Source organism: Pseudomonas sp. R32 (assembly GCF_009866705.1).
In the GTDB taxonomy this organism is placed as follows: domain Bacteria; phylum Pseudomonadota; class Gammaproteobacteria; order Pseudomonadales; family Pseudomonadaceae; genus Aquipseudomonas; species Aquipseudomonas donghuensis.
The window spans coordinates 1-113,094 of the sequence record NZ_CP019396.1 but is presented as its reverse complement, the minus strand read 5'-3'; the positions used below and the strand labels follow the sequence as shown (position 1 = coordinate 113,094).

At 62.0% G+C, this 113,094-nt stretch carries 109 protein-coding genes and 1 pseudogene (1 of these 110 only partly in view); 57 read left to right on the top strand and 53 right to left on the bottom strand.

What is annotated here, in order from left to right; genetic code table 11:
• On the bottom strand, positions 1–97 hold the beginning of the coding sequence (locus PspR32_RS00545; protein ID WP_010222582.1) for an acyl-CoA dehydrogenase. The gene continues 1,085 nt to the left of window position 1, outside the view; only the first 97 of its 1,182 coding nucleotides appear in the window; the start codon lies at positions 95–97; its stop codon lies off the left edge, out of view.
• A 160-nt stretch (positions 98–257) separates the two neighbouring features.
• Between PspR32_RS00545 and PspR32_RS00540 the strand changes: the two genes are divergently transcribed.
• The 10 genes from PspR32_RS00540 (at position 258) to PspR32_RS00495 (ending at position 10,029) form a co-directional block, all read left to right on the top strand.
• Complete coding sequence (locus tag PspR32_RS00540) at positions 258–1,184, top strand: LysR family transcriptional regulator (protein WP_010222583.1); 927 nt, start codon at positions 258–260, stop codon at positions 1,182–1,184.
• Positions 1,185–1,590: 406 nt separating this feature from the next.
• Positions 1,591–2,712 (top strand): Re/Si-specific NAD(P)(+) transhydrogenase subunit alpha, encoded by a 1,122-nt coding sequence (locus tag PspR32_RS00535; RefSeq protein ID WP_010222584.1) that lies wholly within the window; start codon positions 1,591–1,593, stop codon positions 2,710–2,712.
• 11 nt (positions 2,713–2,723) lie between these two features.
• Entirely contained in the window at positions 2,724–3,056 is a 333-nt protein-coding gene (locus tag PspR32_RS00530; RefSeq protein WP_010222585.1) for an NAD(P) transhydrogenase subunit alpha, read from the top strand.
• A 2-nt stretch (positions 3,057–3,058) separates the two neighbouring features.
• Positions 3,059–4,495 (top strand): NAD(P)(+) transhydrogenase (Re/Si-specific) subunit beta, encoded by a 1,437-nt coding sequence (locus tag PspR32_RS00525; RefSeq protein WP_010222587.1) that lies wholly within the window; start codon positions 3,059–3,061, stop codon positions 4,493–4,495.
• A gap of 178 nt (positions 4,496–4,673) precedes the next feature.
• On the top strand, positions 4,674–6,167 hold the full coding sequence (locus PspR32_RS00520) for an acetyl-CoA hydrolase/transferase family protein (RefSeq protein ID WP_010222588.1): 1,494 nt from the start codon (positions 4,674–4,676) through the stop codon (positions 6,165–6,167).
• A gap of 318 nt (positions 6,168–6,485) precedes the next feature.
• Positions 6,486–6,701 (top strand): DUF1127 domain-containing protein, encoded by a 216-nt coding sequence (locus tag PspR32_RS00515; RefSeq protein ID WP_010222590.1) that lies wholly within the window; start codon positions 6,486–6,488, stop codon positions 6,699–6,701.
• Between the two features lie 296 nt (positions 6,702–6,997).
• The gene (locus PspR32_RS00510; protein ID WP_010222591.1) at positions 6,998–7,315 is read left to right on the top strand and encodes a DUF2388 domain-containing protein; all 318 of its coding nucleotides are present in this window, start codon (positions 6,998–7,000) and stop codon (positions 7,313–7,315) included.
• A gap of 117 nt (positions 7,316–7,432) precedes the next feature.
• Entirely contained in the window at positions 7,433–7,726 is a 294-nt protein-coding gene (locus PspR32_RS00505; RefSeq protein WP_010222592.1) for a DUF2388 domain-containing protein, read from the top strand.
• Positions 7,727–7,753: 27 nt separating this feature from the next.
• On the top strand, positions 7,754–8,074 hold the full coding sequence (locus tag PspR32_RS00500) for a DUF2388 domain-containing protein (RefSeq protein ID WP_010222593.1): 321 nt from the start codon (positions 7,754–7,756) through the stop codon (positions 8,072–8,074).
• Positions 8,071–10,029 carry a DUF7844 domain-containing protein gene (locus PspR32_RS00495; protein ID WP_159387952.1) on the top strand — a complete coding sequence of 653 codons (1,959 nt, stop codon included), beginning with the start codon at positions 8,071–8,073 and terminating at the stop codon, positions 10,027–10,029. Before PspR32_RS00500 ends, PspR32_RS00495 begins: the two co-directional genes overlap by 4 nt.
• Here the strand turns inward: PspR32_RS00495 and PspR32_RS00490 are convergent, their stop codons facing one another.
• The gene (locus tag PspR32_RS00490; RefSeq protein ID WP_010222595.1) at positions 10,030–10,431 is read right to left on the bottom strand and encodes a GFA family protein; all 402 of its coding nucleotides are present in this window, start codon (positions 10,429–10,431) and stop codon (positions 10,030–10,032) included.
• A 303-nt stretch (positions 10,432–10,734) separates the two neighbouring features.
• On the opposite strand from PspR32_RS00490, the gene PspR32_RS00485 reads away from it, so the two are divergent.
• The 9 genes from PspR32_RS00485 to PspR32_RS00445 all read left to right on the top strand — a co-directional run bounded on the left by PspR32_RS00485 (position 10,735) and on the right by PspR32_RS00445 (position 20,847).
• Positions 10,735–12,042 carry a CitMHS family transporter gene (locus tag PspR32_RS00485; RefSeq protein WP_010222596.1) on the top strand — a complete coding sequence of 436 codons (1,308 nt, stop codon included), beginning with the start codon at positions 10,735–10,737 and terminating at the stop codon, positions 12,040–12,042.
• Between the two features lie 75 nt (positions 12,043–12,117).
• Complete coding sequence (locus PspR32_RS00480) at positions 12,118–12,885, top strand: TerC family protein (RefSeq protein WP_010222597.1); 768 nt, start codon at positions 12,118–12,120, stop codon at positions 12,883–12,885.
• A 215-nt stretch (positions 12,886–13,100) separates the two neighbouring features.
• Positions 13,101–14,759 carry a Na/Pi cotransporter family protein gene (locus tag PspR32_RS00475; RefSeq protein ID WP_010222598.1) on the top strand — a complete coding sequence of 553 codons (1,659 nt, stop codon included), beginning with the start codon at positions 13,101–13,103 and terminating at the stop codon, positions 14,757–14,759.
• Positions 14,760–14,796: 37 nt separating this feature from the next.
• Positions 14,797–16,170 (top strand): M16 family metallopeptidase, encoded by a 1,374-nt coding sequence (locus tag PspR32_RS00470; RefSeq protein ID WP_159387951.1) that lies wholly within the window; start codon positions 14,797–14,799, stop codon positions 16,168–16,170.
• 113 nt (positions 16,171–16,283) lie between these two features.
• Positions 16,284–17,303: a DUF5924 family protein gene (locus tag PspR32_RS00465; RefSeq protein ID WP_010222601.1), complete on the top strand. Its 1,020-nt coding sequence runs from the start codon at positions 16,284–16,286 to the stop codon at positions 17,301–17,303.
• A 38-nt stretch (positions 17,304–17,341) separates the two neighbouring features.
• On the top strand, positions 17,342–18,487 hold the full coding sequence (locus PspR32_RS00460; protein WP_100781902.1) for an ABC transporter permease: 1,146 nt from the start codon (positions 17,342–17,344) through the stop codon (positions 18,485–18,487).
• A gap of 29 nt (positions 18,488–18,516) precedes the next feature.
• A complete protein-coding gene (locus tag PspR32_RS00455; RefSeq protein ID WP_374045291.1) occupies positions 18,517–19,287 on the top strand; it encodes an ABC transporter ATP-binding protein in 771 nt (256 codons plus the stop codon).
• A gap of 1 nt (position 19,288) precedes the next feature.
• On the top strand, positions 19,289–20,227 hold the full coding sequence (locus PspR32_RS00450; protein WP_036995318.1) for an MlaD family protein: 939 nt from the start codon (positions 19,289–19,291) through the stop codon (positions 20,225–20,227).
• Positions 20,224–20,847 (top strand): ABC-type transport auxiliary lipoprotein family protein, encoded by a 624-nt coding sequence (locus PspR32_RS00445; RefSeq protein WP_036995317.1) that lies wholly within the window; start codon positions 20,224–20,226, stop codon positions 20,845–20,847. The genes PspR32_RS00450 and PspR32_RS00445 overlap by 4 nt, the downstream gene beginning before the upstream one ends.
• Here PspR32_RS00445 and PspR32_RS00440 read toward each other — a convergent pair.
• From PspR32_RS00440 to PspR32_RS00425, 5 genes and pseudogenes are all read right to left on the bottom strand, one after another.
• A complete protein-coding gene (locus tag PspR32_RS00440; protein ID WP_036995316.1) occupies positions 20,829–22,058 on the bottom strand; it encodes a nucleoside recognition domain-containing protein in 1,230 nt (409 codons plus the stop codon). The two genes, PspR32_RS00445 and PspR32_RS00440, sit on opposite strands and share 19 nt — an antisense overlap.
• Positions 22,059–22,249: 191 nt before the next feature.
• Positions 22,250–23,581, bottom strand: coding sequence for a glutamate/aspartate:proton symporter GltP (gene gltP, locus PspR32_RS00435; RefSeq protein ID WP_036995315.1), 1,332 nt, complete (start codon positions 23,579–23,581; stop codon positions 22,250–22,252).
• 746 nt (positions 23,582–24,327) lie between these two features.
• Positions 24,328–24,450, bottom strand: a pseudogene (locus PspR32_RS26535) (inhibitor of vertebrate lysozyme family protein); the annotation flags it as partial.
• A 130-nt stretch (positions 24,451–24,580) separates the two neighbouring features.
• Positions 24,581–24,745, bottom strand: coding sequence for a DUF1328 domain-containing protein (locus PspR32_RS00430; protein ID WP_010222609.1), 165 nt, complete (start codon positions 24,743–24,745; stop codon positions 24,581–24,583).
• 45 nt (positions 24,746–24,790) lie between these two features.
• Positions 24,791–25,075 (bottom strand): hypothetical protein, encoded by a 285-nt coding sequence (locus PspR32_RS00425; RefSeq protein WP_159387950.1) that lies wholly within the window; start codon positions 25,073–25,075, stop codon positions 24,791–24,793.
• A gap of 441 nt (positions 25,076–25,516) precedes the next feature.
• On the opposite strand from PspR32_RS00425, the gene algB reads away from it, so the two are divergent.
• Both algB and PspR32_RS00415 read left to right on the top strand, forming a co-directional pair.
• Complete coding sequence (algB, locus tag PspR32_RS00420) at positions 25,517–26,863, top strand: sigma-54-dependent response regulator transcription factor AlgB (protein WP_036995312.1); 1,347 nt, start codon at positions 25,517–25,519, stop codon at positions 26,861–26,863.
• An 8-nt stretch (positions 26,864–26,871) separates the two neighbouring features.
• Positions 26,872–28,647: a KinB sensor domain-containing domain gene (locus PspR32_RS00415; RefSeq protein ID WP_085989517.1), complete on the top strand. Its 1,776-nt coding sequence runs from the start codon at positions 26,872–26,874 to the stop codon at positions 28,645–28,647.
• 12 nt (positions 28,648–28,659) lie between these two features.
• Here the strand turns inward: PspR32_RS00415 and PspR32_RS00410 are convergent, their stop codons facing one another.
• From PspR32_RS00410 to PspR32_RS00380, 7 genes are all read right to left on the bottom strand, one after another.
• Positions 28,660–30,279, bottom strand: a complete 1,620-nt coding sequence (locus tag PspR32_RS00410) for an EAL domain-containing protein (RefSeq protein ID WP_010222613.1) — start codon at positions 30,277–30,279, stop codon at positions 28,660–28,662.
• 75 nt (positions 30,280–30,354) lie between these two features.
• A complete protein-coding gene (locus PspR32_RS00405) occupies positions 30,355–31,131 on the bottom strand; it encodes an N-acetylmuramoyl-L-alanine amidase (protein WP_159387949.1) in 777 nt (258 codons plus the stop codon).
• Between the two features lie 62 nt (positions 31,132–31,193).
• The gene (locus tag PspR32_RS00400; protein ID WP_159387948.1) at positions 31,194–33,233 is read right to left on the bottom strand and encodes a GGDEF domain-containing protein; all 2,040 of its coding nucleotides are present in this window, start codon (positions 33,231–33,233) and stop codon (positions 31,194–31,196) included.
• Positions 33,234–33,260: 27 nt separating this feature from the next.
• On the bottom strand, positions 33,261–34,115 hold the full coding sequence (locus PspR32_RS00395; protein WP_010222616.1) for an endonuclease/exonuclease/phosphatase family protein: 855 nt from the start codon (positions 34,113–34,115) through the stop codon (positions 33,261–33,263).
• 12 nt (positions 34,116–34,127) lie between these two features.
• Positions 34,128–34,757 (bottom strand): thiol:disulfide interchange protein DsbA, encoded by a 630-nt coding sequence (gene dsbA / locus PspR32_RS00390; RefSeq protein ID WP_010222617.1) that lies wholly within the window; start codon positions 34,755–34,757, stop codon positions 34,128–34,130.
• A gap of 167 nt (positions 34,758–34,924) precedes the next feature.
• Entirely contained in the window at positions 34,925–35,542 is a 618-nt protein-coding gene (locus tag PspR32_RS00385; protein ID WP_010222618.1) for a c-type cytochrome, read from the bottom strand.
• A 33-nt stretch (positions 35,543–35,575) separates the two neighbouring features.
• On the bottom strand, positions 35,576–35,878 hold the full coding sequence (locus tag PspR32_RS00380) for a c-type cytochrome (protein ID WP_010222619.1): 303 nt from the start codon (positions 35,876–35,878) through the stop codon (positions 35,576–35,578).
• A 193-nt stretch (positions 35,879–36,071) separates the two neighbouring features.
• On the opposite strand from PspR32_RS00380, the gene yihA reads away from it, so the two are divergent.
• Complete coding sequence (yihA, locus tag PspR32_RS00375) at positions 36,072–36,704, top strand: ribosome biogenesis GTP-binding protein YihA/YsxC (RefSeq protein ID WP_010222620.1); 633 nt, start codon at positions 36,072–36,074, stop codon at positions 36,702–36,704.
• 301 nt (positions 36,705–37,005) lie between these two features.
• Here the strand turns inward: yihA and polA are convergent, their stop codons facing one another.
• Positions 37,006–39,768: a DNA polymerase I gene (polA, locus tag PspR32_RS00370; protein WP_159387947.1), complete on the bottom strand. Its 2,763-nt coding sequence runs from the start codon at positions 39,766–39,768 to the stop codon at positions 37,006–37,008.
• A 74-nt stretch (positions 39,769–39,842) separates the two neighbouring features.
• Here polA and PspR32_RS00365 point away from each other — a divergent pair, with 74 nt between their 5' ends.
• Both PspR32_RS00365 and PspR32_RS00360 read left to right on the top strand, forming a co-directional pair.
• Entirely contained in the window at positions 39,843–40,130 is a 288-nt protein-coding gene (locus PspR32_RS00365) for a DUF2782 domain-containing protein (protein ID WP_010222622.1), read from the top strand.
• A 64-nt stretch (positions 40,131–40,194) separates the two neighbouring features.
• On the top strand, positions 40,195–41,145 hold the full coding sequence (locus PspR32_RS00360) for a homoserine kinase (RefSeq protein ID WP_159387946.1): 951 nt from the start codon (positions 40,195–40,197) through the stop codon (positions 41,143–41,145).
• Positions 41,146–41,208: 63 nt separating this feature from the next.
• Here the strand turns inward: PspR32_RS00360 and PspR32_RS00355 are convergent, their stop codons facing one another.
• The gene (locus PspR32_RS00355; protein WP_159387945.1) at positions 41,209–42,126 is read right to left on the bottom strand and encodes a zinc ABC transporter substrate-binding protein; all 918 of its coding nucleotides are present in this window, start codon (positions 42,124–42,126) and stop codon (positions 41,209–41,211) included.
• 66 nt (positions 42,127–42,192) lie between these two features.
• Between PspR32_RS00355 and zur the strand changes: the two genes are divergently transcribed.
• The 4 genes from zur (at position 42,193) to PspR32_RS00335 (ending at position 45,076) form a co-directional block, all read left to right on the top strand.
• Complete coding sequence (gene zur / locus PspR32_RS00350; protein WP_159387944.1) at positions 42,193–42,675, top strand: zinc uptake transcriptional repressor Zur; 483 nt, start codon at positions 42,193–42,195, stop codon at positions 42,673–42,675.
• A complete protein-coding gene (znuC, locus tag PspR32_RS00345) occupies positions 42,675–43,454 on the top strand; it encodes a zinc ABC transporter ATP-binding protein ZnuC (protein WP_010222628.1) in 780 nt (259 codons plus the stop codon). Before zur ends, znuC begins: the two co-directional genes overlap by 1 nt.
• Positions 43,447–44,229, top strand: a complete 783-nt coding sequence (znuB, locus tag PspR32_RS00340) for a zinc ABC transporter permease subunit ZnuB (RefSeq protein ID WP_010222629.1) — start codon at positions 43,447–43,449, stop codon at positions 44,227–44,229. Before znuC ends, znuB begins: the two co-directional genes overlap by 8 nt.
• Positions 44,230–44,362: 133 nt before the next feature.
• A complete protein-coding gene (locus tag PspR32_RS00335) occupies positions 44,363–45,076 on the top strand; it encodes a PA5502 family lipoprotein (RefSeq protein ID WP_010222630.1) in 714 nt (237 codons plus the stop codon).
• Positions 45,077–45,112: 36 nt separating this feature from the next.
• Here PspR32_RS00335 and katE read toward each other — a convergent pair whose 3' ends face one another.
• On the bottom strand, positions 45,113–47,251 hold the full coding sequence (gene katE, locus PspR32_RS00330) for a catalase HPII (RefSeq protein WP_159387943.1): 2,139 nt from the start codon (positions 47,249–47,251) through the stop codon (positions 45,113–45,115).
• A 231-nt stretch (positions 47,252–47,482) separates the two neighbouring features.
• Between katE and PspR32_RS00325 the strand changes: the two genes are divergently transcribed.
• The 3 genes from PspR32_RS00325 to PspR32_RS00315 all read left to right on the top strand — a co-directional run bounded on the left by PspR32_RS00325 (position 47,483) and on the right by PspR32_RS00315 (position 49,994).
• A complete protein-coding gene (locus tag PspR32_RS00325; RefSeq protein ID WP_036995305.1) occupies positions 47,483–48,490 on the top strand; it encodes a methionine ABC transporter ATP-binding protein in 1,008 nt (335 codons plus the stop codon).
• Positions 48,490–49,161 (top strand): methionine ABC transporter permease, encoded by a 672-nt coding sequence (locus PspR32_RS00320; RefSeq protein ID WP_010222633.1) that lies wholly within the window; start codon positions 48,490–48,492, stop codon positions 49,159–49,161. The genes PspR32_RS00325 and PspR32_RS00320 overlap by 1 nt, the downstream gene beginning before the upstream one ends.
• A 62-nt stretch (positions 49,162–49,223) precedes the next feature.
• Positions 49,224–49,994, top strand: coding sequence for a MetQ/NlpA family ABC transporter substrate-binding protein (locus tag PspR32_RS00315; protein ID WP_159387942.1), 771 nt, complete (start codon positions 49,224–49,226; stop codon positions 49,992–49,994).
• A 93-nt stretch (positions 49,995–50,087) separates the two neighbouring features.
• On the opposite strand, the gene PspR32_RS00310 is transcribed toward PspR32_RS00315, so the two are convergent.
• The 5 genes from PspR32_RS00310 to PspR32_RS00290 are packed head-to-tail and all read right to left on the bottom strand — an operon-like array spanning position 50,088 to position 53,992.
• On the bottom strand, positions 50,088–50,720 hold the full coding sequence (locus PspR32_RS00310; protein WP_010222636.1) for an SCO family protein: 633 nt from the start codon (positions 50,718–50,720) through the stop codon (positions 50,088–50,090).
• Positions 50,717–51,616, bottom strand: coding sequence for a heme o synthase (cyoE, locus tag PspR32_RS00305; RefSeq protein WP_010222637.1), 900 nt, complete (start codon positions 51,614–51,616; stop codon positions 50,717–50,719). Before cyoE ends, PspR32_RS00310 begins: the two co-directional genes overlap by 4 nt.
• Positions 51,601–52,683, bottom strand: coding sequence for a COX15/CtaA family protein (locus PspR32_RS00300; protein ID WP_159387941.1), 1,083 nt, complete (start codon positions 52,681–52,683; stop codon positions 51,601–51,603). Before PspR32_RS00300 ends, cyoE begins: the two co-directional genes overlap by 16 nt.
• Before the next feature lie 9 nt (positions 52,684–52,692).
• Positions 52,693–53,286: a hypothetical protein gene (locus PspR32_RS00295; protein WP_026001287.1), complete on the bottom strand. Its 594-nt coding sequence runs from the start codon at positions 53,284–53,286 to the stop codon at positions 52,693–52,695.
• Positions 53,252–53,992, bottom strand: a complete 741-nt coding sequence (locus PspR32_RS00290) for an SURF1 family protein (protein ID WP_159387940.1) — start codon at positions 53,990–53,992, stop codon at positions 53,252–53,254. Before PspR32_RS00290 ends, PspR32_RS00295 begins: the two co-directional genes overlap by 35 nt.
• Positions 53,993–54,055: 63 nt before the next feature.
• Here PspR32_RS00290 and PspR32_RS00285 point away from each other — a divergent pair, with 63 nt between their 5' ends.
• Complete coding sequence (locus tag PspR32_RS00285; RefSeq protein WP_010222642.1) at positions 54,056–54,259, top strand: twin transmembrane helix small protein; 204 nt, start codon at positions 54,056–54,058, stop codon at positions 54,257–54,259.
• A gap of 6 nt (positions 54,260–54,265) precedes the next feature.
• Here the strand turns inward: PspR32_RS00285 and PspR32_RS00280 are convergent, their stop codons facing one another.
• The 4 genes from PspR32_RS00280 to coxB are packed head-to-tail and all read right to left on the bottom strand — an operon-like array spanning position 54,266 to position 58,531.
• A complete protein-coding gene (locus PspR32_RS00280) occupies positions 54,266–55,153 on the bottom strand; it encodes a cytochrome c oxidase subunit 3 (RefSeq protein WP_010222644.1) in 888 nt (295 codons plus the stop codon).
• Between the two features lie 13 nt (positions 55,154–55,166).
• Positions 55,167–55,736: a cytochrome c oxidase assembly protein gene (locus tag PspR32_RS00275; protein WP_010222645.1), complete on the bottom strand. Its 570-nt coding sequence runs from the start codon at positions 55,734–55,736 to the stop codon at positions 55,167–55,169.
• Between the two features lie 25 nt (positions 55,737–55,761).
• On the bottom strand, positions 55,762–57,351 hold the full coding sequence (ctaD, locus tag PspR32_RS00270) for a cytochrome c oxidase subunit I (protein WP_010222647.1): 1,590 nt from the start codon (positions 57,349–57,351) through the stop codon (positions 55,762–55,764).
• A gap of 52 nt (positions 57,352–57,403) precedes the next feature.
• On the bottom strand, positions 57,404–58,531 hold the full coding sequence (coxB, locus tag PspR32_RS00265) for a cytochrome c oxidase subunit II (protein ID WP_010222649.1): 1,128 nt from the start codon (positions 58,529–58,531) through the stop codon (positions 57,404–57,406).
• A 368-nt stretch (positions 58,532–58,899) separates the two neighbouring features.
• Here coxB and PspR32_RS00260 point away from each other — a divergent pair, with 368 nt between their 5' ends.
• Entirely contained in the window at positions 58,900–59,547 is a 648-nt protein-coding gene (locus PspR32_RS00260; protein ID WP_010222650.1) for a hypothetical protein, read from the top strand.
• 111 nt (positions 59,548–59,658) lie between these two features.
• Here the strand turns inward: PspR32_RS00260 and PspR32_RS00255 are convergent, their stop codons facing one another.
• The 6 genes from PspR32_RS00255 to prlC all read right to left on the bottom strand — a co-directional run bounded on the left by PspR32_RS00255 (position 59,659) and on the right by prlC (position 67,923).
• A complete protein-coding gene (locus tag PspR32_RS00255; protein WP_174242283.1) occupies positions 59,659–61,224 on the bottom strand; it encodes a SulP family inorganic anion transporter in 1,566 nt (521 codons plus the stop codon).
• Between the two features lie 155 nt (positions 61,225–61,379).
• Positions 61,380–62,099 (bottom strand): carbonic anhydrase, encoded by a 720-nt coding sequence (locus PspR32_RS00250; RefSeq protein WP_010222653.1) that lies wholly within the window; start codon positions 62,097–62,099, stop codon positions 61,380–61,382.
• 246 nt (positions 62,100–62,345) lie between these two features.
• Positions 62,346–63,404, bottom strand: coding sequence for a PA0069 family radical SAM protein (locus tag PspR32_RS00245; protein ID WP_010222654.1), 1,059 nt, complete (start codon positions 63,402–63,404; stop codon positions 62,346–62,348).
• 69 nt (positions 63,405–63,473) lie between these two features.
• Positions 63,474–65,501, bottom strand: coding sequence for a M3 family metallopeptidase (locus tag PspR32_RS00240; protein WP_159387938.1), 2,028 nt, complete (start codon positions 65,499–65,501; stop codon positions 63,474–63,476).
• A gap of 95 nt (positions 65,502–65,596) precedes the next feature.
• Positions 65,597–65,875: a YheV family putative zinc ribbon protein gene (locus tag PspR32_RS00235; RefSeq protein WP_010222656.1), complete on the bottom strand. Its 279-nt coding sequence runs from the start codon at positions 65,873–65,875 to the stop codon at positions 65,597–65,599.
• Positions 65,872–67,923, bottom strand: a complete 2,052-nt coding sequence (prlC, locus tag PspR32_RS00230; protein WP_036995301.1) for an oligopeptidase A — start codon at positions 67,921–67,923, stop codon at positions 65,872–65,874. The genes PspR32_RS00235 and prlC overlap by 4 nt, the downstream gene beginning before the upstream one ends.
• A gap of 91 nt (positions 67,924–68,014) precedes the next feature.
• On the opposite strand from prlC, the gene PspR32_RS00225 reads away from it, so the two are divergent.
• Together PspR32_RS00225 and PspR32_RS00220 are read left to right on the top strand one after the other, a co-directional pair.
• Positions 68,015–68,563 (top strand): gamma carbonic anhydrase family protein, encoded by a 549-nt coding sequence (locus PspR32_RS00225; RefSeq protein ID WP_010222659.1) that lies wholly within the window; start codon positions 68,015–68,017, stop codon positions 68,561–68,563.
• 29 nt (positions 68,564–68,592) lie between these two features.
• Positions 68,593–69,243 carry an HAD family hydrolase gene (locus PspR32_RS00220; protein ID WP_010222660.1) on the top strand — a complete coding sequence of 217 codons (651 nt, stop codon included), beginning with the start codon at positions 68,593–68,595 and terminating at the stop codon, positions 69,241–69,243.
• Here the strand turns inward: PspR32_RS00220 and PspR32_RS00215 are convergent.
• Positions 69,231–70,367, bottom strand: coding sequence for an aminopeptidase (locus PspR32_RS00215; protein ID WP_232531905.1), 1,137 nt, complete (start codon positions 70,365–70,367; stop codon positions 69,231–69,233). The two genes, PspR32_RS00220 and PspR32_RS00215, sit on opposite strands and share 13 nt — an antisense overlap.
• Positions 70,368–70,452: 85 nt before the next feature.
• Between PspR32_RS00215 and PspR32_RS00210 the strand changes: the two genes are divergently transcribed.
• Both PspR32_RS00210 and PspR32_RS00205 read left to right on the top strand, forming a co-directional pair.
• Positions 70,453–70,866 (top strand): PA0061/PA0062 family lipoprotein, encoded by a 414-nt coding sequence (locus PspR32_RS00210; RefSeq protein WP_010222662.1) that lies wholly within the window; start codon positions 70,453–70,455, stop codon positions 70,864–70,866.
• A 53-nt stretch (positions 70,867–70,919) separates the two neighbouring features.
• A complete protein-coding gene (locus tag PspR32_RS00205) occupies positions 70,920–71,333 on the top strand; it encodes a PA0061/PA0062 family lipoprotein (RefSeq protein ID WP_010222663.1) in 414 nt (137 codons plus the stop codon).
• Between the two features lie 3 nt (positions 71,334–71,336).
• Here PspR32_RS00205 and PspR32_RS00200 read toward each other — a convergent pair whose 3' ends face one another.
• Positions 71,337–71,570, bottom strand: a complete 234-nt coding sequence (locus tag PspR32_RS00200; RefSeq protein WP_010222664.1) for a DUF1161 domain-containing protein — start codon at positions 71,568–71,570, stop codon at positions 71,337–71,339.
• Positions 71,571–71,792: 222 nt separating this feature from the next.
• On the opposite strand from PspR32_RS00200, the gene PspR32_RS00195 reads away from it, so the two are divergent.
• Complete coding sequence (locus PspR32_RS00195) at positions 71,793–72,797, top strand: LLM class flavin-dependent oxidoreductase (protein WP_010222665.1); 1,005 nt, start codon at positions 71,793–71,795, stop codon at positions 72,795–72,797.
• Positions 72,798–72,865: 68 nt separating this feature from the next.
• Here the strand turns inward: PspR32_RS00195 and PspR32_RS00190 are convergent, their stop codons facing one another.
• Together PspR32_RS00190 and PspR32_RS00185 are read right to left on the bottom strand one after the other, a co-directional pair.
• A complete protein-coding gene (locus PspR32_RS00190) occupies positions 72,866–73,090 on the bottom strand; it encodes a DUF1161 domain-containing protein (RefSeq protein WP_010222666.1) in 225 nt (74 codons plus the stop codon).
• A gap of 104 nt (positions 73,091–73,194) precedes the next feature.
• A complete protein-coding gene (locus PspR32_RS00185; protein WP_010222667.1) occupies positions 73,195–73,410 on the bottom strand; it encodes a dodecin in 216 nt (71 codons plus the stop codon).
• A 153-nt stretch (positions 73,411–73,563) separates the two neighbouring features.
• On the opposite strand from PspR32_RS00185, the gene PspR32_RS00180 reads away from it, so the two are divergent.
• Positions 73,564–73,890 (top strand): DUF883 family protein, encoded by a 327-nt coding sequence (locus PspR32_RS00180; RefSeq protein ID WP_010222668.1) that lies wholly within the window; start codon positions 73,564–73,566, stop codon positions 73,888–73,890.
• Here the strand turns inward: PspR32_RS00180 and PspR32_RS00175 are convergent.
• Positions 73,887–74,783, bottom strand: a complete 897-nt coding sequence (locus PspR32_RS00175) for a LysR family transcriptional regulator (RefSeq protein WP_036995300.1) — start codon at positions 74,781–74,783, stop codon at positions 73,887–73,889. The genes PspR32_RS00180 and PspR32_RS00175 overlap by 4 nt on opposite strands.
• 109 nt (positions 74,784–74,892) lie before the next feature.
• Between PspR32_RS00175 and trpB the strand changes: the two genes are divergently transcribed.
• Positions 74,893–76,110 (top strand): tryptophan synthase subunit beta, encoded by a 1,218-nt coding sequence (gene trpB / locus PspR32_RS00170; RefSeq protein WP_010222670.1) that lies wholly within the window; start codon positions 74,893–74,895, stop codon positions 76,108–76,110.
• Positions 76,107–76,937 carry a tryptophan synthase subunit alpha gene (trpA, locus tag PspR32_RS00165; protein WP_159387936.1) on the top strand — a complete coding sequence of 277 codons (831 nt, stop codon included), beginning with the start codon at positions 76,107–76,109 and terminating at the stop codon, positions 76,935–76,937. Before trpB ends, trpA begins: the two co-directional genes overlap by 4 nt.
• Before the next feature lies 1 nt (position 76,938).
• Here trpA and PspR32_RS00160 read toward each other — a convergent pair whose 3' ends face one another.
• Positions 76,939–77,268 carry a DOPA 4,5-dioxygenase family protein gene (locus tag PspR32_RS00160; protein WP_159387935.1) on the bottom strand — a complete coding sequence of 110 codons (330 nt, stop codon included), beginning with the start codon at positions 77,266–77,268 and terminating at the stop codon, positions 76,939–76,941.
• 76 nt (positions 77,269–77,344) lie between these two features.
• Between PspR32_RS00160 and PspR32_RS00155 the strand changes: the two genes are divergently transcribed.
• Together PspR32_RS00155 and PspR32_RS00150 are read left to right on the top strand one after the other, a co-directional pair.
• The gene (locus tag PspR32_RS00155) at positions 77,345–77,962 is read left to right on the top strand and encodes an NAD(P)-dependent oxidoreductase (protein WP_010222673.1); all 618 of its coding nucleotides are present in this window, start codon (positions 77,345–77,347) and stop codon (positions 77,960–77,962) included.
• Positions 77,963–78,028: 66 nt separating this feature from the next.
• On the top strand, positions 78,029–79,600 hold the full coding sequence (locus PspR32_RS00150; RefSeq protein WP_159387934.1) for a SulP family inorganic anion transporter: 1,572 nt from the start codon (positions 78,029–78,031) through the stop codon (positions 79,598–79,600).
• On the opposite strand, the gene aroE is transcribed toward PspR32_RS00150, so the two are convergent.
• Both aroE and hemF read right to left on the bottom strand, forming a co-directional pair.
• The gene (gene aroE / locus PspR32_RS00145; RefSeq protein WP_100781893.1) at positions 79,597–80,421 is read right to left on the bottom strand and encodes a shikimate dehydrogenase; all 825 of its coding nucleotides are present in this window, start codon (positions 80,419–80,421) and stop codon (positions 79,597–79,599) included. The two genes, PspR32_RS00150 and aroE, sit on opposite strands and share 4 nt — an antisense overlap.
• 54 nt (positions 80,422–80,475) lie before the next feature.
• Entirely contained in the window at positions 80,476–81,402 is a 927-nt protein-coding gene (gene hemF, locus PspR32_RS00140; RefSeq protein ID WP_036995297.1) for an oxygen-dependent coproporphyrinogen oxidase, read from the bottom strand.
• Between the two features lie 131 nt (positions 81,403–81,533).
• On the opposite strand from hemF, the gene PspR32_RS00135 reads away from it, so the two are divergent.
• A complete protein-coding gene (locus PspR32_RS00135) occupies positions 81,534–82,511 on the top strand; it encodes an NADPH:quinone reductase (protein WP_036995296.1) in 978 nt (325 codons plus the stop codon).
• A gap of 88 nt (positions 82,512–82,599) precedes the next feature.
• Here PspR32_RS00135 and PspR32_RS00130 read toward each other — a convergent pair whose 3' ends face one another.
• A complete protein-coding gene (locus PspR32_RS00130; protein WP_010222680.1) occupies positions 82,600–83,157 on the bottom strand; it encodes an L-threonylcarbamoyladenylate synthase in 558 nt (185 codons plus the stop codon).
• Between the two features lie 36 nt (positions 83,158–83,193).
• Positions 83,194–84,294 (bottom strand): DNA-processing protein DprA, encoded by a 1,101-nt coding sequence (dprA, locus tag PspR32_RS00125; RefSeq protein WP_036995295.1) that lies wholly within the window; start codon positions 84,292–84,294, stop codon positions 83,194–83,196.
• A gap of 241 nt (positions 84,295–84,535) precedes the next feature.
• Between dprA and def the strand changes: the two genes are divergently transcribed.
• From def to PspR32_RS00100, 5 genes are read left to right on the top strand one after another with little or no spacing between them, the layout of a single operon-like run.
• A complete protein-coding gene (gene def, locus PspR32_RS00120; protein WP_010222682.1) occupies positions 84,536–85,042 on the top strand; it encodes a peptide deformylase in 507 nt (168 codons plus the stop codon).
• Between the two features lie 57 nt (positions 85,043–85,099).
• The gene (gene fmt / locus PspR32_RS00115) at positions 85,100–86,032 is read left to right on the top strand and encodes a methionyl-tRNA formyltransferase (protein ID WP_036995294.1); all 933 of its coding nucleotides are present in this window, start codon (positions 85,100–85,102) and stop codon (positions 86,030–86,032) included.
• Positions 86,029–87,339, top strand: coding sequence for a 16S rRNA (cytosine(967)-C(5))-methyltransferase RsmB (gene rsmB, locus PspR32_RS00110; protein WP_010222684.1), 1,311 nt, complete (start codon positions 86,029–86,031; stop codon positions 87,337–87,339). The genes fmt and rsmB overlap by 4 nt, the downstream gene beginning before the upstream one ends.
• A 19-nt stretch (positions 87,340–87,358) precedes the next feature.
• Positions 87,359–88,732 (top strand): Trk system potassium transporter TrkA, encoded by a 1,374-nt coding sequence (gene trkA, locus PspR32_RS00105; protein WP_010222685.1) that lies wholly within the window; start codon positions 87,359–87,361, stop codon positions 88,730–88,732.
• A 12-nt stretch (positions 88,733–88,744) separates the two neighbouring features.
• Positions 88,745–89,056 (top strand): tetratricopeptide repeat protein, encoded by a 312-nt coding sequence (locus tag PspR32_RS00100; protein ID WP_159387933.1) that lies wholly within the window; start codon positions 88,745–88,747, stop codon positions 89,054–89,056.
• A 92-nt stretch (positions 89,057–89,148) separates the two neighbouring features.
• On the opposite strand, the gene PspR32_RS00095 is transcribed toward PspR32_RS00100, so the two are convergent.
• Positions 89,149–90,036: a lysophospholipid acyltransferase gene (locus tag PspR32_RS00095; RefSeq protein ID WP_036995291.1), complete on the bottom strand. Its 888-nt coding sequence runs from the start codon at positions 90,034–90,036 to the stop codon at positions 89,149–89,151.
• Positions 90,037–90,075: 39 nt separating this feature from the next.
• Positions 90,076–90,627: a DNA-3-methyladenine glycosylase I gene (locus tag PspR32_RS00090; RefSeq protein ID WP_010222688.1), complete on the bottom strand. Its 552-nt coding sequence runs from the start codon at positions 90,625–90,627 to the stop codon at positions 90,076–90,078.
• Between the two features lie 82 nt (positions 90,628–90,709).
• On the opposite strand from PspR32_RS00090, the gene glyQ reads away from it, so the two are divergent.
• The 4 genes from glyQ to PspR32_RS00070 all read left to right on the top strand — a co-directional run bounded on the left by glyQ (position 90,710) and on the right by PspR32_RS00070 (position 95,077).
• Positions 90,710–91,657, top strand: a complete 948-nt coding sequence (gene glyQ, locus PspR32_RS00085) for a glycine--tRNA ligase subunit alpha (RefSeq protein ID WP_010222689.1) — start codon at positions 90,710–90,712, stop codon at positions 91,655–91,657.
• Positions 91,654–93,708, top strand: coding sequence for a glycine--tRNA ligase subunit beta (gene glyS, locus PspR32_RS00080; RefSeq protein ID WP_159387932.1), 2,055 nt, complete (start codon positions 91,654–91,656; stop codon positions 93,706–93,708). Before glyQ ends, glyS begins: the two co-directional genes overlap by 4 nt.
• A gap of 3 nt (positions 93,709–93,711) precedes the next feature.
• A complete protein-coding gene (gene gmhB, locus PspR32_RS00075) occupies positions 93,712–94,245 on the top strand; it encodes a D-glycero-beta-D-manno-heptose 1,7-bisphosphate 7-phosphatase (RefSeq protein WP_010222692.1) in 534 nt (177 codons plus the stop codon).
• Between the two features lie 61 nt (positions 94,246–94,306).
• The gene (locus PspR32_RS00070; protein ID WP_010222693.1) at positions 94,307–95,077 is read left to right on the top strand and encodes a lysophospholipid acyltransferase family protein; all 771 of its coding nucleotides are present in this window, start codon (positions 94,307–94,309) and stop codon (positions 95,075–95,077) included.
• Between the two features lie 173 nt (positions 95,078–95,250).
• Here the strand turns inward: PspR32_RS00070 and PspR32_RS00065 are convergent, their stop codons facing one another.
• On the bottom strand, positions 95,251–96,873 hold the full coding sequence (locus PspR32_RS00065; RefSeq protein ID WP_036995289.1) for an MFS transporter: 1,623 nt from the start codon (positions 96,871–96,873) through the stop codon (positions 95,251–95,253).
• Positions 96,874–96,973: 100 nt separating this feature from the next.
• Positions 96,974–98,620, bottom strand: coding sequence for a GMC family oxidoreductase (locus PspR32_RS00060; protein WP_159387931.1), 1,647 nt, complete (start codon positions 98,618–98,620; stop codon positions 96,974–96,976).
• A 137-nt stretch (positions 98,621–98,757) separates the two neighbouring features.
• Between PspR32_RS00060 and PspR32_RS00055 the strand changes: the two genes are divergently transcribed.
• Entirely contained in the window at positions 98,758–99,645 is an 888-nt protein-coding gene (locus PspR32_RS00055) for a LysR family transcriptional regulator (RefSeq protein WP_010222697.1), read from the top strand.
• A gap of 4 nt (positions 99,646–99,649) precedes the next feature.
• Here the strand turns inward: PspR32_RS00055 and PspR32_RS00050 are convergent, their stop codons facing one another.
• Genes PspR32_RS00050 through PspR32_RS00040 form a run of 3 tightly spaced genes read right to left on the bottom strand, consistent with a single transcriptional unit; the run spans position 99,650 to position 102,663 of the window.
• Positions 99,650–100,468, bottom strand: a complete 819-nt coding sequence (locus PspR32_RS00050) for a sulfite exporter TauE/SafE family protein (RefSeq protein WP_010222698.1) — start codon at positions 100,466–100,468, stop codon at positions 99,650–99,652.
• Positions 100,465–101,742, bottom strand: coding sequence for an NAD(P)/FAD-dependent oxidoreductase (locus tag PspR32_RS00045; RefSeq protein ID WP_100781889.1), 1,278 nt, complete (start codon positions 101,740–101,742; stop codon positions 100,465–100,467). The genes PspR32_RS00050 and PspR32_RS00045 overlap by 4 nt, the downstream gene beginning before the upstream one ends.
• A 36-nt stretch (positions 101,743–101,778) precedes the next feature.
• Positions 101,779–102,663: an MBL fold metallo-hydrolase gene (locus tag PspR32_RS00040; protein ID WP_036995286.1), complete on the bottom strand. Its 885-nt coding sequence runs from the start codon at positions 102,661–102,663 to the stop codon at positions 101,779–101,781.
• 254 nt (positions 102,664–102,917) lie between these two features.
• On the opposite strand from PspR32_RS00040, the gene PspR32_RS00035 reads away from it, so the two are divergent.
• The 3 genes from PspR32_RS00035 (at position 102,918) to PspR32_RS00025 (ending at position 106,797) form a co-directional block, all read left to right on the top strand.
• Complete coding sequence (locus tag PspR32_RS00035) at positions 102,918–104,231, top strand: sigma-54 interaction domain-containing protein (protein ID WP_159387930.1); 1,314 nt, start codon at positions 102,918–102,920, stop codon at positions 104,229–104,231.
• Positions 104,232–104,386: 155 nt separating this feature from the next.
• Positions 104,387–105,892, top strand: a complete 1,506-nt coding sequence (locus tag PspR32_RS00030) for a DUF3300 domain-containing protein (RefSeq protein WP_159387929.1) — start codon at positions 104,387–104,389, stop codon at positions 105,890–105,892.
• Positions 105,893–105,906: 14 nt separating this feature from the next.
• Positions 105,907–106,797, top strand: a complete 891-nt coding sequence (locus PspR32_RS00025; protein ID WP_159387928.1) for a DUF2950 domain-containing protein — start codon at positions 105,907–105,909, stop codon at positions 106,795–106,797.
• 90 nt (positions 106,798–106,887) lie between these two features.
• On the opposite strand, the gene gyrB is transcribed toward PspR32_RS00025, so the two are convergent.
• The 4 genes from gyrB to dnaA are packed head-to-tail and all read right to left on the bottom strand — an operon-like array spanning position 106,888 to position 113,094.
• Positions 106,888–109,305, bottom strand: coding sequence for a DNA topoisomerase (ATP-hydrolyzing) subunit B (gyrB, locus tag PspR32_RS00020; RefSeq protein ID WP_010222706.1), 2,418 nt, complete (start codon positions 109,303–109,305; stop codon positions 106,888–106,890).
• A 4-nt stretch (positions 109,306–109,309) separates the two neighbouring features.
• Complete coding sequence (recF, locus tag PspR32_RS00015) at positions 109,310–110,413, bottom strand: DNA replication/repair protein RecF (RefSeq protein ID WP_010222707.1); 1,104 nt, start codon at positions 110,411–110,413, stop codon at positions 109,310–109,312.
• A 19-nt stretch (positions 110,414–110,432) separates the two neighbouring features.
• Positions 110,433–111,536, bottom strand: coding sequence for a DNA polymerase III subunit beta (gene dnaN, locus PspR32_RS00010; RefSeq protein WP_010222708.1), 1,104 nt, complete (start codon positions 111,534–111,536; stop codon positions 110,433–110,435).
• Positions 111,537–111,576: 40 nt separating this feature from the next.
• On the bottom strand, positions 111,577–113,094 hold the full coding sequence (gene dnaA, locus PspR32_RS00005) for a chromosomal replication initiator protein DnaA (RefSeq protein WP_159387927.1): 1,518 nt from the start codon (positions 113,092–113,094) through the stop codon (positions 111,577–111,579).

Genomic DNA, 113,094 nt, shown 5'->3' with positions numbered 1-113,094 from the left:
ACTGATAAGCGCTGTCACGCACCATGCGCTCTTCTTCAGTGAGCTGTTGGTCGAGCAACAGCGGGTCGATCCAGTTGAAGCTTGCTTTACCGGCCATGAGCGAATCCTCGAGAAATGGGACCAGAATTGTTGTGCATTGATCCTAGGCCCGTTCAGGCGACGAGACAAACGAGGATTGCGCATGCTCTTGTGATAATTTCTCACTTCGTAATGGTCACAAAGGCCATCTTTACGCCTTATTAGTGAGGTTGATGTACATGCGGCGCAAGATCCCCAGTACCGCGGCCCTGGTCTGCTTCGAGGCAGCCGCCCGCCACGAGAGCTTTACCAAGGCTTCCCAGGAGCTATCCCTGACCCAGGGCGCCGTATGTCGGCAAATCGCCGGGCTGGAGGAGTTTCTTAATGTCGAACTGTTTCGCCGCTCCCGCCGCGGGGTGAAGCTCACCGAAGCCGGGCTTTCCTATAGCCGCCGGGTCGCCACCCAGCTCGATGCGGTGGAGCGCGACACCTTGTCGGTGATGGGCCAGCAGGGCGCCAACGTCATCGAGCTGGCAGTGGTACCAACCTTCGGCACCCAATGGCTGCTACCGCGGCTGAAGGACTTCCAGCAGCGCCACCCCGAGGTCACGGTCAACCTGACCAACCGCACCCGGCCGTTCCTGTTTGCCGATACCAGCTTTGACGCGGCGATCTACTTCGGTGACGCCGACTGGCCGGGCACCGAGTCCCATCGGCTGATGGGCGAAAATCCGGTGCCGGTGTGCAGCCCGGCGCTGCTGGCTGACAACCAGCAACTCACACCCGAGCAGATCGCCCAACTGCCACTGCTGCAGCAGACCACCCGGCCCTACGCCTGGCGCCAGTGGTTCAACAGCCTGGAAATGAGCGTCGCCCGCGACATGACCGGCCCGCGCTATGAGCTATTCTCGATGTTGGCACAGGCTGCCATGCACGAGATGGGCGTGGCGCTGATTCCACCCTTCCTGATCCAGCGCGAACTGGCAGAGGGGCGCCTGGTAGTGGCCAGTCCGCACGCGCTGTCGAGCATCAAGGCTTACTACCTGATGATCCCCGAGCGCAAGGTGGAATCCGCTTCGCTGCGGGCCTTCCGCGACTGGTTGGTAGGGGAGGCGAGCCGCTACGCTGCAGCCCATAAGGATGACAGTTATAACCTGACCCCGTAGTCAATTAAATTGAAACCCTACAGATATACGGAAATGTCGCATTTTCACCAACTGTTTCAGACAGCCCCGCGAAAGCCCTTAACCCTGCTGTTTATGCGGCTTTCACAGCATAAATCGCGCTTTGCGCCAGGCATTCAGCAAATTCGGCGGAAAATTTTCAATTTTTACCGTAATCTCCCTGAAGCCCGCGTTTGGCGGGCTCCAGGCCTGTTCTTGCGACATTCGGTCACAGGGTGACTTGTAGTTTGATTGCCGTCACCCTTCAAAACTGGTTGAAGCGATTCAGGAATCACCTGCAAAATGCCGCGCCCCGCCTGAATTCGGCGGGATCGTGCTGATCGGCCGCCCCAACGCACCATCCGCAGTGCGCTGGTTTACCAACAAAAGATCACGCAGGAGAAATGACGTGCACATTGGTGTTCCTCTCGAAACGCAGACGGGCGAAACACGGGTTGCTGCAACCCCGGAAACCATCAAGAAACTGATTGGCCAGGGGCATCAGGTCACCGTCCAGAGCGGCGCCGGCATCAACGCCAGCGTTCCGGACAGTGCCTATGAAGCAGCAGGCGCCACTATTGGCAGCGCTGCCGATGCGTTTGGAGCTCAGCTGGTTCTGAAAGTTGTAGCCCCTGACGATAGCGAACTGGCCCAGATCAAGAGCGGCACCGTCCTGGTGGGCATGCTCAATCCATTCAATAACGAAACCATCGCCAAGATGGCCGAGCGCGGCATTACCGCCTTTGCCCTTGAAGCCGCGCCGCGCACCTCGCGGGCACAAAGCCTCGATGTGTTGTCGTCGCAAGCCAACATTGCCGGTTACAAGGCCGTGTTGCTGGCCGCTCACCACTATCCGCGCTTCATGCCGATGCTGATGACGGCCGCCGGGACCGTCAAGGCTGCCCGCGTGCTGATCCTCGGTGCCGGTGTCGCGGGGCTGCAGGCCATCGCCACGGCCAAGCGCCTGGGTGCGGTGATCGAAGCGTCGGACGTGCGTCCGGCGGTGAAGGAGCAGATCGAATCGCTGGGCGCCAAGTTCATCGATGTCCCTTACGAGACCGATGAAGAGCGCGAGTGCGCCGAAGGTGTCGGCGGCTATGCGCGGCCCATGCCGGCCAGCTGGATGCAGCGCCAGGCCCTGGCGGTGCACGAGCGCGCCAAACAGGCCGATATCGTCATTACCACCGCACTGATCCCCGGCCGCAAGGCACCGACCTTGCTCAGCGCCGAAACCGTGGCGCAGATGAAACCTGGCTCGGTGGTCATTGACCTGGCCGCGGCCCAAGGTGGCAACTGCCCGCTGACCGTCGCTGACCAGGTGGTGGTGGAGCAGGGCGTGACCATCGTCGGTCCGACCAACCTGCCAGCCCAGGTCGGCGCTGATGCCTCGGCCCTGTATGCACGCAACCTGCTCGACTTCATGAAGCTGCTGTTCGACAAGGACGGCGCGCTGACGATCAACCTCGAAGACGACATCGTCGCCGCGTGCCTGATGTGCCGCGACGGCCAGGTCATCCGCAAGAACGGATAAGGAGCCAGACAATGGAAGACATGCTGATCTCTCACAACGTCTATAACCTGATCATCTTCGTGCTGGCGATCTATGTCGGTTACCACGTGGTCTGGAACGTCACCCCGGCGCTGCACACACCGCTGATGGCGGTCACCAACGCCATCTCCGCCATCGTCATCGTCGGCGCCATGCTGGCCGCCGCGCTGACCGTCACGCCGCTGGGCAAGACCATGGGCACCCTCGCGGTGGCCCTGGCAGCGGTCAACGTATTCGGTGGTTTCCTCGTCACCCGGCGCATGCTGGAGATGTTCAAGAAGAAAGCCCCAGGCAAGGGCGCAGCGAAGCAAGAGGGGCAGAAGTAAACATGAGCATGAACCTGGTAACACTTCTCTACCTTGTCGCCTCGGTGTGCTTCATCCAGGCGCTCAAGGGCCTGTCGCACCCGACCACGTCACGGCGCGGCAATCTGTTCGGCATGCTCGGCATGGCCCTGGCGATCATCACCACCATCGGCCTCATCTATAAGCTGGGCGCAGAGCTGGCTACCGATGGCATCGGCTACGTGATCGTCGGCCTGCTGGTCGGCGGTACCGCCGGCTCGATCATGGCCAAGCGCGTTGAAATGACCAAGATGCCCGAGCTGGTTGCCTTCATGCACAGCATGATCGGTCTGGCGGCAGTGTTCATCGCCGTTGCCGCGGTGGTCGAGCCGCAATCGCTGGGCATCGTTGCCAGCATCAGCGACCCGATCCCTAGTGGTAACCGCCTGGAGCTGTTCCTCGGCGCCGCCATTGGTGCGATCACCTTCTCGGGTTCGGTCATTGCCTTCGGCAAGCTGTCGGGCAAGTACAAGTTTCGCCTGTTCCAGGGCGCACCGGTACAGTTCAGCGGCCAGCACAAGCTGAACCTGATCCTCGGCCTTGCCACCATCGGCCTGGGCCTGATGTTTACCTTCACCGGCAGCTACAGCGCCTTTGCCCTGATGCTGATCCTGGCGTTCGTCATGGGCGTGCTGATCATCATCCCGATTGGCGGCGCCGACATGCCGGTGGTGGTGTCGATGCTCAACAGCTACTCGGGCTGGGCTGCGGCGGGTATCGGCTTCTCGCTGAACAACTCAATGCTGATCATCGCCGGCTCCCTGGTCGGTTCGTCCGGTGCGATCCTCTCGTACATCATGTGCAAGGCGATGAACCGCTCGTTCTTCAATGTGATCCTCGGCGGTTTCGGCGGCGCGGCAGAAGCGGCCGGCCCGGCTGGCGCCAAGGAAGCCCGTCCGGTGAAATCCGGTTCGGCCGATGACGCGACCTTCCTGCTCAGCAACGCCGACACTGTGATCATCGTTCCTGGCTACGGCCTGGCAGTAGCGCGCGCCCAGCACGCACTGAAAGAGCTGACCGAGAAACTGACCCACAACGGCGTGACCGTGAAGTACGCGATCCACCCGGTAGCGGGGCGCATGCCCGGGCACATGAACGTACTGCTGGCCGAAGCCGAAGTGCCGTACGACCAGGTGTTCGAGATGGACGACATCAACTCCGAGTTCGGCCAGGCCGACGTGGTCCTGGTGCTGGGCGCCAACGATGTGGTCAACCCGGCGGCGAAGAACGATCCGAAATCGCCGATTGCCGGCATGCCGATCCTCGAAGCCTTCAAGGCCAAGACCATCATCGTCAACAAGCGCTCGATGGCCAGCGGCTATGCCGGCCTGGATAACGAACTGTTCTACCTGGACAAGACCATGATGGTCTTCGGCGACGCCAAGAAGGTCATCGAAGACATGGTCAAAGCGGTCGAATAAGCCGTTCAATCCGCTGTGACAAATAGCCCCAGTGCGGTACCGGCTGGGGCTTTTTCATGCCCGGCCAGCCGACAGAAGGCTCTATTTCAGGGCTTCGCATTCGACCTTGGTCGCGGGACGAAGCCAGGCGAAAACACTAGACTGCGCATCTAGCTTTAGTAGCCCGAGATAACAATCCATGTACCGTGATCGTATCCGCTTGTCCTCCCTGCACAGCAAGGTAATGAGTGCGGCTGATGCCGCTGGCCTGATCGAGGACGGCATGACCGTCGGCATGAGCGGTTTTACCCGTGCCGGTGAAGCCAAGGCCGTGCCCCATGCACTGGCCGAACGCGCCAAGCAGTCGCCCCTGAAAATCAGCCTGATGACCGGCGCAAGCCTGGGCAACGACCTCGACAAACAGCTGACCGAGGCCGGTGTACTGGCCCGTCGCATGCCGTTCCAGGTCGACAGCACCCTGCGCAAGGCCATCAACGACGGCAAGGTCATGTTCATCGACCAACACCTGTCGGAAACCGTCGAGCAGCTGCGCAACCAGCAGCTCAAGCTGCCGGACATCGCGGTCATCGAAGCGGTCGCCATCACCGAGCAAGGCCACATCGTGCCGACCACCTCGGTGGGCAACTCGGCCAGCTTCGCGATTTTCGCCAAACAGGTGATCGTCGAGATCAACCTGGCGCACAACGCCAACCTGGAAGGTCTGCACGACATCTATATCCCGACCTACCGCCCGACCCGTACGCCGATCCCGCTGGTAAAGGTCGATGACCGCATCGGCAGCACCGCGATCCCGATCGACCCGGCCAAGATTGTCGGTATCGTCATCACCGAGCAGTCGGACTCGCCGTCCACCGTGCTGCCGCCAGACGACGAAACCCAGGGCATCGCCAACCACCTGATCAACTTCCTAAAGCAGGAAGTGGACGCCGGGCGCATGACCAACAAGCTCGGCCCGCTGCAGGCCGGCATCGGCAGCATTGCCAACGCGGTAATGTGCGGCCTGATCGATTCCCCATTCGAAGACCTGACCATGTACTCCGAAGTACTGCAGGACTCGACCTTCGACCTGATCGACGCCGGCAAGCTGAGCTTCGCCTCGGGCAGCTCGATCACCCTGTCGACCCGTCGTAACGCCGACGTGTTCGGCAACCTGGAGCGCTACAAGGACAAGCTGGTCCTGCGCCCGCAGGAAATCTCCAACCACCCTGAAGTGGTCCGCCGCCTGGGCATCATCGGTATCAACACCGCCCTTGAGTTCGACCTGTACGGCAACGTCAACTCCACTCACGTCTGCGGCACGCGGATGATGAACGGCATCGGTGGCTCGGGTGACTTCGCCCGCAACGCGCACCTGGCGATCTTCGTCACCAAGTCGATTGCCAAGGGCGGGGCGATTTCCAGCGTGGTGCCAATGGTCAGCCACGTCGACCACACCGAGCACGACGTCGACATCCTCGTCACCGAGCAGGGCTTGGCTGACCTGCGCGGCCTGGCGCCACGCGAACGTGCCCGGGTGATCATCGACAACTGCGTGCACCCGGATTACCGCGACGCGCTGAACGACTATTTCACCCGCGCCTGCGAACGCGGCGGCCACACGCCGCACATTCTGCGCGAAGCCCTGGCCTGGCACGAAAACCTGGAAGAAACCGGGCGCATGCTCGCCAGCTGACCTGCACAGTGACCCGCCGGTTGTGTGCAATGCCAACCGGCCGGGCAACTGATTTATTTATCCAGGCAAAAACTGTTCTACTGTACCGGTGATTTCACCGCCTTTTTCCGCTTCGTCATCCCTCTCTTGATCAAGAATGCACCATTTCAGTGCCTACCAGTACAGTTGCGCCTATTCTGAGTGCAACAGTCGCTTAAAACAGTTAACTGGCCCATCACAATGTAGGTGAACTGTATCTACTGTTATGGACGACAGAGGAGGATCATTGGCATCAGTTAAATCACTACCTAATGCCGCCACAAGCGGAAGGATGACATCATGGAACGTACCCTCAGTTCCGATCTGGTTTTCGAAAACACCGCCGAACAATCCAAGGCCTCGCTGCCACTGCGCCTGCTGGCCAACCTGATGCTGTGGCAACGCCGCATTGCCAGCCGCCACCAACTGGCTCGCCTGGATTCGCGTCTGCTGGCTGACGCCGGTATCAGCGAAGCACAACGCTACGAAGAGCTGAGCAAGCCGTTCTGGCGTTAATGCAGGGCTCGCCGGCCAAGGCCGGCACCTCGAATTCCCCAAAACCCGTCGCAGGTGACTGCTGACGGGTTTTGTCGTTTAAAGGCCCGGGCTAGAGCGGCTGACGCCACGACATGTACAGTTTTACATTTAAAAAATACGACCAGTACAGTTGATAAATCTTGCGATGACGTGGTCCAACCCTCAGGTTCCTATCGCGTGATACCCTTAGCGTACCCAGCTTGGTAAAAAGTAGCGCAACAAGCTGAGTGTGCGTCTGACATAAGAACCACCAAAGCCTATCCAGGAGATCGACCATGTTCCATTCACGCTTGTTTGGCGCCGCGCTGCTGCTGGCCCTGGCTTCCACTGCCAACGCCACCAGCTTTGTCGTCACCACCGATACCGTCGTTCGTGGTGTCGCCGCCTCCACTGATGCCACCTCCGACGTGTCGTCCTCCTTCCGTGACGACAAAATTGTCCAGGCCGCTCGTGACGACGCGGCCAGCTTCGTTGCCAGCCACGGTGATATCCGCGGTGCGAAACTGGAAAGCGCTTTCGCCCATATTCGCCAGCAGACCCCAACGCTGCAGGCCAGCGACGCGCAACTGGCACAGGCCATCCTGGCGCTCTGAAGTCGCTCGCTTCCGGCAGCATGTAACACCATGCAACCAAGCCGGGCCCTCTGCGCTGGTCCTCACCGGCGCATTGGGATAGCCTTTGGCGCTTGATTCAGCTGCCGTTCGAGACCCATGCGTTATCTGTCATTGCTGTTGCTCGTGTCCTGTTGGTGTGGTGCCGCCCTGGCGCTGGACCTGACCACCAACAACCTTGTCGTCAGTGGTTACGTCACCAGCAAAGTGACCTCAGTGCCCTTCGATCGCAAACTGCTGCTGGCCGCCCATGACGATGCTGCGGCCTTTGTGGCCAGCGATGGCCAGTGGCGGGGCGCTCGCCTTGAGGCGGTATTGAACCGGCTGCGTCAGGCCAACCCACAACTTCATGCCAGCGACCTTGAACTGGCGCAGGCAATTCTCGTCCAATGATTACTTCTGTTCTCCCGGAGATGCTCCATGCGTAACCCGCTGATTGCCGCCACCCTTGGCCTTCTGTTGCTGGCCGATGTAGCCCAGGCACAAACCCTGGTGGCCACCAGCAACATTATCGTTCGCGCCTTTGGCCGCTCGATCGACTTCACCTCCGACACCACCACTTCGATTCGCGATTCCAAAGTCGTGCGCGAAGCCCGTGACGATGCCGCCAGCTATGTCGCCAGCCGTGGCGAGATCCGTGGCGCGCAGCTAGAAGCGGCCTTCGACACCCTGCGCCAGCGTGTTCCAGAAGCACGCCAGGCCAGCGACCAGGTCCTGGCTGAAGCCATTCTCGCCCTGTGAAACCGCTACGTGCCTGGCTGCTGGGCTGCTTGCTGACACTGTTCGGCAGCCCGGCACTGGCCGACCTGCAGCTGGTGCTGCAGGCCGATGGCCTGAGCCCGCAACAACAGCGGGCCAGCCAGGCATTGCTGGATGAAGCCCTGCAGGCACTGCCGCCGAGCTTCAAGACCCGCCTTGACCGACGCATCCAGGTCAGCTGGAGCAGCCGCATGCCAGAGGACGCCTATGGCCAGGCGTCGCTGGTCTCCACCCTGGAGCTCAACAGCCGCCTGCTGCCAGACCTCTCCGATGGCAGCGCCGCCACGCAAAAAACCAGCCGCCCCCATGGCAGCGTACGCCAGGAACTGCTGGCCACCGTCCTGCATGAACTGACCCACATTTATGACCGCGCCCGCCTATGGCAGGGTGCGCAGCGCCGGCTGATCACCCAGTGCAGCCGGCAGCAGAACAGTCAGGGCAAAGTCGGTCTGCCCGAGCAGTGCCGTGGCCAGACCGAACGCCGCTTCACCCTCAGCGACGACCCGCGCCTGCTCGACCTGGCCGGCTGGCAGCAGTATGTAGGCCGTCGCGGCGAGCGTGAGCAGCACAACCGCCAGGTGGCGCGCAGCCCCGACAGCTATGAACTGAGCAGCCCCAAGGAATTCATTGCGGTCAACATGGAGTACTTCCTGCTTGACCCCAGTTTTGCCTGCCGGCGCCCGGCCCTGCAGGCTTACCTGAAGGGGCATTTCGACTGGGCGCCCGAGCATCCGCCATGCCCGAGCGCATTGCCATTTCTCAACGCTGGCAATGACTTTGCCAAATCGCCGCTGGGCGAGATCGACCCCGAGCGGGTCTACGCCGTGGATTACCTGCTGGCCGAAGCCAACCAGAACTGGGTCAGCCGCTGGGGCCACAGCATGTTGCGCCTGGTGATCTGCGCCCCGGGGCGCCCGCGCGGGCCGGACTGCCGCCTGGACCTGGACCAGCACCTGGTGCTGTCGTACCGGGCCTTCGTCAATGACGTGCAGCTGTCGAGCTGGGACGGTTTGACCGGCGCCTATCCGTCGCGGCTGTTCGTCTTGCCACTGGCACAGGTGATCGACGAGTACACCAAGACCGAACTGCGCAGCCTCGCCTCGATCCCGCTCAGGCTCAACCGCGACGAACTGGAAAGCCTGGTGCGCCAGGCCGCCGAGATGCACTGGAGCTACGACGGCAACTACTACTTCCTGTCCAACAACTGTGCGGTCGAAACCCTCAAGCTATTGCGCAGCGGTACCGCCAACCCACGCCTGAACGATCTGGACAGCATCGTCCCCAATGGCTTGCTCGAAGTGCTCGAAGGCCGTGGCCTGGCGGATGTCAGCGTACTCGACGACCCGCGCGAGGCCTTGCGCCTGGGTTACCGCTTCGACTCCTATCGGGACCGTTACCAGGCGATGTTCCTGGTGTTGAAGAAGCAACTGCCGATCCAGCAGAACAACGTGGAAGCCTGGCTGGAGCAGTCCGCCGAGCAACGCCAGCAGTGGTTTGCCCAGGCTGATCTGCGCACCAGCGCGGCGTTGCTGCTCCTGGAGCAAGCCAGCCTGCGCCGGCAACTGTTGCTGGCCCAGGACGAGGTGAAACAACGCTATCTCACCGGGCGTGAGCTCAACGACGCCAGCGTCGGCAAGGCTAACAACACCCTGCAGCAGATCCTCGCCAACAGCGGTTTTCTCAGCCGCCCGGCAGAACTGCTGGGCAGCAGCGGTTACGGCCTGCCCCAGGCCAGCGAGCGCGAAAAGCTGCTGAGTGCAACCAGCCAGCGGCAAAAACAGCTGCAAACCCTCAGCGCCGACCTCGACAAGGAGGTCCGAGCCTTGCTCGGCCCGGCCCGTGCGGCTGAAATCAAGGCGGTCGAGGCCAACATCAAGCAGGTGGGCGAACACTTGCGTGCGCTGCACAAGGCCGGCGGCGGCCTGCAACTGCCCTGATCACAGGGTTTCGCCGTGCTCCGCAGGCAACTGTTCATCCAGATGCAGCCAGGGCAGGCGGCTGTCGATCCAGATGTGCCGGTTCGGCGGCGCCAGTTCGGGCTGGTCGAGCGTGGTGACCGTGACATCGATGCTCTGTGGGCTCAGATCAGTGGTCAGCGCCACATGGGCACCACAACGGCTACAGAAATAGCGCACGCAACTGGCCGACGAGTCGTAGCGTTGCGGCGTGCCGCTCAACCATTGGAAATCATCGCAATCCACCGTCAACCAGGTGATCAGTAAACCACCAGTGACCCGACGGCAAACCGAACAATGGCAGTGGGCAACATCCGTCAATGGACCTTGAATCCGGTAGCGCAGGGCGCCGCAATGGCAGCCGCCTTCGTACGAATCACGCATCGCTCCCTCCTGATACCTACTGGCCGATAGCCAACAATGCACCTCTCGTCGGCTTTGGGCCAGCGAAAGCTGGCTGAAAGCTTCCCGCCTTAGGATTGCCCCACTACCGGCACAAGACCGGTCAGCCAGGGCCCGGTGTGTTGCATGCGGCGCCCGGCCCAATTAACAACAACAATGGTGATACTGATGCTTTCCTACGCCCGCCTCCCAGCAGCAATCCCTCCGCTACTCCACGCGCCGCGCCCCGTGCGCTGATCCGCCCGAATCGTTCTTCCTTCGACGCGCTACGCCTGGAGTACTCCCATGCTGACCTTCCTCGGCTTTGCCATGGTCATCACCTTCATGTACCTGATCATGACCAAGCGCCTGTCGGCCTTGATCGCGCTGATCCTGATACCGATCCTGTTCGCCCTGTTCGGTGGTTTTTCCGCCAAGATCGGCCCGATGATGCTCGAAGGCATCAGCAAACTGGCGCCGACCGGGGTCATGCTGATGTTTGCGATCCTGTATTTCGCCCTGATGATCGACTCCGGCCTGTTTGACCCTGCCGTGCGCAAGATCCTCAAGCTGGTCAAGGGTGATCCGCTGAAAGTCTCGGTCGGCACCGCAGTACTGGCCCTGGTGGTGTCAATGGATGGCGATGGCGCCACCACTTACATGATCTGCGTGGCAGCCATGCTGCCGCTGTACAGCCGCCTGGGCATGAGCCCACGGATCATGGCTGGCCTGATCATCCTCGCCGGCGGCATCATGAACATGACCCCCTGGGGCGGCCCGACCGCTCGCGCCGCCAGCGCCCTGCATGTCGACCCGTCAGCGATCTTCGTACCGATGATTCCAGCCATGCTCGCCGGTGTCGTCGCCCTCCTGGCAATTGCCTATGCGTACGGCAAGCGTGAACGTGCGCGCCTGGGTGAACTGCACCTGCCGGGTGATGAAATCGATCACAGCGAAATCAGCGTTTCGCAGTTCCCGGACGCTCGCCGCCCTAAACTGCTGTGGTTCAACGGCGCCCTGACCGCGCTGCTGATGGTCTCGCTGATCATGGGCCTGCTGCCGTTGCCGGTGCTGTTCATGATCGCCTTCAGTATCGCCATGATCGTCAACTACCCGTGCCTGCAGCAGCAGAAAGACCGCATCGCCGCCCATGCCGGTAGCGTACTGGCAGTGACAGGGCTGATTTTCGCGGCGGGCATCTTCACCGGCATCCTCTCCGGCACCGGCATGGTCGATGCCATGTCCAAAAGCCTGTTGGCGGTCATCCCGGATGCGCTGGGCCCTTACCTGGCGGTCATTACCGCGATCGTGAGCATGCCGTTCACCTTCTTCATGTCCAACGACGCCTTCTACTACGGGGTATTGCCGGTGCTCTCGGAAGCAGCCAGCCATTACGGCATCTCGCCGGTGGAGATGGCCCGCGCGTCGATCGTCGGCCAGCCCGTGCATCTGCTCAGCCCGCTGGTACCCTCTACGTACCTGTTGGTGGCCTTGGCCGGCATCGAGTTCGGCGATCATCAGCGCTTCACCTTGAAGTGGGCAGTGCTGATCTGCCTGTGCATAATGCTCGCCGCGCTGCTCATGGGAATTTTCCCCCTGTTCAGTAGCCTATAAAACAACAGAATCACCTAACCGTAGCCGCGCCCCATTGCCTGGGGCGCTCTGCTTACATCGTTCGAAGGAATACACATGGAATGGCTGACCAGCCCAGAGATCTGGGTTGCCTTTTTTACTCTGACGGCGCTTGAGATCGTTCTCGGTATCGACAACATCATCATGATCTCGATCCTGGTCAGCCGCATGCCCAAGCACATGCAACAGCGCACCCGGATCTTCGGCCTGGCACTGGCCATGGTCACCCGGATCCTGCTGCTGCTGTCGATCACCTGGGTAATGCGCCTGACCGCCGATCTGTTCGTAGTGTTCGACCAGGGCATTTCCGGGCGCGACCTGATCCTGTTCTTCGGCGGCCTGTTCCTCTTGTGGAAAAGCTCTCAAGAGATCTACCACGGCCTGGAAGGTGAAGACGAAACCAGCGACGAGCCAGGCGGCGCCGGCGGCAAGTTCTTCTACACCATCATCCAGATCGCGATCATCGACATCGTCTTCTCCCTCGACTCGGTGATCACTGCCGTGGGCATGGTTTCCCACGTACCGGTGATGATCGCCGCGATTATCGTCGCCGTGCTGGTGATGATGCTGTGCGCCGGCGCCATCAGTAACTTCATCGACAAGCACCCGTCGCTGAAGATGCTCGCCCTGTCGTTCCTGATCGTGGTCGGTACCGTGCTGATCGCCGAATCCTTCGACGTACACGTACCGAAAGGCTACGTCTACTTCGCCATGGCGTTCTCGCTGGCAGTCGAAGCGATCAACATCAAGATGCGCACGGCCATGGCCAAGAAGAAGCAACAGAGCGATCCGGTGAAACTTCGCAAGGACATTCCGGGTCAGTAATCCCGGTGCTGTTGAAAAGGGCCCTGCGGGGCCCTTTTTTCATTAAGCGCCATGACAGTTTTGTTTCAAAGGCTGCCGTGGCTATGCGATGCTGGCGCCACGGCCGTTGGCCGACTACAGCTTAAGTGAGCACTGGGAAAAACCGCCTGGTAGCAGGACAGGCTCACAGCATTATCCATTTGCCCCGCTGGGGCGCATTACAGGGGGCCTTTTCAATGCTGACCCTGCTCAATCTGCTTTCCGCCGTGGCGTTGCTGATCTGGGGCACGCACATCGTGCGTACCGGTATCTTGCGGGTGTATGGCTCAAACCTGCGTCGGGTACTGAGCCAGAACATGTCCAAGCGGCCGCTGGCGTTTGTCGCCGGTATCCTGGTGACGGCAATGGTGCAAAGCAGCAACGCCACGGCGATGCTGGTGACCTCGTTCGTTGGCCAGAGCCTGATGGGCCTGACCCCGGCGCTGGCGATCATGCTCGGCGCCGATGTCGGTACGGCACTGATGGCGCGGGTGCTGACGTTTGATCTGTCGTGGCTGTCGCCGCTGCTGATATTTCTCGGGGTGATTTTCTTCCTTTCCCGCAAGCAGACCCGCGCCGGCCAACTGGGCCGCGTCGGTATCGGCCTGGGCCTGATCATCCTCGCCCTGCAGTTGATCGTCGAAGCGGCAGCGCCGATCACCCATGCCCAGGGCGTGAAAGTGCTGTTCGCCTCACTGACCGGCGATATCCTCCTCGATGCCCTGGTCGGCGCCTTGTTTGCGCTGATTTCCTACTCAAGCCTTGCCGCCGTGCTGCTCACCGCAACCCTGGCCGGCGCCGAGCTGATCAGCCTGCCGGTGGCCATCGGCCTGGTGATCGGCGCCAACATCGGCAGCGGCCTGCTGGCCTTTCTCAGCACCAGCATGCAAAACGCTGCCGGCCGCCAAGTGGCGCTGGGCAGTTTGCTGTACAAGCTGATCGGCCTGGTGCTGATCATCCCAGTGCTGCATCCGCTGGTGGCGTGGATGGACAGCCTGAGCCTCAGCCCACAAGAGCTGGTGATCGGCTTTCACCTGCTCTACAACACCCTGCGCTGCCTGATCCTGTTGCCCACGGTTGCCCCGATGGGGCGCCTGTGCGGCTGGCTGCTGCCCGAGCGCGAAGAAGCCAACGGCCGAGCCCGCCCACGGCACCTGGATGCCACCGCACTGACCACGCCCAGCCTGGCCCTGGCCAACGCGGTGCGCGAAACCCTGCGCATGGGCGACCTGGTCGACAGCATGCTCGATGCCATGCTCAATGTGCTGCGCGGTACCCAGACCGCCATGACCCAGCAAATGCGCGGCCTCAACGAAGACGTCGAGGCCCTGTACAACGCCATCAAACTGTACCTGGCGCAGATGCCGCGCGAAGACCTCAGCGAGCAGGACAGCCGGCGCTGGGCCGAAATTATCGAGCTTGCAATCAACCTCAAGCTGGCCAGCGACCTGATCGAGCGCATGCTGCGCAAGGTTCAGCAGCAGAAGACCTCCCAGCGCCGGGAGTTTTCCGACGTTGGCCTGGAAGAACTCACCGGTCTGCACAGCCAGTTGCTGGCCAATCTGCGCCTGGGCCTTTCAGTGTTTCTCAGCGCCGACCCGGAAAGCGCCCGCCAGCTGCTGCGGGAAAAACGCCGCTTCCGCGCCCAGGAACGGCGCCTGGCCCACGCCCATGTCAGCCGACTGCAACGTAAAGTGGTGCAAAGTATCGAGACCAGCTCGTTGCACCTGGAACTGATCGCCGACATGAAACGATTGAACTCCTTGTTCTGCAGCAGTGCCTATGTCGTATTGGGCGGTTCCGATACCGGCGGCCTACTGCTCGACAGTGTGCCGGACGACGCCCATTCACCCTGATCGCTTGACCCCAAGAACTCCCGCAAGGAAGCTCGCCATGCGTTGCCTGATATTCATTTGCCTGCTGCTGGGCTGCGTGCCCGGCTTTGCCCTCGACCGCTCCCAGGTCGAAGGCTACCTGCTGCCCAACGGCCTGCAGGTAGTACTCAAGTCAGGTTATGAACGCAACCATGTGTCGATCCGCCTGGTGGTGGGTGTCGGCTTCGATGACTTCCCGTGCGAGCGCCAGGAGTTGCCCCACCTGCTCGAACACTTGCTGTTCAGTGGTATCGACGACCGCGGCGAGGGCGGCCTGGAAGAGCGCATGCAGGCACTGGGCGGGGAGTGGAACGCCTACACCAGCAGCGCCGATACCACCTTCGTCATCGAAGCGCCGGCGCGCAACCAGCGCAAGGTGCTCGACCTGCTGCTAGCCATGATCAACGACACCCGGATCGATGAAAAAGCCCTGGAACTGTCCAAGCGCATCGTCGAACGCGAAGACGGTGGCCATTACTCCCACCTGCAACGCTGGCTCGACCGCCAGGACCTCGGCCACCGCGCCAGCGACCAGTTGGCGGTGGAACTGGGGCTCAAGTGCGCCGAGCGCTCCTCCATCGAGGACATGACCCTGGAGGAGGTCAACGACCTGCGCCAGCACTGGTACGCCGCCAACAACATGACCCTGATCGTCGTTGGCGGCCTCGACCGCCTGCTACCGGCCTACCTGGAGCGCACCTATGGCGAGCTGCCCGCGGTCGAGCCAGGTGAGCGGCGGGTGCTTGACGGCGTTACCCACGAAGCCGAACCCCGCCGGGAACTGACCCGCGGCTGGCTGGGCGACAGCGCACGCTTGCACTGGCTGTTCCTGGAGCCGGTGCTGGACCATGACCATGGTCAGACCTACGACCTGCTGCAGCGCTATCTGGACTGGGCGCTATATGACGAGTTGCGGCTCAGGCACGGCTTTTCCTATGGCCCGTCCAGCCAGCGCGAAAGCTTTGGTGACACCGGGTTGATGGCGCTCAATGCCGACCTGGACCGTGCCGATGTCGATGCCGCCGAGCAGGCCCTGGCCGCCATGCTTGAGCGCTTGCGCAAGGATGGCCTGGACCCGGTCACCTTCCAGCGCATCAAGCAGGCTGCCATCGACCGCGAAACCTGGGCCACGCAGGGCAATAGCGCCTTGGCTGATTATTACTGGGGGGCCCTGAACAGCTACAGCGACGGGCGCTTTACTGATCCGGGGCGGGCGTTGCGCAGGATCAGCCTCGACGATGCCAACCGGGCCCTGAAGCAGTTGCTGGCCGAACCTGGCTATGTGCGGATCGAGAAGCCGCTGCTCAGTTATGACGAGCTGTATGGATGGGTGGCGCTGGCGGTGGCGGTGTTGTTGGCCGGGGTGCTGATCTGGGGGCGGCGCCGCCGCTAGAACCGATCAGCAAGGCTTTGCCCTAGATGGGGGGGCGCCCGCAGTAACAGCACAAGGCCAGCTCAAACCAGAGTATCCTGTGCCAGTTTTTACCTGACCTTGCGAACACCTTCATGCCTCTCTACCTCCAGCGCCTGATCGAGCTGATCAAGCGCTACCCCGGGGTCATCGCCCTCGGCGGTTTCATCTCCGGTGTCGGCAGCTTCATCCTGGTCGATCGCCAGGAAAGCCTGGCCAGCTGGATTGCCATCGTCATGCTCATCAGCTGGATCTGGCTGATGATGGAGAACACCTTCACCAAGGTCTTTGCCAAGGTCTTCAAGCGCGAAATTCCCCAACCGCTGCTGCGCTACGCGACGCAGATGATCCACCAGGAAAGCCTGTTCTTCGTCTTGCCGTTCTTCTTCGTGACCACCACCTGGAACAGCGGCCAACTGGTGTTTACCGGCATCCTGGCCGCCGCCGGGCTGATCTCGATTATCGACCCGCTGTACTACAAGTGGCTGGCCCCACGGCGCTGGCTGTACCTGGCGCTGCACACCCTGACCCTGTTCGCCGCGCTGCTCACCGCGCTGCCGATCATCCTGCACCTGACCACCTCGCAAAGCTTCAAGCTGGCCCTGGGCATCGCCATGTTGCTGTCGTTCCCGAGCCTGGCCAGCAGCTTCCCGATCAGCCACTGGCGCCGAGGCCTGATGCTGGTGGTAATGACCCTGGCGGTCGGCGCCGGCGGCTGGATGCTGCGTTCCTGGGTACCGCCGGCAACGCTGTGGATGGCCGAAGTGGCGGTCAGCACCCAAGTCGAGAACCGCACCCCGGGCAACAGCCTTAAGCAGATCAACGCCAGTGAAATACGCGCTGGCCTCTACGCGTTTACCGCCATCAATGCCCCTCGCGGGCTGAACGAGCGGATCTATCATGTCTGGCAGTTCGAGGGCAAAGAGGTCGACCGCATCGCCCTGGATATCCACGGCGGGCGCAAGGAAGGCTACCGCGCCTGGACCCACAAGCAGAACTTCCCCGGCAACCCGGTGGGGCGCTGGCAGGTGCGGGTGCTGACCGAAGACGGCCAGGTCATCGGTGTGCTGCGCTTTCGGGTGGTTGACGATGGTCAAGCGCCCGCAGCCGAGTAACGCTATGCTCTGAGGCTGCGAACCGTTGGTCGGACAGCATGGAGCCTATGACTACACACGCTAGCGCCACCCTGGATACTGCAAGCAGCCCGCCACGGCTGCACATCGCCGGTGACTGGACCCTGGCCAACTACGCCAGCCTCAAGCGCAGCAGCGACAGCCTGGTGGGCCAGTACGATTCGTCCACCGAAGTCGACCTCGACCAGCTCGGCAAACTGGACACCGCCGGAGCGGCGTTGCTGGTCGAGCTGCTCGGCGCCGAGCGCCTGGCGCGGCTGACCGAAACCGCCACGCACCTGCCCGCCGCCAGCCAGGCATTGCTCAAGACCGTGTATTGCTCGGTGCAGGACTTCTGCATCCCGGAAAAACAGACCGAACGCTCGGTGCTGATTCAACTGCTCAGCCGTATCGGCCGTGCGGTCGACACCCTGTGGCAAGACACCCAGCAGATCCTCGGCTTCGTCGGCCTGATCCTGCAAACCCTGTTCCTGCGCCTGTTCCAGCCTAAGCGCTGGCGGGTTACCTCGGTGGTCGCGCATATCGAACAGACCGGCCTGGACGCCGCGCCCATCGTCGCTTTGCTGACCTTCCTGGTCGGTGCGGTGGTGGCCTTTCTCGGCGCCACGGTACTGGCCAGCTTTGGTGCCAGCATCTTTACCGTCGACCTGGTGGCATTCTCGTTCCTGCGGGAGTTCGGCGTGCTGCTGACCGCGATTCTGATGGCCGGACGCACCGCCAGTGCCTTTACCGCGCAAATCGGCTCGATGAAAGCCAATGAAGAGATCGATGCCATCCGCACCCTGGGCCTCGATCCGGTGGAACTGCTGGTGGTGCCACGGGTGCTGGCGCTGCTGATCGCGCTACCGTTGCTGACCTTTGTCGCCATGCTCTGCGGCATTATCGGCGGGGCGGTGGTCTGCGCGCTGTCGCTGGGTATCTCGCCGGCGATGTTCCTGTCGCTGCTGCAAAGCGATATTGGTGTGCAGCACTTTCTGGTCGGGCTGGTCAAAGCACCGTTCTTTGCGTTCTTGATCGCCGCCATCGGTTGCCTGGAAGGCTTCAAGGTCAGCGGCAGCGCCGAATCGGTCGGCGCCCACACCACCTCCAGCGTGGTGCAGTCGATCTTCGTGGTGATCGTTCTGGATGCCGTGGCGGCGCTGTTCTTCATGGAGATGGGCTGGTGAACGAAGCCAACAGCAACGCCCGCAAGGCGGTGATCGAAGCCCGTGGCATCTGCAACCGCTTCGGCACCCAGAGCGTGCACGAGCAACTCGACCTGGACCTGTACCGCGGCGAGATCCTCGCCGTGGTAGGCGGCTCGGGCAGCGGCAAGTCGGTGTTGCTGCGCAGCATCGTCGGCCTGCGCCGGCCCAATGAAGGCCAGGTGCAGGTGTTCGGCCAGGACCTGAGCAGCGCCAGCGACGAGCAGCGTTCGCGGGTCGAGCGGCGGTTCGGCGTGCTGTTCCAGAAGGGCGCATTGTTCTCCTCGCTGACCGTCACCGAGAACGTCGCCTTGCCGCTGATCGAGCACGCGGGCCTTAGCCGCGCCGATGCCGAGCACCTGGCCGGGGTCAAGCTGGCCCTGGCCGGATTGCCGATTTCCGCAGCAGATAAATACCCCTCATCGCTGTCCGGCGGGATGATCAAGCGCGCGGCATTGGCCCGGGCGCTGGCCCTGGACCCGGACATCCTGTTTCTCGACGAACCCACTGCCGGCCTCGATCCGATTGGCGCGGCGGCCTTCGACCAGCTCATCCTGACCCTGCGCGACGCCCTGGGCCTGAGCGTGTTCCTGATTACCCACGACCTGGACACCCTCTACACCATCACCGACCGCGTCGCCGTGCTGTCGCAAAAGAAGGTGCTGGTGGCCGGGCCCATTGCCCAGGTCGAAGACACCGACGACGCCTGGATTCACGACTACTTTCATGGCCCGCGTGGCCGCGCGGCGTACCAGGCCGCTACAGCGCCCAAGGAGCTCTGAGATGGAAACCCGTGCACATCATGTCCTGATCGGCCTGGTCACCGTGCTGGTGGTGGCGGGCGCCATGCTGTTCGGCCTGTGGCTGACCAAATCCAGCGTCGACAGCACCTTCAAGGACTACGAAGTGGTATTCAACGAAGCCGTTTCCGGGTTGTCCCGGGGCAGTTCGGTGCAGTACAGCGGCATCAAGGTCGGCGACGTCACCAGCCTGCGCCTTGACCCCAATGATCCGCGCCGGGTACTGGCCCAGGTGCGCCTGAGCGCCGATACCCCCATCAAGGAGGACACTCAGGCCAAACTGACCCTCACCGGCATCACCGGCACCTCGTTCATCCAGCTCAGCGGTGGTACGCCGCAAAGCCCGGAGCTCAAGGGCAAGGATGGCAAGCTGCCCGTGATCATCGCCTCGCCGTCGCCGATTGCCCGCTTGCTGGATGACGGCAGCGACCTGATGACCAACATCAACGCCCTGGTGCACAACGCCAACGCATTGTTCTCCCAGGACAACGTCGCCCGCCTGAGCAACACCCTGAACAACCTCGAACAGACCACCGGGGCTTTCAACGACCAGCGGGGCGACATTCGCGAGGCCATCCAGCAGCTGGCCCAGGTCGGCAAGCAGGCCGGGGCCATGCTCGAGCAGACCAGCGAACTGATGCGCAACGCCAACGGCCTGCTCAGCAACCAGGGCAAGCAGATGTTCGGCAGCGCAGAGCAAGCCATGCAGTCGCTGGCGCAAAGCACCGCGACCATCAACAGCCTGCTCAATGACAACCGCGAAGCCATCGACGGCGGTGCCCAGGGTTTCAATCAACTGGCGCCGGCAATCCGCGAGCTGCGCGATACCCTGACTTCGCTCAAGGCCATCTCTCAACGCCTGGAAGCCAACCCCAGCGGCTACCTGCTGGGCCGTGACAAAAACAAGGAGTTCGAGCCATGATCCGTACCTGCCGCTACCTTGCCCTGGCCACCGCGCTGAGCCTGAGCAGTGCCTGCTCGATCCTGCCGCAGGCCGAGCCTGCCGACGTCTACCGTCTGCCTTCGGCGCAAAGCACCCGGACTGTGACGCAAAGCGCGCTGTGGTCGCTGCGGGTGAACAAGCCGATCGCCAGCGAAGCCTTGAACAGCCCACGTATCGCCGTAGTGCCGCAAGGCAACCAGATCAGCAGCTACAAGGGCGCACGCTGGAGCGACCCGGCGCCAACCCTGCTGCGCAACCGCATGCTCGATGCCTTCCAGCGGGATGGCCGGGTACAGCGCCTCAGTGCCGACGACAGCAACCTGCAAAGCGACTATGAAATTGCTGGCGAGCTGCAGGCGTTCCAGAGCGAGTACAGCGCCGACGGCCTGGTCGTGGTGGTCCGCTATGACGCCCGCCTGGTGCAGGGCCGCAGCCAGCGCATCCTCGCCAGCCGGCGCTTTGAGGTACGCCAGCCGCTAAGCGACAAACAGGTTTCAGCGGTGGTCAACGGCTTTGGCACGGCCAGTGACCAGTTGATGAAACAACTGGTCGATTGGACGGTGAGCCAGGCTAGCCAGCTTCAGGCGAAGAACCAGTAGCAGACGAAGATTGCCGAGACCACCCCGGCCAGCTCCGCCAACAGGGCGCAGCCCACCGCATGGCGGGCGCGCTGGATACCGACGGCGCCGAAGTACACCGCCAGCACGTAGAAGGTGGTTTCGGTACTGCCCTGGATGGTTGCCGCCACCAGGGCCGGGAAACTGTCCACGCCGTGGGTCTGCATGGTTTCAATCAGCATCGCCCGCGCTGCGCTGCCGGAGAACGGTTTGACCAGCGCCGTCGGCAGGCCTTCGACGAAGCGGGTATCCCAGCCCAGCCACTCGACCGCATGGCGGATGCCATCCAGGGCCAGCTCCAGGGCCCCTGAGGCGCGTAGCACGCCGACCGCGCAAAGCATGGCAACCAGATAGGGCAACAGGCTCTTGGCGACGTCAAAGCCCTCCTTGGCGCCTTCTACGAAGGTTTCATAGACCTTCACCCGCTTCAGCGCGCCGATCACCAGGAAGACGATGATCAGGCCGAACAGGGTCAGGTTGCCGAGAATCGACGACAGGCCCGCCAGCGCAGTGGCCGACAGGGTGCCGAGAAACGCCATGAAACCGCCCAACAGCAAAGCGCCGGGAATCAGGTAAGCCAGCACCACCGGGTCCCACAGGCGCAGGCGCTGCATCACAGCCACCGACAGCAGGCCGACCAGGGTCGAGCCACTGGTGGCGAGCAGGATCGGCAGGAACACCAGGGTTGGGTCCATCGCCCCTTGCTGGGCGCGGTACATGAAAATGGTCACCGGCAGCAGGGTCAGCGACGAGGCATTGAGCACCAGGAAGAGGATTTGCGCGTTGCTGGCGGTAGTCGAGCTGGGGTTGAGCTCCTGTAGCGCACGCATGGCCTTGAGGCCGATAGGCGTGGCGGCATTGTCCAGGCCCAGGCCATTGGCGGCGAAGTTGAGGGTGATCAGGCCCAGGGCCGGGTGGCCGGGCGGGACTTCCGGCATCAGGCGGGCGAACAACGGGCCGAGGACCTTGGCCAGCCATTCGACCACGCCGGCCTTTTCGGCGATCTTGAGAAAACCGAGCCACAGGGTCAGGGTGCCGAACAGCAGGACCATGACCTCGACCGAGAGCTTGGCCATGGCAAAGATGCTCTCAACCATTGCCGCGAAGATCCCGGCGTTACCGCCCACCAGCCATTGCACCAGCGCCGAGACGGCAGCGACAATGAAAAATCCAAGCCAAAGGCCGTTGAGCATCCGTTGTTCCCCCCAAAGATGGCGCAAATGATAACGGGCCGGGTTGGCTTCGCGCCATAAACCTTGATGCTTGTAACGCCCTCATCGCGGGTCAAGCCCGCTCCCGCACTGTAGGAGCGGGCTTGACCTGCGATTGGGCCAACAAAAAAGCCCCGACCAGGTCGGGGCTTTTCGTGCAGCCAGGTTGGCGCTTACTTGCTGGCAGGCTTGCCAGCCGGTACGGCTTCCTTGCTGCGCCAGTGCGGCAGCGAGTTCCAGTAGCGCTGACCCTTGGCGTCGTCGTACATGCCTTCCCAACGCGCGATAACCAGGACCGCCAGGGCGTTGCCGATCACGTTCAGGGCGGTACGGGCCATGTCCATGATACGGTCGACACCGGCGATGAAGGCCAGGCCTTCCAGCGGGATGCCAACGCTGCCCAGGGTGGCCAGCAAGACCACGAAGGACACGCCCGGGACACCCGCGATGCCTTTGGAGGTGACCATCAGGGTCAGCACCAGCAGCAGCTGCTGGCTCAGCGACAGGTCGATACCGTACAGCTGGGCGATGAAGATTGCCGCGATGCTCTGGTACAGGGTCGAACCGTCAAGGTTGAACGAGTAGCCGGTCGGTACCACGAAGCTGCAGATGGCTTTCGGCGCACCGTAGGCTTCCATCTTCTCGATCACGCGCGGCAGCACGGTCTCGGAGCTGGCGGTGGAGTAGGCCAGGACCAGTTCGTCCTTGAAGATACGCATCAGCTTGATCACCGAGAAGCCGAACAGGCGGGCAACCAGGCCGAGGACCATGAAGGCGAAGAAGGCGATGGCGAAGTACACCAGCAGCACCAGCTTGGCCAGCGGCAGCAGCGAGGCGAAGCCGAAGTTGGCGACGGTCACGGCGATCAGCGCGAACACACCGATTGGCGCGTAGTTCATGATCATGTGAGTGACCTTGAACATGGCTTCGGAGACGCCCTGGAAAGTTTTCACCAGCGGGTCGCGGATCTCTGCCTGCAGGCTCGACAGGCCAAGGCCGAACAGCACCGAGAAGAAAATGATCGGCAGCATCTCACCGCGCATCAGCGCTGCAAAGATGTTCGACGGGATCAGGTTGAGGATGGTCTCGATGAACGCATGCTCATGCTGGACTTCGGCCGCCGTAGCCTGGTACTTGGAGATATCGACGGTACCCAGGGTGCTCATGTCGATGCCGGCGCCCGGGTGGAACAGGTTGGCCAGCACCAGACCGACGACGATGGCGATAGTAGTCACCACCTCGAAATAGATAATGGTCTTGAGGCCGATACTGCCGAGTTTTTTCGCGTCGCCAACCCCGGCGATTCCCACGATCAGCGACGAAATCACGATCGGGATGACGATCATCTTGATCAGGCGAATGAAGATGTCACCCGCAGGTTGCAAGACGTTGCTGATCCACCATGCCTTTTCTGCACTGAAATGGTTCAGTAAAGCGCCGATTGCAATCCCCAGTACCAGACCGATGAGGATCTGCCAGGCGAGGCTTAGCTTTGCCTTCTTCATGTCGTTACCTTTTCTTCAGGTGGAAACGGCCACCAGACGGATAACCGCGACCCAGAGCCATTGCCAGCGATCCGCATCGTTTTTGTTATCTGCCGATGACATCGTAAAAGGTCACCGCAAGCGAGCGTAATAACGCTCAGGCCAGCGAAAAAAGGCGCAACTATTCCGACGTGGGGGGGCTCCGTCTAATGCCGTAAACGACTACCCCATGCCGAATCGGCATGAGGTTTATCGGCCAAAACGTACGTCACAATGGGTCATTCGTCGGCCGTTCGGAATTCCGACGATGGCCAAAGCGCCATAATCCGGCCGATATAGAGGTATCCACCTGCGGGTCAAACGCCCTTGTTCGACAATCCGAATGCGTGAAATTGCTGCGACTTTGGTAGGGCGCAGGGGTGAAAAAATATCGATGTACGGTCGGGCAAAAATATGCGTCGACAGCTTCGGTAGGAAAAACGAATTTGTTGCGAGGGAAAGGCGCTTGCCTCAAAGAGTGCTACGGAAGTCCGGTCGGACACCTCTGCCTGAAGGCAGTTGTCCGACCCGCAACTTCCGTTACCGCTTCACCTGACCCGGCCCTCATCGGAGGTACTCCCTGTACCCCTAGGCCCCTCCGATCCTGAAACAATCAGAGCAGCCCGGCCCCCTGGTCATACACCTGCCTTCCTCGGGCGGTGCAGCATAGAAGCCTGAAATGGAAAAAGGTTCAGCCTCTATATATGTACCAAGGTGTGAGCAGCGCCTCAGTACCTGTTCGGATCACGCTTGAGTTGCTCCTTGAGCAGGGCTTGCCTGCCTTCGTCCCAACTGAAGGCAACGATCAGGCGTTGGTTCAGGCACTTCTGCCCGGACTCGCACAACGGCCCGCCCCGTGGAACTGTCCCTTGGCAGCGGACGCCAAGAATCTGGTTGGCCCGAACCTGGCCGCCATTGCCGCTGCGCTGCCACCCATCATCAGGACGGCAACCAGGGCTCTGCCTAGCGTTGTGCTCATACTCAGCCCCTACCGCGGCGACCAAAGAAGAAGGACACCACGAACAGCACCAGGAAGATAATGAACAGAATCTTCGCGATGCCAGTAGCGGCGCCGGCGATACCACCGAAGCCCAGCACGGCAGCGACAATGGCGATAATCAGGAAGGTAATGGCCCAACTCAACATGGTGATTCTCCTTGCTGTTTTTCGAAGAAGTCCTTGGGCGTTCGCTCAGAACACCCAGCGATCTCGTGGGGCAGCGGTGTCAACAACGGCTGCAGTGGTCGCTGGCGAAGACAGTGCGACCCGGGCCTGCAGCGGCGCAACCGAGCGTTGCGCCTGAACCTGCGCCACCATTGCCGCCTGGGCAGCGAGCTGCTCGGCACTGCGCGCGGTTTCCCAGCTGTTATAGAGCTGCCCGGCAATCAGGGTCAGCAGCAACGCCAGGCTGAAGAACAGGCTCTGGCGCAGTTGAAGCGAAGAAACCTGCATTAGGGTGGCGGGGTAGCGGTTCATGCCGTGCTCCTCCTGCTGCGTTTATTGCTGACTTTGATGTAGTCATTGCAGCCTGCATGCCAGCCCTTAAAACGATTTTTTATCTTTAAAAATCAGATAGTTAAATAAAATTATCGATATCAACCGAAACGTATCCTGCACGATCGGGCTAAAGCGTTCGTGCGTTTTGCATGATCAGCCCTGCACCTTGTCGTTGATTCAGGCGTCACTGTGCGGCGGATTGGCAACCAGAGCGCCTTGGCTTCGGCGCTGCAGCCCAACGGCAGCAGCAGGACGCCCGCCACAGCGCCTTCCCGGCAAGCAATCGGTGATTTTTCAGTGGGTTAGATAACTGCTGGGCGAGGCACTACCATGCAGGTAACGGAATGAATCAGAATGAACCATGCAACTTGCCCGATTTTTCCGACACTAACCTAGATCATTCTTAAAGGAGCGTAGGAAATGGAGCCAGCTCAGGAGCATCAAGGCCGTATTCTGCTGGTCGACGATGAGTCCGCCATCCTGCGAACCTTCCGTTACTGTCTTGAAGATGAAGGCTACAGCGTTGCCACTGCCAACAGTGCGGCGCAGGCCGAAACCCTGCTGCAACGGCAAGTCTTCGATCTGTGTTTCCTCGACCTGCGCCTGGGCGAAGACAATGGTCTGGATGTACTGGCGCAAATGCGTATTCAAGCGCCATGGATGCGCGTGGTGATCGTCACTGCGCATTCGGCGGTCGACACTGCCGTTGACGCAATCCGGGCCGGCGCCGCCGATTACCTGGTCAAGCCCTGCAGCCCGGACCAGCTGCGTCTGGCCACCGCCAAGCAACTGGAGGTACGCCAGCTGTCGGCGCGTCTTGAAGCGCTGGAAGGTGAAGTACGCAAACCCAAGGACGGCCTCGACTCGCACAGCCCGGCCATGATGGTGGTGCTGGAAACCGCTCGCCAGGTTGCCAGCACCGACGCCAACATCCTCATTCTCGGTGAATCCGGTACCGGTAAAGGCGAGCTGGCCCGCGCCATTCACGGCTGGAGCAAGCGCGCACGCAAGGCCTGCGTCACCATCAACTGCCCGTCGCTGACCACCGAGCTGATGGAAAGCGAGTTGTTCGGCCACAGCCGCGGCGCCTTTACCGGCGCCAGCGAAAGCACCCTGGGCCGGGTCAACCAGGCCGACGGCGGTACCTTGTTCCTCGACGAAATCGGCGATTTCCCGCTGCCCCTGCAACCCAAACTGCTGCGTTTTATCCAGGACAAGGAATACGAACGCGTCGGCGATCCAGTCACCCGCCGCGCCGATGTGCGAATCCTGGCCGCAACCAACCTCAACCTCGAGGATATGGTCCGCGAAGGACGCTTCCGTGAAGACCTGCTGTACCGTCTGAATGTCATCACCCTGCACCTGCCACCGCTTCGCGAACGCAGCGAAGACATCCTCACCCTGGCCGATCGCTTCCTCGCCCGCTTCGTCAAGGAGTACTCGCGCCCGGCACGGGCGTTCAGCGACGACGCCCGCGCCGCGCTGCTCAACTACCGCTGGCCAGGCAATATTCGTGAACTGCGCAACGTGGTCGAACGAGCCAGCATCATCTGTGCCCAGGAGCGCGTCGAGATCAGCCACCTGGGCATGGCCGAACAGCCGGCCAGCAACGCCCCGCGCATTGGCGCGGCGCTGAGCCTGGATGAACTGGAACGTGCCCATATCGGCGCGGTGCTGGCCACCAGCGAAACCCTCGACCAGGCCGCCAAGACCCTGGGTATTGATGCCTCGACCCTGTACCGCAAGCGCAAGCAGTACAACTTATGAAACTGGCGATGAAACTGCGCACGCGGCTTTTCCTCAGCATTTCGGCGCTGATCACCGTTGCGCTGTTAGGCGTGCTGCTGGGCCTGGCCAGCGTGCTGCAGATGGCCAACGCGCAACAGGCGCTGGTGCGGGAGAACGCGCTGACCCTCGACCTGGGCCTGAAACTGCGGCAAAACCTGGGCGAACAACTGTCCCTGCTGCTTGACGATACCCTGGACAAACCGGCTCTCGAAGCGTTGCAACACCAGTTCCAGCAATTGCTGGAGGAGGGCGTCAACCATGACGATGACAGCCCTGGCGATCAGGGCTTTGCCAAGGCCAGCATCGATTATCAAGCGTTCTTGCAGGCCTATCGCAGTAGCAGTTCACCGTCGCAAAGCCTTGGCGCAGGCCAGCCGCTGGGGCAGGCCTTCAATCTGTTGCGGGCCGACCTGGTCGAATCGCACCGACGCGCGTTGCAGCACATTAGCGAAAGCGAACAGCAAGCCCATGACCGCGCCCTGTTGATTGGTGGCTTGTTGGGCCTGGTGGGCCTGGCAGTATTGATTCTCGGTTTTGTCACCGCGCATGGCATCGCCCGCCGGGTCGGCCAGCCGATCGAAGCGCTGGCCAAGGCTGCCGACCAGATTGGCCAGGGTAACTTCGACGTCACCTTGCCGGTGTCCCACGCCTTGGAATTGAACCAGCTGACCCGCCGCTTTGGCCTGATGGCCGAAGCCCTGCGCAAACATCAAGCGACCAACATCGACGAAGTGTTGGCCGGCCAACAGCGCCTGCAAGCGGTGCTCGACAGCATTGACGACGGCTTGCTGATCATCGATCGCCAAGGCCATCTGGAGCACCTTAACCCGGTCGCCCAGCGCCAGTTGGGCTGGGAAGACGCCCGTCTGGGCACCGGCCTTGGCGATGCCCTGCAACGCCCCGAGCTGGACGAGCAACTGCGTCTGGTACTGCGCGGCGGCACCCTGGACCGGGTGCCTGACGACCTCAGCCTGGAAATAGATGAAGAAGCCCGGCTGCTCTCCTACAGCCTGACACCGGTATACCACCCACAAGGGCAAATCCTCGGCGCGGTGATGGTGCTGCACGATGTCACCGAACAACGGGCGTTCGAACGGGTGCGCAGCGAGTTCGTGCTGCGCGCCTCCCATGAGCTGCGCACGCCCGTGACCGGCATGCATATGGCCTTCGGCCTGCTGCGTGAACGCCTGAGCGTTGCCCCCGGTTCGCGGGAAGCTGACCTGTGCGAAACCATCAGTGAAGAAATGCAGCGCCTGAACCAGCTGATCAATGACCTGCTGAACTTCTCCCGTTACCAGAGTGGCCTGCAAAAGCTTGAACTGGCCCCCTGTGCGATCGACGAGCTCCTCAATCGTGCGTGTCAGCGCTTCGCGGCCGTAGCAAATGACAAACAGATCGAGCTACAGGTCGAGCTCACCACCCCCTTGCCGCATATCCAGGTTGATCCCGCGCAACTGGACCGGGTCCTGGACAACCTGCTCGACAATGCTGTGCGCCATACGTCGACTGGCGGCCGCATCCGCTTGCACGCACGTCGCCACGCCGAGCGGGTGATCATCAGCATCGAAGACAACGGTGAAGGCATTGCCTATGGCCAGCAGGGCAGGATCTTCGAACCTTTCGTCCAGGTCGGACGCAAAAAGGGCGGGGCCGGCCTTGGGCTGGCGCTGTGCAAGGAAATCATCCAGTTGCATGGCGGACGCATGGGCGTGTATTCACGGCCCGGTCAGGGCACGCAGTTCTATATGGCCTTGCCGGTCTGAAGCAACCGCGGCTCAAGCCTCATCGTCGATGCGACGTGGCCCGAGGCGGCGGCCACGGGTGATCAGCTCGATGAACTGCCGGGCATTGAGCGGATGGGCAAACAGCCACCCCTGGCCGTAATTGACCCCTTCACTGTTAAGCAACAGCGCCTGGTCTTCATACTCGATGCCCTCGGCAATGACCCGCAACTGCAGAGCGTGGGCCATGCGGATGATGTGCGGTGCCACCCCACTGCTGGCCGCGTCATGGCCCAGGGCGTCGATAAAGGCCTTGTCGATTTTCAGACAATCGACCGGCAGGGTTTGCAGGTAAGCCAGGCTGCAATAGCCGGTGCCGAAATCATCGATCAGCACCTGATGGCCTACAGCGCGCAAAGCTTGCAGGTTATCGCGGGCCACCACCACATCGATCAGCCCGCGCTCGGTGACCTCAAAGGCTATCTGGCTGGCCGCCACATGATGCAGGGCCAGCAAGCGCGCCGCCACCCGGCCGATTCTCGGCACCATGACATCGCACGCGGCAAGGTTCACCGAGATGTACAGCTGGCGATTGGCGCGCAGCAGTTGGCCCAGTTGCTCCAGCACCCGCTGCAGGACGAAATCGGTGATCTGGCGGATCTGCCCGGTGTTCTCCGCCAGCGGGATGAACAGGTCCGGGCTGGTCAGCGTGCCATCCGAACGACGCCAGCGCACCAGGGCTTCGGCACCGACACAGCGGCGGCTGGTGAGCTCGAAAATTGGCTGGTAGAGCACCTGCAGCTCACCACGACGCAGCGCCCCCTGAAGCTCCACACTCATCGAGCTACGCTGTCGAATCAGTTGTAACACCAACCAGCCAATGCACCAGGCCAATACCAGACTGCCCGGGAACAGCAGCCAGAGAATCCCGCTCATCTTCAGCGGCATGCTGGCCCGTGGCGCGATCAGCACCAGTTGATAATCCGGTGACTTGGTCGGCATACGGTAAATCAGCCGATCAGGCAGCTCCAGCAGCGAACCACTGGAGGTGGGCGGCCAATCGGCAGACGGCGGCCAGACCTGCGGCGGGCCAAGTACCGGTATCGCTCGCGTGCCGTTGTCGAGCACCACCAACAGGCTGCCTTCCGGCGGCAGGTCAACCACGTCGGTTATGTGCCCGCGGGAAGTGGCCACCAGGAACTTGCCACGGCCAAGCATCAGCGCCGCCAGGTTGTCATCGGGTTCGGTGGTTGTGTTGAGCCAGTAGCTGTAGGTCGGCCCCTGGATATCGGCAGGACGCAGTGGATTGATGGTGCGCTCGCCAACACGATTGGAGCAGGCGACATTGCCATCGACGTAAGCGGCCTCATAGACGAAACGATATCGGAAGGCGACCTGCTGCAAGGCCGCCAGCATGCGGGCATCGCAACCTCGCAACGGTTGCAACTGCAGCTGGTCGACGCCTTCGCGCAGCTGGCCGAAGATCTGCTCCAGGCGCGCGAGAAAGCGCTCGCCCTTGGCGTTCATCTGCTCGATTTCGCTTTGCTGCAGCTGATGCATGGTCACGCCCACACTGGCCATGAGCAGCAGGATCGCGCTGGCCGTAGCCGCGAGTGTGGCCAGTAACCAGGGACGATAGAGCAGGTGGCGCAACACGGAGAGGGCAGCAGACATCAAGAATTATCCAGTTGAATACCAAGAGGTATAGCAACTGCCAATCAAGTCAGCCTGCCCGTTGGGCAGTGGGTGTCAACGACGGCCGTTGAGCACCTGCAACATGGCGGCCGTCTGGGCATCCGGCACGCCATCGAATCGCTGCGGGCGAAAGCGCATCTGAAAGGCCGCCAGCACATGTTTGGTGCTGACATCGTACTCGCCAGTCTGCTCGATGGCATAGCCAAAGCGCTTCAACTGCTGCTGGTACCAGGTGATGCTCGGCGGGTTGATGCTGAAGTATGCCTGCTGCTGAGCCACAGCTTGTGCGTTCGGCCAGACCCCAAGACCTGCATCCGCCAGGCGCTTCCAGGGGAACATCGGGCCGGGGTCGAGTTTGCGCAGCGGCGCGATATCACTGTGGCCGATGATGTAGCGGGGCTTGATGTTGTTGCGCTTGACGATGTCCTTGAGCAGGACGATCAGCGCCTGCACCTGCGCCTCGGTATACGGGTGCCAGACCCGGCCGGTTGGCGTATCGGTAAAGCCCGGGTTGACGATCTCGATGCCGATGGAGGTGGAGTTGAGCCAGGTGCGGCCATCCCACTGACTGTCGCCGGCATGCCAGGCGCGGCGGCTCTCGTCGACCAGTTGATAGACGGTCGCCGGTGAGTCGCCGATCAGGTAATGGCTGCTGACCTCGCCATGGGTCAGCAAATTCAGCGAACGCTCGAGCGAAGCGTTGGTGTAGTGCAGGACGACGAACTGGATACGTTCATCCTGGTTGACCGAAGTATGGCTGCGATCGACTCGCAAGCCGGTGGCGCAACCTGCCAGCGTCAGCAGCAGGAGGGCAGTGAAAAACGCTTTCATGGAGAGGGCACTGTGGTGAGAAATTGCAAAGCGTAAGCTTAACGTATCCTCGCTATTGCCACTCAGCCCTGTTCAACACGATTTCGACCAAGATGTTTCGCCCGGTACAGCGCCTCGTCCGCGCGCTTGAGCACCACCTCGCTACGCTCACCGCTGCGAAATGCACTGATGCCAATGGACAGGGTAATGGTCACCCGCTCGCCCTTGAAGTGGAAAGGGCAGGCCTCGATGGCCGCGCGCAGGGTTTCCGCCAACTGGCAGCCAGCAGGCATGGCCGTCTGCGGGATCAGCAGAACAAACTCCTCACCACCGAAGCGGGCGATGAAATCACGACTGCGCAGGCGTTTGCGCAGTACGCTGGCGACTATCTTCAGCACTTTATCGCCTGCCAGGTGGCCGTAACTGTCATTGATACGCTTGAAGTGGTCGAGATCGAGAATCGCCATCAATAGATGGCCGCCGTTCTCCTGCCATTCCAGCACTTCCTGATCGACCCGCTCTGACCAGGCCGCACGGTTGGGCAAGCCGGTGAGGGGGTCGATGAGGGCTTTCTGGCGCTGCTCCTCAAGGTGCTCGCGGTAGCCCAGGGCTTCCTGCTCCATGCTTGCCACCCGCTCGGCCAAGCCTTGCAGGCGGTTGGCCATGTCCTGTTCGCGCTGGTCACGCTGCTGCTGGTGCTCGTCCATGGTGCCGAGCAAGCCTTCAAGGCGGTTTTCCAGAATGTGCTTGAGACTGCCCAGGTCGGCAGCGCCCTGCACACTGCTTTGCAAACCGTCGACCTGCTCACGCAACTGGCTGTCGAGGTCGCGCGCCGCCGAGGTGTTGTCGGCATGGCCTTCGCTGGCTTCGTGCAGGTGGCTCTGGAACGACTCCAGACGCTCATTGAGTTGCTGCAGGTAGACTTCGAACTCGTGCTGGCCGCTGTCGTTGATTGCCAGCATCAGCACGGCCAGGTCATCCAGCACCGGCAGCAGTTCATACCAGTTCAGGCCGTGCTCCAGGCGTTCGCGCATGGACTGCGCCTGGGCCTTGTGGCGTTCGGGCAGGGTCAGGTCGTCGAGCAAGCCGAGCAGGGTATCTTCAATATGGTCGGCGACTGAGCTGTAGGTGGGCTCGGTGCCATCGGGCAGGGCGTAGTGGGCGTGCTCATCGTCCAGAGGCCCGGCTTCAACAGGCTCGGCTTCTGGCCGGTCGGCCTGCGGCTCGTCGGGGCTGTGTTCGAGTAACGCCAGGACATCCTGCTCAGAGTCCAGAGCATCGGGCTCGACCGGCGCTGCTGGCTCGGCTGCAGTTGCAGGCGCTGTTGGCAGCTCTGCAACCGGCTCAGGCTCGGGTGCAGGTGCAGGTGCAGGTGCAAGCTGCGGTGCTTCGATAACGTCAGCCTCGACCCTTGCAGGCTCGATCGTCTCGGGCCCAATCGCTCGAGCCGTCGGCAAGGGCTGAAGCTCATCGACGTCGGCGAGTTCATGCGCGGCCGTCTCGACAACAGCGTGCAGCATGGGCGCAGGCTGCTCTCTGGCCTCAGCTACAACCGCTGCTGTCCCTGTGAGCGCCGGCTGCATGGCTTCTGCTTCTGCTTCCCGACCACCGAACAGACGCTGCAACAAACCAGGCCGCTGCGCCTCTTCAGGCCGCTCCATTGCCGACAGCGCCTGGCCCTGCAGTCCGCTCAACTCGCCCAGCAGCAGGGGCATTTCCCGGGAATGGCTGGCGCGGGCCTCGACCTGCTTGGCAAATTTTTTCAGCGGACGGCTGACTTCGCTGGGCAACGGCAGGGTCTGCAACTGGCTGACCAACGCGTTGAGGGCGGTGGTGACCTGGACGACACGGGTTGCCCGGCGCTGCTCGGAATCGAGCACGGCCTTTTCCAGGCGTGGAATCAGACCGGCAAGTGCGGCGTCCATGTTGTCGGTGCGGATCACCTCGCGCATTTCCTTCATGCACAAGTCCACCGCCCGGTCGCTGCCTTCAGCGGCCAGGGTGCTGCGCACAAGACCACGGCGCAACAGGTCGAGACGAGCCTCCCAACGGCGCTCCAGCTTCTCTTGCTGCTCGATACTCTTGAGGTATTTTTCTTTCCAGCGCTGGGCTTCGTCGGTCATGCCTGGGTCCGCAGAGGGTAATGGCAATTAGCTCAAAGCGGGCAGCGTATCCACAGCAAGGGCATCAGGCAAACGAATCTCAACTGCGACCGGAAGATGATCGGAAATAGGCTGGGCCAGAACCTCGACCCGCTCCAGGGTCAGGCTCGGGCTGAGCAGAATATGATCAAGGCAGCGCTGCGGTCGCCAACTGGGGAAGGTGGCTTGAACCTGGGGTGCAATCAGGCCCAGATCGCGTAGCGGCGAATGTTCGAGCAGGTCGCGGGCATGGGTGTTCATGTCCCCCATCAGCACCTGGTGGCGATAGCCGCCAATCAGTTCGCGAATGTAGGCAAGCTGCCGGGCGCGGGTCTTGGAACCCAATGCCAGGTGCATCATCACCACGACCAGTGCGTCTTCACCTTCGCCGAAGCGCACCAGGATCGCCCCGCGGCCAGCCGGGCCGGGCAACGGGTGATCTTCGAGCAGGTGCGGCTTCAGGCGGCTGAGCACGCCATTACTGTGCTGGGCCAGGCGCCCGAGGTTGCGGTTGAGCTGCTGATACCAGTAAGGGAAGGCGCCAAGCTGAGCCAGATGCTCGACCTGGTTGATGTAGCCCGAACGCAAGCTGCCGCCATCGGCCTCCTGCAGGGCGACCAGGTCGAAGTCGGCGAGCAGGTCGCCGATCCTCTGCAGGTTGCCGGCCCGTCCGGTGTGCGGCAGCAGGTGCTGCCAGCCACGGGTCAGGTAATGGCGGTAACGCTCGGTGCTGATGCCAACCTGGATATTGAAACTGAGCAGCCGCAGCCGGCCGTCATCTGGCAGGCTGTTGGCCTGCAGGTGATGTTCGTTGACCTGCGGATCATGCAGGCCAACGCCACGCTCGGTTCTCCAGCGGCGCATGGCTGGCGCCGCTTACTTAGCGGCGCGCTCCTTGGCGATCAGGTAGTCAGCAACGTTCAACACCCCTTGCGGCCCCTTGGCGGTGCCAAGGTCGAAGCGGTACTTGCCGTTGACGACCATGCTCGGTACGCCGGTGATCTCGTACTTCTTGGCCAGTTCGCGCGCCTGGTTGACCTGGCCCTTGATGGCGAAGGAGTTGAAGGTGGAGAGGAACTTGTCCTTGTCGACGCCTTGGGTCGCAAGGAAGTCGGCCATTTCTTCCGGCTTGGTCAGGCGCTTGCGCTGAACCTGAATGGCTTCGAACACTGCGGCATGAACCTTGTGCTCAACACCCATGGCCTCGAGCGTCAGGAACATCTGGCCGTGGGCATCCCAAGGGCCGCCGAACATGGCCGGTACGCGCTTGAAGTTGACGTCCTTCGGCAGTTTTTCGACCCATGGATTGACCACCGGCTCGAAGCTATAGCAGTGCGGGCAGCCGTACCAGAACAGCTCGACCACTTCGATCTTGCCAGGTACCGACACCGGAACCGGGTTGCTCAGCTCAGTATACTGGTCAGAGGCTACCGGTTCGGCGGCCTGGGCCGTCATGCCGAAGAGGCTGGCAGTGACCAGCGCGGCGCCGAGAATCAGATTACGCATGCTTTACTCCTGAGCAGTCTATTGAATCGCCTTGACGCGACCGGTCATAGGACAGGTCGAGGCAGGCCCGAGTTCGTTAGTGTAACGGCAGCGGGCACAAAAAAGGGCAGCCGAAGCCACCCTTTTCATCTTTGCGCCGCAGTATTAACCCAGCGTTAAAGCGCGGATCAATGCAGACCCTGGATGTAGCTGGACAGCGCTTCGATGTCCTTGTTGCTCAACTTGGCAGCGATGGTGCGCATGGTGGTGGCGTCGCCATCGTTGGTACGGTTGCCTTCGCGGAAGTCGGTCAGCTGTTTGGCCACGTAGGTGGAGTGCTGGCCACCCAGGTGCGGGAAGCCGGCCAGGGCAATGCCAGCGCCATTAGGCGAGTGGCAACCGGTGCAGGCCGGCAGGCCTTTTTCGACGTCACCGCCGTTGAACAGCGCGCGGCCACGTTCGACCAGCTTCGGATCAGCGGCGCCGACGCTGCCTTTCTGACTGGAGAAGTAGGTGGCGATATCCGCCAGGTCCTGGTCGCTGAAAGCGGCCAGCATGCCGGTCATCTCCAGCACGGTGCGCTTGCCCGACTTGATGTCGTGCAATTGTTTTTCCAGGTACTTCTCACCCTGGCCTGCAAGTTTCGGGAAGTTCGGCGCCAGGCTATTGCCGTCCGGATTGTGACAAGCGCCACATACAGCAGTTTTGGCCTGACCAGCAGCGGCATCCCCTTTGATAGGCTCTGCGGCATTGGCTGCACCGGTGATGCCCAAGGTCAACAGCAGACTCACGAGTAGTTTGTTCATCAGCTAATCCAACTACGGCTAAGGGTGAAAGAGTTATGTATCGGGACTCCGGCTCATCCACTGGATGACTGCCTGGTAGTCCTCGGCACTGCAGTCCATGCACAATCCACGCATTGGCATAGCCTTGAAACCCTGGGTGACATGCACCACCAGCATCTCCATACCCTTCGCCAGTCTTGGCTCCCAAGCCGCACGATCACCCGCTTTCGGTGCCTGTGGCAGCTGCCCGGCATGACAAGCCGCACACGTGCGGTTGTACAACGCCTCGGGATCCTGTGTAGCCTGAGCGCTGAATAACGGTATCAAGACACCGACAACAAGCAGCCATTTCGTCATGCAAACGACCTTTCAGGGTTGGGGGCTGCACTGCGTTCTAATGCGCAAGCTTGAATCCGATGCCCCCGTGCACATCCTCCTACGCTGGGATAATGCGCACACAAAATCTGGGGCATTATATACTCCCGTTACTGAAACGGAAACGACACCGCTTGCCGAGCCCGTCTCTGGCAACGCCCACACCGGATATCCCATGCAAGTCAAAAACCCCATCCTCGGCCTCTGCCAACAGGCCAAATTCGCCATCAGTGCTGCCAAGGTCGACCAGTGTCCGCCCGATCAGGGCTATGAAGTAGCCTTTGCCGGCCGCTCCAACGCTGGCAAGTCCAGCGCCCTGAACACCCTGACCCACGCCAGCCTGGCGCGGACCTCGAAAACCCCGGGGCGCACCCAGCTGTTGAACTTCTTCAGTCTGGACGATGAACGGCGTTTGGTCGACTTGCCAGGCTACGGTTATGCCAAGGTACCCATCCCGCTCAAGCAGCACTGGCAGCGCCACCTGGAGGCCTACCTGGGCAGCCGCGAGGCCTTGAAGGGCTTGATCCTGATGATGGACGTGCGCCATCCGATGACCGACTTCGACATGATGATGCTCGACTGGTCGCGCGCCTCGGGCATGCCGATGCACATCCTGCTGACCAAGGCCGACAAGCTGACCTTCGGCGCAGCCAAGAACACCTTGCTCAAAGTGCAGGCGGAAATTCGCAAAGGGTGGGGCGACAGCGTCTCGATCCAACTGTTCTCGGCACCCAAGCGCCAGGGCCTGGAAGAGGCCTACGGGGTGCTGGCACGCTGGATGGAACTGCCGGACAAGCCTGCGGAATAAGGGCCGCCCGGTAAACGCCGGGCAAAAAAAACCCCGGACTTCGTATGGGGAGGGGGAAGTTCGGGGTTCAAGTTCCGGACCGCTAGGGCGGGGTCCAGAGATCTGCCAACACTTAACACAACATAGGAGCATCGAAGGGCTTCACCAGCCATTCAGATACTCTGAGTCGCCGTTCACCGGTTTAGTTCCGGGCGTTTAAAAACTATTTGCGATAGATGGGAAATTTCCGGCAATAGCAGCATCAGGCCGCCAAAAAGCCGCGACGATATGCCGCAGCTTTTCCCCGAATTTCAGCGCATTTTTAGTGCGCTTCGTCCCAATTTGCCCCCACTCCGACCTCAACCAGCAGCGGAACATCCAACTGGGCAGCGCCGCTCATGTGTGGACGAATTTGCTCACGCACCTGCTCGACCAGGTCTTCGCGCACCTCCAGCACCAGTTCGTCGTGTACCTGGAGGATCACCCGGGCATCCAGGCCCGAAGCAGTCAGCCAGTTGTCCACAGCGACCATGGCGCGCTTGATGATATCGGCGGCAGTGCCCTGCATCGGCGCGTTGATTGCAGTGCGCTCGGCGCCTTTGCGCAGGGCCGGGTTCTTGGCGTTGATCTCCGGCAGGTACAAGCGCCGGCCAAACAGGGTCTCGACATAGCCTTGCTCGGCAGCCTGGGCGCGGGTGCGTTCCATGTAGGCCAGTACGCCTGGGTAGCGGGCGAAGTAACGATCGATGTAGGCCTGGGACTGTTTGCGGTCGACGCCGATCTGCTTGGCCAGGCCAAAGGCGCTCATGCCGTAGATCAGGCCGAAGTTGATGGCCTTGGCGCTACGCCGCTGGTCGGTAGTGACCTGTTCCAGCTCAACGCCGAACACTTCGGCAGCGGTGGCGCGGTGCACGTCCAGGTCGTTGCGAAAGGCGTGCAGCAGGCCTTCGTCCTGGGCCAGATGGGCCATGATCCGCAGCTCGATCTGCGAATAGTCCGCCGCCAGCAGTTTGTAGCCCGGTGCGGCGACAAAGGCCTGACGGATGCGCCGGCCTTCGGCGGTGCGGATCGGAATGTTCTGCAGGTTCGGGTCGCTGGACGACAGGCGTCCGGTCGCCGCCACCGCCTGATGGTAGGAGGTGTGGATCCGCCCGGTGCGCGGGTTGATCTGTTCCGGCAGGCGATCGGTGTAGGTGCTCTTGAGCTTGCTCAGGGAGCGGTACTGCATCAGCACCTTGGGCAGCGGGAAGTCCATGTCGGCCAGTTCCGCCAGCACCGCTTCGGCGGTGGAAGCCTGGCCCTTGGCGGTCTTGTTGAGCACAGGCATGCCCAGCTTGTCGTAGAGGATCACGCCCAACTGCTTGGGCGAACCGAGGTTGAACTCCTCACCGGCGATCTCGAACGCCTGGCGCTCCAGCTCGAGCATCTTCTCGCCCAGCTCCACGCTCTGCACGCCCAGCAGTTTGGCATCGACCAGCGCGCCCTGGCGCTCGATCTTGGCCAGCACCGGCACCAGCGGCATTTCGATGTCGCTGAGCACCGCTTGCAGGCTCGGAATCAGCGCAAGCTTCTGCTGCAGGGTCTGGTGCAGGCGCAGGGTGACGTCGGCGTCTTCGGCGGCATAAGGGCCGGCCTGCTCCAGGGTGATCTGGTCGAAGGTCAGCTGCTTGGCACCTTTGCCGGCGATGTCGGTAAAGCCGATGGTGGTGTGGTTCAGGTACTTGAGCGCCAGGCTGTCCATGTCATGACGGGTGGCAGTGGAGTCGAGCACGTAGGACTCGAGCATGGTGTCGTAGGCCACGCCCTGCATCTGGATGCCGTTGGCAAAGTCCCCACCGATGGCGCAGTTGGCCAGGATGTTCATGTCATACTTGGCGTTCTGCGCCACCTTGACCTTAGCCGGGTCTTCCAGCAACGGCTTGAGCGCCAGCAACACGCTGTCGCGATCGAGCTGCTCGGGCACCCCCATGTAGGAATGGGTCAGCGGCACGTAAGCGCCTTCATGGGCCTGAACGGCGAACGACACACCCACCAGTTGCGCCTGCTGGGCATCGAGGCCAGTGGTTTCGGTGTCGAACGCGAACAGCGGTGCCTGGCGCAGCTTCTCCAGCCAGGCATCGAATCGGGCCTGGTCGAGGATGGTTTCGTACTGGGCCTCGACCACTTCCTGCGGCGCTTGGACCGCGACGTCCTGGCCAGCGCGCTTGGCATCGCGCTGAACTTCGTCGATCCAGCTCTTGAATTCCATTTCGGTGTACAGCGCCAGCAGCGCGTCACGGTCCGGCTCGCCGCAGACCAGCGCATCGACTTCAACGTCCAGCGGCACGTCGATCTTGATGGTGGCCAGCTCATAGGACAGAAACGCCGCGTCACGGTGCTCTTCAAGCTTCGCCGGCAGGGTCTTGGCGCCGCGAATGGCCAGCGCCGGAACCTTGTCGAGGTTCTGGTACAGGTCGCTCAGGCCCCCGCCGATTCCGGTCAGCAGGCCCACCGCAGTCTTTTCGCCCACCCCCGGCACGCCCGGGATGTTGTCGACCTTGTCGCCCATCAGGGCAAGGAAATCGATGATGTGTTCAGGACCGACGCCGAATTTCTCGTGTACGCCAGCCACGTCGAGCACGCTACCGGTCATGGTGTTGACCAGCGTAATGTGGCCGTCGACCAACTGCGCCATGTCCTTGTCGCCCGTGGAGATGATCACCGGACGCCCGGCGGCGGCGCTGCTGCGGGCCAGAGTGCCGATAACGTCGTCGGCTTCCACGCCTTCGACACACAGCAGCGGGTAGCCCAGGGCACGCACGCTGGCGTGCAGCGGCTCGATCTGCACCCGCAGGTCGTCGGGCATTCTCGGCCGGTTGGCCTTGTACTCGGCGAACATTTCGTCGCGAAAGGTGCCGCCCTTGGCGTCGAAGACCACCGCGAACAGGCTGTCCGGATACTGCTTGCGCAGGCTCTTGAGCATGTTCAGCACGCCCTTGACCGCGCCGGTCGGCAGGCCCTTGGAGGTAGTCAGTGGTGGCAGCGCGTGAAAGGCGCGGTACAGGTACGAGGAACCGTCCACCAGGACGAGGGGAGCTTGGCTCATGAGCAGAATCAACCTTTTCGACGGGCCCGGCGCTAGAATGTCCGGAACATTGACGACAAAGGGACAAGGTTATCATGCGTACACTAAATCGCCTGTTGCTGCTCAGCCTGTTGGCAGTCACTCCGGTCGTCACAATGGCAGCGGATGACGCGCCGTCGGCTGATCCGGATGTAACCATTCGCACGGAAGGCGACAAAACCATCCAGGAATACCGGCAAAATGGCTTCCTGTATGCAATCAAGGTGACCCCGAAAAACGGCAAACCTTACTTCCTGGTACGCGCTGATGGCTCGGAGGGCAATTTCATCCGCTCCGACCAACCGGACATGCTGATCCCGTCGTGGAAAATCTTCGAGTGGTAGGCCGTACCCTTTACATCAACCTGGCACTTCCCTGCTGAAGTGCCCGTATGGGCAATTTTTGATCATGTCAGTCTTCACCCCCCTGACCCGGCCTGAGCTGGAAACCTTTCTGGCACCGTACGGCCTGGGCCGCCTGCGGGACTTCCAGGGCATTGCCGCCGGTACCGAGAACAGCAACTTCTTTGTCAGCCTGGAACAGGGGGAGTACGTGCTGACGCTGGTCGAACGCGGGCCGATCCAGGACCTGCCGTTCTTCATCGAACTGCTCGATGTGCTGCATGAGGCCGACCTGCCGGTACCGTACGCCTTGCGTGGCAACGACGGCGTGGCCCTGCGCGAGCTGGCCGGCAAGCCTGCGCTGCTGCAGCCACGGCTGCCGGGCAAGCACATCAAGACCGCCAACAACCAGCACTGCGTGCAAGTGGGTGAGCTGCTCGGGCACCTGCACCTGGCCACCCGCGACAGAGTGCTGGAGCGCAAGACCGACCGCGGCCTGGACTGGATGCTGGAAACCGGTGCCGAGCTGATGCCGCGCCTGAATGCCGAACAACGCCAGTTGCTGCAGGCGTGCCTGGACGAAATCGTCGAGCACAAGGCGCAGATCATGGCCCTGCCACGGGCCAACCTGCACGCGGACCTGTTCCGCGACAACGTGCTGTTCGAAGGCACCCACCTGACCGGCCTGATCGACTTCTACAACGCCTGCTCGGGGCCGATGCTCTACGACCTGGCGATCACCCTGAACGACTGGTGCTGCGATGACGCCGGGATCATCGACGGCCCGCGGGCACGGGCGTTGCTGGGGGCTTATGCGGCGCTGCGGCCGTTCACTTCGGCCGAGGCCAACCTGTGGCCGGTGATGTTGCGCATTGCCTGCGTGCGCTTCTGGCTGTCGCGCTTGATTGCTGCCGAGTCGTTTGCCGGGATGGACGTGCTGATTCACGATCCGGCGGACTTTGAAGTGCGCCTGGCAGCGCGCCAGCAGGTGGAGATTGCATTGCCGTTTGCGATTTGAAGCATCGCGGGGCAAGCCCGCTCCTACAATAGGTTGGAGCGGGTTTACCCCGCGATCAGGGCGTCACAACTTCTCCAGACACCCCGCCAGATCATTGCCCAGCGTCTCCAGCAACTGCTCATACCCCCGGGCACTGGCCGGCGCCGTCCCGCCCAATGCATCCAGCTCCGCCAGCGTCACCGGCAGCCCCGCCGTCAGCGTCTCGGCCAAGCGCGGGCGCAATGGCGGCTCGCTGAACACACAGGTCTTGCCCACCTCCTGCAGACGCTTGCGCATCGCCGCCACGTGCTGGGCACCCGGCTGTACTTCCGCTGCCACGCTGAACACGCCGGTGTGCTTCAGGCCATAGGCCGACTCGAAGTAGTCAAACGCTTCATGGAAGACGAAGAACGGCTTGCCGCTGATGTCTGCCATACGCTTTTTCAGACGCGCATCCAACGCATCCATACGCTCGCCAAAGGTCTTGAGGTTGCTCTGGTAACGTGCGGCATTGGCCGGGTCGGCAGCGCTCAGGTCAGCCGCCATCTTCGCCGCAATCACCCGGGCGTTGACCGACGACAGCCACAGATGGGCATCGAGGCTGCCCGGGCGGTGATCGTGATCATGATCGTCGCCATCTTCGTCGTGGGAGTGGCTATCTTCGCCAAAGTGGCGCAGATGCAGACCCGCCAGGCCCTGCACGGCGACGCTTGGCTTGCTGCGGGTCTTGAGCACCCGCGGCAGGAAGCCTTCCATGTCCGGGCCGATCCAGTACAACAGCTCGACGTCGCCCACGCGCCGTACGTCGGAAGGGCGCAGGGCGTAATGGTGCGGCGAAGCGCCTGGCGGCAGCAGCACTTCAGGCGTGCCGACACCGTCCTGGACCGCCGCAGCAATCTGCTGCAGGGGCTTGATACTGGTCAGCACACGCACTTCGGCCTGTGCCTGAGCCATCACCAGGGTGGCGGTAAAAGCGACAAAAAGGGCAAAAATTCGGGACACGATGACCACTCACAGGGGCTGAAACAGGTAACATAATAACGTCTCCAACCAGAACCGTCGCCGCTCATGCCTAAAACCCCGTTGGCCAACCGCCCCCACGACCACTCCCATTGCGTGCACAGCGCCCTGGCCGAGGCCGATGCGCTGTGCTCACGCCAGGGTGTGCGCCTGACCGCCTTGCGCCGGCGTGTGCTGGAACTGGTATGGCAGAGCCACAAGCCACTGGGTGCCTACGACATCCTCGCCGTGCTGAGCGAGCAGGATGGCCGCCGGGCGGCGCCGCCCACCGTCTACCGGGCGCTGGACTTCCTTCTGGAAAACAGCCTGGTGCACCGCATTGCCTCACTCAACGCCTTTATCGGCTGCAGCCACCCCGAACACGCGCATCAGGGCCAGTTCCTGATCTGCCGCGAATGCCACGTGGCCATCGAGCTTGAGCAGAGCAGCATCAGCGACGCCATTGTCGCCAGCGCCAAAGACGTCGGTTTCAGCGTCGAAGCACAGACGGTCGAAGTGGTCGGCCTGTGCAGTAACTGCCGGAGCGCCTGATGAGCAATGCGCTGATTCGCCTCGAACAGGTGGGCGTGAGCTTCGCCGGGCAAGCGGTGCTCGACAGCATCGACCTGGCCGTGGAGCCCGGGCAGATCGTCACCCTGATCGGCCCCAATGGGGCCGGCAAAACCACCCTGGTGCGCGCCGTCCTGGGCCTGCTCAAGCCGCATACCGGCACGGTCTGGCGCAAACCGCGGTTGCGCGTCGGCTACATGCCGCAAAAGCTCCAGGTCGATGCCACCTTGCCGCTCTCGGTGCTGCGCTTTTTGCGCCTGGTGCCCGGTGTTGATCGCGCGGCGGCCTTGTCGGCGCTCAAGGAAGTCGGCGCCGAACACGTCATCGACAGCCCTATCCAGGGTATTTCCGGTGGCGAAATGCAGCGCGTACTGCTGGCCCGTGCCTTGTTGCGCGAGCCCGAGCTGCTGGTGCTCGATGAGCCGGTGCAGGGCGTCGACGTTGCGGGCCAGTCCGAGCTGTACAGCCTGATCACCCGCCTGCGCGACCGCCACGGCTGCGGCGTGCTGATGGTTTCCCACGACCTGCACCTGGTCATGAGCACCACCGATCAGGTGGTTTGCCTCAACCGCCACGTCTGCTGTTCCGGTCACCCGGAGCAGGTCAGCGGTGATCCGGCCTTTGTCGAACTGTTCGGCAGCAACGCGCCGAGCCTGGCGATCTATCACCACCATCACGACCACGCCCACGACCTGCACGGTTCGGTGGTCGCCCCGGCCAAAGGCGGCCACGTTCATGGAGATCACTGCAAGCATGGCTGATTTTCTGCTTTACGCCCTGCTCGCAGGTCTGGCGCTGGCATTGGTTGCAGGCCCTCTGGGGTCCTTTGTGGTCTGGCGGCGCATGGCCTATTTCGGCGATACCCTGTCCCATGCCGCGCTGCTCGGTGTTGCTCTGGGTTTCGTGCTGGATGTCAGCCCGGCCTTGGCGGTCACCGTCGGCTGCCTATTGCTGGCGATCCTGCTGGTGACCCTCCAGCAGCGTCAGCCACTGGCCTCCGACACCCTGCTGGGCATTCTTGCGCCCAGCACGCTTTCACTCGGCCTGGTTGTACTGAGCTTCATGCACGATGTGCGCATCGACCTGATGGCGTATCTGTTCGGCGACCTGCTGGCGATCAGCCCGGGGGATCTGGCCTGGATTCTCGGCGGCAGCACTGCGGTGCTGCTGTTGCTGGTGGTGCTGTGGCGCCCGCTGCTGGCGGTCACCGTGCATGAAGAGCTGGCCATGGTCGAGGGCTTGCCTGTCGTTGCGCTGCGCCTGGCGCTGATGCTGCTGATTGCCGTGGTGATTGCCGTGGCGATGAAAATCGTCGGCGTGCTGCTGATCACTTCGCTGCTGATCATTCCCGCCGCTGCGGCGCAACGTCACGCCCGCTCGCCGGAACAGATGGCCCTGGGCGCCAGCCTGCTGGGGGTTACCGCAGTATGCGGCGGCCTGGCGCTGTCGTGGTTCAAGGACACCCCGGCCGGGCCGTCCATCGTGGTCTGCGCCGCAGTGCTATTCTTGCTGAGCCTGGCACTGCCCCGGCGCTGAAGCCGTGGGGTGCAGCCTCGGCGGTTGCACCCTGCGACATTTAAAAAGCACGCAGGATCCTGAAGAGTTATTTTCGAGTCTGCGGACTGGGTGTAGACTTGCTCGCTTTTTGCGCAAATAGAGAGTCGCAGGAATGAAGCCGTTCGCCTCCCGTTATCTGCTCCTTGCCGCGTTTTCGCTGATCCTCGCCGCGTGCTCCAGCACCCCGGCCGACAACGCCGCCGTGCCTGCCCAGCCTGATGCCTGGCAGCAGCTGGAGCACAGCATCGCCAGCAGCGAGCTGGCCACTGCCGAAGATCAGCTCGCCACCCTGCAGAGCCAGGCGCCGAATGACAGCCGGATCGAGCAGTACCAGCGTCAGCTGGCCGAAGCCTACCTGCAACGCAGCCAGATCGTCCTGCAAAAGGGCGATGTGAATGCGGCAGCCACCGCATTGGCCCGCGCCCGTGCGCTGATGCCCAAGGCGCCGGCGCTGACCGGTGGCGTCAACGGTGCGATCGCCCAGGCGCGCAAGGCCGAGCTCGATAAAGCCGAGGCTGCCCTGAAAGCCGCCGAAGCCCGCCCGGCCGCCAAGCTTATCGACCCGACGGCGCCCAACACCGTGGTTGCATTGAAAACCACCAATATTCGCGAAATGCGCAAGCAACTGGATGACATCGCCAGCGATGTGGTCAATTACCAGTGCGATGTGGTGTTCCAGGTGCCACGCAAGCAGGATGCACCCTGGCTGCAAACCTTGCTGGGCAAACGGGTGAAAAAACTCGATGGTGATTTTGCCTTGCAGCAAAGCCACGAGATTCACCGCAACCAGCCTGCCCAGGCGGTGCTGATCCCACGCCGCCCATGACAAACAGGGTGCCCTGATGGGCACCCTGTTTGTGCATCACGCCGGAATGGCTTTCGCTGCGGCCTCACGCTCCCACACCCGATGCTTGCTGATTGCCGTGATGAAGGCCTTGTAGGCTTTGTCATCATTGCCCAGCAGCAAACCGCTGTCGGCCTTGAGCCCCAGCTTGTCGAGCACGGCTTGCGCTTCGCTGGCCAAGCCAATCGGCTTGAGGTGCTTGTAGGCTTCAAGCAGAAAGTGCAGCGCCACACCGTCACCGGCCAGGGCCTGAAGCGAAGCCTTGCCGCCCGGCACCCAGGCCGCATCGAAGATCACCGACGGCATGCCTTCCATTGAGGCATCCACCGCCAGCGCCTTGCCCTGGGCGGTTTTTACCGGCGCCGAGCTCGGGCCAAGGATCTTGATCTGCGCGCTCTCGGCTTCCAGCGCCTTGACCAGGCTATCGACACTGACACCATCCACGCCATCAGCCACCAGCACCGCCACCTTGCGGCCCTTGATGCCTTCGCCGAGCAAGTTCATCTGGCTCAGTGCCGGGGATTGTTTAAGGCTTGGCTGAGGCACATCCACCGTGCCTTTCTTCGGTGCCGGCAGGCCAAGGTTGGCGGCCACCCGCGCCGCCAGCGTGAGGTCGATATTGGCGAGGATCTCGTTGACTTCACGGGCGCGGATGAACTCCCGTTCAACTTTGCCCAGCTCGAAGCTGTAGGCACTGATGATGTGCTCCTGCTCGGTCGGGCTCATGCTCTGGAAGAACAACCGCGCCTGGGAGAAGTGGTCGGCAAATGATGGGCTGCGCTGGCGCACCTTGTGCGCTTCGATGCGCTCCGGATACGACTCGAAACCACCCTCGCTGGCTGCTGGCGCAGTCTCCTTGGGCCAGCCGCCGTCGATCGAGTTGGGCTCGTAGGAGGCGCGGCCCTTGTCCAGCGTGGTGCGGTGCTGCGCATCGCGCTGGCCGTTGTGGTTAGGGGCCAGCGGACGGTTGATCGGAATCTCGTGAAAGTTCGGCCCGCCTAGCCGGCTGATTTGGGTATCGGTATAGGAAAACAACCGGCCCTGCAGCAGCGGGTCGTTGGAGAAGTCGATGCCGGGGACGATATGCCCAGGGCAGAAGGCAACCTGTTCGGTTTCGGCAAAGAAATTGTCCGGGTTGCGGTTGAGCACCATCTTGCCCAGCGGCGTCACCGGCACCAGCTCTTCGGGGATGATCTTGGTCGGGTCGAGCAGGTCGAAGTCGAACTTGTGCTCGTCCTCTTCAGCGACGATCTGCACGCCGAACTCCCATTCCGGGTAATTGCCAGTTTCAATCGCTTCCCACAGATCACGGCGGTGGTAATCGGTGTCTTTGCCCGCCAGCTTCTGCGCTTCGTCCCAAAGCAGCGAACACACGCCGGCTTTGGGTTTCCAGTGGAATTTGACGAAGCTCGATTTGCCTTGGGCATTGATCAGGCGAAACGTATGCACGCCGAAGCCCTGCATGGTCCGCAGGCTTTTTGGAATGGCACGATCGGACATTGCCCAGATCACCATGTGCGCCGACTCCGGCACCAGTGAGACGAAGTCCCAGAAGGTGTCGTGGGCCGAGCCGCCGGTGGGCATTTCGTTGTGTGGCTCAGGTTTTACTGCATGGACGAAGTCGGGAAACTTGATCGCATCCTGGATGAAAAACACTGGCATGTTATTGCCGACCAGGTCGAAGTTGCCTTCTTCGGTAAAGAACTTCACGGCAAAACCGCGCACATCGCGCACGGTATCACCCGAGCCACGCGGGCCCTGAACGGTGGAAAAGCGCACGAACACCGGGGTGATTTTCTCCGGGGCCTGGAGAAAACCGGCCTTGGTCAACGCGGCATGTGATTCATAGGCCTGGAAATAGCCATGGGCCCCGGTACCGCGGGCATGGACGATGCGCTCGGGGATACGCTCATGGTCAAAATGCGTGATCTTTTCACGCATGATGAAGTCTTCCAGCAGCGACGGGCCTCGGTCACCGGCTTTCAGGGTGTTCTGGTTGTCGGCAACCTTGACCCCCTGGTTGGTGCGCAGCGCCTGGCCAGTGGCGTCACTGCGAAAGGTTTCCAGGCTTTGCAGCTTGGCGTTGGTATTGGCGCGGTCCGGGGTCTGGGTACCGGCGAGTTGGCTTTCCTTGGGCGGGTTCTTCTTGCTGGGCATCAGTGTGCTCTCCTCACTCAATCAGTCCTACGGTTCGACCCCACGGCGGGCCCTATTCAGTAGTGACTGATGGCCCCTGCAGGCGTTCCTTCGGATTGACCACTGATCGCGTTATTCCAGTAGCATTGGTCAATTGCGAAATAAATGCTAAGAACCTCTATACGAACAGGCTAAAATGCGCGCCCGGCTAACCGCTGACCCCATTCCCATGCGCCCCACAAGGTTCGCTACGTGATCGAGTTTCAAAATGTTCATAAAACCTACCGCGTAGCCGGTAGGGATATCCCCGCACTGCACCCGACCAACCTGAGCGTCGAAGACGGCCAGGTGTTCGGGCTGATCGGCCATTCCGGTGCCGGTAAAAGTACCCTGCTGCGCCTGATCAACCGCCTGGAAGCGCCGAGCGGCGGCAAGATCATTGTCGACGGCGAAGACGTCACCGCGTTCAACGCCAATGATCTTCGGGGTTTCCGCCAGCAAGTCGGGATGATCTTCCAGCACTTCAACCTGCTGGCCTCCAAGACCGTCGCCGACAACGTGGCCCTGCCACTGACCCTCGCGGGCGAGCTGTCGCGCAAGGAAATCGACGCCCGCGTCAACGAACTGCTGGCCCGCGTCGGCCTGTCCGATCACGCGAAAAAATACCCGGCACAGCTCTCCGGCGGCCAGAAGCAGCGCGTCGGCATCGCCCGCGCCCTGGCCACCAAACCGAAGATCCTGCTGTGCGACGAAGCCACTAGCGCCCTCGATCCGCAGACCACCGCCTCGGTGTTGCAGCTGCTGGCCGAGATCAACCGCGAGCTGAAGCTGACCATCGTGCTGATCACCCATGAAATGGACGTAATCCGCCGGGTCTGTGACCGCGTAGCGGTGATGGACGCCGGTCAGATCGTCGAGCAAGGCCCGGTGGCCGATGTGTTCCTGCACCCTCAGCACCCGACCACCAAGCGCTTCGTCCAGGAAGACGAGCAGATCGACGAAAACGAACAGCGCGACGACTTCGCCCACGTGCCAGGCCGCATTGTGCGTCTGACCTTCCAGGGCGATTCGACCTACGCACCGCTCCTGGGCACCGTCGCCCGGGAAACCGGTGTGGACTACAGTATCCTGGCTGGACGCATCGACCGCATCAAGGACACCCCGTATGGGCAACTGACCCTGGCCGTCACTGGCGGCGACATGGAAGCGGCGTTCGCCCGCTTCACTGCGGCTGATGTTCATATGGAGGTACTGCGTTGATGGACGCCTTGAGTTTCTTTGCCAACGTCGACTGGGCCGAAATCTGGCTGGCTACTATCGACACCATGATCATGCTGTTCGGCTCGCTGTTCTTCACCGTGCTGCTCGGCCTGCCGCTGGGCGTGCTGTTGTTCCTTTGCGGCCCGCGCCAGCTGTTCGAACAGAAGGGCGTGTACGCGCTGCTGTCGCTGGTGGTGAACATTCTGCGCTCGCTGCCGTTCATCATCCTGCTGATCGTGATGATCCCGTTTACCGTGCTGATCACCGGCACCTCGCTGGGCGTCGCCGGGGCCATCCCGCCACTGGTGGTCGGTGCCACGCCATTCTTCGCTCGCCTGGTGGAAACCGCGCTGCGTGAAGTCGACCGCGGCATCATCGAAGCCACCCAATCGATGGGCGCCACTACCCGCCAGATCATCATCAACGCTTTGCTGCCCGAGGCCCGTCCGGGCATCTTCGCAGCCATTACCGTCACCGCCATTACCCTCGTGTCGTACACCGCGATGGCCGGTGTGGTGGGCGCTGGCGGCCTCGGTGACCTGGCGATCCGCTTCGGTTATCAACGCTTCCAGACCGACGTGATGGTAGTCACCGTGGTCCTGCTGCTGGTACTGGTTCAAGTCCTGCAGAGCGTGGGCGACAAACTGGTTGTGCATTTTTCCCGTAAGTAACCCCATGGGTCGGCGCTGCCGACGCACCGGGGGCCGGATCGGCCCTCACAAGGAGTGATTTGATGAAAAAACTGCTTGCTGTTGTCGCCGCCGTTGCGGCCTTCTCCGCCCAGGCCGAGACCCTGACCGTCGCCGCCACCCCGGTACCGCACGCCGAGATCCTCGAGTTCGTCAAACCGGCCCTGGCCACAGAAGGCGTGGACCTGAAGGTGAAGGTGTTCACCGACTATATCCAGCCGAACGTGCAAGTGGCCGAGAAGCGCCTGGATGCCAATTTCTTCCAGCACCAGCCGTACCTGGATGAGTTCAACAAGGCCAAGGGCACCCAACTGGTGAGCGTTGCCGGTGTGCACCTGGAGCCGCTGGGCGCCTACTCGAGCAAGTACAAGAAGCTTGACGAGCTGCCATCGACGGCCACCGTGGTCATCCCCAACGACGCCACCAACGGCGGGCGCGCCTTGCTGCTGCTGGACAAGGCCGGAGTGATCAAGCTCAAGGACAACAAGAACATCCTCTCGACCGTCAAAGACATCGCCGAGAACAGCAAGAACCTGAAATTCCGTGAACTGGAAGCCGCGACCATCCCGCGCGTGCTGACCCAGGTCGACCTGGCGCTGATCAACACCAACTACGCGCTGGAAGCCAAGCTCAACCCCGAGTCAGATGCTCTGGTCATCGAAGGCAGCGATTCGCCTTACGTGAACATCCTGGTGACCCGCGCAGACAACAAGGACGCGGACGCTGTGAAGAAGCTGGTTGCAGCGCTGCACACCCCGCAAGTGAAGAAGTTCATCGAAGAGAAGTACAAGGGCGCGGTCAAGCCGGCGTTCTGATAAGCCGCATCGCCCTCATCGCTGGCAAGCCAGCGCCCACAGGTTCAGGTGCAAAGCCGGACCTTGTGGGAGCTGGCTTGCCAGCGATGCTTTTCAGTCGCGTTTAACCAATCCCGGCAATTGAGCAACCAGCTTCTGGTTGTTGAACGGCGCCCGGATAAACCCGCGCTGCTTGCCATCCGGCCCCAGCAGCGCCAGGTTTCCGCTGTGATCGACCGTGTAGTTCGGCTTGCTGGTATCGGCCGGAATAAACGGAATGCTCACCGCATTGGCCAGCTTCTGGATGTTCTCCAGCGAGCCGGTGACCCCGCGAAAATCCTTGTCGAAATAGCCCAGGTACTGCTTCAGCTGTGCCGGGGTATCGCGGTTCGGGTCGACACTGACCAACACCACCTGCAACCGCTCAACCGCCTCTTTGGGCAGCTCGCTTTTCACCTGGCGCAGCTGGGCGAGGGTGGTCGGGCAAATGTCCGGGCAGAAGGTGTAGCCGAAAAACAGCAGCGACCACTTGCCCTTGAGCTGGTCCATTACCACTGGCTGCCCCTGCTCGTCGGTCATCTCCACGGCAGGCACGGTGCGGCTCTGTGGCAGCAGGATGATGCCGGCATCGATCAGCTCGGTCGGGTTGCCTTCGCTGCGGCCGTTGAGCACCTTGTTGACGGTAAGCCCGAGGATCACGGCGACCAGGGCAACGAGAATAAAGACGGTTTTCTGGGTTCGAGTCATAGGTTCAACAGTAGGTAGTGGTCAACAAGCAGCGCGATGAACAGCAGCAACAGGTACCAGATAGAGTACTTGAAGGTCTTGATCGCCGCGTGCGGCCGACTGCCACGGTACAACACCCAGGCCCACTGCAGGAAGCGCCCGCCCAGGGCCAGGGCGCAGGCCAGGTATAACGGGCCGCTCATGTGGATGGCGTAGGGCAGCAGGCTGACCGCCAGCAACACCAGGGTGTACAGCAGGATATGCACCTTGGTGTAGTGCTCGCCGTGGGTCACCGGCAGCATGGGAATATCAGCCTTGGCGTACTCCTCCTTGCGGTGAATGGCCAGGGCCCAGAAGTGCGGCGGCGTCCAGGCGAAGATGATCAGCACCAGCAGCAATGGCTCGGCGCTGATATGCCCGCTGATCGCCACCCAGCCCAGCAGTGGCGGCGCAGCACCCGCCAGGCCGCCGATAACGATGTTCTGCGGCGTGGCGCGCTTGAGAAAGCCGGTGTAGATCACCGCGTAGCCGAGCAGCGAGGCCAGGGTCAGCCAGGCGGTCAGGGCGTTGGTGAATACCAGCAGCAGGGCCATGCCCAGTGTCGCTAACAACAGGGCAAAGGTCAGGGCTGCCGCCGGCGTCACCCGGCCTTCGGCAATCGGGCGCTTGTGCGTACGCGCCATCAGCGCGTCGATGCGCCGGTCCACCACATGGTTGACCACCGCAGCGCCACCGGCGCAACACGCGATGCCAAGGTTGCCGAACAGCAGGATGGTCCACGGCACTCCGGCACGGGTGGCGAGAAACATGCCGACCAGCGAAGTGATCAGCATCAGCACCACCACCTTGGGCTTGGTCAGCTCAAGGTAATCGCGCCAGCCTGCTTGCAGCCTGCGCTCGCTCAGAAGCGTCGCCATGAATTATCTCCCAGATAATGAACGACTCCGCCGCTAGCCAGCGGGGTCAGGCGCCAGCCCTGGCTGACCCGACGGACTTTGGCCTGGGCAACCAGGCGAATGCGGTAATTGACCAGCACCATGCTCAGCAACAGCAAGGCGCCACCGGCGTTGTGGGCCACGGCCACGGCCAGCGGCAGGTGGAACAGCACGTTGCTGATCCCCAAGCTCACCTGCACTGCCAGCGCCAGCAGCACCAACCCGGCCAGCCTGCGCAAACCATGGCGATGCAGCTTCCAGCTCAGGGTCAGCATGACCGCGATCACCAGCAAGGCACCCAGGCGGTGGCTCATATGAATCGCCGTGCGTGCATCGCTGTCGAGCTGGCCGCCGAGGTAATTGGGGCCGATGTGCTGGGTCAGGTGAAAGCCGTTGGCAAAGTCCGCCTGCGGCCACCACTGGCCATGGCAGGTCGGCAGGTCGATACAGGCGACTGCCGCGTAGTTGGCGCTGACCCAGCCACCCAGGGCGATCTGGCCGATCACCACCAGCAACCCCAGCGCCGCCACCCGGCGTACGCTCAACGGCAGCTTGGGCAAGGGCGCAAGGACTCGAGACAGGCGCAGGCTGAGCAGGAACAACAGGCTCAAGGTGGCAAAGCCGCCCAATAGATGTGCCGTGACCACCTGCGGCCAAAGCTTGAGGGTCACCGTCCACATGCCGAAGGCCGCCTGGGCGAGTACCACGCCGAGCAACAGCAGAGGCAGGCGATAAGGCTGGCCATCGCGGCCATGACGGCGCCAGGCCTGCAAGGCCAGCAGGCTGATCACCAGGGCCAGGGTGCCGGCAAAGTAGCGATGGACCATCTCGTTGCGGCCCTTGTGCGCCTCTACCGGAGTGTCGGGAAAGTGCCGCTCGGCATGGGCCAGCTGTGCTTCGGTCTTGGGCACGCTGATGAAGCCATAGCAGCCCGGCCAGTCCGGGCAGCCCAGGCCGGCGTGGGTCAGGCGGGTATAGGCACCGAGCAGGACGACAACCAGTGCCAGCAAGGTGGCGAAGACGGCGAGGCGAAATCCAGGTCTGGCCATGGCGATGTCCTACCCGATGTTGGACAGCTTGAGCAGGTGGCGCAGGTCGTTGAGCAAGTCCTTGCCCTTGACCCTGGCGTCATAGCGCAGCACCAGGTTGCCGTGTGGGTCGATGATCCACAGCTGGGCATCCTGTTTGCCCTGGCTGACTGTGCCGTAGCGCGACACGTCCAGGGGGTAGCGTTGCAATTGCGGGTATTCGCGATCCAGCTTGGCCTGGTAGTCACTGGCCAATGGCTGGGCGGCGGCCAGGGCATGACTGGCGCGGCTGGCATCACGGCCCAGGCCGATCTGGATCTGCCGGGCCAGGTACACCAGTTGCTGGCAGTCCAGCCCACAGTCCTTGGGCGTACTCACCAGCAATTGCCAGCGCCCTTCCTCAGCGCTCACCCCAAGGTCAGCGCGGGTCTGGCCGTTGCCGATCATTTCACCGTGGTAACTACGGCTGTCGGGTACCCAGAATTTGAGTTTGTACATGCTGGTGGCAAGGATCATCGGGCCGAGAACCACCAGCAGGATCAGCAGCAGTTGCAGACGCCCGCGCGCACGACTGCGCGGCGCCTTGCCTTCAGACATGTTGAGTGGACTTGTGACGGCTCCCATGCTGTTTCTCCTTGTTGTTATGCCAGCCGAAGTAGAGGTAGAGCAGCACCAGCGCCAACGCCAGGGCAAACCACTGCACGGCGTAACCCAGGTGTTTTTCCGGGCCCAGGGCGACCACCGGCCAATCCCGTCGATAACTGGCCGGGCCGGCTTCCAGGCGCAACTCATGGGCAAAACCTTCGCGGCCCAGTTGCGGCCACAGCGTGCTGGCGTCGCTGGCGGTGATCAGCCGCGGCCAGTTGCCCCCCTGCGGGTCGGCATGCAATTGAAAGGTCGCGCCCGCAGCAACGTACACCGAAGCGTCCAGGCTCAAGGGGTGCTCAGGCGTGCTGAACTGCACCGCAATGCGCCGGTCCGGCCAGGGCAGCCAGCCACGATTGATCAACAGCCACAGGCCGCCGGCCTGGTCGAGAAAGGGTTGCAGCAGCTCGACGCCGACCTGACCGTCGCGCATGCGGTTATCCAGCAGCAGGCTGTGTTGACTATCGAATTGGCCATATAGATGCACACGGCGAAAGGCCGGATCTGCACTCTGCAGCAACTGCGCACTGCCGACCGCATCGCTGGCACTGCGCTCGGCGTAGACCTGCAGCAGCTGGCGTTTCTGCTCGGCCCGCCCGAGCTGCCAGCAGCCGAGCGCAATCAACCCCGGCAGCAGCAAAAACACCACCAGGGTCGGCACGATGCCGGGGCGAAAGCGCTTCACCGGGCCCTCGAAAGGTCAATCGCTATACTTGTACTCATCACTGCATCCCCCCGGAGTTTCGCCATGCTCAAAGCCGCGATTGTCCTGATGCTGTTGGCGACCATCGCCAGCCTGTTCAGTGGCCTGTTCTTTCTGGTCAAGGACGACGGACAGTCGACTCGCCTGCTTAAGGCCCTCACTGTTCGGGTCACCCTGGCCGCCTTGACCCTGGCCCTGGTGACCTGGGGGTTCTACAGCGGCCAGTTGGTGTCCCACGCGCCGTTCTGAACCCGGCTACAGCACGTAAACGAAGATAAACAGCCCCACCCAGACCACGTCGACAAAGTGCCAGTACCAGCTGGCGGCCTCGAAGCCGAAGTGTTTGTCGGCGTTGAAGTGCCCACGCATGATCCGCACCAGCATCACGAACAGAATCAGGGTGCCCATGGTCACGTGGGCACCGTGGAACCCCGTGAGCATGAAGAAGGTTGCGCCGTAGATACCCGAACCCAGGGTCAGCCCCAGCTCGGTATAGGCCTCGTGGTACTCGTAGGCCTGCAGTACCAGGAAGCCCAGGCCAAGGAGAATGGTCAATGCCAGCCAGGCCTTTAGCGGCCCGCGGTGATTCTTGCGCAAGGCATGGTGGGCGATGGTTACCGTGACACTGGAGCTGACCAGCAAAATGGTGTTGATCAACGGCAGGTGCCAGGGGTCGATGATCTCCTTGGGCGGCGGAAACAGCTTCGGGTCCGGGGTCTGGAGCAGCGGCCAGGCGAACTCGAAGTTCGGCCAGAGCATGTGCGCCACGCCCTTGGCGCCATCACCACCGAGCCACGGCCCGGCCAGGTTGCGCACATAGAACAGCGCGCCGAAAAAGGCGATGAAGAACATCACCTCGGAGAAAATGAACCACGACATGCCCCAGCGAAACGTGCGGTCCAGTTGTGGGCTGTAGAGCCCGGCACGGCTTTCCCTGACCACCGTGCCAAACCAGCCGAACAGCATGTAGGCCAGGCACAGCGTGCCAAAGAAGAAAATCCACGGCCCGTGGGACTCCGGCCGCCCGGCCTTGAGGTCGTTGAACCAGGTGCCCAGGCCGAACACCGTGATGAACATGCCGACCGTGGCAATGATCGGCCACTTGCTTTGCGCCGGAACGTAATAGTGCTCATGGGAAGCCATCGTGGTGTTCTCCTTATCGGGCGCCCTGTGCAACCGGGTCCGCCAGGTGTGCAACCGGCGGGTGGCGAGCGGTGATATCGAACAGCGTGTAAGCCAGCGTCAGGTGTTTCACATCCTTGGGCAGGTCGCGGTCGACGATGAAGCGCACCGGCATTTCAATGCGCTCACCCGGCTGCAGCACCTGCTGGGTAAAGCAGAAGCATTCGGTCTTGTGGAAGTACGCCGCCGCCTCGGCCGGGGTGATGCTGGGAATGGCCTGGGCGCTCATGGGTTTGTCGGTCGGGTTGCGGGCGATGAACACCATCTGGTTGACCGCTCCCGGATTGACGTCGATCTGGTCGGCGGTGGAGTAGAACTCCCAGACCATGTCGCTGGCGTTGGTCGACATGAACTGCACCTTCACCGTGCGGTTCATGTCACTGACCTGGGTGCCTTGATACTGCCCGCCGGTCTTGCCATTGATGCCGAAGGCTTTGCACATCACATCGTAGATCGGCACCAGGGCAAAACCGAAGGCGAACATCACCACGGTCAGCAGCATCAGCCGCCACACCAGGCGCTTGAGCGAGGTCCCTTCACTCATGGTTGCATCCTCGGGCCTGAGCCGTTCATTTCACTTCCGGTGGGGTCTGGAAGGTGTGATAGGGCGCCGGAGACGGCACCGACCACTCCAGCCCTTCGGCACCCTCCCAGGGTTTGGCCGGCGCCGGTACACCGCCGCGAATGCACTTGATGACGATGAACAGGAAGAAAATCTGCGTGGCGCCGAAGGTAAAGGCGCCGATCGACGAGACCATGTTGAAGTCGGCGAACTGCAGGTTGTAGTCCGGAATCCTCCGTGGCATGCCGGCCAGGCCAACGAAATGCATGGGGAAGAAGGCCATGTTCATGCCCACGAACGACAACCAGAAGTGCAGCTTGCCCAGGGTTTCGTCATACATGTGCCCGGTCCATTTCGGCAGCCAGTAATAGGCCGAGGCAAAGATGCCGAAGATTGCCCCGGGCACCAGTACATAGTGGAAATGGGCCACCACAAAGTAGGTGTCGTGGTACTGGAAATCCGCCGGGGCGATGGCCAGCATCAGCCCGGAAAAACCGCCGATGGTAAAGAGGATGACGAAGGCGATGGCGAACAGCATCGGCGTCTCGAAGGTCAACGAGCCTTCCCACATGGTGCTGACCCAGTTGAACACCTTCACCCCGGTGGGCACCGCGATCAGCATGGTGGCGTACATGAAGAACAGTTCGCCAACCACCGGAATGCCGACCACGAACATGTGGTGGGCCCAGACGATAAACGACAGGAAGGCGATCGCCCCGGTGGCGTAGACCATCGAGGTGTAGCCGAACAGCGGCTTGCGCGAGAACGCCGGGATGATCGAACTGACCGCGCCGAAGGCCGGCAGGATCATGATGTACACCTCGGGGTGGCCGAAGAACCAGAACACGTGCTGGAACAACACCGGGTCACCACCGCCGGCGGCGCTGAAGAAGCTGGTGCCGAAGTGGATGTCCATCAGCATCATGGTCACCACGCCCGCCAGCACCGGCATCACCGCAATCAACAGGAAGGCGGTGATCAGCCAGGTCCAGACGAACAGCGGCATTTTCATCAGGGTCATGCCCGGGGCACGCAGGTTGAGGATGGTGGCGATGACGTTGATCGCGCCCATGATCGAGCTGATGCCCATCAGGTGGATGGCGAAGATGAAGAAGGTCACGCTTTCCGGCGCGTAGGTAGTCGATAGCGGCGCATAGAAGGTCCAGCCGAAGTTCGGTCCGCCGCCGGGCATGAACAGGGTCGAGACCAGCAGCAGGAAAGCCGCCGGCAGCAGCCAGAAGCTGAAGTTGTTCATCCGCGGCAGGGCCATGTCCGGCGCGCCGATCATCAGCGGGATCATCCAGTTGGCCAGGCCGACGAAGGCTGGCATCACCGCACCGAAGACCATCACCAGGCCGTGCATGGTGGTCATCTGGTTGAAGAACTCCGGCTGGACGATCTGCAGCCCGGGCTGGAACAGCTCGGCGCGGATGACCATGGCGAACGAGCCGCCAAGCAGGAACATCGTGAAACTGAACCACAGGTACAGGGTGCCGATGTCTTTGTGGTTGGTGGTCAGCACCCAGCGCATCAGGCCCTTGGCCGGTCCGTGGGCGTGCTCATGACCTTGGCTGTGGTCGTCGATCACTGCGCTCATGTCCTGTCTCCTGCAGTCCGGTGGCTGGGGCGCGGATACGCATCAACCCGGCTCATTTGCTTTCTGCCTGTTTGATCGCCAGCACGTCTTTTGGCGTGACCATGTCGCCCTTGTTGTTGCCCCAGGCGTTGCGTTCGTAGGTCACCACGGCGGCGATATCGACTTCCGAAAGCTGCTTGCCGAAGGCGGCCATGGCCGTGCCCGGCTTGCCGTGGAAGACGATGCTCAGGTGAGCTTCCTTCGGCCCGGTGGCGATCTTCGAGCCCTTGAGCGCCGGGAACATCGGCGGCAGGCCCTGGCCTTCGGCCTGGTGACAGGCCACGCAGGTGGTGTGATAGACCTTGTCGCCGCGCTCGATCAGCTCTTGCAGGGTCCATTCCTTGCTGGTCAGCTCTTTGAGCTTGGCCGCGTCGGCCTTGCGCTCGCCAAGCCAGGTGTCGTAGTCAGCCTTGGACTTGACCTCAACCACCACCGGCATGAACCCATGGTCCTTGCCGCACAGCTCGGTGCATTGGCCGCGGTAGATGCCGGGCTTCTCGACCCGGGTCCAGGCTTCGTTGACGAAGCCGGGGATGGCATCGCGCTTGACCGCAAAGGCCGGCACCCACCAGGAATGGATAACGTCGGCGGCGGTTACCAGAAAGCGCACCTTGGCGCCCACCGGCAGCACCAGTGGCTGGTCGACTTCGAGCAGGTAGTGCTCGTCCTTGGGTGACTTGTTGTGGATCTGATCGGCGGGGGTGGCCAGGTTGCTGAAGAACTCGACGTCCTGCCCCAGGTATTTGTAATGCCACTTCCACTGGTAGCCGGTGACCTGGATGTCGACGTCCGACTCGCTGGCATCGTAGATATCGATCAGGGTCTTGGTCGCCGGAATGGCCATGGCCACCAGGATCAGGAACGGCACCACCGTCCACATGATCTCGACCCAGGTGTGCTCGTGAAAGTGCGCGGGCTGCTGGCCGGTAGAACGACGGTGGATGATCATCGACCAGAACATTGCGCCAAAGACCACCAGGCCGATGATCACGCAGATCCAGAAGATGGTCATGTGCAGGTCGAACACTGCGTTGCTGACTTCAGTCGCCCCTGGCGCCATGTTCACGGTCCAGGCGGCGTGTGCCTGACCGAATACCGACCACAACAGGAGGCCCATCCAGACATGTGGATGTCGCATCATTGCGGGTTCCCCTTATCGTTCTTGTTATCCCGGAGGCGTGGACCTACGGCTAAGGGTACGGTGGCCAAGACTGCGAACTTCGACGACCGAGCCCCTGCGAACTGCAGTCGGGCCTCATCAGCGAATCACTTTCAAACCGGAGTATAGACAGCGACCCCGGCCTGGCAATGCGCGCGGGGAAATCATCAACAGAAGTTGAACGTTTGCGCGCAAAGCCACGGATTACCTGGCCTGGAGCACAATGATGGCACTTCGATATAATCGCCGAATATTAATTTATTAATGGTTATGCCAAATGCGTCTTAGCCATTTTCAGAACCGAGCTACCTTATGTCTTCCGTTTGTCACGCCTTTACCCTGGAGTTGTCATGAACATCGCCGCTTTGCGCGAGCAGATCACCCGTGCCCGTCAACATGAGACCGAAACCGGCCAACTGAAACAGCAACTCGAAAAACAGCTGCCACACCTGCACCCTTCGATCCATCTGCCAGAGGCCGATGCCCAAGGCGCTCTGGCCCGTTTCGTCGGCGCCTATATCGACCAGGTTCCAGAACTGCTGGAAGCGGCCAATGACGTTGCCCGCGAAGCCGGCATCGAGTCGCAGATCAAACCGGTGCTGAAAATCGCCGAGCAGTACTTCCTGCAACCGCCCGCCATCACCACTACCCACCTGGGCCTGGGCTGCCTGCTGGACGAGGCCTACCTGGCCCACCGCCTGGTGGAAGAAGTTAACGATTTGTACATCAAGCACTTCAATCAACCGCTGATCCCGCTGGACACTACCGTGGCCAACCTGATCGCCCACCAGTTGATCGGCGAGGCATTCGCCAACCAGCTGGATGAAGTGGTGCACCACTCGGTGGATGAGATGCTCAATGACCAGAGCTTTGCCCTGGAGTCGGTCGAGCAGTATCGCGACAAGCTCAGCAGCCCGGATACCGGTGCCGCCTGGAAGCGCTGGCCATGCCTGTCGCGGCAGTTGGGTGTGGGCCTGGAGCTGGATCAATCCGCTTGAGGCTGATGCGCCAGCAACGCCGGCAAGGCCGGCTCCCACCGGTTCAGTGCAGAGCCTGAGCGAGGTATGGGAGCTGGCATTGCCAGCGATGGCAACACCGCTGAATCCAGATCAGGCCCCCAACCCCGCCGTCGTCCGTACTCGCCCCTCGACCCGGCGCTTGAGCCGCCGCTGTTCGATCAGCAGGCGCGAACCCTTGCCGGCATTGGCACGCCCCCAGTCTTCGAGCAGTTCCAGGCAGGAGTGGTCGATGTAACTGAGGTTGGCCAGCGGCACATGCAGAGTGGTCGCGGGTGGAATGCCTTCAAGCACCTGGGCCAGCGCGGGCACCTTGAGAAAGGTCGCCGCGCCGCTCAAACGCAGTTCCAGATGGCCCGGTTGGTCCAGGCTGGCCACGCTGATTTTCAGGCGTGCGGCCTTGAGCGCCAGCTTCAGTAGCGTCAGGGCAAAACCGAGCAACACGCCGGTGAGCAGGTCGGTGAAGATGATCGCCAACGCCGTCGCCGCATACGTGAACATCGGCATGCGTCCATATCGGCCCAGCCCGCGAAAGGCCTTGAAGTCCACCAGCTTGACCCCGGTATACACCAGCACACCTGCCAGGCTCGCTACCGGAATCTGCTGCAGCACGCTGCTCAACACCACCACGAAGGCCAGTAACCAGACGCCATGCAGGATTGCCGACAAGCGAGTCTGCGCACCGGCCTGGACGTTGGCCGAACTGCGCACGATCACCCCGGTCATCGGTAGCGCACCGAGCACACCGCAAAGCATATTGCCCAACCCCTGAGCCGACAATTCACGGTCAAAATCCGAACGCTGGCCGTTATGCATGCGATCGACCGCAGCGGCAGAGAGCAGGGTTTCGGCGCTGGCGATAAAGGCCAGGGCGAAGGCGGCGACCAACAGGTTCGGGTCGGCGAGGTTGAGCAGGTCAGCCGGGCGCAGCCAGTCGATGGCTTCGCTGAGATTCGCCGGCACTTCGACCCGGTTCACCGGCAGTGCCAGCCAGATGCTGATCACGGTCATCAAGGCCACGCCAAGCAAGGCCCCCGGAACGAAACGCAGCGACTGCGGGCGCAAGCGTTCCCAACCCCACATGATGGCGATGGTGCCCAGCCCAAGCGCACCGGCCTGCCAGCCATTGCCCGGGCGCTCCAGTGGCAGCGCCTGGCCCAGGGTTGCCGGAAAGCCCAACAGGTTGGCCAGGCCCGAGGGCTGCGGGGCGCTGTCGAACATCACGTGCACCTGGGACAAAACAATCAGCACACCGATACCCGCGAGCATGCCGTACACCACCGCTGGCGCCGTTACCCGGAACCAGCAGCCCAGGCGCAAACGCCCGGCGAGCAGTTGCAACAGGCCGGCCAACAGCAGGATCGGGCCAAGCATCGCCACACCATGCTGGCGCACCAACTCGAACACCAGCACCGCCAGGCCGGCCGCCGGGCCGCTGACCTGCAACGGCGAGCCGGCCAGCCAGCCAACCACGATACCGCCGACAATCCCAGTGATCAGGCCTTTGGCCGGCGGCATGCCCGAGGCAATGGCAATCCCCATGCACAAGGGCAAGGCAACCAGAAACACCACCACCGAGGCCAGCAATTCACGCGGCAATGCCGCTTTTACTTGTGTCGTGTTCACCGTGTCACTCCTTCTCTCACGTTTGATGGCCATTCCAATGGCCGCTGGTACACCCCCTGACACGCGCGCAGGCGCGCACCGCCAGCACAGTGCCGGCAAGGCCGTCAGGGAAATTCAAGGCAGCCGATGACCAAGGCCGCACCCGTCAGGTGCAGCCGTCAATCAGCGTTTTGGGGTGTCAGGGACGCTTAGTAGCGTCCTCTCGGGGTTGCGCAGGGGATCGGCTGGCCTTCGGCAAGCGGCAGGAAGCTGTCGCTTGCCGCGTCGTAGGCTTCGACCTGGCTGGTTTCGATGTCGTAGATCCAGCCGTGGATAAACAACTGGCCAGCCGCCAGGCGCGAGGCCACCGACGGATGGGTGCGCAAGTGGTGCAACTGGGCGATGACGTTTTCCTTGGTCAGCACCTGCATGGTTTCATGCTCGCTGCCACAGGAGCAGTTGTCTTCGACCACCGTGCGGGCAACTTCGGCATGGCGCAGCCAGGCCTTGACCGTCGGCATCTTCTCCAGGCTCTGCGGGTTGAGCACCGCGCGCATGGCACCGCAATCGGAGTGTCCGCAGACAATGATGTGGTGCACGCCCAGGGCCAGCACGGCGTATTCGATGGCGGTGGACACACCGCCGTTCATCTGCCCGTAAGGTGGCACGACGTTACCGACGTTGCGGGTGACGAACAGGTCGCCAGGGGAGCTCTGGGTGATCAGCTCGGGCACGATGCGCGAGTCGGCACAGGTGATGAACATCGCACGGGGCGTTTGTGCGGTGGCGAGTTTCTTGAACAGCTCCTGCTGCTCGGGAAAAACGTCATGATGGAACCGCAGAAAGCCGTCGACGATATGCTTCAGGGCAGCATCGGCGCTCTCGGCTGGGGCTTCCGGGACGGCCTTGGATGGGTCCTTGACGGGCATGATTCATCCTCTTTGACGGTTTTAGGTTAAGTCCATTTTACCGGGTTGATGATTCAAACGGCGTATGACAGTTGGATGAAATACGCGCGCCAACAATCACATCCGTTGTTGGCTGAATTCCTACGCTACTCGGCGAAACTTAACTCAAACTGAATTGCGAGGCTCTAGTACGGGCGTTCCAGAGATTCAAAGAGTTGTCCGGATAATATCAAAAAAACATTAATGGCCAATACCCATTATTGAAAATCAGAGCAGTGACATCTGCCCGCCAGGAGGGCAAAACGCACTGCAATCAAGCGCGTAGCCTTCGCGCCGGTTCAGCCCCAGGCGGCGGATCGCCTTGCTGAAGCGTTGCGCCAGCAACTCGGCAAATACCCCTTCACCGCGCATGCGCGCACCAAAGCGGCTGTCGTACAACTCACCGCCGCGGCTCTGGCGGATCAGGCTGAGCACATGATTGGCCCGTTGCGGATAATGGTCCTGCAGCCACTGCTCGAACAGCGGCGCCACCTCCAGCGGCAGACGCAGCATCATGTAGGCAGCGCTCAGTGCCCCATTGGCTTTGGCGGCCTCGAGCAGGTGCTCCAGTTCACTGTCATTGATCATCGGGATCATTGGCGAACACAACACGCCCACCGGAACACCGGCCTCAGTCAGCACCCGGATCGCCCGCAGCCGTGCCTTGGGCGCTGCCGCCCGCGGCTCGAGGGTGCGCTTGAGTTCGTCGTCCAGGGTGGTCAGGCTGATCATCACCTGCACCAGACGCTGCCGGGCCAGTTCGGCGAGCAGGTCCAGGTCACGCAAAATCAGTGAGCCCTTGGTGACGATGGTGACCGGGTGGCGATAACGCAGCAGCACCTCCAGCAGGCGCCGGGTCAGCTGTTGCTCGCGTTCGATGGGTTGATAGGGGTCAGTGTTGGACCCCAGGTTGATCGGCGCGCAGATATAGCCAGGCTTGCTCAATTGCTGTTCGAGCACAGCGGCGGCGTTGGTCTTGGCGATCAGCTTGGTTTCGAAGTCCAGCCCGGGCGACAGGTCCCAGTAGGCGTGACTGGGCCGGGCATAGCAGTAGATGCAACCATGCTCGCAGCCGCGATAGGGATTGATCGAACGGTCGAAGGGCAGGTCGGGCGAGTTGTTGCGGGTGATGATGCTCTTGGCGGTTTCGCTGCGCACTTCGGTGCCCTGGGTCAGGGGCACTTCCTGGTACCAGCCGTCGTCCTCGGCCACCGAACGGTTGGGGGCGAAGCGGTTGTGGGGGTTGCTGGCGGTGCCGCGACCGCGCAGGGGAGCTGGAGCAACCATGGTGCACCTATACTGTTTTTTTATACAGTACACCACTCAAAAACGTTGATCCAGCACCGTTGGGCAGGCTCAGCCGGCGATCAGGCCGTACCAGCGCAAGAATGGCAGCGCGCTGGAAGGGCGCTTGAGGAAGGCCTCGACGCCGGTCTGAATGGGACGCGCAACGCCAGGCGCAAACACCTCATCCTGCAGCTCGCGACCGGTTTGCCGATTGAGCAAACCTTCCTGTTCAAAACGACTGAACAGATCGAAGGCATAGACGTTCGCCCAGAGATAGCCGAAGTAGCCCGCGTCATAGCCGTCAACCAGGTGATCGAAGGCATGCAATGGGCGCTCAAAGTCAGCCAGTGGCCAGGCCCCCGCCTCAATGAAGCTGTCTTCAACCTTTTTCTGGACGCTACGACCATCTTCCGGATTGCCATGCAGGTCTAGATCGAACAATGACTTGGCCAGTTCGACCGCCAGCTTCGGACGCTCCTGCGCCTGCAGTTGATCCAGGAAAGTCTGCATCGCTTGGACCGTCAGCGGTTCGCCAGTCTGGTAGTGAGCGGATATACCCGCCAGATACTGCGCCGACCAGCACCAGCGCTCCAGCAATTGGCTGGCAATCTCGACACCACCAGGGCCCAGATTCAGTATATTACCCAGGTGATAGTTCGAAGTGCGGACCATGAGGTGGTGTAGGCAATGACCGAACTCGTGAAACAGCTTGCGCAGGTCCAGATGAGTCAGCAGCGGCGGCACATCACCCTGGCCGGCGGCAACATTGGTAAACAATGCTGCGGCACTCTTGTGATACTTGCCTTCGGCGTCGATGTGCCGATTCCAGACGTAATAAGTCCAGGCCCCTTCAGGCGACTTGCCGTCCCTGCCGATTGCGTCGATGTACAGATATCCCAGTAAAGCGTGATCTTGCACTACTTCAAACACACGAACATCGGGATCCCAGGTAGAAACTGCCTGTGCCTCAGTCAGCACCAAACCAAAGAGCTTGTGGGCCAGGTCTACCAATGCCTTTAAAACCGTATCCAGAGAGAAGCAGGCCCGCACATCGTCCTCTGACAATCGCAACGGTGTGTGGTCTTTCTGCTTGCGCATGAAGGCAACATCCCAAGGCTGAATGGGAGCCAGCCCTTGTTGCTGCGCCGCACTTTGCAGACGCTGCCTTTCCCGCTCCAGCCCCGGTCGAGCCTGGCGGACCAGGTCTTTAAGGAAAGCCAAAACCTGTTCCGCAGATGCGCCCCCTTTGAGCTGCAGGTTGTACTGGGGAAAGGTGTCAAAGCCGAGTAAACGTGCCTTTTTCTGCTTGGCTTGCGCCAACGCCTGAAACACACCGGCATTATCGAGGGCAGGGTCAGGATTGGCGCCACGGGTCAGATATGCCCGATAGACTTTCTCACGCAGATCCCGGTCCTGCGCATGTTCGATAATTGCCAGGTAGAGTGGCTCTTCGAGGGTAACTAGCCACCCGTTCAGGTTCCTGCTTTTTGCCGACGCCGCCATTGCGGCCTTGTCCAGTTCGGAAACTCCCTGCAGTCGCTGCTCATCCATGAGGTGCAAGCTCCAGTCATTGCTGGAGCGGGAAATGTTTTCGGAAAACGTCTTCTGCAACGCGCTGATCTGCCGTTCGAGCATCTGCAAGATTTCACGGCCCTCGAGGTTCAAGTGTACCCCTGATAGGCGAAACGATGTGATCGTTCGTTGCAACGCCGCTTTGCTTTGCCAATCAAGGTTCAGACCATGAGGGCTGCCGGCGAGACGCTCGTACAAACTCAGCAGCTCTACGTTTTGCAGCTTTTCCACGAAGTAGGCTTGTGCCAGACCCCAGCATTGATAGGCAACTTTCTGCCACTCACCTGGGCGATTGATCAGGGGCGCGATGTTGTACAAGGTGTTGTTCAGGCGGGCGTCCAGTGCATCAACCGCCAGCACCAGATCATCCCAGGTGGGAAGTGCACGTTGGTGCGCAATGATGATACTCAGCGCAGCACGGTTATCGGCGATCACCTGCTCGATTGCAGGTTGCAGATGTTCGATACGCACTGCAGCGTAATCGATCGGTTCATCATGACGCAGTAAGGGGTTAACGGTACTCATAACAAGTTCCAGAGAGCGGGGTTGGGCCCGCTACTCTGGATTGCAGCTAACGCTCGCTGGTGCCAACTAAATAGCACCCAAGGCACCACGCGCCCTTACTCAGCCGGTTTCTTCAGCTTCGGATTAGGGAAGAACTGCACCGTCTGCACCGTGGTCGCGGCAGGTTTCACCTCGACCCTGTTGACCCGGGTACCCAACTCCTTGGGCACCGACAGCCCCTGTTCGTTAAGGGTGTCGGAAAACCCGCAGGCCACGCACTCACGGTGCGGAACGCTGTCTTCGCTCCACATCATCAGTTTGTCCGGCTCGCTGCACGCCGGGCAGACCGCCCCGGCGATAAAGCGTTTTTTCGTTATCACAGGCCCATCACTCATGCCGCCACTTCCTCACTCAAGCCGCTATGGCGCAAGAGTGCATCGATTGATGGCTCGCGGCCACGGAAGTCGACGAACAGCAGCATCGGCTCCTGGGAACCACCACGGGCCAGGATCGCTTCGCGGAACGCGCGACCGGTGTCGGCATTGAGCACGCCTTCTTCTTCAAAGCGCGAGAAGGCGTCGGCCGACAGTACTTCAGCCCACTTGTAGCTGTAGTAACCGGCTGCATAACCACCGGCGAAGATATGCGCAAAGCTGTTGGGGAAGCGGTTGTACGCCGGTGGGCGCATGACCGAGACCTCGTCGCGGATGCCTTCGAGCACTTGCAGTACACCGCGGCCGTCGCCGTGGCTGGCGTGCAGTTCGAAGTCGAACAGCGAGAATTCCAGCTGGCGGACCATCATCAGCCCGGACTGGAAGTTCTTCGCCGCCAGCATCTTCTCGAGCAAATCCTGGGGCAGGGCTGCGCCAGTTTCGTAGTGAGCGGAAATCAGCGCCAGGCCTTCAGGCTCCCAGCACCAGTTTTCCATGAACTGGCTCGGCAGCTCGACCGCATCCCAGGCCACACCGTTGATACCGGAAACACCGGCATGCTCGATACGGGTCAGCAGGTGATGCAGGCCATGGCCGAACTCGTGGAACAGAGTGGTGACTTCGTCATGGGTCAGCAACGCCGGCTTGCCAGGGGCGGCCGGGGTGAAGTTGCACACAAGGTTGGCCACCGGGCTCTGCAATTGGCCGTCAGCAGTCAGGCGACGGTCGCGGGCGCCGTCCATCCAGGCACCGCCGCGCTTGTTGGCACGGGCATAGAGGTCGAAGAAGAAGCGCCCGACGTGCTGGCCGTGCTCCTTGATTTCGAACAGGCGTACGTCCGGATGCCAGCTATCGAAGCCCTTGAGCTCGGCAATCTCGATGCCGTACAGGCGCTGGACGATGGTGAACAGGCCGGTCAGCACCTTGTCGATCGGGAAGTAGGCGCGCAGGGTTTCCTGGGAAACGCTGTAGCGCTGTTCACGGAGTTTTTCCCCGTAGAAACCGCTGTCCCAGCTTTGCAGGTCCGGGCACCCCTGCTCGGCGGCATAGGCCTTGAGCTGGGCCAGGTCCTGGGTGGCAAACGGCTTGCTGCGCTTGGCCAGGTCACGCAGGAAGCTCAGCACCTGATCGCTGGACTCGGCCATCTTGGTCGCCAGGCTCAGCTCGGCGAAGTTCTGGTAGCCCAATAGCTGAGCCAGTTCCTGACGCAGGTCGAGGATCTCGCCCATCACCGGACCGTTGTCGAACTGGCCGGCGTTAGGGCCCTGATCAGAGGCGCGGGTGCAGTAGGCGGCGTAGATTTCTTCGCGCAGGGCGCGGTCTTCAGCGTAGGTCATCACCGCGTAGTAGCTGGGGAATTCCAGGCTGATCAGCCAGCCATCGAGGCCCTTGGCCTGGGCGGCGGCAGCCATCTGTGCCTTGGCCGAGTCCGTCAGGCCGGCCAGTGCCGCTTCGTCGGTGACGTGCTTGGTCCAGGCCTGGGTGGCGTCCAGCAGCTGGTTGGAGAAGCGGCTGCCCAGCTCGCTGAGCTTGCTCTGAACTTCGGCATAACGTTGTTGCTTATCGGCCGGCAGGTCGATACCCGACAGGCGGAAGTCACGCAGGGCGTGTTCGAGAATTGTCTTTTGCGCCACATCGAAGCCGGCGGCTTCGGGGCTGGCGATCAACGCTTCATAGGCCTGGAACAGCTCGCGGTTCTGGCCCATTTCGGTGGCGTAGGCGCTCAACGCCGGCAGGCAGGCCTCGTAGGCTTCACGCAGTTCGGCGCTGTTGCACACGGCATTGAGGTGGCTGACCGGGCTCCAGGCGGCGCCCAGGCGGTCGTTGAGTTCGTCCATGGCCAGGATCAGGCCGGCCCAGCTTGGGTGCTTGCCCTGAGCCTGGAGGATGTCGGCAATGGCTTTACGGTTGTCGGCCAGGATCTGTTCAATCGCCGGCTGCACATGCTCGGCACGGATCGCCGAGAAGGGCGGCAAGTCATAAGACTGCAGAAGCGGGTTGTTCGCACTCACGGTTAAACACCTTGGCAGAAGAAACACTTCCCCATCTTAATTACAATCGACGCCGACCGCAGCCCTATCCATACCAAAGAGAATTCCTATCATGGCCATCCGTAGCTTCCAGCATCACACTCCCAGGCTTGGCGAGCGTGCCTTTGTCGACCGCAGTGCCGTGGTGCTGGGCGATGTCGAGATCGGCGCCGACAGCTCGGTGTGGCCATTGACGGTGATCCGCGGCGATATGCAGCGCATCCGCATCGGCGCGCGCACCAGTGTCCAGGACGGCAGCGTGCTGCACATCACCCATGCCGGGCCGTTCAACCCGGATGGTTTCCCGCTGCTGATCGGCGATGAAGTAACCATTGGTCACAAAGTCATGCTCCATGGCTGCACCCTGGGCAACCGCATCCTGGTCGGCATGGGCAGCACCATCATGGATGGTGCAATCGTCGAAGACGAAGTGATCATCGGCGCCGGCAGCCTGGTGCCTCCGGGCAAGCGCCTGGAAGGCGGTTTTCTCTATGTCGGCAGCCCGGTCAAGCAGGCCCGCGCCCTGACCGAGAAGGAGCGCGCGTTCTTCCCCTACAGCGCCGGCAACTACGTCAAACTCAAGGATCAGCACCTGGCCGAAGGCTACCACCTGCCCGAGTGAACCTGCCCACAGCCCTATTCGAGACTGCCATGCACCAGCAAAACATCCTCTTCGACCTCGACGGTACTCTGACCGATCCGCGATTGGGCATCACCCGCTCGATCCAGTACGCACTGGCCAAGCTCGGCATCGACGAGCCGGACCTGACGCGCCTGGAACACTTCATCGGCCCGCCGCTGCTGCAGGCATTCATGCAGTTCTATGCTTTCGATGAAGCCAAGGCCTGGGACGCGGTGAATTTCTACCGGGAGCGCTTCAAGGTCACCGGCCTGTACGAAAACCAGGTGTTCGACGGCGTCAGCGAACTGCTCGAATCCCTGCAAGGGCAGGGGCGCACCTTGTACATTGCCACCTCCAAACCCTGGGAGTTTGCCCGCGAGATCGCCCGCCATTTCGATTTCGCCAAGCACTTCAAGGTGATCTACGGCAGCGAGCTGGACGGCACCCGCACCAACAAGGTCGAACTGATCCGCCACCTGCTGGCCGAGGAAGCCCTGGACCCGGCGCAAACCCTGATGATCGGCGATCGCAAGCACGACCTGATCGGGGCGCACAGCAACGGCCTGGAAGCGGTAGCGGTCGGCTATGGCTTTGGCAGCCATGAAGAGCTGACGGCGCAACAGCCGGCTTATCACTTTACGACCGTGAACCAGTTGCACCAGGCGTTTCAGCGCAGCTGAGAAACCGATCGCGGGTCAAGTCGAGTCGCCGCGCCGCCGCTCCTGTAGGTGCGGGCTTGACCCGCGATGCTTTTCAGCGCCTGCTGGCGTTGTTCGATTGGCAGCCGCCCCAAGGCTTCTACCCGTTGGTAGAACACCTGCCAATCGCCACCCACCTCGACAAACAGCTGTGCAAACGCCGGTACCCACTGGTCATACAGGCCAAAGGGCAGCAATTTGGCATTGTTCATCGGGGCATTGATCCAGGCGTCATAACGCCCGCGCCCGCCCCATTGGCTATCGCGCAAGGTTCGATACTCACCGCGCAGGCGTTCGAACTCAGCCTGCTTGCCTGCGCGCTTGGCGGCTTCGGTCAGCGGCGCCGCATACAAGGCCTTGAGCCGCTCGCGGCTGGCCAGTACCAGCCCGATGAACTGGTCGCGCTGCCGGCTGCCATCCTCGGCCAGCACCGGCAGCCCCCGCGCCGCGCGCCACTGGCGGGTGCCTTCCTGTTCGACGAAGGTGGCGAAAGACTCATTGAACGCGGTGTCGTCCCGCACATAGAGCCGTTGGTGGGCCAACTCATGGAAGATCACCGTGGCCAGGCGTTCATCGCCCCAGCCGAGCATGGAGCTGAGGATCGGATCGTCGAACCAACCCAGGGTGGAGTAGGCCTCAACACCGCCGACATAGACATCCAGCCCTTGCTGCTTCTGTAATGCCGCTGCCCCGCGCGCCGCACCCTGCTTGTAATAACCGCGATAGGCGACGCAACCGGCGATCGGGAAGCAATGGGTTTGCGCCTCCAGTGAAAACTCCGGCGTGGCAAATACGTTCCAAACCACGAAGGGCCTGCCAATGTCGGCATACACCCGGTAACTGCGGTTGTCCGGCAGCTTCAGCTGGGCGCTGGCGAAGGCCCGGGCCTGCTCGGCCTTGAGCAGGTGCTGACGCAGTTTGCTGTCGGTGGCCGGATTGGCAACCAGGTCGGCAACCGGCTGGCGCGCCTGCAACAGCTGCCACTGACCGCTGGCCAGTTGCCCGTAGTAACTGACACTGGCACAACCGTTCAGCAGCCCGAAGGCCAGCAAGGGAACCAAGAAGCGCAAAATGTGGTCGAGTGCCCCATGACTTGAGCGCAACAAAAGAAATAGTCGAAGCATTCGCGTCCCGTCATTCGCTCAAGTACCCATCAGCTTCAAGACTATCCTGCCCGGCTGGAGTTTTACCATGCGTACACTGCTTGTCATCAGCGGTATTGTGCTTCTGTCCGGCTGCGCCGGCCTGCCTGCCCCCGACCCCAACCAGGCCTGGATCGACCTCGCATCAGGCCAGGACGACACCCTGCATGCCGTGGAAGTGGACGAGCGCGCCTGGGCCGACAAACGCTATTTCGAAGTACCGCCAGGCAGTCATGAGCTGACCGTGCGCTACCTGTTCCCGGTCAATCCAAGCAATATCGGCCCGGTCGACGAGCCGCTGTGGCGTGATTGCCAGCTGCATGTGAAGTTCAAGCATTTCAACGCCGGCCAGCGCTATCAGCTTGAGGCCGGCAGCATCGGTTTCCGCCCTTGGGCCAAGCTCTATGACGAACAGCGCAATGTGGTCGGCAAAGGCCTGCCGGCGGGCTGCCAGCGTACCTGAAAGCGTGAATGGCGCTATGCTTGTGCTTTGTAGCCCGCACGCCGGAGTTCGCCATGCGCCAGCCTATGATGCTGCTCGCAATCAGTACCCTGGGAGCTTGCGCCAGCCCCCTGCCCCCTGTGGACAACAAGCAGGCCTGGGTCGACCTTTACACCATCACACCGGGCAAAGTGGTGATGGCCGAGCGGCTTGACGGAAAGCGCCTGACTGATGGTCGGTTCTTTCAGGTTACACCCGGTGCCCACGAGCTGGTGGTGAGGTTCGATTATGAAATCTATTCCGGTGGGTTCAGTACCGACCCGACCGAGCGCACCTGCTACCTGACGATCAAGTTCGCTCACTTCAAGGCAGGGCAGCGCTACCGTCTGGAAGCCCGCGCCCCGGCCATGCAGCCCAGCGCCTACCTCTATGACGCCCAGCGCAACGTCGTGGCCGAAGAGTCGAACGACGTGTTCTGCACACCCTGACGCCTAGCGATCATTGTTCTGGTAGATGATCTTCTTGGTGCCGTTTTCGCAGCTGCCGACCACCATGTTCTGGTCTTTGACTTCATCATTGCTGACGATTTCCAGGGTGTAGGAACTCACGTTGTTAGCCTGGATCTTGGCTTCGATCTCAGCCTTGAGCTCTTCACAGTCTTTCGTCGCGGCCAGCGCGGACGTTGCCAGCAGCGAAGCCAGCACAGCGATTGCAACACGGATCATGGAACAGCTCCTTGTGACAGCAGACGTTTTAGCGACCCTCATTTGACCACAACAAGCGCACTACGGTTCTGCCTTAGCTCAACAGCATCGCGTCCTGCGCTGACCCTCGACGCGGGACGGATTACAACGCCTGGCATTGATTCCTGCAGATGTGCCCATACAGAGCTAGAAAGGCCGTTGGATTATTTCGGCCAATCGACTGCCCTGGAGGCTCAAACGCCCATGAAGCAACTTGCGGATATCAAGATCTCTACCCTTGACCTGGTGCCGGTACGTGCCGACAGCGGCCCAGCGCAGTCTCTACGCAACTCCCTGGACCTGGCGCAACACGTCGAAAAATTCGGCTACAACCGCTTCTGGGTGGCCGAGCACCACAACATGGACGGCATCGCCAGCTCCGCAACTTCAGTGCTGCTCAGCTACCTGGCCGGTGGTACGTCAACCATTCGTGTGGGCGCCGGCGGGGTGATGCTGCCCAACCATGCACCGCTGGTGATCGCCGAACAGTTCGGCACCCTGGCCAGCCTGTATCCCGGGCGTATCGACCTGGGCCTGGGCCGCGCGCCGGGCTCCGACCAGATGACGGCCCGCGCGCTACGCCGCGAACGCTCTGGCAGTGCCGACGATTTCCCCGATGATGTCGAAGAACTGGTGCGCTACCTGGGGCCGCGCACGCCCGATCAGAAGGTCATCGCCGTACCCGGGTACGGTACCGAGGTGCCCATCTGGTTGCTGGGTTCGAGCTTGTTCAGCGCGCAACTGGCCGGCATGCGCGGTTTGCCCTACGCCTTCGCCTCGCATTTCGCTCCGCGTTACCTGCACGAAGCGATTCGCGTGTACCGCAACCACTTCCAGCCTTCGGCCGTGCTCGACAAGCCCTACGTTATGCTCGGCGTGCCGCTGGTGGCTGCCGAGACGGATGAACAGGCTGATTACCTGGCCACCTCGGTGTATCAGCGCATCCTCGCCCTGATGCGCGGGCAAAGCCTGGTGCAGCGTCCGCCGGTAGCGACCATGGACGGCCTGTGGCTGCCCCATGAGCGTGAAGCGGTGGGCAGTTTCCTTGGCCTGGCGATGGTCGGGAGCCCGCAGAAGATCCGCGCCAAGCTTGAGGTGTTGCTGGAGCAGACCGAGGCGGATGAGCTGATCTTTACCTGCGACCTGTATGAGCATGCGGACCGGATTCGGTCGTATGAGCTGCTTGCCCAAACGGTTTTGGGCAGCTGAAAGCCCTATCGCGGGGCAAGCCCGCTCCTACGTTGGAGCGGGCTTGACCTGCGATGGCTTCAACACAGTCACCCGCGCTTGTAGACGATTTCCTTGGTGCCGCCTTCGCAGCTACCCACGACCTTGCCATCCGCGGCTGCGCCCTTATCGACGATTTCCAGGGAATAGCCGCTGACACCCTTGGCATCGAGCTTGGCGGCTATTTCAGCCTTGAGTTCTTCACACGGCTTGCCAGCAGCCAGCGCAGTACCCGCCAACGTCATCAAACCAATCGCTACTACCAACTTCTTCATCGATCGCTTTCCTTGTTCAGATCAAAATAGAGAAGGGCGCCAGGCAGGCCGGGCGCCTCAGGACTGTGTAACGCAATTGACCCGCACAAGCCAGTATCACCGCTTCAGCTGTTGACGATGCGAAAACCCACCTTGAGCGTGACCTGAAAATGCGCGGCCTTGTTGTCCTTGATATGGCCACGGGTATCGACCACCTCGAACCACTCAAGATGCTTGATGCTCTTGCCTGCCTCGGCCAGGGCGTTGTTGATCGCCTCTTCAATGGAGGTAGGCGAGGAGCCGACGAGTTCGATTTTCTTGTAGGTGTGGTGATCAGACATGGGCAATCTCCTTTTTGAATGTCAGATAGAGCCTAGCAGCGCTGGGCTGTTTTACCTGCGAAGGGTAAATGCCACTAAAAGTTCGACTGCACTTTCTCAACACCCTGTAGTCGGAATCTACACAGCTCAACTCAACCTTGAAGGAGAGTCACCATGGCCAACACCTCGCTGCGTAAAGCTTCACTGCAAAGCATGGAAGCGGAAATCGAAAGCCTGCTCAAGTCACTGGAAAGCCTCAAGGACGATGCCTCGGATGAGTCGCGCAAAACCCTGAAGGCGCTCAAGAGCAATGCCGAGAATGCCCTGCGCCATTCACGCCACCTGCTCAGCGATGCCTACGAAGAAGTCAAAACCAAAACCCGCGAGACCAGCCTGGCGACCCGCGACTATGCCCAGGAACACCCGTGGACCACCGCCGGTGTCGCGGTCGGTGCCCTCGGCTTGCTGGCGGCGTACCTGCTGTGCAGACGCGGTAACTAAGCGGCCTGGCGCGCAAGTTCCGCGCGCAACCAGCCAGCCAATTGCTCGGCGCGCCCATCTGCGGCGCGTCGCGGCACCCACAGGGCCAGCGCCGCCTGGGTTTCACAAAACCCCCAGGGCGCAGCCAGGCGCCCGCCACGCAAGTCATCAGCGACCAGCGGCTGCGGCGCTATCGCCACCCCCAGCCCCGCCACTGCCGCCTCCAACAAGTAATACAGATGCTCGAAATCCTGCCCATAGCGCAGCGCCTGGGGGTCGATACCCTGCTGCACGGCCCAGTTTGGCCAGGCTTGTGGGCGCGAGGTGGTCTGCAGCAGCGTTTCCGCCAGTAGCGCCTGCGCAGGCGCCCGCTGCAAGCGGTTGAACCCGGGAAAGTGCGGGCTGAGCACCGGGCCGATGCGCTCTTGGGCCAGCACGTGCACCTGCATATCCGCAGGCCACGGCGGCTCGGCAAACACCAGTAGCGCATCCAGCCCGGGGCGGCGCGGGTCGAGATCACCTTCACCGGCGGACAGGTGCAGGCGCAGTTCTGGCAAGTCCGCCTTGAGCCGGCCCAGTCGCGGGATAAACCAGCGCGCCAGCAGGCTGCCGGAGCAACCGAGGACAAACGGCGCATCGGCGCTGCTCTGGCTGATTTCTGCACAAACCCCGCGCAAGCGCTCAAAAGCATCGCTGCTGGCATCGCGCAGGCGCACGCCGGCATCTGTGAGTTTAAGGCCGCGTCCTTCTTTGACGAACAGCGCCACGCCAAGATGCTCTTCAAGCACCTTCAACTGGCGGCTCACTGCGCCATGAGTAACATGCAGCTGCTCGGCTGCCTGGCTGACACTGTTGAGCCGGGCGGTGGCTTCAAAGGCCCGAAGGGCATTGAGGGGAGGCAGGTCCTGGCGCATAACGTGTGAGTTTTCCTGACATGTTGTCGCAATCTTATCGGTTTTCAGCTGCGCGTGTCGTGGTTAGAGTAAAGCCATTGACGACTTAACTACCGCCCTGGAGCGACCCATGACCCAGACCAACTTCCGCGCCGGCCCTGATGCCAATGGCCTGTTTGGCGCATTCGGCGGCCGCTACGTGGCAGAAACCCTGATGCCGCTGGTGCTGGACCTTGCCCGCGAGTACGAAGCGGCCAAGGCCGACCCGCAGTTCCTCGAGCAACTGGCGTACTTTCAGCGCGACTACATCGGCAGGCCCAACCCGCTGTACTTCGCCGAACGCCTGACCGAACACTGCGGTGGCGCGAAGATCTTCTTCAAGCGTGAAGAGCTCAACCACACCGGCGCACACAAGGTGAACAACTGCATCGGCCAGGTGCTGCTGGCCAAGCGCATGGGCAAGAAACGCCTGATCGCCGAAACCGGCGCCGGCATGCACGGCGTGGCCACTGCCACCGTCGCCGCGCGTTTCGGCCTGCCTTGCGTGATCTACATGGGCGCCACCGACATCGAACGCCAGCAGGCCAACGTGTTCCGCATGAAGTTGCTGGGCGCCGAAATCGTCCCGGTAACCGCCGGCACCGGCACCCTCAAGGACGCGATGAACGAGGCCCTGCGCGACTGGGTCACCAACGTCGACGACACCTTCTACCTGATTGGCACTGTAGCCGGCCCGCACCCGTACCCGGCAATGGTCCGCGACTTCCAATCGATCATCGGCAAAGAGACCCGCGAACAGCTGCAGGCCAAGGAAGGGCGCCTGCCCGACAGCCTGATCGCCTGCGTCGGCGGCGGCTCCAACGCCATGGGCCTGTTCCACGACTTCCTCGATGACGCCAGCGTGCAAATCATCGGCGTTGAAGCCGGGGGCCATGGCGTCGACACCGACAAGCATGCCGCCAGCCTCAACGGTGGCGTACCGGGCGTACTGCACGGCAACCGCACCTACCTGCTGCAGGATGCCGACGGCCAGATCACCGACGCCCACTCGATTTCCGCCGGCCTCGACTACCCCGGCATCGGCCCTGAACACGCCTGGTTGCACGAAGTGAAGCGGGTCGAATACGTCAGTATCACCGACGACGAAGCCCTGGCCGCGTTCCACACCACCTGCCGCCTGGAAGGCATCATTCCGGCCCTGGAAACCTCCCATGCCCTGGCCGAAGCGATCAAACGCGCGCCGACCTTGCCCAAGGATCACCTGATGGTGGTGTGCCTGTCCGGGCGCGGCGACAAAGACATGCAAACCGTGATGAGCCATATGGCTGCCCAGGAGAAACAGGCATGAGCCGTCTTGAACAACGCTTCGCCGAGCTGAAGGCCGAAGGCCGCTCGGCACTGGTCACCTTCATCACTGCTGGCGACCCAGGCTACGACGCCTCGCTGCAAATTCTCAAAGGCCTGCCCGCCGCTGGCGCCGACGTGATCGAGCTGGGCATGCCGTTCACCGACCCGATGGCCGACGGCGTGGCGATTCAGCTCGCCACCCTGCGCGCCCTGGAGGCCGGCCAGACCCTGGCGAAGACCTTGCAGATGGTGGGCGAGTTCCGCGTCGACAACCAGACCACGCCGATCGTGCTGATGGGTTACTACAACCCGATCCACCGCTTTGGCGTCGAGGCCTTCGTTGCCCAGGCCAAGGCAGTGGGCGTGGATGGCCTGATCATCGTCGACCTGCCACCGGAGCATGACGCCGAGCTGGCCACCCCGGCCCAGGCCGCGGGTATCGACTTCATCCGCCTGACCACCCCGACCACCGATGACGTGCGCCTGCCACGCGTGCTGGAGCGCAGCTCGGGCTTTGTCTACTACGTGTCGGTTGCCGGTGTGACCGGTGCCGGCTCCGCGACGACCGAACACGTCAGCAGTGCCATCGAGCGCCTGCGTCGCCACACCGACCTGCCGATCAGCGTCGGCTTCGGTATCCGCACCCCGGAGCAAGCCGCGGCAATTGCCAAACTGTCGGATGGTGTCGTGGTCGGTTCGGCGCTGGTCGACAAGATTGCCACTGCCAAGACTGCCGAGCAGGCCGTGGGTGATGTGCTTGAGCTGTGCTCGGCACTGGCCCAGGGTGTGCGAGGTGCGCGCAAGCCCGCTCCTACCCCGGAGCCGTAAACTACTTGAAGATCGAAAGATCCAAAGGCCGCACCGCCCCCATCCAGATCGCATGATCACGATGATCGGCCAGATCATCGCCGGTCAGCGGATGCAGAAACACCACCAACCCTCGGCGATACAACGCCAGCCAGGGCAACACCACCCCCACCACCTCAGGCCCGAACGCCAGTTGGCAGCTCCAGTCCGGATGCGGCCCGACCGGCTTCTGATGCATGCGCCCCATGGTCACCGGAAACAGCCGCGCGGCTTCTTCACACAGTTGCCGGGCCTGCTCCATGGTGCTGGCGTCATAGTAGATATGGGCGTGATAGCCTTTGATCCTTTGCACGAAAACTCCTGAATTACAACGAACCCGCAGGGTCTACGCGGGTCAAATGATCACCCGCTGCCAATGGAGTGATCTGGTGAAAAATGCCGAAACCCCAGCGTTCAAACTGGTCCTGCTGGGAGGTTTGAGCAGCCTGGGCAGCGCCCTGATGGCTGAACTGCTCAAGCGCCAGCATGAGGTGATCGCCGTGGTCGATAACCTCAACAGCCTGGCGCCACGCCCCGGCTTGCACTTCAAGACTGGCGGCCTGGACAACCCCGATCAGGCCGAGCAAAGCGTGGCCGGTGGCTCGGCAGTGGTCTGCCTGCTGCCTGCACTGGCGCCCGACGACTTTGCCGCACAACTGCGCATGAGCCAGGCGCTGATCGCAGGCATGACCCGCACCACTATACGCCGGCTGTTGCTGGTGGGCGATTTCAGCGTGCTCGATCAGGGCGAAGGGCACAGCGAGCAGCAACGGGCCTGTGCCGACCAGATCGTCGACCTGTTGCAACGCAGCCCGCTGCACTGGACCCTGATCAACAGTCCGCAGCAAGTCGCCGGCCTGGGCATCGAGCACTTTCACCAGACGCATGGCACCCTCGAACCCGGTCTGGCCGAACCACTGCAGCGCCTGGCACGGGTGGCAGCCGCCATGGTCGATGCCCTGGAGCTGAAACTGCACCACGGTGAGCACGTGAACTTTGTCTTCTGACACGGCTTGCACCCGAGCGTCGGACATCGCACCCTGAACAGCTTCTGCCTGCGATAGAGAGTCTTCATGGCCTGGCCTGATCGCCACCGACTGCTGCCGTTTCTCACCTGGCTGCCGCGCCAGACCCGAGCCAGCGCGCGCCGTGATCTGTTGGTGGGTCTGAGCGGGGCGATCCTGGCACTGCCACAATCGATCGCCTACGCCCTGATCGCCGGGCTGCCCGCCGAGTACGGGCTGTACGCGGCGATTGTGCCGGTGATGGTCGCCTGCCTCTGGGGTTCGTCCTGGCACCTGATCTGCGGGCCAACGGCGGCGATCTCCATCGTTCTCTACGCCAGCGTCAGCCCGCTGGCGGTCGCTGGCAGCAGCGACTACATCACCCTGATCCTGCTGCTGACCTTCCTCGCTGGGGTGTTTCAGTGGTTGCTGGGGCTGTTGCGCTTTGGCGCGCTGGTCAATTTTGTCTCGCAATCGGTGGTGCTGGGCTTCACCCTGGGTGCTGCGGTGGTGATCGCGCTTGGACAACTGCCCAACTTGCTGGGGATGAACCTGCCCAGCCAGGCCACGGCCTTGAAGACCCTGCAACACCTGCTGGAGCACGCCGGGGAGGTGGATTGGCCTTCGTTATTGCTCGGCCTGGGCACTGTGCTGCTGGGTGCTGCGGTAAAGATGCTGCGCCCGCGCTGGCCCGGCCTGTTGATAACGTTGACGCTCGCCAGCTTGCTGGGCTGGTCGCTACCAGGGCTATTTGGCCATGTGCAGTTGGTACCCGGCTTCATCGGCCAGTTGCCACCGTTGAGTCCGTTGCCACTGCTGGACCTGGAATTGATCCTGCGTCTGCTGCCCAGCGCCGTGGCGGTCGGCATGCTCGGCCTGGTCACCAGCCTGTCGATTGCCCGCTCGCTGTCATCGCACTCTGAACAGCTCATCGACGCCAATCAGGAGATCCGCGCTCAGGGCCTGTCGAACATGGTCGGCGGATTCTTCTCCGGCTATCTGTCGTCCGGTTCCTTCACCCGCTCCGGGCTCAGCTATGACGCTGGCGCCCGCTCGCCCCTGGCGGGGGTGTTTGCCGCCCTGTGGGTAACCTTGTTTGCGGTGACCGGGGCGGGGTTGATCGCGCATATCCCGATCCCGGCCATGGCTGGCAGTATCCTGCTGATCTGCTGGGGCCTGGTTGATCATCGGGCGATACGTGCGCTATTCCGGGTCAGCCGTTCGGAATTCCTGGTCATGGCCCTGACGGGCGCCGCCACCTTGTTGCTGGAACTGCAAACGGCCATCTACGCCGGGGTGCTGGCGTCGCTGTTCTTTTACCTCAAGCGCACCTCGCGACCACGGGTACAGCAGTCCCGGGAGGGCGATGCCGATGTACTGCGTGTAGGCGGTTCAATCTTCTTTGGCGCCAGTCATTACCTGCAGGTACGCCTGCAACGTTGCCAGGGCCCGCAGGTGGTGATCGATGCGCGGCAGATCAATTTCATCGACTATTCCGGGGTCGACATGCTGCACCGCGAGGCACGACGGCTAGGTCGCGCAGGCGGCAGCCTGACGCTGCAACGGGCGCGCCCGCAAGTGATCGAGGAATTGCACAAACTCGAAGGGGCAGCGAACTGCCCGATCCGCTTCGAGGATTAGCCGCGCGCCAGTTGGCGGCGCAATTCGTCCAGCACCGGGGCGGTGTCGGGACGCACGCCACGCCAGATGAAGAACGCCTCGGCGGCCTGTTCGGCGAGCATGCCCAGGCCATCCAGGACCTTGGCGGCCTTGTGCTCGCTGGCCCAACGGCAGAAAGGCGTCGGCTCCTTGCCATACATCATGTCGTAGCACACGGTGTTACCCGGCTCGATCAGGCTGGCGGAGATGGGCGGCAGTTCACCGGCAAGGCTGGCAGAAGTCGCATTGATGATCAGGTCGACCGGCTCTTCAAGCCAGTCGAAACCGCTGGCAGCCACCGGCCCCAGGTCGGCGAACTCACGGGCCAGTTGTTCGGCTTTTTCCACCGTGCGGTTGGCGATCACCAGCGATGCCGGGTTGTGTGCCAGCAACGGCTCCAGCACCCCGCGCACGGCCCCGCCGGCGCCGAGCAGCAGGATGCGTTTGCCGGTCAGTTGCACACCGGCATTGACGGTAAGATCGCGGACCAACCCGGCGCCATCGGTGTTATCGCCCTGCAGGCTGCCGTCGACCAGCTTGCTCAGGGTGTTCACCGCCCCGGCGCGCTTGGCCCGCGGCGTCAGGCTATCGACCAGGCGATAGGCTTCTTCCTTGAACGGCACAGTGACGTTGGCACCCAGGCCCTGCTTGAAAAAGCCCTGGGCACACATGCTGAAATCATCCAGCGGCGCCAGCAAGGTGCTGTATTCCAACTGCTGGCCGGTCTGGTCGGCGAACAGACGGTGGATCAGCGGCGACTTGCTGTGGCCGATCGGGTTGCCGAATACAACGTACTGGTCCATTCACGCGGTTCCTGGGTCAAGGCCGGGCAGGCCCGGAAAGTTATCCACAGCAGCTCAATGGCTGGTCTTGGCCTCGCCAAGCCAGTCACGGTCCTGCAGGAAATACTCGGTCAGGCGCGCTTCTTCGCTGCCTGGCGCGGCCTTCCAATCGTACCCCCAACGCACGTGCGGTGGCAGCGACATCAGGATCGATTCGGTGCGCCCGCCCGATTGCAGGCCGAACAGGGTGCCACGGTCGTAGACCAGGTTGAACTCGACATAACGGCCGCGACGGTATTCCTGGAACTCACGCTGCTCGGCGGTGTAGGGCTGATCCTTGCGGCGCTGGACGATCGGCAGGTAAGCCTCGACATAGGCATCGCCAATGGCACGGATGAAGGCAAAGCAGGTATCGAAGTCCCACTCGTTCAGGTCATCGAAGAACAGGCCGCCAATACCCCGTGGTTCGCCGCGGTGCTTGAGGTGGAAGTAGCGGTCGCACCAGGCCTTGTAACGCGGATAGACGTCGGCACCGAAAGGCGCACAGGCGCGCTCGGCAACCCGGTGCCAGTGCACGCAGTCTTCTTCGTTACCGTAGTAAGGCGTCAGGTCAAAGCCACCGCCGAACCACCAGACGGCTTCTTCACCTTCTTTCTCGGCAATGAAGAAACGCACGTTGGCGTGTGAGGTCGGTACATGCGGGTTATGCGGGTGGATCACCAACGACACGCCCAACGCTTCGAAGCCACGCCCGGCCAGCTCCGGCCGGTGGGCACTGGCCGATGGCGGCAGACCGCTGCCGAAAACGTGAGAGAAGTTCACCCCACCTTTCTCGATGACCTTGCCATCACCGATCACCCGGGTCCGCCCACCGCCGCCGGCCTCGCGCGTCCAGGCATCCTCGACAAAGCGGGCACCACCGTCTTCGTTTTCGAGGGCGGTGCAGATACGGTCTTGCAGGTCGAGCAGGTAGGCTTTCACGGCCTCGGTGCGGCTAGTCATCAGGTCACCTGGAAGCGGGCTAAGGCAAATTCGGCGCGTAGCATACCACCGGCGGCAGGCTGGCCGCAGTTGACGGCGATCAAGCAAAGGCGTCCGATAGGGGTTTTCCCGGTACCTTCAGGAGAGTGCAGATGGCCAAGCGTATTCAGTTCAGCCAGCATGGCGGCCCCGAAGTCCTCACCCTGGTCGACTTCGAGCCGGCGGCGCCCGGCCCGCAGCAAGTTCGCGTGCGTAACCAGGCAATCGGCCTGAACTTCATCGATACCTACTTTCGCAGCGGCCTCTATGCGCCGCCATCGCTGCCCTCGGGCCTGGGCACTGAAGGCGCCGGGGTGGTCGAGGCAGTGGGTGAGCAGGTCTCTGGGCTGAAAATCGGCGACCGCGTCGCCTATGCCGGCGGCCCGCTGGGTGCCTACAGCGAAGTGCATGTGCTGCCTGAAGCCAATCTGGTCAAGCTCCCCGACAGCATCAGCTTTGAGCAAGCGGCGGCAGTGATGCTCAAGGGCCTGACCGTGCAGTACCTGCTCAAGCAGACCTACGCGGTGCAGCCGGGCGATACCATTTTGTTCCATGCCGCCGCCGGGGGCGTCGGCTCGCTGGCCTGCCAATGGGCCAAGGCATTGGGAGCCAGGTTGATCGGTACGGTCAGCAGTGCCGAGAAGGCTGAACGGGCCAAGGCCCTGGGTGCCTGGGCAACCATTGATTACAGCCGCGAAGACGTGGTCCAGCGGGTACTGGAACTGACCGACGGAAAGAAATGCCCGGTGGTGTACGACGGCGTTGGCCAGGACACCTGGCTGACCTCGCTGGACTGCCTGGCGCCGCGCGGGTTGATGGTCAGCTTCGGCAATGCCTCTGGCGCGGTGAGCGGCGTCAACCTTGGCATCCTGGCGCAGAAGGGCTCGCTGTATGTCACCCGGCCAACCCTGGCCAGCTACGCCAACAATGCACAAAACACCCAGGCGATGGCGGATGACCTGTTTGCGATGATCACCAGCGGCAAGTTGACTGTGGATATCCAGCAACGCTATCCACTGAGCGAGGCGGCCAAGGCGCAGAGCGAGCTGTCGGCGCGCAGGACGGTGGGGTCGACGGTGTTGCTGCCTTGAATCGGAGATGAATTCATCGCCGGCAAGGCCGGCTCCCACAGGGCTCTCGGTAAACCTTGTGGGAGCTGGCTGGCCAGCGATCAGGGCATCAACCGGCCCGCACAACCTCGCCGGTCACCAGGTCACGAATCACACTCGGATTACGCCGCCCACCCAAGGCGCCACCGAGCACCATGTCCAGCTGCCCACGGAAGTACTGCTCGACCCGCAAGCGGGTCTTGGCGGCTGGGCGGCCTTGCGGGTTGGCCGACGTGGAAATCAGCGGCCCGACCAGCGCGCACAAGTCGCGTACCACCGGATGATCGCTGACGCGCAGGGCCACTGTGTCATGCACCCCGGTAATCCACTCTGGGAGCAGGTTCTGATGCGGCACCAGCCAGGTGTTCGGTCCCGGCCAGGTCGCAGACATGCGGTCCAGCCAGGTTTCGGGGAAATCCTCGAAAAGGAAGTCGAACTGGCGGATATTATCGGCGATCAGGATTAATCCCTTGTCGACCGAGCGCGACTTGATTGCCAGCAGGCGATCCACCGCTTCTTCGTTCCACGGGTCACAGCCCAGGCCCCAGACCGCCTCGGTCGGGTAGGCAATCACCGCACCGGCCCGAATTTCACGCGCGGCTTGTTGCACACGCCAACTGCTCACCATTGCTTTCACTCCGCATAAAGGCAGATAGCAGTGTACTTAGCCAGGCCGGGCAAACCAACGCCCAGCTTCATTGCAGACGCTGCCCGCCAGCTCCAGCTCAGTCAGCGCCGCCAACACCCTGGGCAACGGCCAGCCACTGCTGCTGGCCAGCCCCTCGGTGGTTTGCGGCGCAGCCAGCAACAGATCGACCAGTTCATGGCGGGGGGTGGCGGCCGCCTGCAAGGGCGGCAAGCGCTGCCAACCCTGCAAGGTCTCGACGATCTGGTCGACGGTTTCCACCAGCAAGGCGCCATCGCGGATCAACTGGTGACAACCCTTGGACCCTGGGTGATGAATCGAGCCTGGAATCGCATACACCTCCCGGCCTTGCTCGGCGGCCAGGCGTGCGGTGATCAGCGAGCCACTGGCAAGACTCGCCTCGACCACCAGCACGCCCAGTGACAGGCCGCTGATGATCCGGTTACGCCGGGGAAAGTTGCTGGCTGTCGGCCCGGCATCCAGCGGAAACTCGGAAATCACCGCGCTGCCTTGCGCGATCATTGCGGCCGCCAGCGCCCTGTGACGCTGTGGATAAAGTTTTTGCAGCCCGGTACCCAACACGCCGATGGTCTGCCCGCCAGCATCCAGGGCAGCCTGATGCGCGGCGCCATCGACCCCCAGGGCCAGGCCGCTGGTAATGACAAAACCACCCCGGGAAAGACTGCGAGAGAAAGCCGCAGCGGTATCCAGCGCCGGCCTGGAAGCCCGGCGACTGCCGACGATCGCCAGCTGTGGTTTTTCCAGGATGGCCGGGTTGCCGGCAATGAACAGCAGCGGCGGGGCGTCCCCCAGTTCGGCCAGCAAGCCAGGGTAGCAGGGCTCGTCCCACATCAACAAATGCTGGTCACAAGCCTCTAGCCAGCGCATTGCAGCCGCCGCGCCATCGCGCACGCCAAGGCTGCGCCGGGCATCGCTGCTCTCTGCCGGTACCTGCAGCGCGCGCCAGGCCGAGGCCGGCGCGCTGAGTGCCGCCGAGGCATTGCCGAAGGCCTGGATAAGGGTGTGAAAACGCCGCGGCCCCAGGGACGGCAGCAAATGAAGACGCAAGCGCGCTTCGAGTTCGGCGGGTGAACACGCCGACGATAAGGGTTGCGACATAACGATCATCCTTGATCGGGCAGCCCGGGTCTGCCGTGAAGAAGCTGTGGATAACTCTGTTGATAATACTTTGACAACCGGTTGAAGGATTTCCCTCAAGGGCATTCCTTCAGGCTTGCAGGCACGGGTGCGAAAGCCCCCTGAAACCTTAGCTGACCTTTGCCAGGTGCCGAATGCGCCGAATCCCTTTATTATGTGTACTCATGTTTGTAATTCATCGCACAGTGCAGCTCATACGCTTATGGCCATTCTGAACATCCTCGAATTCCCGGACCCGCGCCTTCGTACCATCGCCAAACCGGTGAGCGAAGTCGACGACGGCGTTCGCCAGTTGATCGATGACATGTTTGAAACCATGTACGAAGCCCCTGGCATCGGTCTCGCCGCCACCCAGATCAACGTGCACAAGCGCATCGTGGTCATGGACCTGAGCGAGGATCGCAGCGAGCCACGGGTGTTCATCAACCCCGAGCTCGAGATGCTGACCGACGAAATGGATCAGTACCAGGAAGGCTGCCTGTCGGTGCCCGGCTTCTACGAGAACGTCGATCGCCCGATACGGGTCAAGGTCAAGGCGCTGGATCGCGACGGCAAGCCGTACGAGCTGGTCGCCGAAGGCCTGCTGGCAGTGTGCATCCAGCATGAGTGCGACCACCTCAACGGCAAGCTGTTCGTTGACTACCTGTCGACGCTCAAACGCGACCGAATCAAGAAGAAGCTGGAAAAACAGCATCGCCAGCAAGCTTGATCTCCTCTTCCCAAAGGCTTGCTCCGGCAAGCCTTTTTCTTTTTAAGCGAGAACTCCATGCGCATTGTCTTCGCAGGCACCCCAGAGTTTGCCGCCGAACACCTCAAGGCCCTGATCGACAGCCCCTATGACGTGGTGGCGGTCTACACCCAGCCGGACCGCCCGGCCGGGCGTGGGCAAAAACTGATGCCAAGCGCGGTCAAGCAACTGGCTGTGGATAACGGCATCCAGGTCCTGCAACCGCCGACCCTGCGTAACGCCGAGGCGCAAGCGGAACTGGCAGCCCTGCAACCGGACCTGATGGTGGTGGTCGCCTACGGCCTGATCCTGCCGCAGGCGGTGCTGGATATTCCGCGCCTGGGCTGCATCAACAGTCACGCTTCGCTGCTGCCTCGCTGGCGTGGCGCCGCGCCGATCCAACGTGCGGTCGAAGCCGGCGACAGCGAAAGCGGCGTCACCGTAATGCGGATGGAAGCAGGCCTGGACACCGGGCCGATGCTGCTCAAGGTCAGCACCCCGATCAGTGCCAGCGACACCGGCGGCACCTTGCACGATCGCCTGGCCGAAATGGGCCCGCCAGCCGTACTCGAGGCCGTTGCCGGTCTTGCTGCTGGCACCTTGCAGGGTGAAGTTCAGGACGACAGCCTGGCCACTTATGCACACAAGCTGAACAAGGACGAAGCGCGCCTGGACTGGAGCCGCCCGGCGGTTGAGCTGGAGCGCCTGATTCGCGCCTTCAACCCGTGGCCGATCTGCCACAGCACCCTCAACGGGGAAGCGGTGAAGGTCCTCGCTGCGAACTTATCCACAGGCTCGGGCGCCCCGGGTGAAATTCTCTCTGCCAGCAAGGACGGGCTGATCGTCGCCTGCGGTGAACAGGCGCTGTGCCTGACCCGTCTGCAGTTGCCTGGCGGCAAGGCACTGAACTTCAGCGACCTGTTCAACAGCCGCCGCGAAAAATTCGCCACCGGCACGGTGCTTGGCCAATGAATCCACGTTTGGCAGCCGCCCGCGCCCTGGCGGCAGTACTCAGTGGCAAGGCGTCGCTGAACAGCTCGCTGCCAAGCCAGCTGGACAAGGTCGAAGCACGTGACCGCGGCCTGACCCAGGACCTGGCCTTCGGCACCGCGCGCTGGCAACCACGCCTGTCGGCCCTGGCCGAGCGCCTGTTGCAGAAGCCGTTCAAGGCCGCCGATGCCGACGTCGAGGCGCTGCTGCTGGTCGGTCTGTACCAACTGCTCTACACGCGCGTCCCCGCGCACGCCGCCATCGGCGAAACCGTAGGCTGTGCCGAGAAACTGAAAAAGCCCTGGGCCAAGGGCTTGCTCAACGCCGTATTGCGCCGTGCGCAACGGGAAAGCAGCGAGATCTTCGCCGAACTCGAACGCGACCCGGTCGTACGCACCGCGCACCCGCGCTGGCTGCAAAAGTCGCTCAAGGCCTTCTGGCCCGAGCATTGGGAAGCCATCTGCGCCGCCAACAACGCCCATCCGCCGATGATCCTGCGGGTCAACCGCCGCCATCACAGCCGCGATGCCTACCTCGAACTGCTGCGTGAAGCCGGCCTTGAAGCGGCGCCCTGCCAGTTCAGCGGCGACGGCATCCTGCTCGCCGAAGCCTGCGATGTCCGCGGCCTGCCCGGTTTCGACCAGGGCTGGATCAGCGTCCAGGACGAAGCCGCACAACTGGCCGCCGACCTGCTCGACCTGGCCCCCGGCCAGCGCGTGCTCGACGCCTGCTGCGCCCCGGGTGGCAAGACCTGCCACCTGCTGGAAGCCCAAGCCGGGCTCGATGCCGTCGTTGCCATTGACCTGGAAGCCAAACGCCTGACCCGCGTGCGCGAGAACCTCGATCGCCTCGGCCTCGACGCCCAGTTGATCGCCTGCGACGCCCGCGACACCGCCAGCTGGTGGGACGGCAAGGGCTTCCAGCGCATCCTGCTCGACGCGCCGTGCTCAGCCACCGGGGTGATCCGCCGCCATCCGGACATCAAGCTGACCCGCCAGGCCGACGACATCGCCGCCCTGGCCAGCCTGCAAGGCGAGCTGCTCGACGCCCTGTGGCCAACCCTCGAGGTCGGCGGCATCCTGCTCTACGCCACCTGCTCGACCCTGCCGACGGAAAACACCGAAGTGATCGAGGCGTTCCTCGCCCGCACCCCCGGTGCGCGTGAGCTGGACCTGGCGACCCAGGCCGGTATCCGCCAGCCCCATGGCCGCCAGCTGCTGGCCCAGGAAGGCGGGCACGACGGCTTCTACTATGCCAAGCTGATCAAAATCGCCGCCGCGCGCGGATAACAAGAGAAGGGAACAGCGGATGAAGATCATCATCCTCGGCGCAGGGCAGGTCGGCGGTACGCTGGCTGAACACCTGGCCAGCGAAGCCAACGACATCACCGTGGTCGACACCGATGGCGACCGTCTGCGCGACCTCGGCGACCGCCTGGACATCCGCACCGTGCAAGGCCGCGCCTCCTTTCCAACCGTGCTGCGCCAGGCCGGTGCCGATGACGCCGACATGCTGGTGGCGGTGACCAACAGCGACGAGACCAACATGGTCGCCTGTCAGGTTGCCCATACCCTGTTCCACACCCCGACCAAGATCGCCCGGGTGCGCGAATCGGCCTACCTGACTCGCGCCGGCCTGTTCGACAACGACGCCATTCCGGTCGACGTGCTGATCAGCCCCGAGCAGGTGGTCACCCACTACATCAAGCGCCTGATCGAACACCCCGGCGCCCTGCAGGTGATCGACTTCGCCGAAGGCAAAGCCCAGCTGGTAGCGGTCAAGGCCTACTACGGCGGGCCGCTGGTAGGCCAGCAACTGCGCCAGATCCGCGCGCACATGCCCAATGTCGACACCCGCGTGGCGGCGATCTTTCGCCGTGACCGGCCGATCCTGCCGCAGGGCGACACGGTTATCGAAGCCGACGACGAAGTGTTCTTCATCGCCGCCAAGGCGCACATCCGTGCGGTGATGGGCGAGCTGCGGCGCATCGACGAGACCAACAAGCGCGTAGTCATCGCGGGCGGCGGGCAGATCGGCGAACGCCTGGCCGAGGCCATCGAAAGCCGCTACCAGGTGAAAATCATCGAGATGAACCCGGCCCGTTGCCGGCACCTGTCCGACACCCTGGAAAGCACCGTGGTACTGCAGGGCAGCGCCTCGGACCGTGACCTGATGCTGGAAGAGAACATTGCCGAAGCCGACATCTTCCTGGCCCTGACCAACGATGATGAAGCCAACATCATGTCCTCGCTGCTGGCCAAGCGCCTGGGCGCGCGCAAGGTGATGACCATCATCAACAACCCGGCCTATGTCGACCTGGTCCAGGGTGGCGAAATCGACATCGCCATCAGCCCGCAGCTGGCCACCATCGGCACCCTGCTGGCCCACGTGCGCCGCGGCGATATCGTCAGCGTGCACTCGCTGCGCCGGGGTGCGGCCGAGGCCATCGAGGCCATTGCCCACGGTGACTCGAAGTCGAGCAAGGTAATCGGCAAGGCCATCGAAGACATCGCCCTGCCACCGGGCACCACCATCGGCGCGATCATCCGCGACGAAGAAGTACTGATCGCCCATGACGACACGGTGATTGAAGCCGGCGACCACGTGATCCTCTTCGTTGTGGATAAAAAGTACATCCGTGACGTCGAGAAGCTGTTCCATGTAGGGTTGAGCTTCTTCTAAGGGGGGCCTGGAATGCGCGAATCACTGGAAAAGATGCTGGCCAAGGGTGTGGATAACGCCCTGTTGCGTTTCGGCCTGGGCAAGGCCTGGCTCGATGAGGGCAATGGCGCCGAGGCGGCCGTGTACTTGCAGCGCTGCGTCGAGCACGACCCGAAGTACTCGGCGGCGTGGAAGCTGCTGGGCAAGGCGCATCAGCTACAGGGTGACCTGGCGGCGGCGCGCAAGGCCTGGGAGCAGGGGCTGGAAGCGGCTCGCGCACATGGCGACAAGCAGGCCGAGAAAGAGATGACGGTATTTCTGAAGAAGCTCGACAGGGCTGTTTAGGACCGCTTCGCGGTCCATCGCCGGCAACGCCGCTCCCACAACTGATGGCCAAACTCGATCCTGTGGGAGCTGGCTTGCCAGCGATAGGGCCCTCAATACCAGCGTGGCTCACCCGCCGGGCGCTTCTTGAAGCGCTTCATGCTCCACATGTATTGGCTCGGATACGCCCGCACATAGCGCTCGACCACCTGGCTCATGGCCGCCGCCGAGGTTTCGGTGTCTTCGCTGTACATCGCCTCGGGCGCCGCTTCCAGAATGACCTTGAAACCGGAACCGTCCGGCAGGCGCAGGGCATGCAGGAACACCCCGACCGCCTTGCCGCCCGCGAGCATGTTCGGCACGAACTTGCTGGTCAGTGCCTTGGTGGCAAAGAATGGCACGAAGATGCCCGCCGATTCGGCCGGCTCCGGGTCGGCCGGAATCCCCACCTGACCGCCTTTGCGCACTTCCTTGATGATGCTCAGGATGCCTTCCTTGGTCGACGCCGCCACGCGGTTGCCCAGTTGCACGCGCTGTTCGCGCAGCAGGTCATCGACCGCCTTGAGCTTGGGCGGGCGGTAGAAAATGATCGGTTTGCACTGGCTGCAATAGAAGTGGTTGAGCACTTCCCAGTTACCCAGGTGGCTGGTAATGCCGACCACGCCCTTGCCCGAAGCCAGGGCAGCTTCAAGCACTTCCAGGCCTTCGACCTCACGCACCAGGTCGAGCGAGCGCTGGGCCGGCCAGATCCAGGCGCAGGCACTCTCGGTGAAGGATTTGCCGATGTCCATCAGGGTCCGGCCCACCAGTCGCTCACGGGCAACCGGGTCCATTTCCGGGAAGCATTTGGCCAGGTTGATGCGCACCACGTTGCGCGAACTGTTCGGCACCTTCCACATGATCCAGCCGATGGCCGCGCCGACCCGCTGTACCGCGCCCCAAGGGAGCTTGGCAAACAACCGCAACGCCCCGACCATCAAGGCGCCCTTGAATTTATCCACAGGCTGGTTCCTCTTTCTGCAAGCCGGCCATTGTAACCCTCAGCGCAGCAGAGCGGCGTAGCGATCACAATCGGTGGTGTGGTCCATGACCATGCCGGTGGCCTGCATGAAGGCGTAGCAGATGGTCGGGCCGACAAAGGTGAAACCGGCTTTCTGCAAGGCCTTGCTCATTGCCGTGGCTTCCTCGGTGACTGCTGGCACCTCGCTACGCTGAACGAAATGATTGATTTTCGGCGCACCGCCGACGAACGACCAAAGCCAATCAGCGGGGTGTTCCAGCTCCAGCCAGGCCCGCGCATTGCGCCGTGCGGCATTGAGCTTGAGGCGGTTGCGGATGATGCCCGGGTCGAGCATGCGCTCCTCGATTTCTTCATCGCTCATCTGCGCCAGGCGCTGCGGGTCAAAGCCGAACAGTACCTGGCGGTAGCGTTCGCGCTTTTTCAGCACGGTGATCCACGACAACCCGGCCTGGAAGCCTTCCAGCAGCAACATCTCGAACAGCTGGCGCGGATCACGCTGCGGCGTGCCCCACTCCTGGTCGTGGTAAGCCTGGTAAAGCGGATCGTCGGTACACCAAAAGCAACGTGGCATAAGGCTCCAAGGGTAGAGGCCTGCGCGAATCGGGTTATACTCCCGCTCTTTATATTCGCAGCCCTAGAAACAGGTGAATTTCGTGAGCCAGCCTACGCCAGCCGTGCGTACCTTCCAAGACTTGATCCTCGCCCTGCAGAACTACTGGGCCGAGCAAGGTTGTGTGGTGCTTCAGCCCTACGATATGGAAGTAGGCGCCGGCACTTTCCATACTGCCACGTTCCTGCGCGCCATCGGCCCGGAAACCTGGAACGCCGCCTATGTGCAGCCTAGCCGTCGTCCGGCGGATGGCCGTTATGGCGAAAACCCGAACCGCCTGCAGCACTACTATCAGTTCCAGGTGGTGCTCAAGCCGAACCCGGCGAACTTCCAGGAACTGTACCTGGGCTCGCTGAAAGCCATTGGCCTCGACCCGCTGGTGCACGACATCCGTTTCGTCGAAGACAACTGGGAATCGCCGACCCTCGGCGCCTGGGGCCTGGGTTGGGAAATCTGGCTCAACGGCATGGAAGTCACCCAGTTCACCTACTTCCAGCAAGTAGGCGGCATCGAGTGCTTCCCGGTCACCGGTGAAATCACCTACGGCCTGGAACGCCTGGCCATGTACCTGCAGGGCGTTGATTCGGTCTACGACCTGATCTGGACCGACGGCCCATTCGGCAAGGTGACCTACGGCGACGTGTTCCACCAGAACGAAGTGGAGCAGTCGACCTACAACTTCGAGCACGCCAACGTCGAGAAGCTGTTCGAGCTGTTCGACTTCTACGAGAGCGAAGCCAACCGCCTGATCGAGCTGGAGCTGCCGCTACCGACCTATGAAATGGTCCTCAAGGCCTCGCATACCTTCAACCTGCTCGATGCCCGTCGCGCCATCTCGGTGACCGAGCGTCAGCGTTACATCCTGCGTGTACGGACCCTGGCCCGCGCCGTGGCCCAGAGTTACCTGCAAGCCCGCGCCAAGCTGGGCTTCCCGATGGCGTCCCCTGAATTGCGTGATGAAGTGTTGGCTAAGCTGGAGGCTGCACAATGAGTGCTCAAGATTTCCTGGTTGAACTGGGCACCGAAGAACTGCCACCCAAGGCCCTGAGCAGCCTTGCTGATGCCTTCCTCGCCGGTATCGAAAAAGGCCTGCAGGCCGCAGGCCTGAACTACACCGACAAGCAGGTGTTCGCCGCGCCGCGCCGCCTGGCCGTACTGATCCGCAACCTCGACACCCAGCAGCCGGACCGCAGCGTCAACCTTGACGGCCCGCCACGCCAGGCGGCCTTCGACGCTGAAGGCAACCCGACCCAGGCCGCCCTGGGCTTTGCCAAGAAGTGCGGGGTAGAGCTGTCGGATATCGACCAGAGCGGCGCCAAGCTGCGCTTCTCCCAGCACATCCCGGGCAAGGCCACCGCCAGCCTGCTGCCAACCATCGTCGAAGACTCGCTCAACGACCTGCCGATCCCCAAGCGCATGCGCTGGGGTGCACGCAAGGAAGAGTTCGTGCGTCCGACCCAGTGGCTGGTCATGCTGCTCGGTGACGACGTGGTCGACTGCACCCTGCTGGCGCAGAAAGCCGGTCGCGAATCCCGTGGCCACCGCTTCCACCACCCGGAAAACGTGCGCATCAGTGCCCCGGCCAACTACCAGGAAGACCTGCGCAAGGCCTATGTCCTGGCCGATTTCGCCGAGCGCCGCGAGCTGATCAGCAAGCGCACCGCCGAACTTGCCCTGCAACAGGAAGGCAGCGCCATCGTGCCGCCAGCCCTGCTCGATGAAGTGACCGCCCTGGTTGAATGGCCGGTGCCGCTGGTGTGCTCGTTCGAGGAACGCTTCCTTGAAGTGCCTCAGGAAGCGCTGATCACCACCATGCAGGACAACCAGAAGTATTTCTGCCTGCTGGATGCCGACGGCAAGCTGCTGCCGCGCTTCATCACCGTGGCCAACGTCGAGAGCCGCGATCCGAAGCAGATCGTCGAAGGCAACGAGAAGGTCGTGCGCCCACGCCTGACCGACGCCGAGTTCTTCTTCAAGCAAGACAAGAAGCAGCCGCTGGAAAGCTTCAACGAGCGCCTGCAGAACGTGGTGTTCCAGGCCCAGCTGGGCAGCGTTTTCGACAAGGCCGAGCGGGTTGCCAAACTGGCCGCCTTCATCGCCCAGCGTATCGGCGGCGATGCCCAACGCGCGGCGCGTGCCGGTTTGCTGTCGAAGTGCGACCTGGCCACCGAGATGGTCGGTGAGTTCCCTGAGATGCAGGGTGTTGCCGGTTACTACTACGCCCTCAACGACGGCGAGCCGCAAGACGTCGCCCTGGCCCTGAACGAGCAGTACATGCCGCGCGGTGCCGGTGCTGATCTGCCGTCGACCCTGACCGGTGCGGCCGTGGCTATCGCCGACAAGCTCGACACCCTGGTCGGTATCTTCGGTATCGGCATGCTCCCGACCGGCAGCAAGGACCCCTACGCCCTGCGTCGTGCGGCACTGGGCGTACTGCGCATCCTGATCGAGAAGCAACTGGACCTGGACCTGAACGAAGCGGTGAACTTCGCCGTGACCCAGTTCGGCGCCAAGGTCAAGGCCGCAGGCCTGGCCGAACAGGTACTGGAGTTCGTCTTCGATCGTCTGCGTGCCCGTTACGAAGACGAAGGCATCGACGTTGCCACCTACCTGTCGGTACGTGCCCTCAAGCCAGGCTCGGCCCTGGACTTCGACCAGCGCGTGCAGGCCGTCCAGGCCTTCCGCCAATTGCCGGAAGCCGCAGCCCTGGCCGCGGTGAACAAGCGCGTGTCGAACCTGCTGAGCAAGGCCGAGGGCGCTGTCGCCACCACGGTCGAACCAAAGTACTTCGACAATGCCAACGAGTTCTCCCTGTACTCGGCGATCCAGCAAGCCGACCAGGCCGTGCAGCCAATGGCCGCCGCGCGCCAGTACAGCGAGTCGCTGGCGCGCCTGGCAGCCCTGCGTGAGCCGGTCGACGCCTTCTTCGAAGCGGTGATGGTCAACGCCGAGGACGCCAAAGTCCGCGCCAACCGTTATGCCCTGCTCAGCCGCCTGCGCGGTCTGTTCCTGGGCGTGGCTGACATTTCGCTGCTGGGGTAAGTCTTGAAGCTGCTGATTCTCGATCGGGACGGGGTGATCAACCAGGACTCCGACGCTTACATCAAGTCGCTGGACGAGTGGATTCCGATCCCCGGTTCGATCGAAGCGATTGCGCAGTTGAGCAAGGCCGGCTGGACGGTGGCGGTGGCCACCAATCAGTCCGGCATTGCCCGCGGCTACTACGACCTGGCGACCCTCGACGCCATGCATGCGCAGTTGCGCAGGCTGGTGGCCGAGCAGGGTGGCGAGGTCGGGCTGATCGTCTATTGCCCGCACGGGCCCGATGAGGGCTGCGCCTGCCGCAAACCCAAGCCGGGCATGCTCACCGCCATTGCCACGCACTACAACGTGAATCTGGCTGGCGTGTGGTTTGTCGGTGATAGTAAGGGTGACCTGGAAGCCGCTTTGGCCGTCGATGCTCAACCGATTCTGGTAAAAACCGGAAAAGGCGAGAAGACCCTGAGCAAGGGAATTCCTGAAAAAACGCTGATTTTCGATGATCTGGCAGCCATCGCCAGAGAACTTATCCACAAATAGCGCGCCTGCACAACAGGCGCACTTTTACTAGGCGGGCAAGCCCGCAACGGTACATGCCGCTATGTCGATCTTGCAGGCGATCAGAATTTTTCTTTTTTACCTGCTGCTGGGTACCAGCTCCTTGCTGTGGTGCACCCTGAGCTTTTTTATCGCGCCGTTTCTGCCATTCAGCGCCCGATATCGCTTTATCAACGTCTACTGGTGCCGCTTTGCGCTGGTGCTGGTACGGGTGTTTCTCAACATCAAGGTCAAGGTCACCGGGGCTGAGAACATCCCCAAGCAACCCTGTGTGATCCTCTCCAATCACCAGAGCACCTGGGAAACCTTTTTCCTTTCCGCCTATTTTTCGCCCTTGAGCCAGGTGCTCAAGCGTGAACTGCTGTACGTGCCGTTCTTCGGCTGGGCCATGGCCATGCTGCGGCCGATCGCCATCGATCGCGACAACCCCAAGGCCGCCTTGAAGCAAGTCGCCAGCAAGGGCGACAAGCTGCTTAAAGAGAACGTCTGGGTACTGATCTTTCCGGAAGGCACCCGCGTGCCGTTTGGCCAGATCGGCAAATTCTCGCGCAGCGGTGCCGCTTTGGCGGTAAACGCTGGCTTGCCGGTACTGCCGATCGCTCACAACGCCGGCAAGTTCTGGCCCAAGCAGGGCTGGGGCAAGCGCGCTGGCACCATCGAGGTGGTGATTGGCGCCCCGATGCATGCCGAAGGCAGCGGCCCACGGGCCATTGCCGAGCTCAACGACCGCGCTGCGGCATGGAACGAACAAACCCAGCGCGACCTCGGCTCACTGCCTGCAGCAGCGCCAAATCAAGCGCAGGGCGTGGCCTGACCGATCTGTGGATAACTTGTGTACAGTATTTGGATTTCTCAGCAGAAAATTCGCTAAGTGATTAATTTAGCTACTTATTTCTCTGTATGACTGTTTTTTGAAAATCGTGCATAAGTTTTTTCGCGGCATAAAAAAACCGGCGCTTACGCCGGTTTTTTTGTGCCTGTAAATCCTTACACCTTGTCGATATCCACATCACGGGTTTCTTTCAGGCAGAACAGCCCCACCACCAGGCTGATGCCGGTGATCAGTACCGGGTACCAGAGCCCGTAGAAAATATCGCCGGTGTACACCACCAAGGCAAAGGACACCGTGGGCAGGAAGCCGCCGAACCAGCCGTTGCCGATGTGATAGGGCAGCGACATCGAGGTATAGCGGATGCGGGTCGGGAACAATTCGACCATCACCGCCGCCAGCGGGCCGTAGGTCATGGTCGCGATCAGGATCATCGCCACGATCAGCACCACCACCATCGGCTGGTTGACGCTGGCAGGATCCGCCTTGGCCGGGTAGCCGGCCTTGTCGATGGCCGCGCGCATGGCCGCTTCGTCGAAGCCGCTGATTTTCCGCTCGCCAATGCTCACCACTACCTCGGTGCCGGCAGCCGCCTCAGCCGAGCTGTAAGGCAGGCCCTGTTTGACCAGGAAGGTTTTGACCTTGTCGCACGGGCTGTCAAAACGCGCCTTGCCCACCGGGTCGAACTGGAAGGTGCAGCCCTGCGGGTCGGCCATCACCACGATCGGCGCCTGACGGCTGGCGGCGTCGATCTGCGGGTTGGCGTAGTGGCTCAGGGCCTTGAACAGCGGGAAGTACAGCACCGTGGCCAGCAGCAGGCCAAGCATCAGGATCGGCTTGCGCCCAACCCGGTCCGACAGCCAGCCGAAGAACACGAAGAACGGCGCGCCGATCACCACGCTGATGATCAGCAGGGTATTGGCCTGGGCCGGGTCCATCTTGAGCATCTGGGTAAGGAAGAACAGCACATAGAACTGTGCGGTGTAGAAGGTCACCGCCTGGCCGGCGTTGATACTGAACAGTGCCGTGAGCACCACCTTGAGGTTGGGCCAGGAGCCGAACGACTCGCGGATTGGCGCTTTACTGGCCTTGCCCTGGGCCTTCATTTTTACGAAGGCTGGCGACTCATGCATGCTCATGCGGATCCAGGTGGAAATCCCCAGCAGCACGATCGACAGCAGGAACGGCAGGCGCCAGCCCCAGACTTCGAACTGGTCACCACTGATGTAGCGGCTACCGAGTACCACCAGCAACGACAACAGCAAGCCGAGGGTTGCGGTGGACTGGATAAAACCGGTGTGGAAACCGCGTTTGCCGGGCGGTGCATGCTCGGCAACATAAGTGGCCGCGCCACCGTACTCACCGCCCAGAGCCAGGCCCTGCAGCATGCGCAACCCCACCAGGATGATCGGTGCGGCAATGCCGATGCTGGCGTAGGTCGGCAACAGGCCAACGGCAAAGGTCGACAGGCCCATCAGCACGATGGTCACCAGGAAGGTGTACTTGCGCCCGATCATGTCGCCCAGGCGGCCGAACACCAGCGCGCCGAAGGGCCGCACCAGAAAACCGGCGGCGAAGGCCATCAAGGCGAAGATAAAGGCAGTGGTGTCGTTCACCCCGGCAAAAAACTGCTTGCTGATGACCGCCGCCAGCGCCCCATAAAGAAAAAAGTCATACCACTCGAAAACCGTCCCGAGGGATGACGCGAAAATGATCTTGCGTTCTTCCCGGCGGCTGTTGCTCACCGTTGCAGCGCCCTGCTCTTGAATGTAATCCGACATCGTTGCTGTCCTCGGCCTGCAGGCCCCAGTGATTATTCTTGTTGTTCCACTGTCGACGCCGGCAGACTGCGTCCGGCGTCGTTGTTGCTACGCACCCTGGTCAGGGCGTCGGTACTGCGGTGTTTTCGATGCTGGTTGTGGATAACGTCCCCTGGCGAATCAGTTGCGCGGCCTTTTCGGCAATCATCAGGGTAGGGGAGCAGGTATTGCCGGAGACGATTTGCGGCATGATCGAGGCGTCGGCGATGCGCAGCCCCGGCACACCGTGCACGCGCAGCTGATTGTCGACCACATCCAGTGGCCCGTTGCCCATGCGGCAGGTGCCCACAGGGTGGAAGATCGTAGTGCCGATCTGCCCGGCGGCTTCATGCAATTGCTCTTCGCTTTGCAGGTCCGGCCCCGGCAGGTATTCGCGCGGGCTGAAGGCAGCCAGGGCAGGGGCCTGAACGATCTTGCGGGTCAGGCGAATGGCCTGGGCGGCAACGCGCAGGTCTTCAGGATCGCTCAGGTAGTTGGGATCGATCAGCGGCGCATCGTCCGGGTTGGCCGAACGGATATCGATACGCCCGCGGCTGGCCGGGCGCAGGTTGCACACCGAAGCGGTAAAAGCCGGGAAGCGGTGCAGTGGCTCGCCGAAGCGTTCCAGCGACAAGGGCTGCACGTGGTATTGCAGGTTGGCTGAAGCCTGTTCCAGCCCGGAACGAACAAAAGCGCCCAATTGGCTCGGCGCCATCGCCAGCGGTCCACTGCGGTCGTACAGGTAACGCAGGCCCATGCCAAGCTTGCCCCAGGGGCTGTTGGCGACCTGGTTGAGGGTTCGCGCCTGGGTAACCTGATAGATCAAACGCAATTGCAGATGGTCCTGCAGGTTGCCACCAACGCCGGGCAGCTCGTGATGAACAGTTATCCCCAGGCTCTCGAGCAAGCCGCGCGGGCCGATGCCGGAGCGCTGCAGGATCCCGGGCGAACCCACGGAGCCTGCACACAGGATAATCTCCCGGCGTGCGCTGAAGTGCTGCCAGTTGCCCTGCCAGCGGGCACGTACCGCGCACGCGCGGCCATCTTCCAGCAACACCTGGTCAACCAGCACATCGGTCAGCACGGTCAGGTTGGGACGATTGCGGATCGGGCGCAGAAAGGCTTTGGCCGAGTTCCAGCGAATGCCGGAGCGCTGGTTGACCTGAAAGTATCCACAGCCCTGGTTATCCCCGGTGTTGAAGTCAGCAACGCTGGCAATGCCGCTCTGCGCCGCCGCTTCGCGGAACGCATCGAGGATCGGCCAGGCGTAGCGTTGTTGCTCGACCCGCCACTCGCCTTGATTGCCATGCGCTTCGCTGGCGCCGCCGAAGTGGTGCTCGCTGGCCTTGAACAGTGGCAGCACGTCCTTCCAGGCCCAACCGGCATTGCCCTGCTCGGCCCAGCGATCGTAATCGCCAGCCTGGCCGCGCATGTAGATCATGCCGTTGATGGAGGAACAGCCCCCGAGCACCTTGCCTCGCGGATAACCCAGGGTGCGGCCATTGAGGCCGGGTTGCACTTCGGTCTTGAAGCACCAGTCGGTACGCGGATTGCCGATGCAGTAGAGGTAGCCCACCGGAATGTGAATCCAGGGGTAGTTGTCGCGCCCACCGGCTTCGAGCAGCAGCACCCGGCAGCCTGGGTCGGCAGATAAGCGGTTGGCCAGTAGGCATCCGGCAGGGCCGGCACCCACCACCACATAGTCGTAGACAGGATCGGCTGATGGCATGGGCAACCTCGCGCCTGATTATTATTCTTGTCCCAGCCCATGTTATTGATTAATTTCGGGATGAAAACGTTAGATTTCACTCAAGTGCTGTGCGTTTTAACACAACGTCCGTGAACACCTGATTCACAAGGAAAAGCATGTTCGACTGGAATGATCTGCGGTTTTTTCTCGAGTTGCAGCGTAGCGGCCGCCTGCTGACCGCGGCCAAACGCCTCAACACCACCCACAGCACCGTCGCCCGGCACATCGACAATATCGAGCAGAGCCTGGGCACCGCGCTGTTCGTTCAACATGCCCAGGGCTACGAATTGACGCCGTCCGGGCAGGCCCTGCTCAAGCACGCCGAAGCGATGGAAAACGTCGCCCTGCTGGCCCAGGAAGAGATCACCCAGGCCATCACCCCGCTGGGCAAGATTCGCCTGGGGGTGACCGAAGGCATCGGCATCATGTTCTTCACCCCGCGCATGGGCAGCCTGTTCGAACGCTATCCGGGCCTTGAGGTAGAGCTGGTGGCGGTGCCGCGCTTTGTCAGCATCCTCAACCGCGAAGCGGAGATCAGCATCCACCTGGAGCGGCCGAACGCCGACCTGTTGATAACTCGCAAACTCACCGACTACCGCCTGGCGCTGTACGCCAGCCCCGAATACCTGGCCCAGGCGCCGGCCCTCAATTACCGTGAAGACCTGGCCAAGCACAGCTGGATCGGCTACGTCGACGACCTGCTGTTCAGCCAGGAATTACTGTTTTTGAACAGCTTCTGCCGCGCACCCAATGTGGTGTTTCGCAGCACCAGCGTGATCGCCCAGCAACAGGCCGCTCGCGCCGGCCTGGGCATCGCCGTGCTACCCAACTACATGGCCCGCCACGATCCGGCGTTGGTGCGGGTATTGCCCAGCGAAACCATCCAGCGCAGCTACTGGATCTGTACCCGCCGCGAGCTGCACAAATCAGTACGCCTGCGCGTGGTCTGGGATTTTCTCCTGGCCCTGTGCGCGCAGGAGCAGGATGCCTTGCTGGCGGAGTAGGGCGTCAGCTGCCCAAGGTTTTGACCGCCAGCAGCAAGGCTGCGCAGATCCCCACACCTGCAAACATTTGCTGCAAGCGCGGCCCGGCCAGCTTGCTGGCGAGCTGACGCGCCAGCAGCAGCCCGAGCACCGCGCCGCCGGCAAACGGCGCGCCCACCGCCCAATGCATGACGCCGCCGACTGTCGCGCTGACCACACTGCCAGTTGACACCAGGGCGATCACCGCCAGCGAAGTGGCAACGATGCTCTTCATGTCAAGGTTGGTGTAGCGGCTCAGCGCCGGGATGATCACGAAGCCACCACCGACACCGAGCAATCCCGAAAGCAAACCCGACAGTACACCGGTAAAGGCCAGGGCGCGGGCACAGGGCAGGGTCCAGCGCAGTCGCCCCTGCAAGGGGTTGAGCACGCAGGGCATGACGTGGCGCGGGCCCAGTGGCGGCTCGCCGCGAAGCTCCCGGCGAGCCTTGAGCAGCATGCGCGCACAGGCATAGACCAGCACCAGGGCAAAGCTCAGGGCCAATGGCCCGTTCGGCAGACGATGGGCAAGCATCAGCCCGAAGGGTGCGATAGCGATGCCAATCAACGCCACGAACAGCGCCGCGCGATAACGCACCAGGCCCTGGCGCAATCCCAGCAGGGCACCTACCGCCGCCGCCATGCCGACGGCCAGCAAGCCGACTGGCGCCGCCTCGACCATCGACAACCCCAAGCCAAACACCAGCAAGGGCACGGCCAGAATGCCGCCGCCAGCGCCGGTCAGCGCCAGCACCGCACCAATAATCGCCCCTAAACCTGCCGCCAGAAATTGATGCTCGATCACCGCAGGCCCTCGGCGGCAACCCGGGGTTTGGCCAGCCATTCGCGGCCCTTGAGCATGCAGCGCCAGTACAACGGCGGCAGGATCTGCGCCTTCAGCAGCCAGGCCAGGCGCGTCGGCCGGCGGCCGTCGAGCAGCCAGCGCGGGAAGCTCGGCGCCAGCTTGCCGCCGTAGGTGAACTCGGCGAGGACGATCTTGCCGCGCTCGACAGTCAGCGGGCAGGAGCCATAGCCATCATAGTGGGCGAGGTTGGGCAGGCGCCCCAGCGCCACCAGCACGTTGTTGGCCACCACCGGCGCCTGTTTGCGCGCCGCCGCCGCAGTCTTGGCGTTGCTGGTATTGATGCCATCACCCAGGGCGTGGATGTTGCTGTAGCGTTTGTGGCGCAAGGTAGCCGGGTCGACATCGAGCCAACCGGCCTGGTCAGCCAGCGGGCTGTTGCGGATGAAATCAGGCGCAACCTGCGGCGGCACCACATGCAGCATATCGAAGGGTTGAACCCGGGTCTCGCTGCTGCCATCGGGCAGGGTGCGCGCAAAGGTGGCCCGCTTGCCCGGGCCATCGACAGCCACCAGGCGATGGGCGTACTGCAGGTCTACCGCGTACTTATCGATGTACTCCATCAATGCCGGAACGTAGTCGGGCACCCCGAACAGCACGCCCCCGGCATTGAAGAACTGCGCCTGAATGCTGCCCAGACGACCATTGCGCAACCAGTGATCGCAAGACAGGTACAAGGCCTTTTGCGGCGCGCCGGCACACTTGATCGGCATCGGCGGCTGAGTGAACAGCGCCTGGCCCTCACGCAGGTTCTGCACCAGTTGCCAGGTATAGGGGGCCAGGTCGTAGCGGTAGTTGGAGGTCACGCCATTGCGCCCGAGGGTTTCCCTCAGGCCTTCGATGGCATCCCAGTCGAGCTTCAGCCCTGGGCAGACCACCAACTGCTCGTAACTGAGCAGCCGGCCGTCATCAAGAGTGACCGTTTGTGCCTGCGGGTCAAAGGTCTCGACCCGTGCCTTGATCCACTGCACGCCACCGGGAATGGTCGAGGCCATGGTGCGTGCCGTCGAAGGCGCCTGGAAGATCCCGGCGCCCACCATGGTCCAGCCGGGTTGGTAGTAGTGCACATCGGCAGGGTCGATGATCGCGACATCCAGCGAAGGGTCGCGACAGATCAGGCTGGAGGCGGCGGCGATACCAGCGGCACCGGCACCGACGATCAGCACTTTATGGTGGTCGCCTTTCGGCACCTCGGCAGGGGAGGGTTGAGCATGCATGGCAGGGTCCTTCTAATAATAATTCTGGGGTGAAGCTCAGAGCACGTTGAGCGGGATCTTCAGGTAGCGCACTCCGTTCTCTTCAGGCTCGGGCAACTGGCCACTGCGCATGTTGATTTGCACCGAGGGCAGGATCAGTACCGGCATCTCCAGGGTGGCGTCGCGGGCTTCGCGCATGGCGACGAAGCTGTCTTCGCTGATGCCTTCATGGATGTGGATATTGCTGGCGCGCTGTTCGGCGACCGTGGTCATGTAACGTAGTTCGCGGCCACCCGGCAGGTAGTCGTGGCACATGAACAGGCGCGTCTCGGCGGGCAGGGCAAGGATGCGCTGGATCGAGCGGTACAGGGTACGCGCGCTGGCACCGGGAAAGTCGCAACGGGCGGTGCCGTAATCGGGCATGAACAAGGTATCACCAACAAAGGCGATGCTCTGCCCGCCGACCTCCACCACATAAGTCATGCACGCCGGAGTATGCCCGGGCGTGTGCAAGGCACGCGCCTGAAGGTTACCGATGCCAAAGGGCTGCTCATCGTCGAACAGCACATCGAACTGACTGCCATCGCGAGCGAAGCGGCCATCGGCGTTGAACAACGCACCGAAGACCTTTTGCACCTGGGTGATCTGGCTACCGATGGCAATCTGGCCGCCCAGGATCTGCTTGAGGTAGGTCGCCGCAGACAGGTGATCAGCATGCACGTGGGTTTCCAGAATCCACTGAACCTTGCCGCCCAGTTCAGTCACCCGGCCAATCAGCTTGTCGGCCGAAGCACTGCTGGTGCGCCCTGATTTCGGATCGTAATCGAGCACACTGTCGATCAAGGCACAGTCGCCGCTGCTACGGTCCATCACCAGATAGCTGATGGTCGAAGTCACACTGTCGAACAGTGCCTCCACATACAAATTGCCGCCGATGATCATTTACCACGCTCCGAATTCTTCGCAAGTGCCAACCACGCTTCAAGGCTGGCTGGCAGTGGAGAAGCTGTCATCAAGATATGTGCCACCGTATGGGTAGGCTGTTTCCCAATGGTTACGGCGATTTTCCGGGCGGCCTAAAACTCTGCGCTGCCAGACTGTCAGCATAGTTGGCAGTGACATGGCAGCACCTGACAGTTTTTGGCAGTCCTCGGCACCTTCAGTTAAGCTCTGCCCGAGCTTGCCCAGGTGTCGTCATGTCCTTCTCTCCCGCTGTTGCTGCCGATCCTGCCGTGCAGGCATTGGTGTCCTACCTCGAACACGATGCCCAGCCGACCATCGTGCTGGACACCGACTACAACATCCTCGCCGCCAACGGCGCCTACCGACGCCAGTTCGGCATTGACGGTCAGCCACCCATTGGCGCCAAGTGCCATCGGGTCTCCCATCACTACGCTGTCCCTTGCGACCAGGCCGGTGAACACTGCCCGATGCGCAAGGCCTGGGACAGCCGGGTGCCTGAGCGTGTGTTGCATGTGCACCACACCCCTCGCGGGCCGGAACATGTGGATGTCGAGTTGCGTCCGATCCTCGACGAACAGGGTGAGGTGGTGGCTTTTGTCGAGCGGCTGACCAGCATCACCGTCGCCTCGGCTCAGCCCCAACAACACGGCTTGGTCGGGCGCTCGCCGGCGTTCCAGGACGCACTGGCCAGCCTGCAGCGTGCGGCACCTGCGCAAATCCCGGTATTGCTCCAGGGCGAATCCGGCACCGGCAAGGAGCTGTTTGCCCGCGCCCTGCACCTGGGCAGTCCGAGAGCCAGCGGCCCGCTAGTGGTGGTTGATTGCACCGGCCTGACCGAGTCGTTGTTCGAGAGCGAGCTGTTCGGCTACGAGAAGGGCGCCTTTACCGGCGCCCACCAGCGCAAGATCGGCCTGGCGGAAGCCGCCCATGGCGGCACCTTGTTCCTTGATGAAATCGGCGAAGTGCCGTTGGCGATGCAGGTCAAACTGCTGCGCCTGATCGAGTCCGGTAGCTTTCGTCCGGTTGGCAGCCTGCGCACGGTTCACTCAGATTTCCGGCTGGTCTCGGCTACCCACAAACCCCTCAAGGAAATGGCAGCGGCGGGCACCTTCCGTGAAGACCTGTACTACCGTATCAGCGGCTTTCCGATTCGCTTGCCGGCATTACGCGAGCGGGTCGATGATCTGCCGTTGTTGATCGAGAGTTTGTTGCAACGGATGGCGGGTGCGTCGGCCCCACAGCTCGACCCACAGGCGATGAAACGGCTGAGCTTGTACGCCTATCCCGGCAACATTCGCGAGCTGCGTAATATCCTCGAGCGGGCACGGCTGTTCGCCGACGACGGACTGATTCGTGCCGAACATCTGCCTGCGGAGCTCGGTTCGGGACTTGAGCCGATGCCAAGCATGAGCCGTCGATCCAAAGACAACCTCGGGCAGTTGGCCCAGGCCCTGGACAGCTTCAATGGATCGCGCAGTGAGCTGGCGCGTCATCTGGGGATGAGTGAACGCACCTTGTACCGACGCCTGCGCGCATTGGGCCTTTGAGCCCGGCGCAGAAACAACAAACCCCGGCTTTTTCTTCTACGCTGAAACTGCTCACCCGCTGCGGAGAGCGTTCCATGCATCGATTGCCGAGTCGGTAACCAGGTGCCAGGGCGCCTGACGTTCCGCTCTGTCTTTTCTGCCACAGGAGCATCGTCATGTCTGCCTGCCTTCACAGGGCGATTCTGCTCACCATCGCTATGCTCGCGCTTTTTGGCTGTTCCGAAGAGGATGCGCAACCTAAGGCAAGCGCCACGGCGCCGGCAACGGCTGTACCGGCTGTATCGGCCGCTCCGACGGCGCCAAGCGAGGCGGTATTCAGCACCGAACAGCTTGATCAAATGCTTGCACCGTTGGCGTTGTATCCGGACGCTTTACTGGCTCAGGTGCTGATGGCCACCACCTATCCAGGCAATGTCGCCGACGCGGTTGTCTGGTCCAAGGCGCATCCGAACGTCAGCGGTGATGCCGCCGTCAAGCAGGTCGCCGACCAACCTTGGGACCCCAGCGTGCAATCGTTGGTGGCGTTTCCGCAGGTGCTGGCCACACTTGCCCAGGACCCGGTCTGGGTGCAACGCGTCGGTGATGCCTTTCTCGCCCAGCCCGACGCGGTGATGAACTCGGTGCAGCGCCTGCGCGCCAAGGCCAAGGCTGCTGGCCACCTGGAGTCCAACGATCAGCAGACCGTTATCGTGCAACCGGCAAGCGCCCCTGCTGGCGGCACGACCACGGTGGTGCAAGGTGCCGCGCCGGCACAGACTATCGTTATCCAGCCGACCAACCCGCAGGTTGTATACGTCCCAAGCTACAACCCCTCTGTGGTGTACGGCAGTTGGTCCTCACCATCCTATCCACCAGCGTATTATCCGCCACCACCGGGGTATGCCATCGGCACGGCGTTAGCGACCGGCCTGGCTTTCGGTGCTGGCGTAGCGATCGTCAATTCGTTGTGGGGGGATTGCGACTGGGACGATCATGACGTCGATATCAACGTCAATCGCTACAACAATATCAACAACGTCAACCGCAGGCTCGATGCCAACCAGAACAACTGGCGCCATAATCCTGCGTATCGCGACGGCGTCCCGTACCGCGACCAAGCCAGTCGAGCCCAGTTCGACCGACGCTTACCCGGCAGTGCAGAGCGCACAGCCTACCGCGGTGACACGCCGGCCCGGGTCGAAGATCGCGCGCGAGCACGTGAAACCCTGGCACAGCGCGGCATCGAAGCACCGGCAACCAGTAACCTTGAAGCCCGCCAACGGGTGCAGAGTGCCGACCGCGAGCGCGCCCAACAGAGCCTGGAAAAGCAGGGCATCAAGCCGTCCGGCAATGCACGCGAGCGCGCCCAGGTTGCCGATCGCCAACTGAAGAGTGACGGTCAGGCCCGTCAGCGTGCGCAGGCGCCCCAGAAGAACCGCCAGCCTCAGCAGACGGGGCGCAACCAACAAGCACGTCAGCAAGTCCGCCAGCAACATGTTAGCGCCCAGGCGCCCCGCAACAATGCGTTGGCCGGTGTGCGCAACCCTTCGCAGTCACGCATCGCGAGCAATCGTGGCCAGGTCAGCCAACGGAGCGCCAGCCGACCGTCCGCAGCGTCTGCGGGCCACCAGGTACAACGACCCGCGCGGATGCAACCCAGCGGTGGCGGCCGTCGCCGTTGAGAGGAGAGTCAGTCATGAATGCTGCTAGTCGAATTGCGCTGGTTCTGCTGCTGTTCTGGACGTCCAGCAGTTTCGCTCAGAAACACTTCCCAAACCCGCAGGCCGCCGGCGAAGCACTGGTGCAGGCGCTTGGTAGCGAGAAGGCCGATAGCCAACAGTTGGCGAACTTGCTTGGCAACGACTGGAAGAGCTATATCCCGACCAAGAACATCGATCGTAAAGATGTTGATGCCTTTCTCGCCCTCTACAAGGAAAAACATCAGGTTCAGTCCGACAGCCCGAAGCGCGTACATCTGGTTGTCGGCGACACGCCCTGGATATTCCCAATTCCCATCAGACACAGTACTGGCGGCTGGGCATTCGACACCAAAGCCGGCGCCGAGGAAATCCGTCAGCGCCGCATCGGACGCAACGAATTGGCGACAATGCAATCGGCGCGTGCCTATCACGACGCGCAGATGGATTACGCCGAGATTGATCGCAATGGTGATGGGGTCCTCGAATACGCACAGAAGCTCATCAGTAGCGACGGGCAGTTCGACGGCCTGTACTGGCCGGAAGAGGAAGGCGTCGAAGAAAGTCCGCTCGGACCGCTTTTCGGTGATACCACGACTGGTGATGACTGGCACGGCTATCACTATCGTATCCTCACTGCCCAAGGCCCTTCGGCGCCGGGCGGCGCCTATGACTACAAGATCGGCGATCGCATGACGCGCGGTTTTGCCGTTATTGCCTGGCCGGCGGACTACGGGGACACTGGCGTGATGAGTTTCATGATCAGCCACGACGGTGAACTGTTCGAGAAAGACCTCGGCCGTGACAGCGCCAAGCAAGCTGCTGCGATTACGCGTTTCGACCCCGACAGCAGTTGGAGCGAAGTAAAGGACGAGGAAGAGGCGCGCTGAACCAGAGCACCTCAACACATGGAAATCGACACAAAAAAAGCCCGCGTGAGCGGGCTTGATGATGCTGCTTTTCTTTGAACCTACACCTGATCAGAAGTCCAGGTTAGACACTGCCAGCGCGTTGCTCTCGATGAACTCACGACGTGGCTCAACGGCGTCGCCCATCAGGGTGTTGAAGATCTGATCGGCAGCGATCGCGTCTTCGATGGTCACCTTGAGCATACGGCGCACCGTTGGGTCCATGGTGGTTTCCCACAGCTGATCCGGGTTCATCTCACCCAGACCTTTGTAGCGCTGGATGGTGTGGCGCTTGGTGCTTTCGGTCATCAGCCAGTCGAGGGCTTCCTTGAACTCGGTGATGGCTTTCTTGCGCTCGCCACGTTGCACGTAGGCGCCTTCACCCAGCAGGGTGCTCAGCTGTGCACCGAGGGCGGTGACGGTGCGGTAGTCGTTGCTGCCGAAGAAGTCACGGTTGAAGGTGACATAGCTGGCCAGGCCGTGGGAGGTGATTTCCACTTCCGGCAACCAGACGTTGCGCTCTTTGTCTTCGCGCAGGCTGGCCTTGTACAGCAGACCGGACTTCTCGCTGGTACGCAGGCGCTCTTCGAACTTGCCCAGCCATTCCTGCATGGCAGCGTGGTCGCCCAACTGCTCCAGCGATACCGCCGGCAGGTAGACGAAGTGCTCGGTCAGCTCCTGCGGGTACAGGCGCGACAGACGCTTGAGGGTCTTCATCACGGTACGGAATTCGTTGACCAGACGCTCCAGCTCGACGCCGGAAACAGGTGGTGCGGATTCGTCCAGGTGCAGGCTGGCATCTTCCAGAGCCGACTGAGTCATGTACTCTTCCATGGCGTCGTCGTCTTTGATGTACTGCTCTTGCTTGCCTTTCTTGACCTTGTACAGCGGCGGCTGAGCGATGTAGATGTAACCACGCTCGACCAGCTCCGGCAGCTGACGGAAGAAGAAGGTCAGCAGCAGGGTGCGGATGTGCGAACCGTCGACGTCAGCATCGGTCATGATGATGATGTTGTGATAGCGCAGCTTGTCGATGTTGTACTCTTCGCGGCCGATACCACAGCCCAGCGCAGTGATCAGCGTGCCCACTTCCTGGGACGAGATCATCTTGTCGAAGCGTGCTTTCTCGACGTTGAGGATCTTGCCCTTGAGCGGCAGGATCGCCTGGGTCTTGCGGTTACGGCCTTGCTTGGCCGAGCCACCCGCGGAGTCACCCTCCACCAGGTACAGTTCGGAAAGAGCAGGGTCCTTCTCCTGGCAGTCCGCCAGCTTGCCAGGCAGGCCGGCGATATCCAGCGCACCTTTGCGGCGAGTCATTTCCCGCGCTTTACGTGCAGCTTCACGGGCACGAGCGGCGTCGATCATCTTGCCGACAACCGCCTTGGCTTCGTTCGGGTTCTCCAGCAGGAAGTCGGAGAAGTATTTGCCCATCTCCTGTTCCACGGCAGTTTTCACTTCCGAGGACACCAGCTTGTCTTTGGTCTGCGAGCTGAACTTCGGATCCGGCACCTTCACCGAGATGATCGCGGTCAGACCTTCACGGGCGTCGTCGCCAGTGGTCGAAACCTTGTTCTTCTTGGCCAGGCCTTCTTGCTCGATGTAGTTGTTCAGGTTACGGGTCAACGCCGAGCGGAAACCGACCAGGTGGGTACCACCGTCGCGCTGCGGAATGTTGTTGGTGAAGCACAACAGGTTCTCGTTGAAGCTGTCGTTCCACTGCAGGGCAATTTCCACGCCCACGCCGTCTTCACGCTGAACATTGAAATGGAACACCTGGTTGACCGGCGTCTTGTTGGTGTTCAGGTACTCAACGAAGGCACGCAGACCGCCTTCGTACTTGAAGTACTCTTCCTTGCCCGAACGCTCGTCTTTCAGCAGGATGCCAACGCCGGAGTTGAGGAAGGACAGTTCACGAATCCGCTTGGCCAGGATGTCCCAGCTGAAGTGGATGTTCTTGAAGGTTTCAGCCGACGGCTTGAAGTGGATGTGGGTACCGGTGGTTTCACTTTCGCCAACGATCTTCATCGGCGCTTGTGGAACACCGTGGACGTAGGTCTGTTCCCAGATCTTGCCACTGCGGCGAACGGTGAGGATCAACTGCTCGGAAAGGGCGTTAACCACCGACACACCTACACCGTGCAGACCGCCGGATACCTTGTAGGAGTTGTCATCGAATTTACCGCCGGCGTGGAGGACGGTCATGATGACCTCAGCGGCGGAAACGCCTTCCTCTTTATGCACGTCAACCGGAATGCCGCGACCGTTGTCGCGAACACTGATGGATTCGTCCGGGTGAATAATTACGGTGATGTCATCGCAGTGGCCGGCGAGTGCCTCGTCGATCGAGTTATCGACCACCTCGAACACCATGTGGTGCAGGCCGCTACCATCATCGGTGTCGCCAATGTACATACCGGGACGCTTGCGCACGGCATCTAGCCCTTTCAGCACCTTGATGCTGGAGGAGTCGTACGTTTGATTTTCGCTCATGCCTTCACTCCCGATGGTCGTGGGTCTGGGTGATACGGCCCTGTTCCACGTGGAACAAAGCAACTGGCGTTTCCGTCTGCCAGCCTTCCCTCAATAATTCTTGATCTACACAGGTGATAAACACCTGGCAGCGTAAGTCTTCCAACAAGCGACAAAGTGCGCGGCGGTGCTGGTCGTCGAGCTCCGACGGCAAGTCATCCACCAGATAAATACATTGGCCGCGACGCGCCTGGCTAACCAAATGGCCTTGGGCGATACGCAATGCACAGACCACCAGCTTCTGCTGGCCGCGAGACAAAATGTCGGCCGCGTTATGGGCGCCGAGTCTCAGGCGTAGGTCCGCGCGTTGTGGGCCGGCCTGGGTATGGCCCATGTGCTGATCACGTTGCAGGGAGGAGGCGAGCACTTCACTGAGTTCGCGATCCTTGTCCCAGCCACGGTAATAGCTCAGGGTCAGCCCTTCGAGCTCGACCAAATCGCTCAGGGTTTGCTCAAAGACGGGCTTCAAGGCCTTGATGTAATTGCGACGGTATTCATCTATTTCCGCGCTGGCCAGGCACAGTTCCCGGTCCCAGGCCGCTTGCGAAACAGCGTCAAGTGTACCATGCCGCAACCATGAGTTCCGCTGCCGCAAAGCCTTCTGCAGGCGTTGCCATGTGGCCATGAAGCGGGGTTCCACGTGGAACACCCCCCAATCGAGGAACTGCCGGCGTATTTTCGGCGCACCTTCAAGCAGGCGAAAACTGTCCGGGTTGATCAGCTGCAGGGGCAGAATCTCTGCCAATTGCGCAGCGCTACGGGCGTTCTGCCCGTCAATGCGGATAGTGAATTCGCCTTGCCGATCCCGCGAAATCCCCAGGTTGCTCGACCCGCCTTCGCTTAACTCGACCTGGCCGAACACGGTACAAGCCAGCTGCTCGTACTGAATGACCGGGGTAAGCCGAGTGCTGCGGAAGGAACGGGCCAGGCCCAACAGATGAACGGCTTCCAGCACGCTGGTTTTGCCGCTGCCGTTGGCGCCGTACAGAATGTTTATGCGGGGGGAGGGAGAGAAGGTCACCGGGTGCAGGTTACGCACCGCGGTGACAGAAACGCGACTGAGGGACATCTAGAGTCTGCTGGACAAATTACAGACGCATCGGCATGACAACGTAAGCGGAGTCGTCGTTGTCAGCTTCCTGCAGCAGGGCACTGCTGTTGGAGTCCGACAGGATCAGACGAACCTGCTCAGTGGTCATGACACCCAGTACGTCCAGCAAGTAGCTGACGTTAAAGCCGATTTCCAGCGAGCTACCGTTGTACTCGACGCTGATTTCTTCTTCCGCTTCTTCCTGCTCAGGGTTGTTGGCCTGGATCTTCAGCTGGGCATTGGCCAGTTGCAGACGGATGCCGCGGTACTTCTCGTTGGACAGGATCGCGGTGCGGCTGAAGGCTTCGCGCAGCGCCTGACGGTCGCCGACCACCAGCTTGTCACCACCCTTGGGCAGTACACGCTCGTAGTCCGGGAACTTGCCATCGACCAGCTTGGAGGTGAAGGTGAATTCACCGGTGGTGGCACGAATGTGGTGCTGACCCAGGACGATGCTGACCATGCCGTCCGGCTCGGTGAGCAGACGCGCCAGCTCAAGGATGCCTTTGCGCGGTACGATGACCTGGTGGCGATCAGCTTGGCCGATATCGGCACGCATCGAGCACATGGCCAGACGGTGGCCATCGGTGGCGACGGCGCGCAGGGTGTCAGTGGACACTTCCAGCAGCATGCCGTTGAGGTAGTAGCGCACGTCCTGCTGGGCCATGGCGAAGCTGGTGCGCTCGATCAGGCGACGCAGACGGCTTTGCTCCAGGTTGCAGGTCAGCGAGCCCGGGCCTTCTTCCACTGTCGGGAAGTCGTTGGCCGGCAGGGTCGACAGGGTGAAGCGGCTGCGGCCTGCCTTTACCACCAACTTTTGCTCATCGAGCTTGATGTCGATCAGCGCATCGTTCGGCAGGCTTTTGCAGATATCCATCAGCTTGCGTGCAGGAACAGTGATCTCGCCAGGCTCGGCCGGCTCTTCCAGTTGCACGCGGCCAACCAGTTCCACTTCCAGGTCAGTACCGGTCAGCGACAATTGCTGACCCTGTACCACCAGCAGTACGTTGGACAGTACCGGCAAGGTCTGGCGGCGCTCGACGACGCCTGCGACCAGTTGCAGGGGTTTCAACAGGGCTTCGCGTTGAATGGTGAAATGCATGGTCTAGTCCCTTGCCTTTAATAAGCTGCGCTGACGTTCATCAAGTCGTCAGAGTCCGCAGCAGGTTCTTGTAGTCCTCGCGGATATCCGCGTCGGATTCCTTGAGTTCGTTGATCTTGCGGCACGCATGCAACACGGTGGTGTGATCGCGGCCGCCGAATACGTCGCCGATTTCCGGCAGGCTGTGGTTGGTCAGCTCTTTGGACAAGGCCATGGCGACCTGCCGCGGACGGGCTACCGAACGGGAACGACGTTTGGACAACAGATCGGAGATCTTGATCTTGTAGTACTCGGCAACGGTGCGCTGGATGTTATCCACACTCACCAGTTTGTCCTGCAGTGCCAGAAGATCCTTGAGCGACTCGCGAATCAGCTCGATGGTGATGTCGCGGCCCATGAAGTGCGAGTGAGCGATCACCCGTTTCAGGGCGCCTTCGAGTTCGCGTACGTTGGAACGAATCCGTTGGGCAATGAAGAAAGCAGCATCATGCGGCAGGTCGACCTTGGCCTGATCGGCCTTCTTCATCAGGATCGCCACCCGGGTTTCGAGCTCCGGTGGCTCTACCGCAACGGTCAGGCCCCAGCCGAAACGCGACTTCAGGCGCTCTTCCAACCCTTCGATTTCCTTCGGATAACGGTCGCTGGTCAGAATGACCTGCTGACCGCCTTCGAGCAGGGCGTTGAAGGTGTGGAAAAACTCTTCCTGGGAACGCTCTTTGCGGGCGAAGAACTGAATGTCATCGATCAGCAGCGCATCGACCGAACGGTAGAAGCGCTTGAACTCATTGATTGCATTAAGTTGCAGCGCCTTGACCATATCGGCGACAAAACGCTCGGAGTGCAGGTACACCACCTTGGCATTCGGATTCTTCTTGAGCAGGTGGTTACCCACAGCGTGCATCAAGTGAGTTTTACCCAGGCCCACGCCGCCGTACAGGAACAACGGGTTGTAGCCATGCTTGGGGTTGTCGGCAACCTGCCAGGCCGCAGCGCGGGCCAGCTGGTTGGACTTACCTTCGACAAAGTTCTCGAAGGTAAAGGTGCGGTTCAGGTAGCTGGTGTGCTTGAGCGCACCCTCAACCTGCACAGTGCGTTGTTCGGTGCGACCGCTTGGCGCCGGGGCGGCATTGGCCTCGCCCATGGAATCGAAGCTGTCTCGCGAAGGCGCGTCCTCGATTTCAACCGTCGCGGCAGGGGCAGCAACAGGAGCGGCGACTGGTTCGTTGACCACCGCCGTTTGCGCCGCCTGGGCCTGGGATGCAGCCACGGCAGCGGCGAGCGGTGCATTGGGCGCGGCGCGCGGTGCCGAACTGCGTCTGCTGCCTATTAATAAGGAAAGCGCAGGTGCAATACCGTTGCCGTGTTCACCCAGCAGCTCGAGCAGACGGCTCAGGTACTTTTCATTGACCCAGTCGAGAACGAAACGGTTGGGCGCATAGACGCGCAACTCGTCGCCTTCGGCTTCGACCTGTAGCGGACGGATCCAGGTGTTGAATTGCTGGGCAGGCAGTTCATCGCGCAGAAGCTCCACGCACTGCTGCCAAAGTTCCACTGACAC

Bases quoted from the DNA above. Each gene is read 5' to 3' on its own strand.
- trkA (WP_010222685.1), top strand. From the start codon at position 87,359: ATGAAGATCATCATCCTCGGCGCAGGGCAGGTCGGCGGTACGCTGGCT.
- PspR32_RS00180 (WP_010222668.1), top strand. From the start codon at position 73,564: ATGGCCAACACCTCGCTGCGTAAAGCTTCACTGCAAAGCATGGAAGCG.
- PspR32_RS00030 (WP_159387929.1), top strand. From the start codon at position 104,387: ATGTCTGCCTGCCTTCACAGGGCGATTCTGCTCACCATCGCTATGCTC.
- PspR32_RS00190 (WP_010222666.1), bottom strand. From the start codon at position 73,090: ATGAAGAAGTTGGTAGTAGCGATTGGTTTGATGACGTTGGCGGGTACT.
- PspR32_RS00515 (WP_010222590.1), top strand. From the start codon at position 6,486: ATGGAACGTACCCTCAGTTCCGATCTGGTTTTCGAAAACACCGCCGAA.
- PspR32_RS00490 (WP_010222595.1), bottom strand. From the start codon at position 10,431: ATGCGTGATTCGTACGAAGGCGGCTGCCATTGCGGCGCCCTGCGCTAC.
- PspR32_RS00480 (WP_010222597.1), top strand. From the start codon at position 12,118: ATGGAATGGCTGACCAGCCCAGAGATCTGGGTTGCCTTTTTTACTCTG.
- rsmB (WP_010222684.1), top strand. From the start codon at position 86,029: ATGAATCCACGTTTGGCAGCCGCCCGCGCCCTGGCGGCAGTACTCAGT.
- PspR32_RS00475 (WP_010222598.1), top strand. From the start codon at position 13,101: ATGCTGACCCTGCTCAATCTGCTTTCCGCCGTGGCGTTGCTGATCTGG.
- PspR32_RS00450 (WP_036995318.1), top strand. From the start codon at position 19,289: ATGGAAACCCGTGCACATCATGTCCTGATCGGCCTGGTCACCGTGCTG.
- def (WP_010222682.1), top strand. From the start codon at position 84,536: ATGGCCATTCTGAACATCCTCGAATTCCCGGACCCGCGCCTTCGTACC.
- polA (WP_159387947.1), bottom strand. From the start codon at position 39,768: ATGAGCCAAGCTCCCCTCGTCCTGGTGGACGGTTCCTCGTACCTGTAC.
- algB (WP_036995312.1), top strand. From the start codon at position 25,517: ATGGAGCCAGCTCAGGAGCATCAAGGCCGTATTCTGCTGGTCGACGAT.
- PspR32_RS00055 (WP_010222697.1), top strand. From the start codon at position 98,758: ATGTTCGACTGGAATGATCTGCGGTTTTTTCTCGAGTTGCAGCGTAGC.
- PspR32_RS00540 (WP_010222583.1), top strand. From the start codon at position 258: ATGCGGCGCAAGATCCCCAGTACCGCGGCCCTGGTCTGCTTCGAGGCA.
- PspR32_RS00400 (WP_159387948.1), bottom strand. From the start codon at position 33,233: ATGACCGACGAAGCCCAGCGCTGGAAAGAAAAATACCTCAAGAGTATC.
- PspR32_RS00470 (WP_159387951.1), top strand. From the start codon at position 14,797: ATGCGTTGCCTGATATTCATTTGCCTGCTGCTGGGCTGCGTGCCCGGC.
- cyoE (WP_010222637.1), bottom strand. From the start codon at position 51,616: ATGGCGACGCTTCTGAGCGAGCGCAGGCTGCAAGCAGGCTGGCGCGAT.
- PspR32_RS00070 (WP_010222693.1), top strand. From the start codon at position 94,307: ATGTCGATCTTGCAGGCGATCAGAATTTTTCTTTTTTACCTGCTGCTG.
- ctaD (WP_010222647.1), bottom strand. From the start codon at position 57,351: ATGAGCGCAGTGATCGACGACCACAGCCAAGGTCATGAGCACGCCCAC.
- PspR32_RS00295 (WP_026001287.1), bottom strand. From the start codon at position 53,286: ATGGGAGCCGTCACAAGTCCACTCAACATGTCTGAAGGCAAGGCGCCG.
- PspR32_RS00365 (WP_010222622.1), top strand. From the start codon at position 39,843: ATGCGTACACTAAATCGCCTGTTGCTGCTCAGCCTGTTGGCAGTCACT.
- PspR32_RS00300 (WP_159387941.1), bottom strand. From the start codon at position 52,683: ATGGCCAGACCTGGATTTCGCCTCGCCGTCTTCGCCACCTTGCTGGCA.
- PspR32_RS00380 (WP_010222619.1), bottom strand. From the start codon at position 35,878: ATGACGAAATGGCTGCTTGTTGTCGGTGTCTTGATACCGTTATTCAGC.
- znuC (WP_010222628.1), top strand. From the start codon at position 42,675: ATGAGCAATGCGCTGATTCGCCTCGAACAGGTGGGCGTGAGCTTCGCC.
- dnaN (WP_010222708.1), bottom strand. From the start codon at position 111,536: ATGCATTTCACCATTCAACGCGAAGCCCTGTTGAAACCCCTGCAACTG.
- PspR32_RS00285 (WP_010222642.1), top strand. From the start codon at position 54,056: ATGCTCAAAGCCGCGATTGTCCTGATGCTGTTGGCGACCATCGCCAGC.
- PspR32_RS00130 (WP_010222680.1), bottom strand. From the start codon at position 83,157: ATGGTGAGCAGTTGGCGTGTGCAACAAGCCGCGCGTGAAATTCGGGCC.
- PspR32_RS00255 (WP_174242283.1), bottom strand. From the start codon at position 61,224: ATGGCCATCAAACGTGAGAGAAGGAGTGACACGGTGAACACGACACAA.
- PspR32_RS00040 (WP_036995286.1), bottom strand. From the start codon at position 102,663: ATGATCATCGGCGGCAATTTGTATGTGGAGGCACTGTTCGACAGTGTG.
- PspR32_RS00315 (WP_159387942.1), top strand. From the start codon at position 49,224: ATGAAAAAACTGCTTGCTGTTGTCGCCGCCGTTGCGGCCTTCTCCGCC.
- PspR32_RS00235 (WP_010222656.1), bottom strand. From the start codon at position 65,875: ATGAGTGATGGGCCTGTGATAACGAAAAAACGCTTTATCGCCGGGGCG.
- PspR32_RS00195 (WP_010222665.1), top strand. From the start codon at position 71,793: ATGAAGCAACTTGCGGATATCAAGATCTCTACCCTTGACCTGGTGCCG.
- PspR32_RS00465 (WP_010222601.1), top strand. From the start codon at position 16,284: ATGCCTCTCTACCTCCAGCGCCTGATCGAGCTGATCAAGCGCTACCCC.
- PspR32_RS00150 (WP_159387934.1), top strand. From the start codon at position 78,029: ATGGCCTGGCCTGATCGCCACCGACTGCTGCCGTTTCTCACCTGGCTG.
- PspR32_RS00520 (WP_010222588.1), top strand. From the start codon at position 4,674: ATGTACCGTGATCGTATCCGCTTGTCCTCCCTGCACAGCAAGGTAATG.
- dsbA (WP_010222617.1), bottom strand. From the start codon at position 34,757: ATGCGTAATCTGATTCTCGGCGCCGCGCTGGTCACTGCCAGCCTCTTC.
- yihA (WP_010222620.1), top strand. From the start codon at position 36,072: ATGCAAGTCAAAAACCCCATCCTCGGCCTCTGCCAACAGGCCAAATTC.
- PspR32_RS00485 (WP_010222596.1), top strand. From the start codon at position 10,735: ATGCTGACCTTCCTCGGCTTTGCCATGGTCATCACCTTCATGTACCTG.
- znuB (WP_010222629.1), top strand. From the start codon at position 43,447: ATGGCTGATTTTCTGCTTTACGCCCTGCTCGCAGGTCTGGCGCTGGCA.
- PspR32_RS00275 (WP_010222645.1), bottom strand. From the start codon at position 55,736: ATGAGTGAAGGGACCTCGCTCAAGCGCCTGGTGTGGCGGCTGATGCTG.
- PspR32_RS00395 (WP_010222616.1), bottom strand. From the start codon at position 34,115: ATGCGCCGCTGGAGAACCGAGCGTGGCGTTGGCCTGCATGATCCGCAG.
- PspR32_RS00060 (WP_159387931.1), bottom strand. From the start codon at position 98,620: ATGCCATCAGCCGATCCTGTCTACGACTATGTGGTGGTGGGTGCCGGC.
- PspR32_RS00405 (WP_159387949.1), bottom strand. From the start codon at position 31,131: ATGAAAGCGTTTTTCACTGCCCTCCTGCTGCTGACGCTGGCAGGTTGC.
- PspR32_RS00135 (WP_036995296.1), top strand. From the start codon at position 81,534: ATGGCCAAGCGTATTCAGTTCAGCCAGCATGGCGGCCCCGAAGTCCTC.
- PspR32_RS00335 (WP_010222630.1), top strand. From the start codon at position 44,363: ATGAAGCCGTTCGCCTCCCGTTATCTGCTCCTTGCCGCGTTTTCGCTG.
- PspR32_RS00090 (WP_010222688.1), bottom strand. From the start codon at position 90,627: ATGCCACGTTGCTTTTGGTGTACCGACGATCCGCTTTACCAGGCTTAC.
- aroE (WP_100781893.1), bottom strand. From the start codon at position 80,421: ATGGACCAGTACGTTGTATTCGGCAACCCGATCGGCCACAGCAAGTCG.
- PspR32_RS00185 (WP_010222667.1), bottom strand. From the start codon at position 73,410: ATGTCTGATCACCACACCTACAAGAAAATCGAACTCGTCGGCTCCTCG.
- PspR32_RS00065 (WP_036995289.1), bottom strand. From the start codon at position 96,873: ATGTCGGATTACATTCAAGAGCAGGGCGCTGCAACGGTGAGCAACAGC.
- hemF (WP_036995297.1), bottom strand. From the start codon at position 81,402: ATGACTAGCCGCACCGAGGCCGTGAAAGCCTACCTGCTCGACCTGCAA.
- PspR32_RS00310 (WP_010222636.1), bottom strand. From the start codon at position 50,720: ATGACTCGAACCCAGAAAACCGTCTTTATTCTCGTTGCCCTGGTCGCC.
- gyrB (WP_010222706.1), bottom strand. From the start codon at position 109,305: ATGAGCGAAAATCAAACGTACGACTCCTCCAGCATCAAGGTGCTGAAA.
- PspR32_RS00220 (WP_010222660.1), top strand. From the start codon at position 68,593: ATGCACCAGCAAAACATCCTCTTCGACCTCGACGGTACTCTGACCGAT.
- PspR32_RS00280 (WP_010222644.1), bottom strand. From the start codon at position 55,153: ATGGCTTCCCATGAGCACTATTACGTTCCGGCGCAAAGCAAGTGGCCG.
- PspR32_RS00100 (WP_159387933.1), top strand. From the start codon at position 88,745: ATGCGCGAATCACTGGAAAAGATGCTGGCCAAGGGTGTGGATAACGCC.
- PspR32_RS00460 (WP_100781902.1), top strand. From the start codon at position 17,342: ATGGAGCCTATGACTACACACGCTAGCGCCACCCTGGATACTGCAAGC.
- PspR32_RS00260 (WP_010222650.1), top strand. From the start codon at position 58,900: ATGAACATCGCCGCTTTGCGCGAGCAGATCACCCGTGCCCGTCAACAT.
- PspR32_RS00225 (WP_010222659.1), top strand. From the start codon at position 68,015: ATGGCCATCCGTAGCTTCCAGCATCACACTCCCAGGCTTGGCGAGCGT.
- PspR32_RS00200 (WP_010222664.1), bottom strand. From the start codon at position 71,570: ATGATCCGTGTTGCAATCGCTGTGCTGGCTTCGCTGCTGGCAACGTCC.
- PspR32_RS00505 (WP_010222592.1), top strand. From the start codon at position 7,433: ATGCGTTATCTGTCATTGCTGTTGCTCGTGTCCTGTTGGTGTGGTGCC.
- PspR32_RS00210 (WP_010222662.1), top strand. From the start codon at position 70,453: ATGCGTACACTGCTTGTCATCAGCGGTATTGTGCTTCTGTCCGGCTGC.
- PspR32_RS00250 (WP_010222653.1), bottom strand. From the start codon at position 62,099: ATGCCCGTCAAGGACCCATCCAAGGCCGTCCCGGAAGCCCCAGCCGAG.
- coxB (WP_010222649.1), bottom strand. From the start codon at position 58,531: ATGATGCGACATCCACATGTCTGGATGGGCCTCCTGTTGTGGTCGGTA.
- fmt (WP_036995294.1), top strand. From the start codon at position 85,100: ATGCGCATTGTCTTCGCAGGCACCCCAGAGTTTGCCGCCGAACACCTC.
- dprA (WP_036995295.1), bottom strand. From the start codon at position 84,294: ATGTCGCAACCCTTATCGTCGGCGTGTTCACCCGCCGAACTCGAAGCG.
- PspR32_RS00035 (WP_159387930.1), top strand. From the start codon at position 102,918: ATGTCCTTCTCTCCCGCTGTTGCTGCCGATCCTGCCGTGCAGGCATTG.
- PspR32_RS00245 (WP_010222654.1), bottom strand. From the start codon at position 63,404: ATGGTTGCTCCAGCTCCCCTGCGCGGTCGCGGCACCGCCAGCAACCCC.
- PspR32_RS00045 (WP_100781889.1), bottom strand. From the start codon at position 101,742: ATGCATGCTCAACCCTCCCCTGCCGAGGTGCCGAAAGGCGACCACCAT.
- PspR32_RS00445 (WP_036995317.1), top strand. From the start codon at position 20,224: ATGATCCGTACCTGCCGCTACCTTGCCCTGGCCACCGCGCTGAGCCTG.
- PspR32_RS00510 (WP_010222591.1), top strand. From the start codon at position 6,998: ATGTTCCATTCACGCTTGTTTGGCGCCGCGCTGCTGCTGGCCCTGGCT.
- PspR32_RS00430 (WP_010222609.1), bottom strand. From the start codon at position 24,745: ATGTTGAGTTGGGCCATTACCTTCCTGATTATCGCCATTGTCGCTGCC.
- glyS (WP_159387932.1), top strand. From the start codon at position 91,654: ATGAGTGCTCAAGATTTCCTGGTTGAACTGGGCACCGAAGAACTGCCA.
- PspR32_RS00500 (WP_010222593.1), top strand. From the start codon at position 7,754: ATGCGTAACCCGCTGATTGCCGCCACCCTTGGCCTTCTGTTGCTGGCC.
- PspR32_RS00320 (WP_010222633.1), top strand. From the start codon at position 48,490: ATGGACGCCTTGAGTTTCTTTGCCAACGTCGACTGGGCCGAAATCTGG.
- PspR32_RS00175 (WP_036995300.1), bottom strand. From the start codon at position 74,783: ATGCGCCAGGACCTGCCTCCCCTCAATGCCCTTCGGGCCTTTGAAGCC.
- gltP (WP_036995315.1), bottom strand. From the start codon at position 23,581: ATGAAGAAGGCAAAGCTAAGCCTCGCCTGGCAGATCCTCATCGGTCTG.
- PspR32_RS00525 (WP_010222587.1), top strand. From the start codon at position 3,059: ATGAGCATGAACCTGGTAACACTTCTCTACCTTGTCGCCTCGGTGTGC.
- PspR32_RS00205 (WP_010222663.1), top strand. From the start codon at position 70,920: ATGCGCCAGCCTATGATGCTGCTCGCAATCAGTACCCTGGGAGCTTGC.
- PspR32_RS00360 (WP_159387946.1), top strand. From the start codon at position 40,195: ATGTCAGTCTTCACCCCCCTGACCCGGCCTGAGCTGGAAACCTTTCTG.
- PspR32_RS00415 (WP_085989517.1), top strand. From the start codon at position 26,872: ATGAAACTGCGCACGCGGCTTTTCCTCAGCATTTCGGCGCTGATCACC.
- PspR32_RS00425 (WP_159387950.1), bottom strand. From the start codon at position 25,075: ATGAACCGCTACCCCGCCACCCTAATGCAGGTTTCTTCGCTTCAACTG.
- PspR32_RS00385 (WP_010222618.1), bottom strand. From the start codon at position 35,542: ATGAACAAACTACTCGTGAGTCTGCTGTTGACCTTGGGCATCACCGGT.
- PspR32_RS00410 (WP_010222613.1), bottom strand. From the start codon at position 30,279: ATGTCTGCTGCCCTCTCCGTGTTGCGCCACCTGCTCTATCGTCCCTGG.
- PspR32_RS00025 (WP_159387928.1), top strand. From the start codon at position 105,907: ATGAATGCTGCTAGTCGAATTGCGCTGGTTCTGCTGCTGTTCTGGACG.
- PspR32_RS00240 (WP_159387938.1), bottom strand. From the start codon at position 65,501: ATGAGTACCGTTAACCCCTTACTGCGTCATGATGAACCGATCGATTAC.
- PspR32_RS00530 (WP_010222585.1), top strand. From the start codon at position 2,724: ATGGAAGACATGCTGATCTCTCACAACGTCTATAACCTGATCATCTTC.
- zur (WP_159387944.1), top strand. From the start codon at position 42,193: ATGCCTAAAACCCCGTTGGCCAACCGCCCCCACGACCACTCCCATTGC.
- PspR32_RS00440 (WP_036995316.1), bottom strand. From the start codon at position 22,058: ATGCTCAACGGCCTTTGGCTTGGATTTTTCATTGTCGCTGCCGTCTCG.
- katE (WP_159387943.1), bottom strand. From the start codon at position 47,251: ATGCCCAGCAAGAAGAACCCGCCCAAGGAAAGCCAACTCGCCGGTACC.
- trpA (WP_159387936.1), top strand. From the start codon at position 76,107: ATGAGCCGTCTTGAACAACGCTTCGCCGAGCTGAAGGCCGAAGGCCGC.
- trpB (WP_010222670.1), top strand. From the start codon at position 74,893: ATGACCCAGACCAACTTCCGCGCCGGCCCTGATGCCAATGGCCTGTTT.
- recF (WP_010222707.1), bottom strand. From the start codon at position 110,413: ATGTCCCTCAGTCGCGTTTCTGTCACCGCGGTGCGTAACCTGCACCCG.